The sequence below is a fragment of the Pseudomonas oligotrophica genome, from assembly GCF_021726475.1.
Taxonomy (GTDB): domain Bacteria; phylum Pseudomonadota; class Gammaproteobacteria; order Pseudomonadales; family Pseudomonadaceae; genus Stutzerimonas; species Stutzerimonas oligotrophica.
In genome coordinates, this window is record NZ_JAKJRU010000001.1 from 1 (window position 1) to 113,148 (window position 113,148).

A 113,148-nucleotide genomic window follows, 5' to 3' on the forward strand; every position below is an offset into this window, starting at 1 on the left:
GCTCCTGGAAGGCATGGTTGGTCGCACTTCCAGAATTCCGGGTATGCCCCGGATGAACAACCTACTGAGAGATCACAGCTAGCGCCTGGCCGAGCGGCGGATCAGCAGGATCACCGGCAGCAGGCCGACCAGCACCAGCGACAGCGCCGGCAGCGCGGCGCGCGCCCACTCGCCCTCGCTGGTCATCTCGAAGATGCGCACCGCCAGGGTGTCCCAGCCGAAGGGCCGCATGATCAGCGTGGCAGGCATTTCCTTGAGCACGTCGACGAACACCAGCAGCGCCGCGCTCAGCGTGCCGGGCAGCAGCAGCGGCAGGTAGACGCGCAGGAACAGCGCCGCCCCGCCGACGCCGAGGCTGCGCGCGGCCTGCGGCAGCGACGGCCGGATCCGCGCCAGGCTGCTTTCCAGCGGGCCGAAGGCCACCGCCATGAAGCGGATCAGGTAGGCCACCAGCAGCGCGGCGAGGCTGCCCAGCAGGAGCGGCTTGCCGGCCCCGCCGAATGCCTGCGACACCGGCACCACCAGGTGCCGGTCCAGGTAGCTGAAGGCCAGCATGATCGCCACCGCCAGCACCGAGCCGGGCAGCGCATAGCCGAGGTTCGCCAGACTCACCGCCGCACCGACCGAGCGCACCGGTGCCTGGCGCCTGGCGAAGGCCAGCAGCAGGGCGACGCCGACGGTGATCGCCGCGGCCAGCGCGCCGAGGTAGAGCGTATGCATGATCAGCGCCGCGTAGCGCTCGTCGAGGTCGAAGCGCCCGCGCTGCCAGAACCAAACCAAAAGCTGCAGCACCGGCACGACGAAGGCACAGAGGAATACCAGGCCGCACCAGGCGCTGGCGGCAAAGGCCTTCCAGCCCGCCAGCGGGTACAGCGGCGCGCTGCGTGCCCGCTCGCTGGCCGGCCGTGCGGCGCCGCGGGCGCGCCGCTCGCCGTAGAGCACCAGCATCACCGCCAGCAGCAGCAGGCTGGCCAGCTGGGTGGCGCTGGTCAGGCTGAAGAAGCCGTACCAGGTCTTGTAGATCGCGGTGGTGAAGGTATCGAAGTTGAATACCGAGACCGCGCCGAAGTCGGCCAGGGTCTCCATCAGCGCCAGCGCCAGCCCGGCGCCGATCGCCGGCCGCGCCATCGGCAGGGCGACGCGCCAGAACGCCTGCAGCGGTGTCTGGCCGAGCACCCGCGCCGCCTCCATCAGCCCCTTGCCCTGGGCCATGAACGCCGAGCGCGCCAGCAGGTAGACATAGGGGTAGAACACCAGCACCAGCACCACGATCACGCCGCCGGTCGAGCGCACCCGCGGGAAGCGGAAGCCGCTGCCGAACCATTCGCGGGCCAGGCTCTGCACCGGCCCGGCGAAGTCCAGCAGGCCGATGAAGACGAACGCCAGCACATAGGCCGGAATGGCGAACGGCAGCATCAGCGCCCAGTCCAGCCAGCGCCGGCCGGGAAACTCGCACAACGCCGTCAGCCAGGCGAGGCTGACGCCCAGCAGGGTCACGCCGACCGAGACGCCGAGCACCAGCGTCAGGGTATTGCCCAGCAGCCGGGGCATCTGCGTTTTCCACAGGTGCGACCAGATCTCGCCGTCGATCTCGTGCCAGCTCAGCAGCAGCACGCTCAGCGGCAGCAGCACCAGGGCCGCGACGGAGAAGGCGATGGGATACCAGCGGTGCTCGACGGGATGGGACACTCGGGCCTCGACAGCGCAACAAATGACGACGCCCCCACGAGGGGGGCGTCGAGTATAACGGCTTGCGGCGCGATTCCTGCGAACGCGGCCGCTCAAGCCCTGCGGCGGCTGCCGATCAGTTCCAGCCGGCGCGATCCATCAGCTTGATCGCCTCGGCCTGGCGCTTGCCAGCCACTTCCACCGGGATGGTGTCGGCCTTGAACTCGCCCCAGCCGGCGACCTCGGCGGACGGCTTCACCGTCGGGTTGGCCGGGTATTCCATGTTGATGTCGGCGAAGATGCTCTGCGCCTGCGGGCCGGTCATCCACTCGACCAGCTTGCGCGCGGCCTCGGGGTTGGGCGCATGCTTGGTCAGGCCGATGCCGGAGAGGTTGACGTGGACGCCGCGGTCCTTCTGGTTCGGCCAGAACAGCTTGGCCTTGAGCTGCGGGTTGCTCTGGTGCAGACGGCCGTAGTAGTAGGTGTTGACGATGCCGACGTCGCACTGCCCGGCGTCGACCGCCTGGACCAGCGCGGTGTCGTCGGCGAACACGTCGGTCGCCAGGTTGTCGACCCAGCCACGAATGATCGCTTCGGTCTTCTCGGCACCGTGGGTCTCGATCATGGTCGCGGTCAGCGACTGGTTGTAGACCTTCTTGCTGGTGCGCAGGCACAGGCGGCCTTCCCAGTTCTTGTCGGCCAGCGCCTCGTAGGTGCTCAGCTCGCCGTCCTTGACCCGCTCGGGCGAGTAGACGATGGTCCGCGCGCGCAGCGACAGGCCGGTCCAGGCATCGCTGGAGGAGCGGTACTGGGCCGGAATGTTCTGCTTGACGACCTCGGAGTTCATCGGCTGCAGGATGCCCATCTGCTCGGCCTGCCAGAGGTTGCCACCGTCGACGGTGAGCAGCAGGTCGGCCGGCGTGTTCTCGCCTTCGGCCTTGATCCGCGCCATCAGCGGCGCTTCCTTGTCGGTGATGAACTTGACCGCGACGCCGGTCTCCTTGGTGTAGGCGTCGAACACCGGCTTGATCAGCTCGTCGATGCGCGACGAGTACACGACCACTTCGTTGGCAGCCTGGACGGCACCGGACAGAGCGGTGAGCGCCAGTGCGGCGAGAAAACCTTTGCTTGCCTGCATGAAAAGTGCCTCTTGCGGAACGTCATGTGAGAGCCAAATAGTAGTGAATGCTATTTAGCTTCTCAATGCGACCAAGGGCAGCAGCCTGTCGCAGCGTGTTTCAGGCCCTGGCCAGTTCCGGCAGGTCGCCGCTCAGGCCGAGCGCCTGGCGAACGAACAGCGCCTTGAGCTCCGGCAGCGCCTCGACGCCCTTGAGCCCGCTGTTGCGCAGCCAGCGCAGCGCCGGCGGGTCGGCCTGGAACAGGCGCTCGAAGCCCTCCATCGCCGCCATCATCGCCAGGTTGTGCGGCATGCGCCGGCGCTCGAAGCGCGACAGCAGCCGCAGATCGCCGACCCGCTCGCCGCGCGCCAGCCCCGCGAGCAGCACCTCGGCCAGGGTCGCGGCATCGAGCAGGCCGAGGTTGACGCCCTGCCCGGCCAGCGGATGGATGGTGTGCGCAGCATCGCCCACCAGCGCCAGGCCCGGCTGCACGTAGCGCTTGGCATGGCGCTGGCGCAACGGGATGCAAAGCCGCGGGTCGACCTCGAGGATCTCGCCCAGGCGGTATTCGAAGGCCCGCCCCAGAGCGGCGCGAAAGGTCGCATCGTCGAGTGTCATGAGGCGCTTGGCCTCGGCCTCGGTGCAGGACCAGACGATGGAGCACCAGTGCAGGTCCTCGCCGCGCTGCAGCGGCAGGAAGGCCAGCGGGCCGTCGTCGGTGAAGCGCTGCCAGGCCGTGCGCGCGTGGGGCTCGGCGCAGCGCACGCTGGTGACGATGGCCTGGTGCAGATAATCCCATTCGCGGGTCTGGCAGCCGGCCAGCCGGCGCACTGCCGAATGGGCGCCGTCGGCCGCCACCACCAGCTCGCTGCGGATCGCCCGGCCATCGGCCAGCTCGAGCTGCCAGCCGTCGCCGTCGCGAGTCAGGGCCTGCAGCGGCGCACCGCCGAGCAGCTCGACGGCGTCGCCGGCACGCAGGGCATCGACCAGCGCGTCCTGCACCACGCGGTTCTCGACGATGTGGCCGAGCGCCTCGGCATGGACCGCCGCCGCGGAGAAATGGATCTGCCCGGTGCCCGAGCCATCCCAGACGTGCATGTCGGTGTAGCGGCAGGCGCGCCGACCGAGGATGCCCGGCCAGGCGCCGACTCGCCCGAGGATGCGCTGGCTGGCTGCCGACAGCGCGCTGACCCGCGGCTCGAAGGGCGCATCGGGATTCAATGGGGCAACCGCGAGCGTGCCGGCATCCACCACGCAGATGTCCAGCCCACTGCGCTCCAGCGCGAGCGCCAGGGTGCTGCCCACCATGCCGGCACCGACGATGACCAGATCCGCTTGCATCTGCTTCTCCATGCCGGCGCCCCGGGAGGCCCGGCTCAAGGTTGTGATTTCAGCGCTGCGACGGGCGCGACCGCACGCCCAGCCCCATCGCCTGGCGGGCGAACCAGTGCTTGGCCGGCGGCAGCAGGTCCAGGCCGAGCAGGCCCAGCCCACGCCCGAGCGCCATGAACGATCCGGCATCGCCGAACAGCCGGGTCACCTGGTCGGAAAAGCCCACGGTGAGCGCCTGGTCGCGCTGCTGACCGCTGGCGTAGCGGCGCAGCACCGCCGGATCGCCGAGCGGTGCTGCGCTGCCCAGCAGCGCCGCGGCCAACGCATCGACATCGCGCAGCGACAGGTTGTAGCCCTGCCCGGCGATCGGATGCAGGCTGTGCGCGGCATTGCCGAGCACCACCAGCCCGGCACGCACCTGCTCCTCGGCCTCGACCAGCGCCAGCGGGTATAGATGCCGGGCGCCGACCTGGCGGAAGCCGCCGAGGCGGTGGCCGAAGGCCTGCTGCAACTCGTCGAGGAACTGCGCCTCGTCCATCGCCACCAGCCGCTCGGCATCGGCGTGGTCGCGGGTCCAGACCAGCGCGCAGCGATTCTCGGCCAGCGGCAGCAGCGCCATCGGCCCGTCCGCGGTGAAGCGTTCGAAGGCCTGGCCATCATGCGCGCGCCCGGGGGTGACGTTGGCGATCAGGGCGGTCTGCCCGTAGGGCCGCCGGCGCACGTGGATGCCCAGTTGCTCGCGCAAGGCCGAGCGGCCGCCATCGGCGAGCACGCTGAGCGCACAGTCCAGCGCCGAGCCGTCGGTCAGGCTGAGCCGGTAGCCGGCTTCGCCGCAATGCATCGCCTGCACCTCGGCCGGGCAGCGGCGCACCACCACCCGCTCATCCAGCGCCTGCCACAGGCAGCGGCCGATCCAGGCGTTCTCCACCACGTAGCCGAGCGCCGGCACGCCCTCGTCGCACGCCGCCAGCCGCGTCGCCGCCAGCCGGCCGCGTTCGGAGACATGGATGCGCAGGATCGGCTCGGCACGCTCGGCAATCGCCTCCCAGATGCCAAGCCGTTCGTAGATCAGCCGGGTGCCGTAGGACAACGCCGTGGAGCGGGCATCGTAGCTGGGCTGGTATTCGTCGCCCGGGGCGAAGGGCTCGATCAGCTGGATCGTCCAGCCGCGCTCGCGGGCACCGTCCTGCAGGGCCAGCGCCAGGCTGGCGCCGACCAGGCCGCCGCCGATGATCGCCAGTTCGCCCAACTCAGGCGCTCCCCTGCCGCGCTTCGGCCATCAGCGCCTCGATCTCCTCGACGCGCTTGGGCACGCCACCGGTCAGGATCTGGCAGCCGCTGCGGGTCACCACCACGTCGTCCTCGATGCGCACGCCGATGCCGCGCCATTTCTTCGCCACCTGCTGGTTGTCGGCAGCGATATAGATGCCCGGCTCGACGGTCATGCACATGCCCGGCTCGAGCACGCGCCACTGGCCGCCGACCTTGTAGTCGCCGACGTCATGCACATCCAGCCCCAGCCAGTGGCCGGCGCGGTGCATGTAGAACGGCTTGTAGGCCTCGCTGGCGATCAGCTCGTCGAGCTCGCCTTCGAGCAGGCCGAGCTCGACCAGCCCGGCAGTGATCACCCGCACCGTGGCCTCGTGCGCCTCGTTCCAGTGCCGGCCCGGCGCGATGTGCCTGAAGGCTTCCTCGTTGGCCGCCAGGACCAGCTCGTAGATGGCCTTCTGCTCGGCCGAGAAGCGGCCGCTGACCGGGAAGGTGCGGGTGATGTCGCTGGCGTAGCAGTCGATCTCGCAACCGGCGTCGATCAGCACCAGGTCGCCGTCCTTGAGCGGCTGGTCGTTCTCGCGATAGTGCAGGATGCAGGCGTTGCGACCGCTGGCGACGATCGAGCCGTAGGCCGGCATCTTCGCCCCGCCCTTGCGGAACTCGTAGTCCAGCTCGGCTTCGAGGTGGTATTCGAACAGGCCCGGCCGGGCGGCCTGCATCGCCCGCACGTGCGCCCGCGCGGAAATCTCGGCGGCGGCCTGCATCACCTTCACCTCGGCCGCCGACTTGTACAGCCGCAGGTCATGCAGCAGGTGGTCGAGGGCGACGAACTCGCTGGGCGGCTGTGCACCCTGGCGCGCCTTGGAGCGGATGCTCTTGATCCACTCCATCAGCCGGTGGTCGAAGGCTTCGTTGCTGCCGATGGCGTAGTAGACGCGCTCGCGCCCCTCGATCAGGCCGGGCAGGATGTCGTCGATGTCACCGATGGGAAAGGCATCGTCCGCACCGTAGTCGCGCACGGCCCCTTCCTGGCCGGCGCGCAGGCCGTCCCACAGCTCGCGCTCGGGATCGCGCTCGCGGCAGAACAGCACGTACTCGCCATGCTCGCGGCCGGGAATCAGCGCGATCACCGCCTCCGGTTCGGGAAAGCCCGAGAGATACTGGAAGTCGCTGTCCTGGCGGTAGACGTGCTCGACGTCCCGGTTGCGGATGTACATCGGCGCGGCCGGCAGGATGGCGATGCTGTCGGGGCCCATCTGCTCCATCAGCGCCTTGCGCCGGCGGGCGAATTCCGACTTCGGGATGCGGGTCATCGGCAGCTCTCAGTGCAGGGAAGGTTTGGCCGCAGGCGGCAGCGGCTTGGCGCATTCGGTGAACAGCAGCAGCGGCGCGACGCGCAGGTACTCCATCACCTCCATGTAGTCGCTCTCGCCATCCTCGGATTCTTCCAGCGAATCCTGGATCTGCGCGATCGCGGCAAGATCCTGCAGCACCTCGCGCGCCTCCTCGCTCAGGGCCCGGTCGCCGGCGGTCAGGCCGAAGCCGGTGAGAAAGCCCTGGCACCACTGGCCGAGGGCGACGGCGCGCTCGCTGAGGCTGGCTTCGTCGTTGGGCAGCAGCAGGACGAGGGTGATGTCCTCGCCGGCGAGTTCGCCCTTGACCATCTCCTGCAGGCCGATCAGCGCCTGGCGCACCGCGCCCTCGGGCATCTCGCCGAGCAGGTCGGCGGCATCGGTGAGCCAGGCATCGGCATCGAAGCTGGCGCCGGCGCAGCTGCGGCCGAGCAGCAGGCCATGCAGCTCGGCGGGGGAAACGGACTGCGGAGCGCTCTGCAGCAGGGTGGCGAAGGCGGCGTATGGGGAAGCTTGAGTGGACATGGCAGCTAGGCGCACCAGGGCGCAAATGACTAGAATGAAGGCTTCGTATCCTAGCATCGGCGATTGCGGCAAGACCATCGAAGCCCGGCAGCCCTGCCCTCCGCCCCCAGTAGGAATCCCATGGAAGACGCCGATCTGCGACTGCTGACCGCCAAGCTGGAACAGCTGATCCAGCGCATCGAGCAACTCAAGGCCCAGAATCGCCTGCTGCTGGCGAACGAGCGGGCCTGGCGCGAGGAGCGCGCTCATCTGATCGAAAAGAACGAAATGGCCCGGTTGAAGGTCGAATCGATGATTTCGCGCCTGAAAGCCCTGGAGCAGGACTCATGACCCAGCCGAACACCGTTACCGTGCACATCATGGACAAGGAATACTGCATCGCCTGTCCGCCCGAGGAGCGCAGCAATCTGGAAGGCGCGGCGCGCTATCTGGACCGCAAGATGCGCGACATCCGCAGCAGCGGCAAGGTGATCGGCGCCGACCGGGTGGCAGTGATGGCCGCGCTGAACATCACCCACGAACTGCTGCACCGCAACGATCAGCTCGACGCCGAGGCCAGCAGTGCGCGCGAGCATGTGCGCATGCTGCTCGAGCGCGTCGACAGCGCACTGGCCACCGAGCCCAACCCGTCCGGCAACTGATCGACGCGCGATGCCCGCCGCCCTTTCCTGCATGGCCGTGACGGCGGCCCGGCGCCCGCCTGCCCGGCCTGGCGAGCATCGGCCCGGCAACGCGACTCCCGATGAAACGGGAACAGTCGCCGATGCATTGAGGTATAATCCGCGCAACTCCCTGGCATGTGCGCCAGTCGGCGATGACCCTCTCCCGATAAGCAAAACCATGGAGGCTACAAGTGGAACCGGTGTGCATGTCCGCCTGACGGAAAGCCTGAAGGTTCTCTGTAGTCGCCACCTTGAACTCTCGGGTTCAAGGGCCTACGCCGGCAGCGGCATGCTGGGGAGCCACTCCTGATGATTCGTGCCGAAGGCCTGTCCCGTGCGGCCCTGCGTCGCGAACTGCGCCAGGCCAGGCGCAACCTCTCTGCCACCGAGCAACGCCTTGCCGCACGACGGCTCTACCGCCAGCTCGCCCAGCACCCGCTGTTCCGCCGCGCCCGGCATATCGCGCTGTACCTGCCCAACGACGGCGAGATCGACCCCCGCCACCTGCTGCAGGCCGCCCAGCGACGCGGCAAGGCCACCTACCTGCCGGTGCTCGATGCCTGGCCGAGCACGCGCATGGTGTTCCAGCGCGTGTACCCGGGCGAGACGCTCAGGCCGAACCGCTTCGGCATTCCCGAGCCGGCCCGCAGCCGTACACGGTTGCGCCGGCCCTGGGCGCTGGACCTGCTGCTGATGCCACTGGTGGGATTCGACGAGACGGGCGGTCGCCTGGGGATGGGCGGCGGCTTCTATGACCGCAGCCTGGCGTATCGGAGCAGGCGCAAAAATTGTCGCAAACCGACCCTTCTGGGCCTGGCACATGAATGCCAGAAGGTCGATCGCTTACCGTTGGAAAGCTGGGATGTGGCCCTGGACGGGACGGTGACGGATCGCGGCTGGTACCGCCAGCGTGGTGCGGGACACCGGCCGCTGGCGGGGCCGGCTTAGCGCGAGGCGCCCGGTGCCTGCAGGATCGGCGCGGCGGTCGGCTCGCCCTGGCGCTCCCAGAGGCTTTGCGTATAGCCCGTGGTAACCACCCCGAGGCCGAAAATAAGTACGAGAACCCAGAGAATGTCCGGCTTGCGCTTCATGATGGATCGCCTCCCCCTGCCAGGCGAATCGAAAAGGTCGAAACGGTTTTTCTGATTTTTGGTTTCGACGTGGCCTACCCAACGGCGCGGCATTTTCCGCCAAGCTTCGGCGCTGCGCAAATGGCAGTTGAAGCCGATTGTCGGAGCCGCGACCGAGCTAACAAAAACTGCACGGAGCAAAGTCCATGCCTTTCTGGCTGATGAAATCCGAACCCGACGAATTCTCCATCGCCGACCTGCAGCAACGCGGCAGCGGGCGCTGGGATGGCGTGCGCAACTACCAGGCGCGCAACTACCTGCGCCAGATGGCCGAGGGCGACCTGTTCCTCTTCTATCACTCGAGCTGCGCCACCCCGGGTGTCGCCGGCATCGGCCGCATCAGCCGCAGCGCCTACCCCGACCCCAGCGCCCTGCAGCCGGACAGCGCCTATTTCGATGGCAAAGCCAGCGCAACAGGCAATCCCTGGAGCGCGGTGGACGTGGAATTCGTCGAACGCTTCGAGCACGTGCTGGCACTGCCGGCGCTCAAAGCCGACCCGCGCCTGGCCGACCTCGCGCTGGTGAAGAAGGGCAGCCGCCTTTCGGTGATGCCGGTCGAGCCGGAGCAGTGGCAGGCGATCCTCAGCCTGCGCTGAGCCGGCCCCTCACTGGATGATCAGGTTGTTGAACAGCAGGTCATCGACCAGCGGCTTGCCTTCTTCCTGCATCAGCACGTCCTGCACCTGCTTGAGTGCCTCCTGGCGCAGCTTCTCCTTGGCCTCGACGCTGCCCAGGCTGGCATCGGTCTGCTGGGAGAACAGCATCACCAACTGGTTGCGGATCAGCGGCTCGTGGTGCTTGACCCGCTCCTCGGCCTCCTTGCCGGTGATGCGCAGGGCCACATCGGCCTTGTAGTACTTCAGGCGTTCGCCGCTGCCGTAGTTGCCGACCATCGCCGGCACCAGCGCGTAGTAGACAACCTGGGATGCAGCCTCCCCGGCTGCCGGCTCCTCGGCGACGGCCGGCAATGCCAGCCCGAGGGCGATGACGAGGGCGATGATGGACTTCACGACGCAGCTCCCGAACAAGAGGCCGCCAGCATAACCACTCGAGCGCCGCGGCCCAAGCCTGCCCACGGCTTATGCCGCGCCATTACGGGCAGCCATGCTCGTTGCCGCTGCCGGCCCGCCCTCTAGACTCAAGCGTCACGCCATCGGCACGAACCCAAGGAACACAGCATGAAAGCCGTCCTCTGCAAGGCCTTCGGCCCGCCGGAAAACCTGGTGATCGAGGAGATCGCGAGCCCGACCATCAAGCCCAACGAGATCCTCCTCGAGGTCCATGCGGCGAGCGTCAACTTCCCCGATACCCTGATCATAGAGGGCAAGTACCAGTTCAAGCCGCCCCTGCCCTTCGCCCCGGGCGGCGAGGCCGCCGGGGTGGTCGCCTCGGTTGGCGAGAAGGTGACGCACCTCAAGCCAGGCGACCGGGTCATGGGCCTGACCGGCTGGGGCAGCTTCGCCGAGCAGGTGGCAGTGCCGGCCTACAATGCCCTGCCGATCCCCGACAGCATGGACTTCGACAGCGCCGCCGCCTTCAGCATGACCTACGGCACCTCGATGCACGCGCTCAGGCAGCGCGCCAACCTGCAGCCGGGCGAGACGCTGCTGGTGCTCGGGGCCTCCGGGGGCGTGGGCCTGGCGACCGTGGAGATCGGCAAGGCGATGGGTGCCCGGGTGATCGCCGCGGCGTCCACCGCGGAAAAGCTCGAGGTCGCCCGCCAGGCCGGCGCCGACGAGCTGATCAACTACAGCGAGGGCAGCCTGCGCGAGCGCATCAAGGAACTGACCGGCGGCCAGGGCGTCGACGTGATCTACGACCCGGTTGGCGGCGCGCTGTTCGAGGAGGCCTTTCGCAGCATCGCCTGGAACGGCCGGATGCTGGTGATCGGTTTCGCCGCCGGCGAGATCCCCTCGCTGCCGGCCAACCTGCCGCTGCTCAAGGGCGCCGCGCTGGTCGGCGTGTTCTGGGGTGCCTTCGCCCAGCGCCAACCGCACGACAACGCGGCGAACTTCCGCCAGCTGTTCGAATGGTTCGCCGAAGGCCGGCTCAAGCCGGTGATCTCGCAGCGCTATCCGCTCGAGCAGACGGCTCAGGCCATCGCCGCGCTGGGCCAGCGCAAGGCGATCGGCAAGCTGGTGGTGAAGGTACGCTAAGGAAACGACAAGGCCCTGCAAGGTAGATGTCACCTTGCAGGGCCTGTCGGGCCGAGGCAGCGCAGGCCGAGCCGCCTGCCTCTGGCGCGTTGCGGCTGCGCGCTTAGTGCTGGGCCTGGCCGGCCTGCTGCATGCGTGCCATTTCCTGGGCGTAGAGCGCGTCGAAGTTCACCGGCGCCAGCATCAGCGCGGGAAAGGAACCGCGGGTCACCAGGTTGTCCAGCGCCTCGCGGGCGTAGGGGAACAGGATGTTCGGGCAGAAGGCGCCGAGCGTGTGGCTCATGGCGTCGGCGTCCAGGCCCTTGATCAGGAAGATGCCGGCCTGCTGCACCTCGGCGATGAAGGCGACTTCCTCGCCGGTCTTCACGGTGACCGACAGGGTCAGCACCACCTCGTAGAAATCGCTTTCCAGCGGCTTCTGCTTGGTGTTGAGATCCAGCGAGACAGCGGGATTCCATTCCTGGCGGAAGATTTCCGGGCTCTTCGGCGCTTCGAAGGACAGGTCGCGCACGTAGATGCGCTGCAGGGAGAACTGCGCACCCTGCTGCTCGTTCGCGGCGGCGCCGCTGTTGGCTTGTTCGGTCATTTCATGAGCCTTCTGTTGTGCGTGTCGTTATGGAGGGGGTCAGGCCTGCAGCAGGGGATCCAGTCGCCCGGCGCGTTCCAGCGCGTAGAGGTCGTCGCAGCCGCCGACATGGCGCTCGCCGATCCAGATCTGCGGCACGGAGGTGCGCCCGGCTTTTTGGGTCATCTCGGCGCGCAATGCGGGCTCGCCGTCGACGGCGATCTCTTCGTAGGCGACGCCCTTGCTGTCCAGCAGCGCCTTGGCGCGCACGCAGTAGGGACACCAGGCGGTGGTATAGATGACGACCTTGGGCATGTTCACTTGACCACTGGCAGATTGTCGCCGCGCCAGGCCGAGATCCCTCCGGACAGTTTGGCGGCGCTGAAGCCTGCCTTCTGCAGATCCCGGCAGGCGGCTCCGGCGTGCTGGCCCATGGCGTCGACCACGATCAGGGTCTTGTCCCGGTGCTTTTCCAGCTCGCCCACTCGGCTGACCAGCTTGTCGTGGGGAATGTTCAATGCGTCGACGATGTGGCCGCCGGCGAACTCCTTCTTCGGACGCACGTCCAACACCACGCCCTGACCACCGTTGACCAGCGCCGTCAGCTCGCGGGTCGTCAGGCTCTTGCCGCCCTTGCGGGCCTCGGTGACGACCAGCAGCGCCAGCAGCACGACGAACAGGCTGCTCAGCACATAGTGGTTAGAGACGAATTCAATCAGGTTAGCGAGCATCAACAGGTACCCAGGCGATAAAATGCGCGCCAGTATACACAGCGCCTCCGGACGGCTGAACCCTGATCAATCGTGACCTGCAATGGCCCAGACAGTAGACTGGCCGCCCTTTTTCGCCCCCGTGCAAGGAGCCCCGACGCAAATGCCTTCCGCACCCAAACCCCTGGTATTGGTCATTCTCGATGGCTTCGGACACAGCGACAGCCCCGAATACAATGCCATCCATGCCGCCAGCACCCCGGTCTACGATCGCCTGCTGGCCACCCGGCCGCACGGCCTGATCTCCGGCAGCGGCATGGATGTGGGCCTGCCGGACGGGCAGATGGGCAACTCCGAGGTGGGCCACATGAACCTCGGCGCCGGCCGGGTGGTGTACCAGGACTTCACCCGCGTCACCAAGGCGATCCGCGACGGCGAGTTCTTCGACAACCCGGCGATCTGCGAGGCCGTGGACCAGGCCGTGGGCGCCGGCAAGGCGGTGCACATCCTCGGCCTGCTGTCCGACGGCGGCGTACACAGCCACCAGGACCACCTGGTGGCGATGGCCGAGCTGGCCGCCAGGCGTGGCGCCGAGAAGATCTACCTGCACGCCTTCCTCGACGGCCGCGACACCCCGCCCAAGAGCGCGCAGAGCTCCATCGAACTGCTCCAGGCCACCTTCACCCGCCTGGGCAAGGGCCGCATCGCCAGCCTGATCGGCCGCTACTACGCGATGGACCGCGACAACCGCTGGGAGCGCGTCGAGCAGGCCTACAACCTGATCGTCGACGCCCAGGCCGATTACCATGCCGACTACGCGGTGGACGGCCTGATCGCCGCCTACGAGCGTGGCGAGAGCGACGAGTTCGTCAAGGCCACCACTGTCGGCGAGCCGGTGCAGGTCGAGGATGGCGACGCCGTGGTGTTCATGAACTTCCGCGCCGACCGCGCCCGAGAGCTGACCCGCAGCTTCGTCGAACCGGGCTTCAGCGAGTTTCAGCGCGCCCGCGCGCCGCAACTGGCAGGCTTCGTCATGCTCACCCAGTACGCGGCGAGCATCCCGGCGCCCGCCGCCTTCGCCCCGCAAGCGCTGACCAACGTGCTCGGCGAGTACCTGGCCAAGCACGGCAAGACCCAGCTGCGCATCGCCGAGACCGAGAAGTACGCGCACGTGACCTTCTTCTTCTCCGGCGGCCGCGAGGAGCCGTTCGCAGGCGAGGAGCGCATCCTGATCCCGTCGCCCAAGGTCGCCACCTACGACCTGCAGCCGGAAATGAGCGCACCGGAGGTAACCGACCGCATCGTCGAGGCCATTCTCGAGCAGCGCTACGACGTCATCGTCGTCAACTACGCCAACGGCGACATGGTCGGCCACACCGGCGTGTTCGAAGCCGCGGTGAAGGCCGTCGAGACCCTCGACGGCTGCATGGGCCGCCTGGTCGAGGCGCTGGACAAGGTTGGCGGCGAGGCCCTGATCACCGCCGACCATGGCAATGTCGAGCAGATGGAAGACGCCATGACCGGCCAGGCGCATACCGCGCACACCTGCGAACCGGTGCCCTTCATCTACGTCGGCAAGCGCCCGGCGAGCATCCGCGAAGGCGGCGTGCTGGCCGACGTGGCACCGACCATGCTGACCCTGCTGGGCATGCCGGTACCGCCAGAAATGACCGGCCGCAGCATCGTCGAACTCAAGGCCTGACAGCGCGGCTCCGGGGCGCCGCCGGCGAGCCTGCTGCCGGCCGGCGGCCTGGAGCTTCCGCCGGTGTTTTTAGGCATACTAGGCCGTCCAGCCCTCCCGGTACGCCCGCATGCTTCGCGCCCTTTTCGCACTGGTACTGATCTGCCTGGCCGGCCCGCTCGCGGCCGACGAGCGCACGGCCACCCAACAGCAGATCGAAGCCGCCCGCAAGGACATCGCCGAACTGCAGAAACTGCTCAAGGCCATCGAGCAGGAGAAATCCGGCCTGCAGAAACAGCTCAAGAGCACCGAGAGCGAGATGGGCGAGCTGGAGCGGCAGGTCGATACGCTGCAGCAGGAGATCGACCGCGGCGAGGCCGAGCTGCAGAAGCTCGACGACGAGAAGACCACCCTCGAAGGCGCGCGCATCGAACAGCAGCGCCTGATCGGCATCCAGGCCCGCGCGGCCTACCAGAACGGTCGCCAGGAATACCTCAAGCTGCTGCTCAACCAGCAGAACCCGGAGAAATTCAGCCGCACCCTCACCTACTACGACTACCTGAGCAAGGCACGCCTGGAGCAGGTCGCCCAGTTCAACGAGACCCTGCGCCAGCTGGCCAATGTCGAGGCCGACATCGCCGCCGAACAGGCCGCCCTCGGCGAGCGCCGCGACGGCCTGGCGCAGCGCCGCGAACAGCTGGCCGAGGTGCGCAAGGAGCGCCAGCAGGCGCTGGCCAGGCTCGACAAGGACATCGCCAGCCGCGAGCAGAAGCTGCAATCGCGACGCGAGGACCAGGCCCAGCTCGAGCGCGTGCTCAAGACCATCGAGCAGACCCTGGCGCGCCAGGCCCGCGAGGCCGAGCAGGCCCGTCAGCGCGCACTGGCGGCAGCCCGCGAGCAGCAACGACGCGGCAACGGCGCCGCCCCCGCCGGCCAACTGGTCTCCGGTGGCGGCGCCAGCTTCGGCGGACCGTTCGCCCAGGCCAAGGGCAAGCTGCCCTGGCCGGTGGATGGCCGTCTCGTCGCCCGCTACGGCACTCCGCGCGGCGGCGACGCTCGAACCAAGTGGGACGGCGTACTGATCGGCGCCCCGGCCGGCAGCCAGGTACGCGCCGTGCACGGCGGCCGCGTGGTGTTCGCCGACTGGCTGCGCGGTGCCGGCCTGCTGGTGATCCTCGACCACGGCAACGGCTACCTGAGCCTGTATGGCCACAACCAGAGCCTGCTGCGGGATGCCGGCGACATCGTCAAGGCCGGCGACCCGATCGCCACGGTCGGCACCAGCGGCGGTCAGGAGACGGCCGCACTTTATTTCGCCATTCGCCAGCAAGGTCGCCCCAGCGACCCGGCGCAATGGTGCCGCGCGCAAGGTTAGCGCCCCTGAAGACTGGAGTTTGACATGCTGCACCTGCGCCGTTTCGCACGTCCTTCCATGCTTGCCCTGGCCGTGATGCTGGGCACGACCGGTCTCGCCTGGGCGCAGCAGCCGCCGGTCGAAACCGCGGCCGAGCAGGCCCCGACCGAGAAGGCGCCGCTGCCGCTCGACGAGCTGCGCACCTTCGCCGAGGTGCTCGATCGCATCAAGGCCTCCTACGTCGAGCCGGTGGACGACAAGACCCTGCTGGAAAACGCCATCAAGGGCATGCTCAGCAACCTCGACCCGCACTCGGCGTACCTCGAGCCAGAGGCCTTCGCCGAACTGCAGGAAAGCACCAGCGGCGAATTCGGCGGCCTGGGCATCGAGGTCGGCGTCGAGGACGGCTTCGTCAAGGTGGTCTCGCCGATCGACGATACCCCGGCCTCGCGCGCCGGCATCGAGGCCGGCGACCTGATCGTGAAGATCGACGGCAAGCCCACCAAGGGCATGTCGATCATGGACGCCGTGGCGCAGATGCGCGGCAAGCCGGGCAGCGACATCACCCTGACCCTGGTCCGCGAGGGCGGCAAGCCGCACGACGTGAAGCTCACCCGCGCGGTGATCAAGGTCAAGAGCGTCAAGAGCCAGCTGCTCGAAGCCGGCTATGGCTACCTGCGCGTGACCCAGTTCCAGGTCAACAGCGGCGAGGAAGTCGGCAAGGCGCTGGCGCGGCTGAAGAAGGAGAACGGCGGCAAGAAGCTCAGCGGCCTGGTGCTCGACCTGCGCAACAACCCCGGCGGCGTGCTGCAGGCGGCGGTGGAGGTCTCCGACCACTTCCTCACCAAGGGCCTGATCGTCTATACCAAGGGCCGCATCGCCAACTCCGAGCTGCGCTTCAACGCTGATCCGGCCGATGCCAGCGAAGGCGTGCCGCTGGTGGTATTGATCAACGGCGGCAGCGCCTCGGCCTCGGAAATCGTCGCCGGCGCCCTGCAGGACCACAAGCGCGCCGTGCTGATGGGCACCGACAGCTTCGGCAAGGGCTCGGTACAGACCGTGCTGCCGCTGAACAACGACCGCGCGCTGAAACTCACCACCGCGCTGTACTACACGCCCAGCGGGCGCTCGATCCAGGCCCAGGGCATCGTCCCGGACATCGAGGTGACGCGCGCCAAGCTGACCCGCGAGCAGGCCGGCGAAAGCCTGCGCGAGGCCGACCTGGCCGGCCACCTGGGCAACGGCAACGGCGGCGCGGATCGCCCCAGCAGCAGCTTCGCCGGCAACGGTACGCCGCGCCCGCAGGACGAGGACTACCAGCTCGGCCAGGCGCTCAACCTGCTCAAGGGGCTGAACCTCACCCGCGGGCAATAGGGTGCGCCGTGGCCGCGCCGCGCTCGGCCTGGCGCTGCTGTTCGCCGCAGCGCAGTGCCTGGCGCAGGGGGCGGCAGAACGGCCGAAACTGGCGCTGGTGATCGACGACCTCGGGCAGAGTCCGGCGCGCGACCGCCGTGTCCTTGCCCTGCCCGGCCCGGTGGCGCTGGCGATCCTGCCCGACGGCCGCCACGCTGCCCGCCTGGCCGAGCAGGCCCATCGCGCCGGCAAGACCGTGCTGCTGCACCTGCCCATGGCCCCGGCCGCCGGTCGCTTCGCCTGGCAGCCGGGGCTGTCCGACAGCGAGCTGCAGCAGCGACTGGATGCCGCGCTGGAAGCGGTGCCGCATGCCAGCGGCGTGAACAACCACATGGGCAGCCGCATGACCGAGCAGCCGCAGGCCATGACCCGGCTGATGCGCGAGCTGCAGGGGCGCCGGCTGTTCTTTCTCGACAGCCGCACCAGCCCGCGCACCGTCGCCGCAGCCAGCGCCCAGCACGAGCAGCTGGCGAGCCTGTCACGCGACATCTTTCTCGATGACGACCCGGCCCCCGCAGCCGTGGCCGAGCGCTTCCGGGCAGCGCTCGAGCTTGCCCGCCGGCAGGGCTCGGCGGTCGTCATCGGCCATCCCTACGACAGCACCCTCGCCCTGCTCGAGCGCGAGCTACCGCGACTGGCCGCGCGCGGTATCGAGTGGATCGACCTCGGGCCGATGATCGCCAGCCGCGGCAACCGCGCGATGGCCGCCCATGGCGCGCATGGCGTCTATCGCTAGGGCTGCGCAAATCCGCGGATTCCAGCGTGCCATCATCCCGCACGCCGTATAACCTAGCCCTGGCATCGGCCGAGACGGCCAAACGCAATTGCGGAGCAGGGAAAGGCATGGATATTCAGTGGTGGTACTGGGTCATCGCGGGCGCCGCGCTGATCCTCATGGAACTGGTGGTGCCCTCGTTCTTCATCTTCTGGTTCGGCATCGGCGCACTGCTGGTCGCGCTCGCGCTGTGGCTGCTGCCCGGGCTGTCGCTGGCCGCACAGGTCATCCTCTGGAGCGGCGCCTCGCTGGTGATGGTCGCGCTCTGGTTCAAGGTGTTCGCCGGATCTCGGCTGAAGACCCAGGCGGGTACCGCGCAGGGCGAGGTCATCGGCGAGGTCGGCCTGCTGGTCAGCGCGGTCGCGCCCTTCCAGCCCGGCAGGGTGCGCTTCCAGAAGCCGATCCTGGGCAGCGACCAGTGGAGCTGCATGGCCGACGAAGCGATTGCCGCCGGCGAACGGGTGCGCATCCTCGCCTTCGAAGGCAACAGCGTCAAAGTCGCCCGCGCCTGAGCCTGACGCGGCATACGGAACACTCAACCCAACAAGGAAGCTGTCTCATGACTCCCGGTCTGGTCATCGCGGTCGTTATCGCGGCCATCATCCTCATCACCATCGCCCAGGGCGTGCGCCTGGTCCCGCAGGGCGACGAATGGATCGTCGAACGCCTCGGCCGCTACCAGCGCACGCTGATCCCCGGCCTCAACATCCTGATCCCCTACATGGACAACGTCGCCTACAAGCTGGTGACCAAGGACCAGATCCTCGACATCGAGCAGCAGGAGGTGATCACCAAGGACAACGCGGTGATCCTGACCAACGCGCTGTGCTTCGTGAAGGTCACCGACCCGGTGAAGGCGGTCTATGGGGTGACCGACTACAAGTCGGCGATCGCCAACCTGACCAAGACCACCCTGCGCCAGATCATCGGCGAGATGGAGCTGGACGAGGCGCTGTCCTCGCGCGACATCATCAAGGCCAAGCTGCGCGACAGCATGGCCGAGCAGGCCGGCGACTGGGGGCTGACGGTCAAGGGCATCGAGATCCAGGACATCTCGCCGTCCGAATCCATGCAGCGCGCGATGGAGATGCAGGCGGCCGCCGAGCGCGAGCGCAAGGCCACCGTGACCCGGGCCGAAGGTGCCAAGCAGGCGGCGATCCTCGAGGCCGAGGCGCGCCTGGAGTCGGCCAAGCGCGATGCCGCGGCGCAGGTCGAGCTGGCCACCGCCTCGGCCACCGCGATCAGGCTGGTCGCCGAGAGCATCGGCAGCGACAACGGGCCGATGATGTACCTGCTCGGCGAGAAGTACGTCGCTTCGCTGGAGAACCTCGCCGGCAGCGGCAATGCCAAGATGGTGGTGCTGCCGGCCGATCTGCAGGCGACGCTGGGCGGGCTGCTCGGCAAGGCCAAGCTGTAGCACCGGGGCGCCTGCACGGCGCCCCTCGGTCGTTATTGCAGGTAACGCGCGTTGATCGCCTCGACCACGCCTTCGGCGCGCATTGCATCCAGCGCGGCCTGCAGCTGCTGCACGGTTTCGTCGGCGACGCTGGGGTTGAGCGCCAGGTAGAGCTCGGCACTGTCGAAGCGCAGCACGCGCTTGAGTCCGGTCACCCCGGCCTGACGGGCGAGGAAGCGCCCGGCCGGGTCGCCGGTGGCCCAGAGGTCGATCTGCCCTTCCATCAGCTTCTTCACGTTCTCCTGGTCACGCAGCGCCAGCTGCGGTTGCAGGCCGCGGCCCTGCAGGTGCTCGGCGATGGCATCGCCCTTGTAGGCGCCGATGCGGTACTGGCGCGCCTGCTCGAGGCTGCCGACGCTGATCGGGCTGTCGCCGCGCGCCAGCAACACCCAGTCGTCCGGCCCGATCGGCCCGACCCACTTGAACAGCGCCTCGCGCTCGGGCAGCCGCGCGGTGACGAAGATACCGTAGCCGGGGTTGTCCAGCGTCATCTTGTAGATGCGCTCCCAGGGAAAGCGCAGGGTCAGGGTGTAGTCGACGCCGGCGCGCTGGAACATCTCGCGCACGATATCGGCGGCGATGCCCTTGATGTGTTCGTCGCGTGCGAAGTTCTTGCCGTCGTCGGCCATGTTGTACGGCGGGAAGTTCTCGGTGAGCAGGTCGATGCGCTCGGCCGGCTCGGCATGCGCCAGGCTGCAGCCGAGCAGGGTCGCGGCAAGTACAGCGGTCAGGGTCTTGAACATCGTGGGTCGTCCTTCTGGTGGCGTCCGCGCTCCAGCGGACGGTTCCTCTCGGTCACTCCTGCTTCCGGCGCGGGCCCGATGCCCGCGCCGGCTCAGCGCATCACGATGCCGCGCGCGGCCAGGTAGGCCTTGGCTTCCGGGATGGTGTACTCGCCGAAGTGGAAGATGCTCGCCGCCAGCACCGCGTCGGCCTTGCCCTCGAGGATGCCGTCGGCCAGGTGCTGCAGGTTGCCGACGCCACCGGAGGCGATCACCGGGATGCACAGCGCCTCGCTGATGGCGCGGGTGACGCCCAGGTCGTAGCCGCTCTTCACACCGTCCTGGTCCATGCTGGTGAGCAGGATCTCGCCGGCGCCGAGGGCTTCCATCTTCTTCGCCCATTCAACCGCGTCCAGCCCGGTGGGCTTGCGCCCGCCGTGGGTGAAGATTTCCCAGCGACCCGGTTCGCCCGGTGCGGAGACCTTCTTGGCGTCGATGGCGACCACGATGCACTGTGAACCAAAACGGTCCGCGGCCTCGCCGACGAAGTCCGGGTTGAACACCGCGGCGGTGTTGATCGAGACCTTGTCGGCTCCCGCATTGAGCAGGTTGCGGATGTCCTGCACGGTCCTCACCCCACCGCCCACGGTCAGCGGGATGAACACCTGGCTGGCCATGCGCTCGACGGTATGCAGGGTGGTATCGCGGTTGTCGACGCTGGCGGTGATGTCGAGGAAGGTGATCTCGTCGGCGCCCTGTTCGTCGTAGCGCCGGGCGATCTCCACCGGGTCACCGGCGTCGCGGATGTTCTCGAACTGGACGCCCTTGACCACGCGGCCGTTGTCCACGTCGAGGCAGGGAATGATGCGTTTGGCCAGGGCCATGGTCGATCTCTCTCGTAGGGTGGACAACCGCGCAGCGTTGTCCACCGGGTCACCGAATGCACGGTGGACAAGCGAAGCGTTGTCCACCCTACGGCTTACTCGTCCTTCTGTGTGCAGGCTGGATCGCGCTTCACCGATCCACCGCAGTTCAGCAAATCACTCGTCCTTGTACTTCAGGTCGCAGAGCGCCTGCGCCTCGGCGACGTCGAGCGTGCCTTCGTAGATCGCCCGGCCGGTGATGGCACCGATGATGCCCGGGGTGTTGGTGTCGAGCAGCTTCTGGATGTCGCCGATGTTGTGGATGCCGCCGGAAGCGATTACCGGGATGCGGCTGGCATTGGCCAGCGCCACGGTCGCCTCGACGTTGCAGCCCTGCATCATGCCGTCCTTGGCGATGTCGGTGTAGACGATCGCCGAGACGCCATCGGCCTCGAAGCGGCGGGCCAGATCGACGGCCTGCACGCTGGAGACTTCGGCCCAGCCATCGGTGGCGACGAAGCCGTCCTTCGCATCCAGGCCGACGATGACCTTGCCCGGGAAGGCGCGGCAGGCCTCGGTGACGAACTCCGGCTCTTTGACCGCCTTGGTGCCGATGATTACGTAGCTGACGCCGGCGCGCACGTAGTGCTCGATGGTTTCCAGGGTGCGGATGCCGCCGCCGATCTGGATCGGCAGATCCGGGTAACGCCTGGCAATGGCGGTGACCACCTCGCCGTTGACCGGCTGGCCTTCGAAGGCGCCGTTGAGGTCGACCAGGTGCAGGCGGCGGCAGCCGGCCTGGACCCACTTGGCAGCCATGGCCACCGGGTCGTCGGAGAACACCGTGGCGTCGTCCATCAGGCCCTGGCGCAGACGCACGCAGGCGCCGTCCTTGAGATCGATTGCGGGGATGATCAGCATGTGTAAGGTCCTCTGACCCAGCTCACTGCAAGGCAGTGCACCCAGGCGAATTCAGCGTAGGGTGGAAAACCGCGCAGCGTTTTCCACCGTGGGAGTTGTTACCAGCGCCCATCCCAGGCGGCGAAGTTCTGCAGCAGCTGCAGGCCGTGGGTATGGCTCTTTTCCGGGTGAAACTGCACGGCGAAGCGCGAGCCTTCGGCCAGCGCGGCGGCGAAGTCCTTGCCGTAGTGGCCGCGACCGACCACCTGGCGCGGGTTGCCGGCCTCGATGTAGTAGCTGTGCACGAAGTAGAAGCGGCCGTTGTCCGGGATCGCGTGCCAGAGCGGGTGGTCGACTGCCTGCTTGACCTCGTTCCAGCCCATGTGCGGCACCTTCAGGTGCTCGCCGTCCTCGTGCAGATCCTTGCCAAAGAAGCGCACCTGGCCGGGGAACAGGCCGATGCAGTCGACGCCGTCGTTCTCCTCGCTGCGCTCCATCAGTGCCTGCATGCCGACGCAGATGCCGAGGAACGGGCGATCCTGGCTGACCTCGCGCACCAGTTCGTCGAAGCCCAGCCGGCGGATCTCGGCCATGCAGTCGCGAATCGCGCCGACGCCGGGAAACACCACGCGGTCGGCCTCACGGATGACCTGCGCATCGCTGGTGATCAGCACGCGGCCGGCGCCGACGTGTTCCAGCGCCTTGGCCACCGAATGCAGGTTGCCCATGCCGTAGTCGATGACGGCGACGGTCTGCATTACAGGCACCCCTTGGTCGACGGCATCTGCCCGGCCATGCGCGGATCGAGCTCGATGGCCATGCGCAGCGCGCGGCCGAAGGCCTTGAACACCGTCTCGATCTGGTGGTGGGTGTTGGTGCCGCGCAGGTTGTCGATGTGCAGGGTCACCAGGGCGTGGTTGACGAAGCCCTGGAAGAATTCCTGGAACAGGTCGACGTCGAACCTGCCGACCACCGCGCGGGTGTAGGGCACGTTCATGGTCAGCCCCGGGCGCCCGGAGAAATCGACCACCACGCGCGACAGCGCCTCGTCCAGCGGCACGTAGGAATGCCCGTAGCGGGTCATGCCCTTCTTGTCGCCGACCGCCTTGGCGAAGGCCTGCCCGAGGGTGATGCCGACGTCCTCGACGGTGTGGTGGTCGTCGATGTGCAGGTCGCCGTTGCATTCGATGTCGAGGTCGATCAGCCCGTGACGGGCGATCTGGTCGAGCATGTGCTCGAGGAAGGGCACACCGATGGCGAAGCGCGCCTTGCCGGTGCCATCCAGATTGATGGTGACCTTGACCTGGGTTTCCAGGGTGTTGCGCTCTACGCAAGCCGTACGTTCGGACATCAACAGCTCCGCTGATCGTGGGGCGAAAAGGGCAGCATTATAGGCGCAAACCCCGCGCGGAGGGTATCGGCGCGCCCCCCTTCGGCCGCCTCCCGCCCGTGCGCGCGGCCCCCGGCGAGCGTTATGCTCTCGGTCTTTTCCGCCAGAGCCAAGGCCATGCCCGTCTACGTCGAATCCATCCGCACGCCAAGCCCGCAGGACAGCCAGGATCTGGCGAAGATCTATGCCGATGCGCCGCAGTGGCTGCTCGAGCCCTATGGCGACGCGCAGCAGCTGATCGCCGCCGGCCTGGCCCAGGGCACGCTGATCGCCGGCCGCTTCAACGACCGCCTGCTGGGCGCCGCGCTGCTGACCCGCGGCGACAGCGCCTGGCACCTCTCGCACCTGTGCGTGCGGCGCATCACCCGCCGCCGCGGCGTCGGCCGGCGCCTGCTCGACGAAGCGCGGCGCCTGGCGGGCGAAGCCGGTGCCGAGCTGCGCCTGCGCGCCCCGCAGGGCCACCTGGAAGCCAACGCGCTGGCGGCGCGCATGCACCTGCCGCTGGATCCGCCGGCGCCGCGCTGAACCCGCCCGGAACCCGGCGCCCCCGCACAACTCCAACCCCAGCCACCGCGGCCGGCCATGGCTCGGAGCTATACTCCGGCCTCGTTTCCATCCAGCTTCCGACACAAGGATTCGTCCATGAAATCGCTCGGCAAGATCCTCGGGCTGCTGGCCCTCGGCCTGCTGCTGATCATCGTTGCGCTGGGCTTCGCCCTGACCCACCTGTTCGACCCCAATGACTACAAGGACGAGATCCGCGACCTGGCGCGCAACAAGGCCGGCCTCGAACTCGACATCAGGGGCGACATCGGCTGGAGCCTGTTCCCCTGGCTGGGGCTGGAGCTGCACGACACCACCCTGGCCAGCGCCCGCAACCCCGGGCAACCCTTCGCCGACCTGCGCATGCTCGGCCTGTCGGTGCGGGTCATGCCGCTGCTGCGCCGCGAGGTGCAGATGAGTGACATCACCGTCAACGGCCTGAACCTGATGCTCGCCCGCGACGAAAAGGGCCGTGGCAACTGGGAAGGCGTCGGCGAGCCGCCGGCCGGCCAGCAGGGCGACACCACACCGGCCGCCGGCAGCGAACCGGCCGAGCCGCAAGAGCCTGCCGACCAGCGACGCGCCAAGCCGATCCAGCTGGACATCGACAGCCTCACCGTCAGCGACGCGCGGGTCAGCTACCAGGACGCCCGCAGCGGCCAGCAGTACAGCGCCGAGGGTATCGAGTTGAGCACCGGCGCGATCCGCGAACGCAGCGCCATTGCGCTCAAGCTCAACGCCTTCTTCGGCAGCAACCAGCCGGTGATGCGCGCGCGCACCGAACTACAGGGCGAGCTGCGCTTCGACAACGAACTGCGCCGCTACCATCTGGACAACCTGCGCCTGAACGGCGAGGCCTCCGGCGAGCCGCTGCAGGGCAAGACCCTGGCCTTCAGCGCCCAGGGCCAGCTGCTGGTCGACCGCGCCGCGCAGATCGCCGAGTGGACCGGGCTCAAGCTCACCGCCAACCAGTTGCGCGGCCTTGGCGAGCTGAAGGTGCGCGACCTGGAAAGCGAGCCCAAGCTCTCCGGCGCGCTGTCGATCGCCGAATTCGACCTCGGCGCCTTCCTCGAAGGGCTCGGCCAGCAGCTGCCGGCGATGGCCGACGCCGACGCGCTGAGCAAGGTCGAACTGGTCACCCGCCTGAACGGCAGCGCCAGCAGCCTGATGCTCGAGGACCTCAAGCTCAAGCTCGACGGCAGCCAGCTGACCGGCCAGCTCGGCCTCAGCGATTTCAAGCGCCAGGCCCTGCGCGCCAACCTCAAGGGCGACCGCCTGGACCTGGACCGCTACCTGCCGCCGGTGGCCGCCGAGCCGGCCGCTGCCCAGGCGCGCAAGAGCGAGGTCGCCAAGACCGAGGCGACCGCCGTGGCCAGCGGCACCACACCGCTGCCGGACAAGCCGACCCAGCAGGCCTGGAGCGACGAGCCGATGCTGCCGGTCGAGCGCCTGCGCGGCCTGGACGCCGCACTCAGCCTGAACCTGGACAGCCTCAAGGTCGAGCGCATGCCGTTCGAGAACTTCAGCCTCAAGGCGCGCAGCCAGGGCGGCGTGCTGACCCTCGAGGAGCTGCGCAGCGGGCTGTTCGGCGGGCGCCTGGAGTCCAACGCGAGCATCGACCTGCGCCCGGCGCAGCCGACCTGGCGCGTGCACAAGAGCCTGAGCCGCATCCCGGCCGAACGGCTGCTGGAGGCCCGCGGCCAGAAGGTCACGGTCAAGGGCCTGCTCAACCTCGACGGCGACTTCACCACCCTCGGCAACAGCCAGAAGGCCTGGATCGACAACCTCGGCGGCAAGATGGGCTTCATTCTCGACAACGGCGTGCTGGTCGAGGCCAACCTCGAGCAGCAGCTGTGCCGGGCCATCGCCACCCTCAACCGCAAGGAGCTGGGCAGCGAACCGCGCGCCAGCGATACGCCGTTCCGCGAACTCAAGGGCAACCTCACGCTGCGCGACGGCGTGGCCCACAACCCGGACCTCAAGGCAAGCATCCCGGGGCTGACGGTCAACGGCAACGGCGACCTCGACCTGCGCGTGCTGGGCATGGACTACCGCCTCGGCATCCTCGTCGAAGGCGACAAGGGCGCCATGCCCGACCCGGCCTGCCAGGTCAACGAACGCTATGCCGGCATCGAGTGGCCACTGCGCTGCCGCGGCCCGCTGGAACTGGGCGCCAAGGCCTGCCGCTTCGACCGCGACGGCCTCGGCAAGATCGCCGCACGGGTCGCTGGCGAGAAGCTTAGCGAGAAGCTCGAGGAGAAGCTCGGCGACAAGGTCAGCCCCGAACTCAAGGATGCGCTGAAGGGGTTGTTCAAGCGATGAGCCCCGAGCAGTTCGGCGACGCGGTCCTGGCCTGGTACGACCGCCACGGCCGCAAGGACCTGCCCTGGCAGCAAGGCATCACGCCCTATCGCGTGTGGGTCTCGGAGATCATGCTGCAGCAGACCCAGGTCAGCACCGTGCTCGGCTACTTCGACCGCTTCATGGCCGCGCTGCCGGACGTGCAGGCGCTGGCGGCGGCCGCCGAGGACGAAGTGCTGCACCTGTGGACTGGCCTGGGCTACTACAGCCGCGCGCGCAACCTGCACAAGACGGCCAAGCTGGTCGTCGAACGCCACGCCGGCGAGTTCCCGCGCGACGTCGAGGCACTCGCCGAATTGCCCGGCATCGGCCGCTCCACCGCCGGCGCCATCGCCAGCCTGTCCATGGGCCTGCGCGCGCCGATCCTCGATGGCAACGTCAAGCGCGTGCTGGCGCGCTACGTTGCCCAGGCCGGCTACCCGGGCGAACCAAAGGTGGCCAGGCAGCTGTGGGCCGTCGCCGAGCGCTTCACCCCGGCGCAGCGCGTCAACCACTATACCCAGGCGATGATGGACCTCGGCGCCACGCTGTGCACCCGCAGCAAGCCGAGCTGCCTGCTCTGCCCGCTGAAGGATGGCTGCCGCGCCCACCTGCTCGGCCGCGAAAGCGAGTTCCCCGAGCCCAAGCCGCGCAAGCAGCTGCCGCACAAGCGCACGCTGATGCCGCTGCTGGCCAACCACGACAACGCCATCCTGCTCTACCGCCGGCCCTCCAGCGGCCTCTGGGGCGGGCTCTGGAGCCTGCCGGAAGTCGACGACCTCGCCGCGCTCGACCCGCTCGCCGCGCGCCACGGCCTGGAGCTGGCCGAGCCGCGCGAGCTGCCCGGCCTGACCCATACCTTCAGTCATTTCCAACTGGCCATCGAGCCCTGGCTGATCAGGGTCAAGTCCGGCGGCCACGCCGTGGCCGAGGCGGACTGGCTCTGGTATAACCTCGCCTCCCCACCCCGCCTCGGGCTCGCCGCCCCGGTGAAAACGCTGCTCAAGCGCGCCGCCGCCGAACTGAACGCAGGAGAGACGCCATGACCCGCACCGTGCATTGCCGCAAGTACAAGGAAGACCTGCCCGGCCTCGACCGCCAGCCCTACCCGGGCCCCAAGGGCGAGGACATCTACAACAACGTCTCGAAGAAGGCCTGGGACGACTGGCAGAAGCACCAGACCATGCTGATCAACGAACGCCGGCTGAACATGATGAACGCCGAGGACCGCAAGTTCCTCCAGGCGGAGATGGACAAGTTCCTTTCCGGCGAGGATTACGCCAAGGCCGAAGGCTACGTGCCGCCGAGCGAATGATCCCGGCGTCGCGCCCGCTTTCCCGGTGCGCGACGCTAAGCACCCGTCCCTGCTGAAAAAATCTTTCCCCCGCGCTTGACAGCCCAAGGCCAAATCCGTCTAATAGCGCCCCGTTGCCCAGGTAGCTCAGTTGGTAGAGCAGGGGATTGAAAATCCCCGTGTCGGCGGTTCGATTCCGTCCCTGGGCACCATCTTTCGTTTTCAGGTGGTGTCAATGCCACCCGAAAGCCCCAAGAAACCGGCCTCCGAGCCGGTTTTTTGTTGCCTGCGTTTTAGCATCGGCATGGCCTGCTTGCTCCCATCGCTCACCATCTCCCTCCAGCCACTCGTGCGGCGACGCACTGCCCGTGGCTCGATCAATCAGATATTTTTACAAATGCGAAATATGCGCATTGCCTGATGACAGTGCTTTACGTTTCGCTTACATTCCGCGCCGACCTAACCACAACAGCCACTCGGGGGAGCGCTCGTGTTTCGTAAATCCTGCCTGTACCTGTCCATCTCGCTTGCGAGCCTGTCCATGGCCTCGGCGGCACTGGCCGCCGAACCGGCCGAGCTGGAGACGCTGACCGTCAGCGCGACCCGCGCCGGCAGCGAGGTCGGCAAGACACCGCAGAAGATCACCGTGATCAGCCGCGAGCAGATCGAGCAGCAACTGGCGATCACCTCCGACCATGGCGCGGTACTGAGCAACCTGATTCCGTCCTACTCGCCGAGCCGGCAGAAGATGACCAGCGCCGGCGAGACCTTCCGCGGCCGCTCGGCGCTGATCCTGATCGACGGCATCCCGCAGTCCACGCCGCTGCGCGACAGCCAGCGCGACGGCTACGTCATCGACCTGTCGATGGTCGAGCGCATCGAGGTGATCCACGGCGCCAGCGCCGAGCACGGCCTGGGCGCCACCGGCGGAATCATCAACTACGTCACCCGTCGCCCGGCCAGCGGCACGCTGCGCCAGCATGCGGGCGTCAGCTTCAGCGCACCCACCGATTACGAATCCGAAGGCCTGGGCTACAAGCTCGACTACCGGGCCGAAGGCACCCAGGGCAACCTCGACTACCTGGCCGCGGCCAGCTGGCAGACCCAGGGAATGTTCTACGACGCCAAGGGCGATTTGATCGGCGTCGACGACACCCAGGGCGACACCATGGACTCCACCAGCCAGGACTTGCTGCTCAAGCTCGGCTACTGGCTGGACGACAACCAGAACCTCGGCCTGATGATCAACCGCTTCGAGGTCGAGGGCGACCACGAGTACGTCAACGTGCCGGGCAACGCCGACGCCGGCATCCGCGCCACCTCGCGCAAGGGCGACCCGCTGGGCAAGGCGCCGCAAAACGAGGTGCTGGCCACCAGCCTGTCGTACAAGCACGCCGACCTCTACGGCAACGAGCTGGGCCTGCAACTGTACTCGCAGCGCTTTCGTGCGCGCTTCGGCGGCGGCCTGAACGGCAGCTTCCAGGACCCGAGCATCGCGCCGGCCGGCACGCTGTTCGACCAGTCGCAGAACGAATCGGACAAGTACGGTGGCAAGCTCACGCTCAGCCGCGACGGCCTGCTGGACAACCACCTCAAGCTGACCGGCGGCCTCGACGTGCTGCAGGACACCACCAGCCAGATGCTCATCGAGACCGACCGCGAGTGGGTGCCCGAGACGGTGTTCCGCAACTACGCGCCCTTCCTCCAGGCCGAGATTCGCGCGCTGGAACAGCTGACCTTCTTCGTTGGCGTGCGCCATGAGTTCGCCGAACTCGAGGTCGACAGCTTCCGCACCATCGCCTCGACCACCAAGCCGGCCGGTGGCGTGAGTGTCGAAGGCGGTCAGCCGAACTTCGAGGAGACCCTCTACAACGCCGGCCTGGTCTGGCAGATGAACGACTGGGCGCAGCTGTTCGCCAACTACTCCGAGGGCTTCGGCATGCCCGACGTCGGCCGCGTGCTGCGCGGCATCGGCACGCCGGGCACGCGGGTCGACGACTTCCTCGACCTGCAGCCGGTGGTCACCGAGAACCGCGAGATCGGCCTGCGCCTGAAGCACGGCCCGTTCGACGCCGAGGTCAGCTACTACGAGTCCGATGCCGACCTCGGCTCGCGCCTGAACAGCGTCGGTGGCGTCTACCAGGTGCGCCGCGAGCGCACCGAGATCGACGGCATCGAGTTCACCGGCGGCTGGCAGGTCAACGCGGCGCATCGCCTGCAACTCAGCTATGCGCAGGTCAACGGCCGCTCCGATACCGACGGCGACGGCAGGGTCGACACCGACCTCGACGGTGCCAACATCTCGCCGGATCGCTACGCCATCAGCTGGCAGGCCAACTGGAGCGATCGCCTGCACAGCCGGCTGCAAGCCAACCACTATGTCAGCCGCGACTTCGACACGCCGGGCCTGGAGTTCGACGGCTACACCCTGGTCGACGCCTCGCTCGGCTACCGCCTGCCGGTCGGCGAGCTCAACCTGGGCGTCGAGAACCTGCTCGACCGCGACTACCTGACCTACTACACCCAGGCCGCCAACACCGGCACCGACGTGACCCGCAACGGTCGCGTGTTCGCCGGCCGCGGGCGCACCCTGACGCTGGGCTACCAGGTCAGTTTCTAAGCACTGCCCAACCTCCTGTCGCCGCGGGCAATCCGCGGCAGCCTGCGGCGTGCCTGCCCGGCCGCCGTGGTCGTCTGCACAACGGTCATGCGCGCCAGCTACGCTCATCACGAGCAGTCCGTTGCATTCGACAGGAGTACAGGGTGCGGCTACTTCCCTCGACATTGCTGATCCTGTTGCTCGCCGGCGCCTGGCCGGCGACGGCGGGCACCTGGCAGTTCGTCACCGAAGACTTTCCACCGTTCAGCTACCCGGCCGCCGACAGCGGGCCCGGCGCAGCGGTGGGCGCCGGGCCGCTGGCCGAGGTGGTGCGCAGCGTCTGCGCGCGCCTGGGCCAGCGCTGCCCGATCACCGTGCGGCCGTGGCGCCGCGCACTGGCCCTGGCCGAGGCCGGGCAGGTCGACGGCATCTTCACGGTGATCCGCTCGCCGCGCCGCGAGCGGGCCTTCCACCTCACGCGCATGCTGGTCAGCTCGCGCTACGGCCTGTACGGCCTCGAGACGAACACCTTCGTCTATCACCAGCCCCGCGACCTGGCTGGCCACCGGCTCGGCGTCTACGGCCCGTCCGGCACCTCCATCGTGCTGGACGAACGCCTGGCCGGCGTGCCGGACGTGCGGGTCGAGCAGGTCGCCGACAATCGCCGCCTGCTGCGGATGCTCGCCGCCGGCCGCTTCGGCCGCGACGGGCTGGCGGTGATCAACCAGGACGTCGCCTGGCAGCTGATCGACGCGCTGCAACTGGACAACCTGCGCGAGGTCGGCGTGCTCGAGCCGGTCGCCTACGGCATCGGCCTGTCGCGGCGCAGCGTCGACAAGGCCGCCTTCGAGCGCTTCGCCGAGGCGCTGGATGCGGCCATCGCCGACGGCACGGTGCCGGCCATCCTGCGTCGCCACCAGCTGGAACCGGCCTACTAGCGCCCCGGCGCGAGGCGTTGCCCAACCACGGCGCACGCCCGTCGCCACGGAACCGCCGCGGTGCATTTCCGGACCGTTCGGCCAGTTCTGCTTGCGACCCGCAGGCCGCGCGTTAGGCGCTTTTCGCCGCGCAACGGCGGTCGGATGCCCGCGCTTCGCGCTTGGCGCGTGCCCGAGCCCATGCTAGCTTTGCGCCTCGCCAGGATGGCGAGCCGTCACGCCGGAGCGCGATCATTTCGAAACACAGGCCACAGGGGCTACAGCCGGCCTGCATAGAGGAACCCGCATGGCCGAGGCCATCCCCGCACTGGAAATCCGCAACCTGCACAAGCGCTACGGCGATCTGGAAGTTCTCAAAGGCATCTCGCTGACCGCTCGCGATGGCGATGTGATTTCCATCCTCGGATCATCAGGCTCCGGCAAGTCCACCTTCCTGCGCTGCATCAACCTCCTGGAAAACCCCAACGAGGGCGAGATCCACGTCGCCGGCGAGCAGCTCAAGCTCAAGCGCGACAAGACCGGCGACCTGGTCGCGGCCGACGGCAAGCAGCTCAACCGCATCCGTAGCGAGCTGGGCTTCGTCTTCCAGAACTTCAACCTCTGGCCGCACATGACCATCCTCGACAACATCATCGAGGCCCCGCGGCGCGTGCTGGGCAAGAGCAAGGCCGAGGCGGTGGAGATCGCCGAGGCGCTGCTGGCCAAGGTCGGCATCGCCGACAAGCGCCACGCCTACCCCAACCAGCTGTCCGGCGGCCAGCAGCAGCGCGCGGCGATCGCCCGCACCCTGGCGATGCAGCCCAAGGTGATCCTGTTCGACGAACCCACCTCGGCGCTGGACCCGGAAATGGTCCAGGAAGTGCTTAGCGTCATCCGCTCGCTGGCCGAGGAAGGCCGCACCATGCTGCTGGTCACCCACGAGATGAACTTCGCCAAGCAGGTCTCCAGCGAAGTGGTATTCCTTCATCAGGGCCTGGTCGAGGAGCACGGGACGCCCGCGCAGGTATTTGACAACCCGCAATCGGCACGCTGTAAACAATTCATGTCCAGCCATCGTTAACGGAGCAACAACTGCATGAAGAGCTATAAGAAGATCCTGCTGACCGCCGCCGTTTCCCTGGTCTTCGGCGCCCAGGCGTTCGCCGCGGACAAACTGCGCATTGGCACCGAAGGCGCCTACCCGCCCTTCAACCTGATCGACGCCAGCGGCCAGGTGGTCGGCTTCGACCTCGACATCGCCCATGCGCTGTGCGCCAAGATGAAGGTCGAGTGCGAAGTGGTCACCTCCGACTGGGACGGCATCATCCCGGCCCTGAACGCTGGCAAGTTCGACTTCCTCGCCGCCTCCATGTCGGTCACCGAGGAGCGCAAGCAGGCGGTGGACTTCACCGACCACTACTACACCAACAAGCTGCAGTTCGTGGCGCCCAAGTCGGTGGAATTCAAGACTGACAAGGACTACCTGGACGGCAAGGTGATCGGTGCCCAGCGCGCCACCATCGCCGGCACCTGGCTGGAAGACAACCTCGACGGCGTGGTCGACATCAAGCTCTACGACACCCAGGAGAACGCCTACCTGGACCTGGCCTCCGGGCGCGTCGACGGCATCCTCGCCGACACCTTCGTGCAGTGGGAATGGCTCAAGAGCGACGCCGGCAAGGACTTCGAGTTCAAGGGCGAGCCGGTCTTCGATGACGACAAGATCGCCATCGCCGTGCGCAAGGGCAACGACGAGCTGCGCGAGAACCTGAACAAGGCCCTGGCCGAAATCATCGCTGACGGCACCTACAAGCAGATCAACGACAAGTACTTCCCGTTCAGCATCTACTGATCCAGCCGAACCGAAGCCCGGTCGCCGCCTAGCTGGCCGACCGGGCTTCGGTGTTTGAGTTCCTATGATTCCTGACCTCCACGGATTCGGTCCGGCCCTCGTCGCCGGCACCTGGATGACCGTTCAACTGGCCCTCGCCTCGCTGGCGCTGGGGCTGGTGCTCGGCCTGCTCGGCGCCCTCGCCAAGACCTCGCCGCTCGGCGCGCTGCGCTGGCTCGGCGGCACCTACTCGACCATCGTGCGCGGCGTGCCCGAGCTGCTCTGGGTGCTGCTGATCTACTTCGGCACCATCGGCCTGGTGCGCGGCATCGGCGAGCTGTTCGGCGTCGACAACCTGGCGCTGAGCCCGTTCGCCGCCGGTACCATCGCCCTCGGCCTGTGCTTCGGCGCCTATGCGACCGAGGTCTTCCGCGGCGCACTGCTGGCCATTCCCAAAGGCCATCGCGAGGCCGGGCTGGCGCTGGGCCTGGGCAAGCGGCGCATCTTCCTGCGGCTGATCCTGCCGCAGATGTGGCGCCTGGCCCTGCCGGGCCTGGGCAACCTGTTCATGATCCTGATGAAGGACACCGCGCTGGTTTCGGTGATCGGGCTGGAGGAAATCATGCGCCGCTCGCAAATCGCGGTGACCGCCAGCAAGGAGCCTTTCACCTTCTTCCTCGTGGCCGCCTTCATCTACCTGTGCCTGACCATCGTCGCCATGATCGGTATGCACTTCCTCGAAAAACGTGCCGGCCGCGGCTTCGTGCGGAGCGCAGCATGACCTGGGAAATCTTCATCAAGTGGCTGCCGAGCTTCATCGAGGGCGCCTGGCTGACCCTGCAGCTGGTCGGCATCTCGGTCATCGCCGGGCTGATCCTCGCCGTGCCGCTGGGCATCGCCCGCTCGTCCCGACTCCTGGCGGTGCGCGGGCTGCCCTACGCCTACATCTTCTTCTTCCGCGGCACGCCGCTGCTGGTCCAGCTGTTCCTCGTCTACTACGGCATGGCGCAGTTCGAAGTGGTGCGCCAGAGCGCGCTCTGGCCGTACCTGCGCGACCCGTACTGGTGCGCGATCATCACCATGACCCTGCACACCGCGGCCTATATCGCCGAGATCATCCGCGGGGCGATCCAGAACGTGCCCCACGGCGAGATCGAGGCCGCGCGGGCGCTGGGCATGTCGCGCGGCCAGGCGCTGCTGCACATCATCCTGCCGCGCGCCACGCGCATCGGCCTGCCGGCCTACAGCAACGAGGTGATTCTGATGCTCAAGGCCAGCGCCCTGGCCAGCACCATCACCCTGCTGGAGCTCACCGGCATGGCCCGCAAGATCGCCGCACGCACCTACATGCACGAGGAAATGTTCCTCACCGCCGGCCTGATCTACCTGCTGATCGCCTTCGTCCTGATGCAGGGCTTCAAGCTGCTCGAGCGCTGGCTGCGCGTCGACGCCTGCCAGGGCCGCTGAGCGCAGGCCGGCTGCGACATGCAGCCGGTCCAGCGGCGCCCGGCGAATCACCGGGCGCTCGTGCGGTCTGACTGACCAGTCCCGAAACTGCCTAGGAGCCACCGCATGCTTGTCGACATCCAGCGAATCGAAATGGGCCAGCTCGCCTGCTGGCGGCTGCGCCGCGGCGAGCAGGAACTGCTGGTGGCCGAACAGGGCGCACAGTTGCTCGCCTATCACCAGGGCGAGGCGCAGCCGGTGATCTGGCTCAGCGAGCAGGCGACCTTCGAGCGCGGCCAGCCGGTGCGCGGCGGCATTCCGGTGTGCTGGCCCTGGTTCGGCGACCTGATGCGCAATCCGCAGGCGATCCGCGAACAGCACGCCGATGCCGGCGAGGCGCCCTTCCACGGCCTGGTGCGCGCGATCGACTGGCAGCTGGCCGCCAGCCACTGCGAGGCGGACGCCGCGGTGATCGAGTTTCGCTGCGCGCAGGCCGCCAGCGGCGAGCTGCCCGGCTGGCCGCACAAGGTCGAGGCCAGCCTGCGCATCCGCCTCGACGAAGCCCTGCAGGTGAGCCTGACCAGCCACAACCTCGACGACCACCCGGTCACCATCAGCCAGGCGCTGCACAGCTACCTGGCCATCGACGACATCCACCAGGCGCGCGTCGCCGGCCTCGAGGAGCGTCCCTACGTCGACACGCTGGACGACTGGCAGAACCACGAACAGCGCGGCGAGCTGCGCTTCACCGGCGAAACCGACCGGATCTACCTGCAGCTCCCCGACACCCTCAGGCTCATCGATGGCGCCGCGCAGCGCAGCATCGAACTCGGCAGCGAAGGCTCCGCCTCGGCGATCCTCTGGAATCCCTGGATCGACAAGGCGCGCCGCCTCTCGCAGTTCGCCGAGGACGCCTGGCAGCGCATGCTGTGCATCGAGACGGCCAACGTGCTGGACGACGCGCGCACCCTCGCTCCCGGCGAGCGCCATACCCTGAGCGTCCGTTTCCTGGCCCGCACCTCGGCCTAGCAGGCCACCCGGGGGCGCGTCGTGAACCAGCGCGCCCTTGCCTGTAAGTCATTGCCGATAGTCGCGTGACACATTTCAACAAGTTGCCAGGCGGTTCTATTTAATTGACCGCCGTCACGCCTCGCAAAAGTTCCGACAATTTAAGCGCAATAGTTAGCGCTGGAACCTGGCTCACACTTTCCCGCTTGAGCGATACAAGCCTGGACGTCTAGGATGCACGCCCCATAAGGCTTGGCAATTTATTGCGCAGACAACTGTCCAACTTCTTGCGCAACTTGCCTTGGACAGGGCCACTTGAGCGGATATCAAGTTGCGGCCACAAAGTTCACGGATGAACTTAGAGTCACGGATGACTTTCTCTTCTGCGCTGAGCAAGCACTATCTCGAGCTGGCCGCCCGCCCGATCGACGAGGCGAACTTCGCCGGCGACGACATTCGTTACGGCAGCGACTTCGAGCGGCTCGAACACGAGCTGGCCAAGGCGACCGCCCTTCACGCGACCGCCGCCATCGACTGGCAGCAGCTGCGCGCTGGCTGCGAGGCCCTGCTCGCAAGCCAGTCGAAGGACCTGCGCATCGCTGCCTGGCTGGCCTGGAGCCTGTACCAGCGCGAATCCTTCGCCGGCCTGCACGCCGGCCTCGAAACCATCCGCCTGCTGTGTGTCGAGCACTGGCAGGCCGTGCATCCGCGCAAGCCGCGCACCCGCGCCGCGGCCATCGGCTGGCTGGTGCCGCGCCTCGAGCAGGTGCTGACCGACGAAGTCCCGGTCGGCGAGCAGCTCGCGCTGTTCCGCGCCCTCGCCGACAGCCTGCACGGACTCGAAGCCTGCCTGTCCGATGCGCTGGGCGAAGACGCCCCGCTGCTGCTGCCGCTGTGCCGCCAGCTCGACGGCATGATCCGCCGCGCCGCGCAGGACAAACCCCAGCCGGGCGCGGTCGGCGCCGCCATCGCCCAGGTCAGGCAGGTCGCCACGCAGGTGCTGAGTGGCAATCCGCCAATCGACAGCGACAAGGACGCGCACAAGACCCTGCGCACGCTGCAGGAACAGGCCCGCCCGCTGAGCACCTGGTGGCTCCGACAGAAGGCCACCGACCCCAAGCCGCTGCGCCTGTCGCGCACCCTGCTGTGGCTCGGCATCGAGACGTTGCCCGAGCGCAACGCCGAGCAGGTCACCGCCCTGCGCGGCCTGCCCGCCGACAAGCTGGCCGGCTTCAGGGAGCGCTTCATCCAGGGCGCCTATGCCGACCTCGCCGTGGACCTGGAAGCCAGCATCGCCCGCGCGCCGTTCTGGCTCGACGGCCAACGTCTGGTCTGGGACTGCCTGCAGGCGCTCGACGCACCGCTGGCCATGCGCGAGGTGGAAATCCAGCTGGCGCTGTTCCTGCAGCGCGTGCCCGGCCTCGACGAGCTGCGTTTCCATGACGGCGCGCCCTTCGCCGACGCCGAGACCCGTGCCTGGATCGCCAGCCAGGTGCTACCGCACCTGCAGGCCGCCGACAGCCGCCGCGAACCGGCACCCGCCGCGGGCGGCCAGCGAGCCGCCTGGGACCTCGCCCTCGAGGAGGCGTTGCCGCTGCTGCGCAAGGACGGCCTGAAGGCCGCCGTGCAGCAGCTCAAGGCCGGCCTGGCCGGCGCGCAGGGCGGGCGCCAGCGCTTCCACTGGCAGCTGGCCCTGGCGCGCCTGTGCATGCAGGCGAAGAAACACGAACTGGCCAAGACCCAACTCGAATCGCTCGACCAGACGCTGAGTGCCGCCGGCCTCGGCGACTGGGAGCCCGATCTCGCCCTCGAAGTGCTGCGCCTGTTGCACCACTGCTGCGAGGTGCTGCCGCAGAACCACGCGGTACGCGAAAGCAGGGACGAGATCTACCGCAGGCTGTGCCACCTCGACCTCGAGGTGGTACTCGACTAGGCCCCCGGGCCGCCCATTCAAGGAGAACACCCATGGCCAAAGAAGGCTCGGTAGCCCCCAAGGAACGCATCAACGTCACCTTCAAGCCTGCCACCGGCGGCGCCCAGGAAGAGATCGAACTTCCCCTGAAACTCATGGTGCTCGGCGACTTCACCCAGCGCGCCGACGACCGCAAGATCGAAGACCGCAAGCCCATCGCCATCGACAAGAACAGCTTCGACGAGGTCCTGGCCAAGCAGGAACTGAACCTGACCTTCGGCGTGCCGAACCGCCTGCAGGACGAGCAGCGCGACGACGAGCTGGCCGTGCAGCTGCGCATCAACTCGATGAAGGACTTCAACCCGGCCAGCCTGGTCGATCAGGTTCCCGAGCTGCGCCGGCTGATGGAGCTGCGCGACGCCCTGGTCGCCCTCAAGGGCCCGCTGGGCAACGCCCCCGCCTTCCGCAAGGCCATCGAGAGCGTGCTGGCCGATGGCGACTCGCGCGAGCGCGTGCTCGGCGAGCTGGGCCTGGCCGCGAAAGAACACCTGGACGCCTGATCACCTGGACAAGGAACGCCAACACCATGAGCACTAGCGCAGCAGCCGTCGACAGCGGCACCCAACTGGCCGACCTCGGCATCCTCGACCGCATCATCGCCGAGACCAGGCTCAGCCCCGACGACGAGGCCTACGACATCGCCAAGCGCGGCGTCTCGGCCTTCATCGAGGAACTGCTCAAGCCGCAGAACGAAAACGAGCCGGTGAAAAAGGCGCTGGTCGACCGCATGATCGCGGAGATCGACGCCAAGCTCAGCCAGCAGATGGACGAGATCCTCCATCATCCGCAATTCCAGGCCCTGGAATCCTCCTGGCGCGGCCTCAAGTTGCTGGTCGACCGCACCAACTTCCGCGAGAACATCAAGCTCGAAATCCTCAACGCCTCCAAGCAGGACCTGCTGGATGACTTCGAGGACAGCCCGGAAGTGGTCCAGTCGGGCCTGTACAAGCACATCTATACCGCCGAGTACGGCCAGTTCGGTGGCCAGCCGGTCGGCGCGCTGATCGCCAACTACTTCTTCGACCCGAGCGCCCCGGACATCAAGATGATGCAGTACGTGGCATCGGTCGCCAGCATGTCCCACGCGCCCTTCATCGCCGCCGCCGGCCCGAAATTCTTCGATCTGGAAAGCTTCACCGGCCTGCCGGACCTGAAGGACCTGAAGGATCACTTCGAAGGCCCGCAGTTCGCCAAGTGGCAAAGCTTCCGCGAGCAGGAAGACGCCCGCTACGTCGGCCTGACCGTACCGCGCTTCCTCCTGCGCAACCCCTACGACCCGGAAGACAACCCGGTCAAATCCTTCGTCTACAAGGAAAACGTCGCCGGCAGCCATGAGCACTACCTGTGGGGCAACACCGCCTACACCTTCGCCAGCCGCCTGACCGACAGCTTCGCCAAGTTCCGCTGGTGCCCGAACATCATCGGCCCGCAGAGCGGCGGCGCGGTGGAAGACCTGCCGCTGCACCACTTCGAAAGCATGGGCGAGATCGAGACCAAGATCCCGACCGAAGTGCTGGTTTCCGACCGCCGCGAGTACGAGCTGGCCGAGGAAGGCTTCATTGCCCTGACCATGCGCAAGGGCAGCGACAACGCCGCGTTCTTCTCGGCCAACTCGGCGCAGAAGCCGAAGTTCTTCGGCAACAGCGAGGAAGGCAAGAACGCCGAGCTGAACTACAAGCTCGGCACCCAGCTGCCCTACCTGTTCATCGTCAACCGCCTGGCGCACTACCTGAAGGTGCTGCAACGCGAGCAGATCGGCGCCTGGAAAGAGCGCACCGACCTCGAACTGGAACTGAACAAGTGGATCCGCCAGTTCGTCGCCGACCAGGAAAACCCCAGCGCCGAAGTCCGCAGCCGCCGGCCGCTGCGCGCAGCCCAGGTCGTCGTCAGTGATGTGGAAGGCGAGCCAGGCTGGTACCGCGTCAGCCTGAACGTGCGCCCGCACTTCAAGTACATGGGCGCCGACTTCACCCTGTCGCTGGTCGGCAAGCTGGACAAGGAATAAGCACTTGAACGGATACGGCAGCCTCTTCGAGCGCCTCGGTGGCGACGCCGATCGGCGTGCCGGCTGGAGCCGCGAGATCGCGGCGATGGCCTCGGTGGCTGCCCATCTGACCAAGATGCTCAGCACCCGGGCGGGCAGCGTGCAGACGCTGCCCGACTACGGGTTGCCCGATTTGAACGACATGCGCCTCTCGCTGCACGACTCGCTGCAGCAGGCGCGTGCCGCCATCGAACGTTTCATCGAAGCGTACGAACCCCGCCTGCGCCAGGTCCGCGTCGTGCCGCTGCCACGCGATCACGATCCGCTCACGCTCGCCTTCGCCATCGAAGGCCTGCTGGAGATCGAAGGCTGCAAGCGGCAGGTCAGTTTCTCCGCGCGCCTGGACGGCAGCGGCCAAGTCAGCGTGGAGTAAGGAAGCGCCATGTCCGGTAAACCCGCCGCCCGCCTGGGCGACCCCACCGCCTGTCCCATCCCGGGTCATGGCAACAACCCGATCGCCGCCGGCTCGCCCGACGTGCTGTTCGACGGCCTACCGGCCGCACGCATGGGCGACGCCTCCGCCTGCGGCGGTGCGATGGCCAGCGCGGTGATCCCCACCGTACTGATCAATGGCAAGCCAGCTGCGGTGATGGGCAGTGTGGGTAACCACGGCAATGTCGTCAGCGCCGGTTCGGGTACGGTGGTCATCGGCAGCAGCCACAACGCGGCGCCCTTCCTCGCGCCTGCCGCCCTTGGAATTGCCAAGGCAGTTACTGCGGCGGCCGCTGCTGCAGAGGCCTTTCGCTCATCTGAGCCGATAGCCCGCGCCTGGCAGGAAGAGCCGGGTGACCTCGCGCCGTTGGGCGTTGAAGAGGAAGACGAAGAAGAGGAGCTGGTCGAGCAGCCGCAGCAACAGGCGCGCCAGGCCATCACCCTGCGAATCGGCGTGTTCTTCGACGGTACCGGCAACAACCTGGCCAATGCGACCGTGACCGAAAAGTGTCGCCAGGACGACCTGACCCTGCTGGACGAGCGCACCCTCGGCGAAGTCGTCGAATATTGCCGGGCTCATGGCTTCAGCGACAGCGAAGGCAAAGGCAAAGGCTTCTTTACCCAGACGCCGGACAATAGCTACGGCAACGCGCCGAGCAACGTGGCGCGGTTGTTCGACCTGTACCAGGACGATGCGACTCGGAGCCTGGCGAAGGAGGAGCGTAGCGCCTGCGTCAAGGTTTATCTGGAGGGTATCGGAACCCGTAGCGGCGAAGCCGACTCGCTTTACGGCCAGATCACCGGCCAAGGCGATACCGGGATACTGGCGCGGGTACAGCAAAGCCCGACGGAGATTTCCGAACAGCTCCGTCAACTGCTACGCAATAACCCTGAACTACAAATCGAGGGTATTGAATTCGATATTTTCGGTTTCAGCCGCGGCGCAGCGGCGGCCCGGCATTTCGCCAATGAGCTGCTCAAACCGCAAGGCGGTGTGTTGGCCCAAGCATTCAATAGTAGCTCGCCTGGCTTGTTCGGCAGTTTCGAGTGGGCCACCCATACGTGCATCAACTTTATCGGCTTGTTCGATACCGTGGCTGCCGTGCTCGATCCACTGAACGGCGACTATAGTCCAGCCGATCATCTCAACCCTGGCATCAATCTCTATCTGCCGCCCGGCTGCGCGCGTAAGGTGCTGCAACTGACTGCCCGCGACGAGAAGCGCTGGAACTTCGCCCTCAACAGGGTCGCCCCGGATCACCAGGAAATCAGCCTGCCCGGAGCGCACTCGGATATTGGCGGCGGCTACCGCCCCCTGATGCTCGAGCGGCTGGTGCTGAGTCGCCCGCTCAGCTCCACAGTGCCGGCCAGCATGCCGCCCGAACAAACCCATGCCTCGCGCGAGACCTGGCGGCAATATTACCAATGGAAGGCCCTCGGCCTGCCTGACGAAGCGCTGAAGGAGCCCAAGGTCTGGCCCAGCCGTAAACCTGTATTTAACGAGCGCGGCTTCAAGCGGCCGCCGGAGGACGTGGTCTACGGCCTACTGTCCATCGAACGCCAGGTTCGTGGCGAGTTGTCGCTTATCTATCTGCGAATAATGCGAGAGCTGGCTGTGCAATACGGCGTTCCGTTCGATTTTATCGACGAACAGGAAAGCACAACCGCAATACCCGCTGAGCTTCAAAAGATTGCCAGTCACCTTTTGGCATACGCCCAAGGGAGCCGGTACGGCCTGGATGAAGAGGACGAGCGCCTGCTTTGGTCACGCTATATCCACCTCTCAGCTCACTGGACGCCCAGCAGTGGTCTGCTGATCAGCAAGCCAGCCCCCAATGTTCGCCTGACCTATAACAACAAGCCGCAACAGGATTATCCCGAATGAGAACCCTCCTGCTTACATGCGCAATATTTCTACTCGGTGGCTGCGCCACTAGTCACGGCCAGCCCGAACTGCCCTATCGCGCTTGGTTCGCCGGGATATTCGCTCCCGACTATATGGAGGTATGGGTCGAAAGCGTGGATGTGATCGATCGCCGCGGGCTGGCCTACGAACGGGTCAGCGGCGGTGTGCCCTCCTATGCCAGCAGCGTGGCCGGCTGGCCGCCCAACCCGTCCGGCGGTGCGGGCAAGAATCTGCCCGGCATCGACTTGCCGGAAATCATCTTCGTGCGCTGGCAGTCGATGGTCGAGCCGCAGACTTACAACGTACGCATCAACATTCCGGAGTGGGTGCGCGAGGAAATGCTCAAACCACATTCAGCCTATTGCCGATGGGACGGCAAGGTGATCGACGGTTTATATCGCAAAGTCATCACCATCGGTCTGGCCCCCGGCGGCATCGCTAAGGCCTGGGTCGGCGGCCCCTGCCTGGACTCCATCGAAATCGGTCGCTTCGAAGCGGCTATCAGCAAGGTCGGACCATACGGCGGCACATCCAACGGAGAACACCGTCCCCTCTCCGAAAAAGCCAAGGCCTACATCGAGCAACACGGGGTGCCCTATGGCTCGTGGTAAACCCTCCTCACGCTGCGCCCGCCTGGCGCTCGCCACCCTCGCGCTGACATTGGCCGCCTGCACCAACACTTCCCCGCCGCCGCGCGAACTGGCCGGGCGCTACGAACTGGTCGGCGTGGTGGAAATGGGCTCGCGGCTGCTGCTCCATGAGCAAGGCACGTTCGAGGCGGTGCTCTACTACGGCAGCCTCGACATCCAGGGTCGAGGGCGCTGGGTAATGGTGGACGGGCAAGTTGAATTGCGCGAACGAGGGCCGAGGGCCTTCTTCGACAAGATGAGGCTGAAGCCACTCGGCAACTGCCTGCTCGTGGACATGGACACCTCCACGGGATGCTACCGCCGCCGCTAGGAGCCCCGCCGCGCAAGCGCGCCGGACACGACAAGGATGAATCGTTAGACATGTCTTTCAACCACCACTACCAAAGCGAACTCACCGCCCTGCGCCAGCTGGGCAAGCGCTTTTCCGAGCGCAGCCCGGCGCTGGCGCCGTTCCTCGGGCAGGCTGGACGCGATCCGGATGTCGAGCGCCTGCTCGAAGGCTTCGCCTTTCTCACCGGACGGTTGCGGCAGAAACTCGACGACGAGCTGCCGGAGCTGACCCACTCGCTGATGCACCTCTTGTGGCCGAATTACATGCGGCCGCTGCCGGCGTTCAGCATGCTGCAGTTCGATCCAGTCAAGCGCAGTGGCAAGGCGCTCAGCGTGCCGCGTCACACGCCAGTCGAGGCCAAGCCGGTACGCGGAGTGACCTGCCGTTTCCGCACGGCCTATGCCACCGAGGTGCTGCCGCTGGAACTGACCGAGCTGAACTACTCGGTCAAGGGCGACGGCGCCTTGCTGAGCCTGCGCCTGGGCATGACTGCCGATGGCCATCTGGGCGAGGTCGACGTGCGCCGGCTGCGGCTGCACCTGGCCGGCGAGCGTTACGTCAGCCAGATGCTTTACCTCAGCCTGCTGCGCCATCTTGACGGTATTCAGCTGATCGCACTGGATGCCCAGGGCAAGCCATTCACCGACGCCCAGGGCCTGCCGTTGCCGCCCCTGGCGCTGGAGGCCGGCAAGGTGGAGCCGGTCGGTTTCCCCGAGGACGAGGCGCTGATCCCCTATCCGCTCAACACCTTTCGCGGCTACCGGCATCTGCAGGAATATTTCGCCTTCCAGGAAAAGTTTCTCTTCGTCGACCTCGGCGGCCTCGACGCGCTGCAACGCCTGCCAAAGGAGCGCCTGGAGCAGGCGCGCGGCTTCGAGCTACGCTTCGACATCCGCAAGGCCGGCGCGCAGCGCATCCGGCCGACGCGCGACAACGTGCGGCTGTACTGCACGCCGGTGGTGAACCTGTTCGAGCACGATGCCATCCCGGTGCGCCTGGACGGCAAGCAGGACCAGTACCTGGTGCGCCCCGCCGAGCTGGACAGCAGCGGCTGCGGCATCTTCTCGGTCAACCGGGTCACCGGCTGGAAGCCGGGCGGCAAGGGCTACGAGGAGTACGTGCCGTTCGAGTCCTTCGAGCACGACCCCAGCTTCGACGTCCCCGTGGCGCGCCCGCACTACAGCGTCCGCCAGCAACCGTCACTGCTCGGCGATGGCCTGGAAACCTACCTGGCGTTCGGCCTGCGTGACCTGGACGGCCACGAAACGCTGTCGATCGAGCTGACCTGCACCAACCAGAACCTGCCGCGCGAGCTGCGCCTGGGCGACATCTGCCTGCCCAGCGAGGACACGCCCGAATTCCTCACCTTTCGCAACATCAGCCCGGTCACGCCGAGCTATGCGCCGCCGCTGCACCGCGACTTCCTGTGGAAGCTGATCAGCAACATGTCGCTCAACTACCTGTCGCTGGCCAACGTCGAGGCGCTCAAGGTGATCCTCGAGACCTACGACCTGCCGCGCTACTACGACCAGCACGCCGAGAAGGTCAGCAAGCGCCTGCTCGGCGGGCTGAAAGCCATCGCCCACCAGCATGTCGACCGACTGCACCGCGGCCTGCCGGTGCGCGGCGTGCGGACCGAACTGACCATGGACCCGGACGGTTACTTGGGCGAAGGCGACCTGTTCCTGTTCGCCTCGGTGCTCAACGAATTCTTCGCACTCTACGCCAGCCTCAACTCGTACCACGAGCTGCGCGTGAGCAGTACACAGGGAGAGGTGTACCAATGGACGCCGCGCATGGGGCAGCAGCCCCTACTTTGAGTGCAACAACCCCTACTTTGAGCGCAACATCCCCTGCCCTGAGCAGAGGGCCGCACGGCGCCGGGCTCGGCCGGCTGAGCCAGGGCATTCGCGAGTACAGCCTGTTCCAGGGCGTGTTGCTGGCGCTGGATCGCCTGCGCGCGGTGTATCCGGAGCTCGACGAGCAGGCCCTGTATGAGCGCCTGGACTTCCAGGCCAACCCGAGCCTTGGTTTTCCCGGTAGCGATATCGACGCCGTCGAGTTCTACGAGGACGACCGCGGCTGGCGCGCCCGGCTGCGGCTGAACCTGGTCAGCCTGTTCGGCGCCGGCTCGCCGCTGCCAGCCTTCTATGCCGACCAGGCGCTGGGCGACAGCATCGACGGCAACCCGACGCGCGAATTTCTCGACCTGTTCAACGACCGCCTGCAGCGCCTGCTGCTGCCGATCTGGCAGAAGTACCGCTACTACGCGCGCTTCACCACGGGCGCGCGCGACCCGCTGTCCGAACAGCTGTTCGCCCTCATCGGGCTCGGCGGCGAGCAGATCCGGGCGGCGAGCGAGCTGAACTGGAAGCGCCTGCTGCCCTACCTCGGCCTGCTCAGCCTACGCGCGCATTCGGCGGCGCTGATCGAGTCGGTGCTGCGCTACTACTTCAAGCACGCCGACCTGCGCATCGAGCAATGCCTGGAGCGCCAGGTCGACATCCTCGGCGAACAACAGAACCGCCTCGGCCGCGCCAACAGCCAGCTCGGCGAAAACCTCGTGCTGGGCGAACGGGTACGCGACCGCGGCGGCAAGTTCCGCATCCACATCCGCCAGCTCAGCTGGGACCGCTTTCACGAATTCCTGCCGGTCGGCACGGGCTACCAGCCGCTCTGCGCGCTGGTGCGCTTCACCCTGCGCGACCCGCTGGACTACGACATCCGCCTGGCCCTGCGCCAGGACGACATCCGCGAGCTGCGCATCGGGGAAGGAAACCCCTGCCGCCTCGGCTGGACCAGCTGGCTCGGCACCGAACGGGCCGACGGCATGGTCACCCTCGGCAGCAAGCTTCATTAAGGAACCGACATGATCAATGTAGACCTGCAACAACTCGTCCAGGCGCTCGACGCGCCGACCAAGCGCGACCTGGAAGGCGCCGCCGAACGCTGCGTGGTACGCGGCGGCAGCAAGATCCTGGTCGAAGACCTGCTGCTCGGTTTGCTCGAGCGCGCCGACGGCCTGCTGTTACGCGCCCTGCAGGATGCCGAAGTGGACGCGGGCGAGCTGGCCAAGGCTCTGCAGGCGCGCGGCGAGCACAGCGAATCGCGCAACCCGGTGTTTTCCACCGAGCTGGTGCAGTGGCTGCAGGACGCCCTGCTGGTCGGCAACCTCGAACTCGGCCAGAGCCAGATCGACCAGGCCGCGCTGTTGCTCGCGCTGCTGCGCAACCCGATGCGCTATGCCGGCAGCCGCTACCAGCCACTGCTGGCGCGGCTGAATATCGAGCGCGTGCATGATTTCGCGCTGGCGCAGCAACCCCAGACGGCGCCGGGCAAACCGGCCGCGAGCGGCGAATCGAACCTGTCGCGCTTCACCCACAACTTCACGCAGCAGGCGCGCGACGGCAAGCTCGACCCGGTGTTGTGCCGCGACGGCGCGATCCGCCAGCTGATCGACATCCTGGCCCGCCGTCGCAAGAGCAACCCGATCGTGGTCGGCGAAGCGGGCGTCGGCAAGACCGCCATCGTCGAGGGCCTGGCCCTGCGCATCGCCGCTGGCGAAGTGCCGGAGACGCTGAAGAACGTCGAGCTGCTCTGCCTGGACCTCGGCCTGCTGCAGGCCGGCGCCAGCGTGAAGGGCGAATTCGAACGGCGATTGCAGGGCGTGATCGACGAGGTCAAGGGCGCGGCCAAGCCGACCATCCTGTTCATCGACGAGGCGCACAGCCTGATCGGCGCCGGCGGCCAGGCCGGCAGCGGCGATGCGGCCAACCTGCTCAAACCGGCGCTGGCACGCGGCGAGCTGCGCACCATCGCGGCGACCACCTGGAGCGAATACAAGAAGTACTTCGAGAAGGACCCGGCGCTGGCGCGGCGCTTCCAGCCCGTGCAGCTGCACGAGCCCACAGTCGACGAGGCGGTCACCATCCTCCGTGGCCTGGCGCCGGTGTACCAGAAGAGCCATGGCATCTACCTGCGCGACGACGCCGTGGTGGCCGCCGCCGAGCTGTCGGCACGCTACCTGGCTGGCCGGCAGCTACCGGACAAGGCCGTGGACGTGCTCGACACCGCCTGCGCCCGCGTGCGCATCAGCCTGGCTGCTGCCCCCGAAGCGCTGGTACGCCTGCGTGGCGAGATCGCCGAAGGTGAACGGCAGGGCGAAGCCATGCGCCGCGACCTCGACGCCGGCCTGATCGTCGACCACGACGCCCTGGATGCTCTGGAGAACCGCCTGGTCGCCGCTCGCGCCGAACTGGAGCAGGTGGAAACCCGCTGGGCAGTGCAGCGTGATCTCGCCGAACGCCTGCTGGAACAGCGCAAGCAATGCGCCGCCGCGCGCCTGGGCAATGACGAGGGCGCCAGCGACGAACCACGCCCGAACCTGGAGGCGCTAGAAGCCGAGCTACGTGCCCTGCAGGCCGAGTTGGCGGCAGCCCAGGCCAGCGAGCGGCTGGTCAGCTTCGAGGTCTGCCCGCGCCTGGTGGCCGAAGTGATCAGCCACTGGACCGGCGTGCCGCTGTCGCAGCTGGCGCGCGAACACAACAGCAAGGTGCTGAGCTTCGCCGACGACCTGCGCCAGCGTGTACGCGGTCAGGAACAGGCGGTCGCCGCGCTGGACCGGGCCATGCGCGCCACCGCGGCCGGCCTGAACCGCCCCGACGCGCCCGTCGGCGTGTTCCTGCTGGTCGGCCCCAGCGGCGTCGGCAAGACCGAAACCGCGCTGGCCCTGGCCGATCTACTGTACGGCGGTGAGCGCTTCCTCACCACCATCAACATGTCCGAGTTCCAGGAAAAGCACACGGTCTCACGGCTGATCGGTGCGCCGCCCGGCTACGTCGGCTACGGCGAAGGCGGCATGCTCACCGAGGCGGTGCGGCAGAAGCCCTATTCCGTCGTGCTGCTCGACGAGGTCGAGAAGGCCGATCCGGACGTGATGAACGTCTTCTATCAGATCTTCGACAAGGGCGTGGCCAACGACGGCGAAGGCCGCGAGATCAACTTCCGCAACACCCTGATCCTGATGACCAGCAACCTCGCCAGCGACGAGATCGCACGCCTGTGTGCCGCCGGCCAGCGCCCCGCGGCCGAGGCCCTGGAGACGGCCATCCGCCCCGCCTTGAGCCGTCACTTCAAGCCGGCGCTGCTCGGGCGCATGAAGGTGGTGCCCTACTACCCGGTCGCCGGCGAGGTACTGGCCGAACTGGTGGGCGTCAAGCTCGCGCGCTTCGGCGAACGGCTGGCCCGCCGCAATCTGCGCTTCAGCCATTGCGAGGCGCTGGTCGATCACCTCGCCGAGCGCTGCACGCACAACGAGAGCGGCGCGCGGCTGATCGACCACCTGATCGACCAGACCCTGCAGCCGCAGGTGGTCGACCGCCTGCTCGCTGCCATGGCCAACGGCGAAGCCCTGCAGCAGGTAAACGCCACCCTCGACGGTGATGGAGCGGTTGTCTGTGAGTTCGCTTAAAGTCTCGACGGTGATCCCCGAAGCGACCGTGCCCGGCGCGGCGAGCCGCCTGCTGGCGCAACTCGCCGAACTCGCCTGGAGTACCGACACCAGCGCCTGGCTGGGCGGGCTGATGGAAGTCGCTGCGCAACTGGCCGGATGCCCGCTGGCGCAGCTCTACCTGCTCGATGCCACCCATACACGGCTGACGCTGTCGGCAGAATGGTTCGACGGCGAACGGCGCCACGACGCCGCCAGCCTGCCGAGCGACTATGACGGCGAGCAACTGCTGCAGTACTGCCTGAGCCAGAACCGGCTGCTGAGCATCGCCTCGCTCGACGCAAGCCTGCACGCGACGGGTTTTCTGCCCGAAGCGGCACGCCCCTGGCGCAGCCTGCTGTGCCTGCCGTTGCCGGATGCCGAGGGCCACGCGGTCGGGCTGCTGGTGGTCGCAAGCCGAGCCAGGCAGGACCTCGCCGAAGCCGCCGAGCCGCTGGCCAGCCTCGGTCGCTTCGCGCTTGGGCAGGTGCAGTTGCTCAACCGCCTGCGCGGCGCGGCACAACCGGCGCCGCCCGAGGAAACCAATACTCCGCGCTGCGCCAGCGGCTATGGCCTGATCGGCGACAGCCCGCGCATGCGCGCCGTGTACGGCCTGATCGGCAAGGTGCTGCACAACCCGGTCAGCGTGCTGCTGACCGGAGAAACCGGCACCGGCAAGGAGCTGGTCGCCCGCGCCATCCACGACTGCGGTTCGCGCCGCAGCCAGGCGTTCGTCGTGCAGAACTGCGCGGCGCTGCCCGAGCACCTGCTGGAAAGCGAGCTGTTCGGCTATCGCAAGGGGGCCTTCACCGGTGCCGAGCGCGACCACGAAGGCCTGTTCGATGCGGCCAATGGCGGCACGCTGTTCCTCGACGAGATCGGCGACATGCCGCTGACCCTGCAGGCCAAGCTGCTGCGCGTGCTGCAGGAAGGCGAAGTGCGACCGCTGGGCAGTACCCGCACCCACCGAGTCGACGTACGCATCGTCACCGCCACCCACCAGGACCTGCAGCAGCGCGTCGAGCAGGGACGCTTTCGCGAAGACCTCTACTACCGGCTGTCCATCTTCCCCATCGAGCTGCCTCCGCTGCGCGAGCGCGGCCAGGACATCCTGCGCCTGGCCCGGCACTTCGCCGACAAGGCTTGCGGCTTCCTGCAACGCGACGCCGTGCGCTGGTCGGACGCCGCGCTGGAACAGCTGGCCGGCTACGCCTTTCCCGGCAACGTGCGCGAACTCAAGGGCCTGGTCGAACGCGCCGTGCTGCTCTGCGACGGCGGTGAGCTGCTGCCCGATCACTTCAGCCTACGTACGGTGGACGATGCGCTGGACAGTACCCTGAACCTGCGCGCACGCCTCGAACGCGTCGAGCGCAACCTGCTGGTCGACTGCCTGCGCAAGAACGGCGGCAACCAGAGCCAGGCCGCTCGCGAGCTCGGCCTGCCACGCCGCACCCTGCTCTATCGCATGGATCGGCTGGGCCTCAGCGCGAGCGACCTATGAGTCCACGGAACCAGCCGCAGCCACCCGTACCACGGCCGGGGGTGCCGACGCCAACCGGACGTCACTCTCGTTTTTGCCCTGTCCGGGCGGCTTTACGTGAACCCCGTCACCCGCCCAGGCGATCAACTGAACTCCAATGACGCGATCCGGTCGCGCCCCCTGGGCGCCCCGCTCGCACACACGACTTCAAGGAGGAAATCGCGTGCCAGCCCGCTATTGCGCCCTCGTTGCGCTCATCGCCACGCTCCTGCTCGCCGGCTGCTCCGGCAACTACCGTTTCAGCGACGCCGACTACCGTCCGCTGGGCGAACCGCACGCCGCCCGGCGCGCGAACTGAAGCCGGGAGCAGCCCATGGAACTGGTTTTCGAGATGCTCGGCGCCCAGCAGTTCGCGCCCGGCCTGCAGGTTCGCAAATCCTTCAAGCAGGCCGGTGGGATGATCGGCCGGGCACAGGACTGCGACTGGGTGATCCCCGACCGCAAGCGCGTGGTGTCCAGCCGCCATGCCGAGGTCAGCTATCGCGGCGGCGCGTTCTTCCTCACCGACACCAGCAGCAACGGCATCCGCCTGAAAGACAGCGGGGCGACCTTGCCCAAGGGTGAGCCACAGCGCATCGAGCACGGCGACGTCTACTGCCTGGGCGACTTCGAGATCAAGGCTCGCCTGATCCGCGACCCGGCGCTGTTCGAAGGCGAGCTGGGCCGCCCACAGCCGGCCGGCAGCATCATCCCCGACGACGCCTTCCTCGACCTCGACCCGATGTGCGCGCTCGAGCAGCAGGAACGCCTCTATGCCGAGACCGACGAGCTGACCGCGGTGCTCGCGCCAGTGAGCACCGCGGCGCTGCAGCCGGACTATGCACAGATCGACGAGGAGAACCTGCAGGTCCCGCGACTGGTCACCGAGCCGGTCGCCGACGCACCGCCCCCGACAGCCGAGCCGGAGCCGCTGGGGGACGATTTCTGGACGGGCTTCGGCCAGGCGCTCGGCCTTTGCCTCGATGGGCTCGACGAACAGGCGCGGCAAGCCCTGGCGCTGCGCACTGCGCGCCTGTTCAGGCAGAGCGTCGGCGGCCTGCAGCAGGCCCTGCGCACGCGCAGCGAGCTGAAGAACGAGCTGCGCCTGCCGCTCACCAGCGTGCAAAGCGCCGGCAACAACCCGCTCAAGCACAGCCCTGACATCGATGCGGCCATGCAGGCGCTGCTGCTGGCACCCAAGCCCGGGCAGCTGCCGGCCGAGCAGGCGGTCAGCCGCGGCTACCGCGACCTGCAGGCCCATCAGGTCGCCCTGCTGGCCGCCAGCCGGGCCGCGGTCAAGGGCCTGTTCGAGCAGCTGTCGCCGCACCAGCTGAGCCTGCGCTTCGAGCAGGAACGCAAGCCGCTGCTGGCCACCGCCGGCGGCCGCTGGCGCGCCTATCGCCGGTTGCACGAACGGCTTCAGCGTGACGACGACTGGAGCGAACGCCTATTCGCCAGGGATTTCGCCCGTACCTACGAGGAACAGGTGCGCCTGATCGCTACCCTCGACACCGACCTTCAAGGATGAACCCTCATGACCCGATTCTCCGTCCTGGCGCTCGCCGGCGGGCTGGCGCTGCTTGCCGGCTGCGCGGCCCTGTCGCCCTACTCGGCGCTGACCAAGCTCGATCTCGCGCTGACCGGTAGCGACGAGCTGAACCCCGACCTCAATGGCCGGCCATCGCCCATCGTGGTGCGTCTGATCGAACTCAGGCACCCGGTGGCGTTCCAGAACGCCGACTTCTTCTCGCTGTACCAGCGCCCCCGGGAAGTGCTGTCGCCGGACATGGTCGCCCAGGAAGAGCTGGAACTGCGCCCGGGCGAGCGGCGCGAACTGAAGCTGCACGTCGGCACGGACAGCCGCTACGTCGGCGTGCTCGCCGCCTACCGCGACCTGCCGGAAACGAACTGGCGGCAGGTCATCGCGTTGAGCCCCAGGGCGCGCAACCACAGCCGCTTGCAGCTGGACGAGCACGGCATCCGCGAACTCGACGAGACCGGCCAGGAGTGACGCCATGACCCTGAACAAGGTGGTCTGGCAGGAAGGCATGCTGCTGCGTCCGCAGCACTTCCAGCAGAACGACCGATACCACGACTTCCAGTTGAAGGCGCGCACGCGACAGCTCGGCCTCTACAGCTGGGGTTTCTTCGAGCTGGAGATCGATCGCCAGTTTCTCAACATGGGCAAGCTGGTGCTCAGCCAGGCGCGCGGCATCCTGCCCGACGGCAGCCTGTTCGAAATCGGCGCCGAGCGTGAGCCGCTGGCGCTCGACGTACCGGCCAACACCAGCAACACGCCGGTCTACCTGGCGCTGCCGCTGGTCACCGGCAATCACATCGAAAGCCGGCGGCCGGAGCAGAAGGACGTACTGGCCCGCTACGTCGCGCTCGACGAAGAGGTCGCCGACTCCAATGCCGGCGACGCCACGCTCAGCCAGGTCAGCACGGCGCGCCCCGACTTCCGGCTGCTGCTCGGCGAGCAGGACAGCGACCAGGCCTACGTGCGGCTGAAGCTCTGCGACGTGCTGGACACCACGCCCGACGGAGTGATCAGCCTGGACGCCGACTACATCCCGAGCTACATCGACTTCCAGGCATCCGGCTACCTGCTCTCGTGCCTGAAGGAAGTGCTCAGCATGCTGGCGCATCGCGGCGACATCCTTGCCGAGCGCATCCGCGCCACCGGCAAGGTCGGCGGCGCCGAGGTCGGCGATTTCATGATGCTGCAGCTGATCAACCGCTACGAGCCGGTGCTGCGGCACTACCTGGGCCTGGAGCGCGTGCATCCCGAACAGATCTACCGCGAGCTGCTCGGCCTGCTCGGCGAGCTGGCGACCTTTTCCAGCGAGACCAAGCGGCCCAGGCTCGATGGCCGTTATCTGCACGGCGACCAGGGCCAGAGCTTTCGCAGGCTGATGGATGCGATTCGCCAGGTGCTGTCGATGGTGCTCGAGCAGCACGCCATCGAGATGCTGCTGCAGCAGCGCCAGTACGGCATCCAGGTCTCGCCGCTGCACGACCACAAGCTGCTCGGCAGCGCGTCCTTCGTGCTCGCCGCCAGCGCGCAGTGCGACTCCGAAGAGCTGCGCCAACGTCTGCCGGCGCACCTGAAGGTCGGCCCGGTCGAGCGCATCCGCCAGTTGGTCAATCTGCACCTGCCGGGCATTCGTGTCCGCCCGCTGCCGGTGGCCCCGCGGCAGATTCCCTTCCATTCGGGCAAGACCTACTTCGCGCTGGAGCTGAGCTCCGAGGAGCTGGCGCAGCTCGAGCGCTCGGGCGGCTTCGCCTTCCACGTGTCCGGAGAATTCTCCGGGCTCGAGCTGAAATTCTGGGCTATCAGGAACTAGCTATGACCACCAGGGACATGGACTACGGTCAGGACGACCGCACCGTCATCCTCGACCGCAACGGGGCAGCACCGGCGCAGAGCCCGCTGACCGACTTCAGCGAACCGCCGCGTTACGAGCAGCTGGAAGAGCGGATGATCTATGCCGCGCGCCTGCGCCCGGCGGAGTCCTTCAATGCCAGCCTCAACCCGCTGGTCGCCGCCGCTTCGGCGTTGCTCTCCGAAGTCGTGCGCCTTAAGCACAGTTTCGAGGCCGAGGACCTGCAGGCGCTGCACCGGCGCCTCTCGGCGGACCTCAAGCTGTTCGAACACCGGGCGCTGCATGAGGGTGCCGAGAGCAGCCAGGTCATGGCCGCGCGCTACGTGCTCTGCACCGTGCTCGACGAGGCGGTGGTGACCACGCCCTGGGGTAACGAAAGCCAGTGGTCGCAGATGAGCCTGCTGTCGTCGTTCCACAACGAGACCTTTGGCGGCGAGAAGTTCTTCCAGCTCCTCGAGCGGCTCTCGCGCAACCCGGTCAAGCACCTGCCGATGCTCGAGCTGATGTACCTGTGCCTGTCGCTCGGCTTCGAGGGCAAGTACCGCGTGCTGCCGCGCGGCATGCTCGAACTGGAGGCCGTGCGCGACAGCCTGTACCGGCAGATCCGCCAGTTGCGCGGTGACGTACCGCGCGAGGTTTCGCCGCACTGGCAGGGGCTGCAGGACACCCGCCGCCGGCTGGTGCGCATCGTGCCCTGGTGGCTGGTCGCACTGTTCACGCTGGTCTGCCTCGGCATCATGTATGGCGGCTTTGCCTGGGTGCTCGAACAGCAGCGCACCGCCGTGCTGCAGCCTTACCAGTCGATCGAGCCGGCGCTGCCGCTCGAGTGAACGCCGTATACAAGGACGTAACGCCATGAAGGACTTCTTCGGCAAGCTTGCCGTGTTTTTCCGCAAGACCTGGGTCTGGAGCCTCTGCCTGCTGCTGGCGCTGGCCCTGCTGGTGTGGTTCGGCGGCCCGCTGCTGGCGGTGGCCGAGCAGCGCATCTGGGCCTCGGCGACCAGCCGTCTGCTGACCATCGCCACGCTGTGCCTGGGCTGGGGGCTTTTCCTCGTGTTCAGCAGCTGGCGCGCCAGCCGGCGGGCCGCAGCCGACGCCAGCGACGAGCAGTTGCAGGAGCGCCTGCGCCGCCAAGGCCTGATCGGCGAGGAGCAGGCCGAGCTGCGCCAGCGCTTCAAGGCAGCGCTGCGCACCCTCAGTACGTCGTCGCTGTATCGCGGACGCAGCGAGAAGTGGCGCCACGAACTGCCCTGGTATCTGCTGATCGGCCCGCAGGGCAGCGGCAAGACCAGCCTGCTGGACTTCTCCGGCCTGGAGTTCCCGCTCAACCGCGGCGAGGCCAGCCGCCTGACCCGCGACGTGTCCGGCACTCGCTTTGCCGACTGGTACTTCGCCGAGCATGCCGTACTGATCGACACCGCCGGACGCTACCTGACCCAGCCGGACCCGGCCGTCGATGCCAGCGGCTGGAACGCGCTGCTCGGCCTCTTGCGCCGGCGCCGGGCCCGGCCGCTCAACGGCGTGCTGGTCAACCTGCCGGTCGATCAGCTGCAGCAGCTGAGCGAACTGGAACTGGAAGCGCTGGCGCGGCAGACCCGGCAGCGCCTGCATGAAGCGCGCGAACGCCTGGGCGCCGAGCTGCCGGTCTATCTGGTGCTGAGCAAGGCGGACAAGGTGATCGGCTTCGACGAGTTCTTCGACCAGCTGTCGCGCGAGGAAAGCGACCAGGTGCTCGGTGCGACCTTCCACCGGGAGCAGAACGGCACCGACGCGCAGGTGGTGCGCGAAGCGTTCGAGGCGTTGCTGCATCGCCTGAACAGCCAGGTCATCCTGCGCATGCATCAGGAGCGCGATACGCAGCGCCGCGGTCGCATCCTCGACTTCCCGCATCAGCTGGGGCAGCTCGGCGAGCGCCTGGGCCTGTTCATCGAACTGGCCTTCGCCGGCAATCGCTACCAGCGTGCCAGCCAGCTGCGCGGGTTCTACCTGACCAGCGCACCGCAGCTGCAAGACGCACTCGATCCGCTCACTTCTGGCATCGGCCGCCAGCTGGGCCTGGCCAGTGGCGCCTTGCCGGCGTTCCGCCAGGGCCGCGCCCGCTTCATCCAGCACCTGCTCAGCCGGGTGATCTTCGCCGAGGCGGACCTGGCCACGCTCGACCAGAAGGAAATCCGCCGTATCGACTGGGGCCAGCGCGCCGTCCATGCCGCCGCGCTGGCCTGCCTGGCGCTGTTCGGCATCCTCTGGGCGCAGGGCTTTTCGGCCAACCATGAGCGCCTGGAGCGTCTGCGCGAGATCGCCGAGCATGCCGGGCGACAAAGCCGGGCGCTCGGTCCGAGCGACGATGCACGCCGTACCCTGGCGGCACTCGACGCCAGCTACGCCGCCACCGAGGTGTTCCCCGCACCGAGCGATGCCGCCTGGTCCGAGCGCAGCGGTCTATATCAGGGCGAGGCGGTCGAACCGGCGGTCGTCCAGGCCTATCGCGCGCAGCTGGAGAGACTGTTGCTGCCGCGAGTGACGCGCCAGCTCGAAGGGCAGATCCGCGCCAACCTCGACGATCGTGAGGAGTTGCTCAACAGCCTACGCGCCTACCTGATGCTACGCATCGAGGCACGCCGCGATCCGGCATTCCTCAAGCAGTGGCTGGCGGCCGACTGGTCGCTGCGCTACGCCGGCGATGTGCTGGCGCAAAACGGCCTGAACAACCACTTCGCCCGCCTGCTGGAACAACCGTTCGCCGCGCCGACGCTGGATGACGAGCTGATCGCCAAGGCGCGCCAGACGCTGCGCAGCGAGTCGCTCGCCCAGGTGGTCTACCGCATGCTGCGCGAGCAGGCGCGCGCCTTGCCCGACTATCGCCTCGAGCAGCACCTCGGTCCGCAGGGCGCCCTGCTGAGCGGCGCCGACTACCGCATTCCCGGCTTCTATACGCAGCGGGGCTACCGGCAGTACTACCTCACCCAGGGCGGCGAACTGGTCCGCGAGATCCTGCGTGACAACTGGGTACTCGGCGAGGGCGAGCGCCTGAGCAGCCAGGATCTGGCCCGGCTCATGGTCGAGATGGAACAGCTGTACTTCCGGGATTACGGCAATCTGTGGGGCGAAGCGCTGGCCCGGCTGGCGATGCTGCCGCTGCCTCCGGGCAGCCAGGGCGCCGCGCAGCTGGCGGGCCTGGCCGGCGCCAGCTCGCCGCTGCTGCAACTGCTGGTGCAGCTTCGCGACAACACCCGCTTCGCCGGCATAGCCAACGCCACCGAGCAGGTCGAGGGCGTCGCCGCTGCCGCACCGTCCGACGGCGAGCTCGGCAAGGCCGCGCACCTCGCCACGGCTGCTGCCGAGCGGGCCCAGGCAGTGCTGGCCAAAGAGCTGCCGGATACCGCACGCAAGGCGCTGGAGCGCCGCTTCGCCACCCTGCACCAGTTGCTCGACGATGTCGGCGGCCCTGGCGCCGAGCTGGCTCCGGCCCTGCAGGCGCTCGATGCCCTGCAGCTGCAACTGGCCGGCCTGGCGCATGCCGGCGCGTCCGATCAAGCGGCGTTCGAATGGGCGCGGGCGCGCATGGGTGGACAGCGCGACGCCATAAACGAACTGCGCAGCGCGGCCGCCCGCCTGCCACAGCCGCTCGGCAACTGGTTGACCCTGCTCGCCGAGGACAGTTGGATGCTGGTCCTCGATGAGGCGCACCACTACCTCAACAGCCGCTATCGCAGCGAGCTCTACGCCTTCTACAAGAACTCGCTGCACAAGCGCTACCCGTTCGATGCGCATAGCCAGAGCGACGTGGCGATCGCCGATTTCCGCGAATTCTTCAAGGCCCGGGGCGTCGCCGACAGCTTCTTCGAGCGCTACCTCAAACCTTTCGTCAACGGCGCGGACGGCCACTATCGGCCTCGCCGCCTGGATGGCCGCGGCCTGCCGCTGTCGAGCGCGTTTCTGGGCCAGATGAGCCGCGCGCGCACCATTCAACACAGCTTCTTCGCCGAGAACCCCGGCGAGCCGCTGATCCGCTTCAAGCTCGAACCCTACTCGCTGGATCCGAGCCTGGGCCGTGCCGACTTCCGCTTCGGCGACCAGCGGCTCGAGTACCGCCACGGGCCGATCGTGCAGACCGCCTTCACCTGGCCGGCGCCGGCCGATGACGGCCGCACCAGCCTGGTGGTCGAGGAGCTCGGTGGCCGGCGCGTCGGCATCGAGCGTAACACCGGCCCCTGGTCGCTGTTCCGCCTGGTCGACCTGCTGGAGGTCGACTACCACAGCGGGCGCGATGTGCTGATGCTCAAGGCCAACCTGGCCGGGCTACAGGCTAACTACCTGCTGCACAGCCAGCGCTCGCCGAATCCGTTCGACATCGCCCTGCTGCGCGACTTCAAGCTCCCGGCGATGCTGTGATGACCGCGCTCACCACCGCCTGGCGCAGCGCCGGGCGCTCCGAAACCGGCAAGGTCCGCCCGCGCAACGAGGATGCCTTTCTCGATTGCCCGCAGCAGGGACTCTGGGCGGTCGCCGATGGCATGGGCGGACACCGCAACGGCGCCCTCGCCAGCCGCCTGGCGGTCGAGCGGCTCGCCGAACTGCCCGACGCCGGCGACCTGGCCGCACGCCTGCTCGCGGTGCGCCAATGCCTGCACCGGCTCAACCGCCAGCTCAGCCAGGCACTCACGATCACTGCGAACTGCCCCGAGCCGATCATGGGCACCACGGTGGTCGCCCTGCTGATGGAGGACGACCGGGCCGCCTGCGTCTGGGCCGGCGACAGCCGCTGCTATCTCTGGCGCCGCGGCCGGCTCTACCAGCTGTCGCGCGACCATTCGCTGCTGCAGCAACTGCTCGACGCGGGACAACTGAGCCCGGCCCAGGCGGCGGCCCATCCCGGCGCCCATGCCCTGACCCGCGCCATTGGCGCCAGCGAAGGGTTGCAGCTCGACGTGCTGGAATTCAGCGTGCAGCCGGGCGACGCCCTGCTGCTCGCAAGCGACGGCCTCTACCAGAGCCTTTCGCCGGACGCCCTGGGCGCCGCGCTCAGCCTGCCCTCGGCCGGCCTGGTCCTGAGCCGCCTGTTCGATGCGGCGCTGGACGGTCCTGCGCGCGACAACCTCAGCGCCGTGGTGATACGTCCATGAACAACCCGGCCGTGGCCATGCCGGCCAGCGACCAGACCTACTTCGCCTTTGCCGCCGCGACGGCGCAGCCCGATGCCACCGCGCCCGCGGTCGGCCCGCTGCCCGAGGTGCTGCTCGGGCGCTATCGCATCGAGCGCCTGCTCGGCGTCGGCGGCATGGGCGCGGTGTACCTGGCGCGCGACCTGTTGCGCGAGCAGTTCGGCGACCCGCAACCGTGGATCGCGCTGAAGACGCTGTCCGACGAGTTCTGCGAGTACCCCGACGCCCATGCGCTGCTCTATAGCGAGTTCGCCCTCACCGCACGCCTGCGGCACCGGCATATCGTCCGGCTCTTCGGTTTCGAGGTCGACCCCGGTAGCCGACGCGCCTTCATCACGCTCGAACTGCTCAAGGGCCCGACGCTGGATCAGCTGCTCATCGAGCATCCCGACGGCCTGCCGTGGCCGCTGCTGCGCGAGGTCGCCGTGCCCCTGCTCGAGGCACTGCAGTATGCGCACGCCGCCGGCGCCCTGCATGGCGATATCAAGCCCAGCAACGTCATCCTCGCCGAGGACGGCCTGCGGCTGTTCGACTACGGCCTCGGCCAGCCACTGCACGACCTGTTGCCCGGCCTGCCGCGCCTGGCACGCCACCGCTTCGCCGCCTGGACGCCGCGCTATGCGGCACCGGAGCTGCTCGACGGCCAGGGGCTCAGCGCCGCAGCGGACATCTTCGCCGTCGCCTGTGTGCTGCATGAGCTTGCCGCCGGCCAGCACCCGTTCCGCCGGCTCAGTGCCAAGCAGGCCAGGGCGCTGGCGCTGGATGCCAGGCTCAAATGCCCGCCAGGGCTGCCGGCCGCCTGCTGGCCTGCGCTGCGCCGTGCCCTCGCCTTCGATCCCGGCACGCGCGCCGGCAGCCTCGCCGCACTGCTCGCGGCCTTTCGTCAGCCTCAGTCCGGCCGCTGGATGCGCTGGCTGGGCCGTCACCATGGATGATCACAGGACAAGGAAGCCTATGTTCAACCCGGCCAACCACGCCCATTTCAGCCTGCGGCTGCCGGTCGCGCACGACCTGCAGGTGCTCGAATTCCACGGCCGCGAGGCGCTCTCCACGCCCTTTGCCTTCGAGGTCGAACTGGTCAGCGAACGCCCCGACCTGGCGCTGGAGTCGCTGCTGCACCAGCCGGCCTTTCTCGCCTTCGCCCCGGATGGCGCCGGCATTCACGGGCAGGTGCAGCGCATCGCCCAGGGCGAATCCGGCCGGCGTCTGACCCGCTATCGCCTGACGCTGGTGCCGCAGCTCGCCTACCTCGCCCACCGCAGCAACCAGCGCATCTTCCAGCACCTCAGCGTGCCGCAGATCGTCGCCCGGGTGCTGGAGGAGCACGGCATCCTCGCCGGCGTCGGCCATCGCTTCGAGCTCGGCCCGGTGGTCTATCCCGCACGCGAGTACTGCGTGCAGTACGACGAGAGCGACCTGCACTTCATCCAGCGCCTTTGCGAAGAGGAAGGCATCCACTATCACTTCCAGCACAGCGCCGACGGCCATGTGCTGGTGTTTGGTGACGACCAGACGGTGTTTCCCACGCTGGCGCCGGTGGCCTATCAGCAGGATTCCGGGCTGGTCGCCGATCAGCCGGTGATCAAGCGCTTCGGCCTGCGGCTGGAGACCCGCAGCAGCCGCGTGACGCGCCGCGACTATGATTTCGAGAAGCCGCGACTGACCCTGGAAGCGGCCTTCCAGACCGAGTTCCAGCCGGATCTCGAGGACTACGACTACCCCGGCCGCTTCGTCGACCGCAGCCGCGGCAAGCACCTGGCCCAGCGCGCCCTGGAGCGCCACCGCCACGACTACCAGCGGGCCGAGGGCCAGAGCGACCAGCCGCGACTGGCGAGCGGCCATTTCCTCGAGCTGAGCGAACATCCGCGCGCCGAATGGAACCGGCTCTGGCTGCTCGACGAGGTGATCCACGAGGGCAAGCAGCCGCAGGTCTTGGAGGAATCCATCACCAGCCAGCCCCCGGACGGCTTCGGCCAGGGCTACCGCAACCGCTTCAGCGCCACGCCCTGGGACGCTCCGTTCCGCCCCACGCTCAAGCACCCCAAGCCCAGGGTGCTCGGCAGCCAGACCGCGGTGGTCACCGGCCCGGCGGGCGAAGAGATCCACTGCGACGAATACGGCCAGGTGAAGGTCCAGTTCCACTGGGATCGCGAAGGCCAGGCAGATGACAAGACCAGCTGCTGGCTGCGCGTCAGCTCCAGCTGGGCCGGCGACCGCTATGGCGGCATCGCCATTCCGCGGGTCGGCATGGAAGTACTGGTGACCTTTCTCGAAGGCGACCCCGACCAGCCGCTGGTGACCGGCTGCCTGTACCACGCCGAGCATGTGGTGCCCTACGACCTGCCGGCGCACAAGACCCGCACGCTGTTCAAGACCCTGAGCAGCCCGGGCGGTGGCGGCTACAACGAACTGCGTATCGAGGACCGCCAGGGCGCCGAGCAGATCTACCTCCACGCCCAGCGCGACTGGGACGAGAACATCGAGCACGACCAGAAGATCCGCGTCGGCCATGAACGCCACGATACCGTGGAAGCCAACAGCTACAGCGAATTCAAGGCCGAAGAACACCTGATCGTTACCGGCGACCGCAAGGTGGAAGTCAAACCCGACGACCACCTCACCGTCGGCCAGACCCAGCACATCAAGCTCGGCACCGCCCAGCTGACCAAGGCCGGTCGCGAGATCCACCTCAAGGCCGGGCAGAAGATGGTCATCGAAGCCGGCGTCGAACTGACCCTCAAGGCCGGCGGCAGCTTCATCAAGCTCGACCCGGGCGGCATCACCGTTTCCGGCCCGCTGGCGCGGATCAACGCCGGCGGCGCGCCGGGCAAGGGTTCGGGGATCAAGATCAAAGCACCGGTGCTACCGAGCATGGCCGATAGCGACAAGGCCGGGAGCTTGTTGGAGCAGGCACTGCCGGGTGAGCCAGCCAGCCTGCACAGCAAACGCAAGCGCTCGCTCAATTTCTCGGGCTAAGAACAGCGCCGGCTGGGCAGCCGGCTGGAACGCAAGGAAGCATCGAACATGGCCGAACACAAGCCGATCAATTGGGCTTACCCGTTTCCCAGCAAGGACACCAGCCACAATCCGCTGCAACTGCTTACACATATGGCCCAGGCCAAAGGCGGATTCTACCCCACCGGCGAAAACGGCTTATGGCATGGCGGCGTGCATTTCGACGAAGGCACGGCGGCAGCATTCGACCAGTCGAGCGTGCGCTGTATCGCCGACGGAGAGGTGATTGCCTACCGTATCGATGAACGCTACCCGGTCAGCGAATTCACCGACGACATTCCGTTGGTCAAACGAGCGCCCTTTTCCACGGGGTTCGTTCTGGTCAAGCACAGCCTGCAGCTGCCGCCACTTAAGAACGCTGACGACAGCATCGTCGAAGGGCAAACCCCTCCAAGCCTCACTCTCTACAGCCTGTACATGCACCTGCTGGATTGGGCGGGCTACCAGGCACAAGCGGACCTTCCGCGCCCCGCCTTCTGGGAAACCAAACGCTATACCGTGAATACGCAGCACGATGGCCTGAGCGTTCGCGCAGGCCCGAGCAAGCACACCACCAAGCTGTCGGAGCTGTCCAAGGGTGCCGAGATCACCATCGGCGAGACGGAAGGCGAGTTCAGCAAGCTGGTCAGCCTCATCAGCGGGACGGCACAACCCGTCCTATCAGCTGACGACGAGGGGCAACTGCCCGGCTATGTATCCACCAGCTTGCTCAAGCCGCACAGCGAGCCAGCGGAATACGGCAAGGTCGTCGTTCTCGACAGCGGATTGCCGATCAAGGCGGGTGACCTTATTGGCCATCCCGGCCTGTACCAGAACCACGACAGCGCCGCTCAGCGCATGGTCCATGTCGAACTGTTCAGCTGCGACGATGTGCCCGCCTTTATCGCCCAGAGCCGCGCCTGGGCCAGCCGCTTGCCGGACGACAAGAAAACCCTGCTCAAGGTCTACAAAGGTGCGAGCAAACTGATCACCCATCGGGACGATATCAATGCCGAGAACCCGCCCAAGTTGGACGACGATGGCACGCAGATCGGCGTCGACCTGATCATTCCGCAGTCCTTGCTGGATGGGCTCCCCACTTCGAGAAAAATCCAGGCTAAGGATGGCGCGGACAACACCATGCACTGGTGGCGGCTGGACGGCCTGTTCGCCGACGCTAACGGCAACCCCATCGACGGCTGGCTCGCCGAGCAGGAGCTGATCACTACTCGTCACAGTCCGTGGCAGTGGGAAGGCTTCCAGTGCATCGAGGAAACCGGAACGCCCATCGAAAAGCTCGCCTACGCCTTCAATGCCAGAGGCCTGCTGAGCGCAGACGAACAGCACAACTACCGGGCGCAGATCAGCAAGGCCGATGGCGGTCCCCTGACGGCGCTGGCTCGGCTGTACGCCATCGCCGATCCCGACAAGGATGGCGTATTGACCAGCACTGAAATCCAAGCAGCGCTGGCCAGGCCTTGGCACGCTCAAGTGCTTGGCCAACTGGTCGCCAAATATGAAAGCGAGTGGTTCTGGAACAAGGGCAAGTGGGAGGAGCTCGATCCATTGTTGGAAGAAGAGCCCGGCGAGCCGAATCTGCTCTGGGAAGCGGAAAAGCAGCGAATCAAGGCGTTAAGTTGGCGGGCTGATCTGGCGGGAAGACATGGGATTGAAGGCGGTGGCAGGGCATGGCACTTCAACCCCATATGGCTTACCAGCACTTTCATTGCGGCGGGCGCGTTCAAATTTACCTTGGATATTATGAGGCAACTCTATCCCGATTTGGACGCCAACAGGGAAGACGATCTGACCGACATAGCCAATGAGCTCAACAGTCACATCGCATTGTACAACCTAGACACACCACTCAGGAGAGCTCATTTTTTCGCACAAATACTGCAGGAAACCGGACCACAGCTGGCCATAGAAGAGAACTTCATCTATAGAGCCGACTCATTGATAAACATGTTCAGGTATTTCAGAATTAATCCGGACAAAGCCACACGGCATGGTTATGACAGGCATCCCGCAACGAAGGCTGATGGCAGCAGAATGTCCCAGGAGGACTTCGAGGCAATTGCCAACGGGGCCTATGGCAGCCGGGCCGACCTAGGAAATGGTGACTACGCTACGGGAGATGGATGGAAATTCCGCGGCCGAGGGCTAAAGCAACTGACCGGAAGATACAATTACGAGGCACTAACAGCTTGGCACAGCCGGCATGCCAGCCACTGGCCCTACGATGCGCATGTCGATTTTTCGGAACAGCCTGACCTTCTATTGACCATGAAATATGCGACCCGATCCGCCGCAAGCTTCTGGATCACAAACAAGCTGTACAACCTCGCAGATAAAGGATCCAGTTCAGCAGTTGTGGATTCCCTGACAAGGGTAGTCAATAAAAATACGAACAGCTACACAGCAAGGCGAGCAAACTTTGAAAAAATCTGGAGTACGAAAATCTTGCAATAAGCGCAGCCATTCTGCTCGCACACCCCAGCCAAAGCGGAAAAAAATGAAAACCTTCAACCTATTTATCTTTCTTGCTCTTTCTCTGCCCTCCCTTCTGACGGCACAAACCATCGATAGCGGCGTTCCATTTTTCCGCTGCGCAACCCAATCCAACAAAGTTGTAGAACTGTTAAAAGAAGGCGACACGATAATCTACCGCTTTGGGCAAGCCAATAGTGCACCAGAGCTCGAGCTAGCAAGGCCATCGAGAGAAGTTTCGATATCGATAGGCACAGTCTCTGGGAATGAGCTGAGCAACTCCATAACATTCGCTAACGGAGAATATCGGTACAGAATAATTTCCAGCGTTAATAGAATTGCTGATACTCAGACCCCCAGACACGGTGTCATGGTAATGAGGAATTCGAGCCGTCTAGCCTATATAGCTTGTATTCCGAGCTCCGTTGGGGGGAGCTTGCTTGATGTTGAGCAATAATCTTCGGCCTGCAGGTCATGTCCATCTAGCTCAAAAACAGCTTGGCCGATCGGCCGAGACACTTGCTTCAACTCAGCAAGAGTCAGCATGCCCGAGCCCAAGCTGAACGCTTAAAACAGCCCGGCAGGCTAGCGTGCCACTCGCCCTTTCTCCCCCACCGCTCTGCTAGCATCAACCGAGTGTCCATTGGCGTGAACAAGGCGGCGCCTTGCCGAACATGACCGACTCTCGTTTTTCGCCCGGCACCCTGGCTTTCGACCTCGATGGCCCGTTGCTGCGCATCGATGGCGACTGGACGCTGCAGCACTACGCGGCTTTGCGGCGTCAGGTGCTGGGGGTTCTGGCGAGGATCGATGCGCGCAGCCAGGTCGCGCTGGACGGTCTGGGCGCGCTGGATACTGCCGGCGCCGGCCTGCTGGTGGAGCTGCTCGGCCAGGAGCGCATCGCCGCCATCGAGGCCTGGGCGCCCGGCTTGCCGGCCGAGCGCCTGGCCTTGCTGCAGAGCGTGGCGCGCGCGCTGGCGCAACCCGAGGCCGAGCAGCCTCGGCAGGGTTACGAGTTCGGCGACGTGCTGGCCCATATCGGGCGGACCGTGCAAGGCGTCTGCCGGCAGCAGCGGATGCTGCTCGGCTTCATTGGCCTGACCTTGCAGACGCTGCTGCTGAACCTGCCGCGCCCGCGGCGCTGGCGGCTGACGCCGCTGGTCGCGCATGTCGAGCAGACCGGGCTGGACGCGATTCCCATCGTCGCCTTGCTGACCTTCCTGGTCGGCGCGGTGGTGGCCTTTCTCGGCGCCACGGTGCTCGCCGACTTCGGTGCGACCATTTACACCGTGAGCCTGGTGGGCTTCTCCTTCCTGCGTGAATTCGGCGTGCTGCTGGCGGCGATCCTGCTGGCCGGGCGCAGCGCCAGCGCCTTCGCCGCGCAGATCGGCTCGATGAAGTCCAACGAGGAGATCGACGCGATCCGCACCCTCGGCCTGAGCCCCATCGAGCTGCTGGTGCTGCCGCGGGTGCTGGCGATGCTGATCGCGCTGCCGATCCTGACCTTCGTCGGCATGCTCAGCGGCATCGTTGGCGGCGCGGTGGTCTGCGTGCTGGCGCTGGACATCTCGCCCACGCTGTTCATGACGATCATGCAGCGCGACATCGACCTGGTGCATTTCCTCGTCGGCATGGGCAAGGCGCCGGTGTTCGCCTTCGTCATCGCGGTGATCGGCTGTCTGGAAGGCTTCAAGGTCGGCGGTAGCGCACAGTCGGTGGGCGAGCACACCACCTCCAGCGTGGTGCAGTCGATCTTCATGGTGATCCTGCTGGATGCCATCGCCGCGCTGTTCTTCATGGAGATGGGCTGGTGAGCGGCGAGGCGCTGGTCCAGGTGCGCGGGCTGGTCAACCGCTTCGGCAGCCAGACGGTGCACGACGGCCTGGACCTGGACATCCGTCGCGGCGAGATTCTCGGCGTGGTCGGTGGTTCGGGCACCGGCAAGTCGGTGCTGCTGCGCAGCATCGTCGGCCTGCGCCGGCCCAATGCCGGCAGCGTTCAGGTGTTCGGCGAGAACCTGCTGGCGCTGTCGGCCGCGCGGCGCTCGCAGGTGGAGCGGCGCTTCGGCGTGCTGTTCCAGCGCGGCGCGCTGTTCACCTCGCTGAACCTGCAGGAGAACGTCGCCCTGCCGCTGATCGAGCATGCCGGCCTGGCGCGCCCCGACGCCGAGCACCTGGCGCGGCTGAAGCTGGCGCTGGCCGGGCTGCCGGCCGATGCCGCCTGCAAGTATCCCGACGAGCTGTCCGGCGGCATGGTCAAGCGCGCGGCGCTGGCCCGCGCGCTGGCGCTCGATCCGGAGGTGCTGTTTCTCGACGAGCCCACCGCCGGCCTCGACCCGATCGGCGCGGCGGCCTTCGACCAGCTGATCCTGACCCTGCGTGATGCGCTGGGCCTGAGCGTGTTCCTGGTGACCCATGACCTGGACACCCTCTACACCATCTGCGACCGCGTCGCGGTGCTGTCGCGCAGGCGGGTGCTGGTGGCCGACCGCCTGGCGGAGGTCGAACGCACCGACGACGACTGGATCCGCGACTATTTCCACGGCCCCCGTGGCCGCGCGGCGCAGCAGGCCGCGGTAGTGCAGGAGGAGCGCTGAATGGAAACCCGTGCCCATCATGTCCTGATCGGCCTGTTCACCGTGCTGGCGGTCGGCGGCGCCCTGCTGTTCTCGCTGTGGCTGGGCAAGTCGAGCATCGACCGCGAATACAACTACTACGAGATCAGCTTCAACCGCGCGGTGAGCGGCCTGTCCACCGGCAGCTCGGTGGAGTACAGCGGCATCAAGGTCGGCGATGTCGAACGGCTGTGGCTGGAGCCGGACGACCCGCGCAAGGTGCGCACGCGCATTCGCGTCTATGCCGGCACGCCGATCAAGGTCGATACCCGCGCCCGCCTGGCGCTGGCCAACATCACCGGCGCCATGGTCATCCAGCTGCATGGCGGCAGCCCGGAAAGCGCGCGCCTGGAAGGCAAGCGCGACAACCCGCCGCTGATCATCGCCGACCCGTCGCCGCTGAGCGCGCTGCTGGAGAATGGCGAGGACCTGCTGACCAACGTCAACAACCTGCTGCGCAACGCCAACAGCCTGTTCTCCGAGGAAAACGCCGGGCGCATCGGCCGCACGCTCGACAACCTCGAGCAGGCCACCAGCGTGCTGTCCGAGCAGCGCTCGGACCTCTCCGCGGCACTGGCCCAGCTCAGCCGCATCACCGAGCAGACCAACACGGCGCTCGGCGAGATCACCGAACTGACCCGCAGCGCCAATCGCCTGCTCGACGGCGAAGGCCGCGCCGTGCTGGCCAGCGCCGAGCAATCGATGCAGGCGCTGGAGCGTTCGACCCGCCGCCTGGATGAGCTGCTGTCGAACAACCAGGGCGCGCTGCACAACGGCCTGCAGGGCTTCAACGAGATCGGCCCGGCGCTCAACGAGCTGCGTGGCACGCTCGGCGCGCTGCGCCGTGTCACCCAGCGCCTGGAGGACAACCCGAGCGGCTTTTTGCTCGGCCGCGACCAGCTCGAGGAGTTCGAACCATGACCCGCGCCTCGCTTCGCCACAGCCTGCTGCTCGCCCTGCTCGGCGCGCTCTCGGCCTGCTCGATCCTGCCGGCGGCCGAGCCGCTGCGCGCCTACCTGCTGCCGACCTCGGCCAGCCCGGCGCGTGCCGCGACGCAGCCGCAGGCGATGACCCTGCGCATCCAGACCCCGCACGCCAGCCGCCTGCTGGCCACGCCCCGCATCGCCGTGATTCCGGTCGGCAGCCAGATCAGCAGCTACCGTGGCGCGCGCTGGAGCGACGCGGCGCCGACGCTGCTGCGTGACCGGCTGATCGAGACGTTCCAGGGCAGCGGGCGGGTCGCCTCGGTGGTCAGCGAGGACAGCGGCCTGCAGGCCGAGCGCGAGCTCGCCAGCCAGTTGCTGGCGTTCCAGGCCGAATACGTCGACGGTGCGCCGCTGGTGGTGGTCCGTCTCGACGCGCAGCTGGCCGACGGCCAGACCCAGCGCGTGCTCGCCAGCCGCCGCTTCGAGGTACGCCAGCCCAGCCGCGATGCCTCGCTGGACGAGGTGGTCAGTGCCTTCGGCCAGGCCAGCGACGCGCTCGCCGGGCAGCTGCTGGACTGGATCCTGCAGCAATGACGCAGCGCTTGTGCTCGTCCTGACCCTGGCCACACCGGAAAAAACCGCGCATTAATTGACCTGAGTGAGCGCGCCGGTCACAAGGATCGCCCTAGCATTGCCGCAGGCAACACAGCGAAGAGCCGCCCATGAAACCTGAACTGAAGAAGAAGCTGATGCGCGGCGGCGTGGCCGTTGCCATCCTGGTGGCCGCCGGCCTGATGCTCTGGTCGGAGCTGCGCCCCAACGGGCTCGGCGACGGCTTCGCCAGCGGCAACGGGCGTATCGAAGCCACCGAGATCGACGTGGCCAGCAAGCTTGGCGGGCGCATCCGCGAGATCAGCGTCGACGAGGGTGACTTCGTCCAGCCCGGCCAGGTCATCGCACGGATGGACACCGAGGTGCTGGACGCCCAGCTGAACCAGGCCCGCGCCCAGGTTCGCCAGGCGGAGAATGCCATCCTCACCGCCCAGGCGCTGGTGGCCATGCGCGAGAGCGAGAAGGCCACGGCCGAGGCCGTGGTGCACCAGCGCCAGGCCGAGCTGACCGCCGCGCAGAAGCGCCACAAGCGCACCGAGACGCTGGTCGCACGCAACGCCATGGCGCGCCAGCAGCTGGACGACGACCTCGCCGCCATGCAGAGCGCCCAGGCTGCGCTGGCCGCCTCGCGGGCGCAGGTATTGTCCGCCGAAGCCGGTATCGCGGCGGCACGTTCACAGGTGATCGAGGCGCAATCGGCGCTGGAGGCGGCCCAGGCCAGCGTGCTTCGGCTGCAGGCGGATATCCGCGACAGCGAGCTGAAGACCGACCGCGTGGCCCGTGTGCAGTACCGCGTGGCGCAACCGGGCGAGGTGCTCGGCGCCGGCGGCAAACTGCTCAATCTGGTCGACCTGGCCGACGTCTACATGACCTTCTTCCTGCCCGAGCGCCAGGCCGGCCGTGTCGCCATGGGTTCGGAGGCACGGCTGGTGATCGATGCCGCACCGCAGTACGTGATTCCGGCCAAGATCACCTACGTCGCCAGCGTCGCGCAGTTCACGCCGAAGACCGTGGAAACCGAAAGCGAGCGCGAGAAGCTGATGTTCCGGGTCAAGGCGCGGATCGACCCCGAGCTGCTGAAGAAGCACATGGAACAGGTCAAGACCGGCCTGCCGGGCGTCGCTTACCTGAAGCTGGACGCCGACGCCGAATGGCCGGCGCACCTGCAGATCAATGTCGGCCAATGAACCAGTCCCCTGCCCCGGTCGCCGAGATCAGCGGCGTCAGCCTGCAGTACGGCAAGACCCGCGCGCTGGATGACCTCAGCCTGAGCCTGCCGGCACGCTGCATGGTTGGCCTGATCGGCCCGGACGGGGTCGGCAAGTCCAGCCTGCTGGCGCTGATCGCCGGTGCGCGCAAGCTGCAGCAGGGCCATGTGCAGGTGCTCGACGGCGACATGGGCGATGCCGGCCACCGCCGCGCGGTCTGCCCGCGCATCGCCTACATGCCCCAAGGGCTGGGCAAGAACCTCTACCCGACGCTGACGGTGTTCGAGAACCTCGAGTTCTTCGGCCGACTGTTCGGCCAGGACGCCGCCGAGCGCCGCTGGCGCATCGCCGAGCTGACCCGCAGCACGGGCCTGGCGCCCTTCGTCGAGCGCCCGGCGGGCAAGCTCTCCGGTGGCATGAAGCAGAAGCTCGGCCTGTGCTGCGCGCTGATCCACGACCCCGACCTGCTGATCCTCGACGAGCCCACCACCGGCGTCGACCCGCTGTCGCGTGCGCAGTTCTGGGAGCTGATCGAGCGCATCCGTGGCGAACGCCCGCAGATGAGCGTGCTGGTGGCCACCGCCTACATGGACGAGGCGCAGCGCTTCGACCATCTGGTGGCGATGGACGCCGGCCAGGTGCTGGCCACCGGCACGCCGACCGAACTCCTGGCGCGCACCGGCAGCGACTCACTGGAGCAGGCCTTCATCCGCCTGCTGCCGGAAGCCAAGCGCAGCCAGCACCGCGAGCTGATCATCCCGCCGCAGCCGGCGAGCGACAGCATCGCCATCGAGGCCCACGGGCTGACCATGCGCTTCGGCGATTTCGTCGCGGTGGATCGGGTCAATTTCCGCATCGCCCGCGGCGAGATCTTCGGTTTCCTCGGCTCCAACGGCTGCGGCAAGACCACCACCATGAAGATGCTCACCGGCCTGCTGCCCGCCAGCGAGGGCGAGGCGCTGCTGTTCGGCAAGCCGGTGGACCCGCACGACATGCAGACCCGTCAGCGCGTCGGCTACATGTCCCAGGCCTTCTCGCTGTACAGCGAGCTGAGCGTGCGGCAGAACCTCGACCTGCATGCGCGGCTGTTCCATCTGCCGGCAGAGCGGCGCGACGCGCGCATCCAGGAAATGCTCGAACGCTTCGACCTCACCGGCGATGCCGAGAGCCTGCCCAGCAGCCTGCCGCTGGGCGTGCGCCAGCGTCTGTCGCTCGCGGTGGCGGTGATCCACAACCCGGAGATCCTGATCCTCGATGAGCCCACCTCCGGGGTCGACCCGGTGGCCCGTGATGGCTTCTGGGAACTCCTGGTGCAGCTGTCGCGCGAGGACGGCGTGACCATCTTCATCTCCACCCACTTCATGAACGAAGCGCTGCGCTGCGACCGCATCTCGCTGATGCACGCCGGGCGGGTACTCGACAGCGACACGCCGCAGGCGCTGATGGCCAAGCGCGGGCTGCCGACGCTGGAACAGACCTTTATCGCCTACCTAGAGGAAGCCGCCGCCGCACATACCGGGGAGCAGCCGGCAACGCCGCCCGCCGCACCGAGCAAGCCCTCCCAGGCCACAGGCAACAACGGACGCCAGGCCCGCTTCAGCTTGCGCCGTCTGCTCAGCTACACCCGCCGCGAAGCCATGGAGCTGCGCCGCGACCCGATCCGCGCGACGCTGGCAATGCTCGGCAGCGTGCTGCTGATGTTCATCATGGGTTACGGGGTCAGCTTCGACGTCGAGAACCTGACCTACGCCGTGCTCGACCGCGACCAGACCACCACCAGCCAGCACTACCTGCTGAACATGGCCGGCTCGCGCTACTTCATCGAGAAGGCTCCGCTGGCCAACCATGCCGAGCTGGACCAGCGCATGCGCAGCAACGACATCAGTCTGGCCGTGGAGATTCCGCCGAACTTCGGCCGCGATCTCAAGCGCGGCGCGGTGCCCCAGGTCGCGTTCTGGATCGATGGCGCCATGCCGATGCGCGCCGACACCATCAAGGGCTATGTGCAGGGCATCCACCTCAACTACCTGCAGCAGCTGGCCCGCGAGGCCGGTGTCGAAGGTCAGCTGGCACCGGCCGATGTCGCCATCCGCTACCGCTACAACCCTGACGTGCAGAGCCTGCCGGCCATGGCGCCGGCGATGATCCCGCTGCTGCTGATGATGATCCCGGCGATGCTCACCGCCCTCGGCGTGGTGCGCGAAAAGGAACTGGGCTCGATCACCAACTTCTACGTCACGCCGACCACCCGCCTGGAATTCCTGCTCGGCAAGCAGCTGCCCTACATCGCGCTGGGGATGTTCAACTTCGCCACCCTGGCGCTGCTGGCGGTGTTCGTCTTCGGCATTCCGATCAAGGGCAGCATCCTCACCCTCTGCCTCGGCGCGCTGCTCTACGTCACCTGCGCCACCGGCCTGGGGCTGCTGATGTCATCGATCCTCAACAGCCAGATCGCGGCGATCTTCGGTACCACCATCGTCACCCTGCTGCCGGCGATCCAGTTCTCCGGACTGATCCACCCGGTCTCGGCGATGGAGGGCGCCGGCGCCTTCATCGGCAAGCTCTACCCGACCAGCCACTTCCTGATCATCAGCCGCGGGGTATTCTCCAAGGCGCTCGGGCTGGCCGAGCTGTACCCCTATTTCATTCCCATGCTGCTGGCCATTCCGCTGCTGACCCTGCTCAGCGTCGCCGGCCTGCGCAAGCAGGAGAAATGACATGGGCGGCCTGCGACGCAAGCTAGGCAACATCTTCCAGCTCGGCCTCAAGGAGCTGCGCAGCCTCTACCGCGACCCGGCGATGCTGGTGCTGATCATCTATTCGTTCACCGTGGCGATCTACGAAGGTGCCACGGCGATTCCCGAGGCGCCGCACCGGGCCAGCATCGCGGTGGTCGACGAGGACCGCTCGCAGGCCTCGCTGCGTATCATCAATGCCTTCCAGCTGCCCTATTTCATCGAGCCGAAGGCTATCAGCCTGCAGGAGATGGACAGCGGCATGGACGACGGCCTCTACACCTTCACCCTGAACATCCCGCCGCGCTTCCAGCAGGACCTGCTCGCCGGCCGCCAGCCGACCATCCAGCTCAACGTCGATGCCACCCAGGTCAGCCAGGCGTTCACCGGCGCCGGGCACATCCAGCAGATCATCGCCAGCGAGACCGCCGAGTTCGTTCGTCGCTACCGCAGCGAAGACGCGCTGCCGGTCGAAGCGGTGGTGCGCACCGCGTTCAACCCCAACCTCAGCCGCGCCTGGTTCGGCGCGGTGAACGAGGTGATCAACCAGATCACCATGCTGGCGATCATCCTCACCGGTGCGGCGCTGATCCGTGAGCGCGAGCACGGCACCATCGAGCACCTGCTGGTGATGCCGGTGACGCCGTTCGAGATCATGGTCGGCAAGGTCTGGGCCATGGGCCTGGTGGTGCTGGCGGCAGCGGCGTTCGCCCTGCGCTTCGTCGTCGAGGGCTGGCTGGACATCCCGATCCAGGGCTCGCTGTGGCTGTTCGCCGGCGGTGCGGCGCTGCACCTGTTCGCCGCCACCTCGATGGGCATCTTCTTCGGCACCGTGGCGCGTTCCATGCCGCAGCTGGGCCTCTTGGTGATCCTCACGCTGATCCCGCTGCAGATCCTCTCCGGCGGGGTGACGCCACGCGAAAGCATGCCCGAGCTGGTGCAGAACATCATGCTGGTGGCGCCGACCACGCATTTCGTCGAACTGGCCCAGGCGATCCTGTTCCGCAATGCCGATGCCGCCATCGTCTGGCCGCAGTTGCTGGCGCTGGCGGTGATCGGCGCGGTGTTCTTCGTCGGCGCGCTGTCGCGGCTGCGCGTGTCGTTGCGCTGACAGCGCGAGGGCGTCGGCAAGCGGCTGGCCAGAGCCCGCCGAGGCGCCGGCTCGCCGGCACCGGGCCATCACCTTACAATCACCGCGGTAACCAAACGGTCACCGGCAAGCCTGCACCGAGCGGGAATTTTTGCAGACCCACCCGGTCTATGCAGCCGACATGCCCAGAGCCTGCTGCTCGGCAAAGCGCCAAGGAAGCCCAATCATCATGCGCATTCTCGTAACCGGCGGAGCCGGATTCATCGGTTCCGCACTGATCCGCCATATCATCCAGGACACCGCGCACAGCGTGCTCAACCTGGACAAGCTGACCTACGCCGGCAACCTCGAGTCGCTGGCCGGCGTCGCGGATGATCCGCGCTACCAGTTCGTCCAGGCGGACATCGCCGATCGCGAGCGGGTCAGCGAAGCGCTGCTCGACTTCCAGCCGGACGTGATCATGCACCTGGCCGCCGAATCCCACGTCGACCGCTCGATCGACGGCCCGGCCGAATTCATCCAGACCAACATCGTCGGCACCTACCAGCTGCTGGAAGCCGCCCGCGCCTACTGGCAGAGCCTGCCGGCCGGCCGCCGCGAGGCGTTCCGCTTCCACCACATCTCCACCGACGAGGTGTACGGCGACCTGCACGGCACCGACGACCTGTTCACCGAGACCACGCCCTACGCGCCGAGCTCGCCCTACTCGGCGAGCAAGGCCTCGTCGGACCATCTGGTGCGCGCCTGGCAGCGTACCTACGGCCTGCCGGTGCTGGTGACCAACTGCTCGAACAACTACGGGCCGTTCCACTTCCCCGAGAAGCTGATCCCGCTGGTGATCCTCAACGCCCTGGACGGCAAGCCGCTGCCGGTCTACGGCGACGGCTCGCAGATCCGCGACTGGCTGTTCGTCGAGGACCACGCCCGTGCGCTGCTCAAGGTGGTCAGCGAGGGCGAGGTCGGCCAGACCTACAACATCGGCGGCCACAACGAGCAGAAGAACATCGACGTGGTGCGCGGCATCTGCGCGCTGCTCGAGGAACTGGCGCCGCACAAGCCGGCCGGCCTGGCGCGCTTCGAGGACCTGATCACCTTCGTCACCGACCGCCCCGGCCATGACGTGCGCTACGCCATCGACGCCGGCAAGATCGAGCGCGAGCTCGGCTGGACCCCGCAGGAAACCTTCCAAAGCGGCCTGCGCAAGACCGTGCAGTGGTACCTGAACAACCTCGAATGGTGCCGTCGCGTCCAGGACGGCAGCTATCAACGCGAGCGCCTCGGCGCCCTGGAGAAGATCGCATGAAGGGAATCATCCTCGCCGGCGGGTCCGGCACGCGCCTGCACCCCATCACCCTCGGCGTGTCCAAGCAGCTCTTGCCGATCTACGACAAGCCGATGATCTACTACCCGCTGTCGGTGCTGATGCTCGCCGGCATCCGCGACGTGCTGATCATCTCCACCCCGCAGGACCTGCCGCAGTACCAGAACCTGCTCGGCGACGGCAGCCAGTTCGGCATCCGCCTGCAGTATGCCGAGCAGCCGTCGCCGGACGGCCTGGCCCAGGCCTTCCTGATCGGCGAGGAATTCATCGGCCAGGACCCGGTGTGCCTGATCCTCGGCGACAACATCTTCCACGGCCAGCACTTCACCGAGAAGCTGCAGCGTGCCGCGCGCCAGGAAAAGGGCGCCACGGTGTTCGGCTACTGGGTCAAGGACCCGGAGCGCTTCGGCGTGATCGACTTCGACGAGACCGGCAAGGCGCTGTCCATCGAGGAAAAGCCGAAGAAGCCCAAGTCCAGCTACGCAGTGACCGGCCTGTACTTCTACGACAACGACGTGATCGAGATCGCCAAGTCGATCAAGCCCTCGCCGCGCGGCGAGCTGGAGATCACCGACGTCAACATGGCCTATCTCAAGCGCGGCGACCTCAACGTCGAGCGCTTCGGTCGCGGCTTCGCCTGGCTCGACACCGGCACCCACGACAGCCTGCTGGAGGCCTCGCAGTACGTGCAGACCATCGAGCACCGCCAGGGCCTGAAGGTCGCCTGCCTCGAGGAAATCGCCTACCAGCACAAGTGGATCGACCGCGAGCAGCTGCTGCGCCGCGCCGATGCGCTGGGCAAGACCGGCTACGGCCAGTACCTGTTCAAGCTGGCGGGTGAAGACGCATGAAGGTCGTCGAAACCAGCCTGCCCGAGGTGCTGATCCTCGAGCCCAAGGTGTTCGGCGACGAACGCGGCTTCTTCTACGAGAGCTTCAACGCGGCCGCCTTCGAGGCGGCCACCGGGCTCCAGCGCCAGTTCGTCCAGGACAACCACTCCAAGTCGCGGCGCGGCGTGCTGCGCGGCCTGCACTACCAGATCCAGCAGCCGCAGGGAAAGCTGGTGCGCGTGGTGCAGGGCGAGGTGTTCGACGTGGCAGTGGACCTGCGCCGGAGCTCGCCGAGCTTCGGCCGCTGGACCGGCGTGCTGCTGAATGCCGAGAACAAGCGCCAGCTGTGGATTCCCGAAGGCTTCGCCCACGGCTTCGTGGTGCTCAGCGAGACCGCCGAGTTCCTCTACAAGACCACCGACTACTACGCGCCGGAGCATGAACGCAGCCTGCTGTGGAACGACCCGGAACTGGGCATCGAGTGGCCGCTCGACGAGGCGCCGCAGCTGTCGGCCAAGGACATCGCCGGCAAGCTGCTGCGCGACGCGGAGCTGTTTGCATGAAGATCCTGATCACCGGCAGCAAGGGCCAGCTCGCACGCGAACTGCAGACCGAGCTGGCCGGTGAGGGCAAGGTGCTGGCCCTGGGGCAGAACGCCCTCGACCTGGCCGACGCCGAGCAGATTCGCCAGCAGGTGCGCCTGCTGCGGCCGAACCTGATCCTCAACGCCGCCGCCTACACGGCGGTGGACCGCGCCGAAAGCGAACGCGACAAGGCCTTCGCGGTGAATGCCGTGGCGCCGGGCGTGCTGGCCGAGGAAGCCGCGCGCCTGGGCGTGCCGCTGGTGCACTACTCCACCGACTACGTCTTCGACGGACGCAAGCCGTCGCCCTACCGCGAGGACGACACGCCCAACCCGCTCGGCGTCTACGGCGCCAGCAAGCTGGCCGGCGAGCGCGCGGTGCAGGCGGTCGGCGGCCAGCACCTGATCCTGCGCACCAGCTGGGTCTATGGCCTGTACGGGCGCAACTTCCTGCTCACCATGCTGCGCCTGCTGCAGGAGCGCGACGAGCTGTCGGTGGTCAGCGACGAGATCGGCGCGCCGACCTGGGCCCGCGGCATCGCCATGGCGACCGGCGCGATGGTGCGCCGCTGGCGTGCCGGCGAGGCCGGGATGGACGGGCTCTACCACCTCGCCGCCGGCGGCGAGACCTCCTGGTATGGCTTTGCCTGCGAGATCGCCGAACACCTGCGCCGCCAGGGCCGGCTCAGGGCCCGGGTCCTGCCGATCCTGTCCAGGGACTACCCGACCGCCGCCCAGCGGCCGCTCAACTCGCGGCTCGACTGCAGCCGCCTGCACAGCCACTGGGGCGTGGCCCTGCCGCACTGGCAGGTCGCCCTGGCGCAGTGCCTGGCGCAGCCACAGGGTCATCCGGCCGAACAGCTCGCTGCGCAGCCGCATCCAGCCTGAGCGGCGCCGCGGCGAAACTGAACGCGGCGCCCGCGACGGTGCATAATGCAGCCGATCCCCAGGCTGCCCCTGCATGACTTCGACCTCCACACTCCGTCGCCCGCGCTGGCGCAGCCTCGTGCTGCTGGCACTGCTGCTCACCCCGCTGCTTTGGCCGCTGCAGCAGTTGGCCGAGCGCTATTACCGCAACGAGCTGACCGAGCAGAACCGCCAGACCCTCGACCTCTACGTCGCCAACCTGCTGGGCACGCTGAACCGCTACGAGGTGCTGCCGCGCATCCTCGGCGACCTGCCCGGGCTGCGCGCGGCGCTCGAGCAGAGCGAGGTCCCGCAGCTCCGCGACCGGGCCAATCGCCTGCTGCGGCAGTTGCAGCAGCGCACCGGCGCCGACGTGATCTACCTGATGGACACCCGCGGCACCACGCTGGCGGCCTCCAACTGGGATGCCGAGGACAGCTTCGTCGGCCGCAACTTCGCCTTCCGCCCGTACTTCCGCCAGGCCATGGAAGGCCGGTTGGGGCGTTTCTACGGCCTGGGCAACACTTCCGGCAAGCGCGGCTACTACTTCGGCGCGGCGGTGCGCGACGGCGAGCGGATCCTCGGCGTGCTGGTGGTCAAGGTCGACCTGGACCACACCGAGACGCTCTGGGGCAAGACGCCCGAGCGCCTGCTGGTGACCGACAACTTCGGCGTGGTGATCCTCACCTCGGAGCCGGCCTGGCGCTTTCGCGCCAGCCGCGCGCTGACCCTCGACGAGCGCGAACAGATCGCCTTCGACCGGCCCTACCCCACGCTCGCGCCCGCCGACCTGACGCTGGACATCGACGCCTGGCTGATCCAGAGCCGCGAGCTGAAGGAGACCGGCTGGACGGTGCGCATCCTCGCGCCGATCAGCCTGGTCGAGCGGCCGATGCGCACAGCGGTGGCGATCGGCGCCGCGACCCTGGCCGCCCTGCTGCTGCTGGTCGGTCTGCTGATGCAGCGGCGCCGGCACTTCGTCGACCGCCTGGCGCTCGACGCCCAGGCGCGCCACGAACTGGAACTGCGCGTGCAGGAGCGCACCCGCGACCTGGAAGCGCTGAACAACCGCCTGAAGGTCGAGGTGCTCGAGCGCGAGCAGGCCCAGCAGGAGCTGGTCCGCGCCCAGGACGAGCTGCTGCAGGCCGGCAAGCTGTCGGCCCTCGGCACCATGAGCGCCAGCATCAGCCACGAGCTGAACCAGCCGCTGGCGGCGATCCGCAGCTATGCCGACAACGCCGGCGTGCTGCTCGACCATCAGCGCGTCGGCGAGGCGCGCGACAACCTCAAGCTGATCAGCGAGCTGACCGCGCGCATGGCCTCGATCATCGCCCACCTGCGCGCCTTCGCCCGCCGCGACCAGCATGCGCCCGAGCGCGTCGCCCTGCAGCCGGCGCTGGACGACGCCCTGGCGCTGGTCGCCAAGCGCCGCCAGGCGATGGGCGTGGAGCTGGTGCGCGACCTGCCCGAGGCCACGCTGTGGGTGCAGGCCGGCGAGACGCGGCTGCGGCAGATCCTCGCCAACCTGTTGGCCAACGCCCTCGACGCCCTCGCCGAGCGGCCGCCGACGCGGCGCATCTGGCTGCGCGCCGAGCAGCGCGCCGACGGCGTGTTGCTGAGCCTGCGCGACAACGGCCCGGGCTTCTCCGACGAAGCCCTGCGCCGCGCGCGCGAGCCGTTCTTCACCACCAAGACCAGCACCCAGGGCCTGGGCCTGGGCCTGGCCATCTGCGATACGCTGGTGCGCGCCCTCGGCGGCGAGCTGCGCATGGGCAACAGCGACGAAGGCGGCGCGCTGATCGAACTGCACCTGCGCTCGGCCGAGCCCGGCAGCGCCTTCCCCAGCGAGGACTACCTGCAATGAGCGACAACCGCATCGACGACGGGACCCAGGTGGTGCTGATCGACGACGACCCGCACCTGCGCAAGGCGCTGAGCCAGACCCTCGACCTCGCCGGGCTCAAGGTCGTCTGCCTGGAGGACGCACGCACCCTGGAGGCGCGCCTGCCGGCCGACTGGCACGGCGTGGTGGTCAGCGACATCCGCATGCCGGGCATCGACGGCCTGCAGCTGCTGGCCAACCTGCAGGGCCGCGACGCCGACCTGCCGGTGCTGCTGATCACCGGCCACGGCGACGTGCAGCTCGCCGTGCAGGCGATGCGCGCCGGCGCCTATGACTTCCTCGAGAAGCCCTTCCCCAGCGAGGCGCTGCTCGACTCGGTGCGCCGCGCCCTGGCCCTGCGCCGCCTGGTGCTGGACAACCGCAGCCTGCGCCTGGCCCTGGCCGACCGCCAGCAGCTGGCCGGCCGCCTGCTCGGCCAGTCGCCGGCCACGGCCCGCCTGCGCGAGCAGATCGGCGCGCTGGCCGGCACCTCGGCCGACGTGCTGATCCTCGGCGAGACCGGCGCCGGCAAGGAAGTGGTGGCGCGTGCGCTGCACGACCTCTCGGCGCGGCGCGACGGCCCCTTCGTCGCGATCAACGCCGGCGCGCTGGCCGAATCGGTGGTCGAGAGCGAACTGTTCGGCCACGAGCCGGGCGCCTTCACCGGCGCGCAGAAGCGCCGCATCGGCAAGTTCGAGTTCGCCAATGGCGGCACCCTGTTCCTCGACGAGATCGAGAGCATGAGCCTCGATGTGCAGGTCAAGCTGCTGCGCCTGCTGCAGGAACGGGTGGTCGAGCGCCTGGGCGGCAACCAGCTGATCCGCCTGGACATCCGGGTGATCGCCGCGACCAAGGAAGACCTGCGCCAGGCCGCCGACCAGGGCCGCTTCCGCGCCGACCTCTACTACCGGCTGAACGTCGCGCCGCTGCGCATCCCGGCGCTGCGCGAGCGCAGCGAGGACATCCTGCTGCTATTCCAGCAGTTCGCCGAAACCGCCGGCGAGCGCCACGGCCTGGCGCCGCGCGCGCTCTCGGCCGAGCAACGCGCCCAGCTGCTGCGCCACGCCTGGCCGGGCAACGTGCGCGAGCTGCAGAACACCGCCGAGCGCTTCGCCCTCGGCCTGGGCCTGGGCCTGGACAGCCCGCCGGCCGAGCCACAGGGCGGCGCCAGCCTGCCCGAGCAGGTCGAAGCCTTCGAGCGCGCGCTGATCGCCGCCGAGCTGGCACGTCCGCACAGCTCGCTGCGCAGCGCCGCCGAGGCGCTGGGCATTCCGCGCAAGACCCTGCACGACAAGCTGCGCAAGCACGGCCTGGTTTTCGCAGACGGTGGCGGAACCCCGCCCGAGGAAAACGACTGAAATGGCGGATTTCCGCCACGCCACTGTCACCCCCGGCTGCTAGCCTGAACCGGGCCGATGCCTGTCGCACTGGCAAGCAGCATGGCTGAAAGGTGCGATCCAGACGGCTTTCCTGGCCTTTTGCCATTCAATTTTGCGGTCTCGACTGGTACAACGGGCGGGCTCTTGCCGACCGCGGCCGATCTGGCACAGGCATTGCTCCATCAAACCGCCGAACCCGCGCAGCCCGTCTGCCCGGTTCATCGCCGAGCCGTAAGAAGCGGCTCTTCACAACAAGAGGAAAGAACCCATGCTCAAACTGACTGCCAAGGCGCTGGCCTGCGCCCTGTCGCTCGGCATCGCCGGCCTGGCCCACGCGGCCGACCCGATCGTCATCAAGTTCTCCCATGTGGTCGCCGAGAACACGCCGAAAGGCCAGGGCGCCCTGATGTTCAAGAAAATGGTGGAAGAGCGCCTGCCGGGCAAGGTCGAGGTTCAGGTCTACCCGAACTCCTCGCTGTTCGGTGATGGCAAGGAAATGGAAGCCCTGCTGCTGGGCGACGTGCAGCTGATCGCCCCGTCGCTGGCCAAGTTCGAGCATTACTCCAAGGGTGTCCAGGTCTTCGACCTGCCGTTCCTGTTCGACAACATCGAGGCGGTGGACCGCTTCCAGAAGGGCGAGGCCGGCCAGAAGCTGCTGCGCTCGATGGAAGACAAGAACATCACCGGCCTGGGCTACTGGCACAACGGCATGAAGCAGCTGTCGGCCAACAAGGAACTGCGCGAGCCGAAGGACGCCCGCGGCCTGAAGTTCCGCGTACAGGCTTCGGCGGTACTCGACGAGCAGTTCAAGGCGCTGCGCGCCAACCCGCGCAAGATGAGCTTCGCCGAGGTCTACCAGGGCCTGCAGACCGGCGTGGTCAACGGTGCCGAGAACCCCTACTCGAACATCTACTCGCAGAAGATGCACGAAGTGCAGAAGCACATCACCGAGTCCGACCACGGTCTGCTGGACTACATGGTCATCACCAACACCAAGTTCTGGAACGGCCTGCCGGGTGACGTGCGTGGCGAGCTGGAAAGCATCCTGAACGAAGTGACCGTCGAGGTGAACAAGCAGGCCGACGCGCTGAACCAGAAGGCCAAGCAGGACATCCTCGCCGCCGGCACCACCAAGATCCTCGAGCTGAGCCCGGAAGAGCGCGCCAAGTGGCGTGAGGCGATGCAGCCGGTGTGGAAGAAATTCGAAGGCGAAATCGGCGCCGACCTGATCAAGGCCGCCGAAGCCTCGAACAAGGCCGAGTAAGCCTTGCGAAGGGGCGGGCACAACCTGCCCCTTCTACTCTTGAGCGATACAGACAGATCAGTGAAAAAACAAATCCGCTAGCGAAGACCACGCCACCACCCCAAGGCGTGCGGCAACGAACCCCGGCGATCCCGGGCCACGCCACTTCACTGGCCATAACAAGAGTTTTTTCATTGCTCTGTCATACCAGCCACCTGGCTGGCTTACGGCGCACGTTCCGTGCAGCCCCGTTCATCTAGCAGTCCATTCGGGAGATGCCATCCATGAACGCCCTGCGGCGCGTCTGGGACCATTTCGAGGAAGGCTTCATCGCCTTTCTGCTGGCCGCCATGACACTGGTGACGTTCGTCTACGTCATCCTCAACAACCTGTACACCGTGTTCTACAGCCTGGCCGAGCGCTTCCCGGCCGCCGAGGACTTCTTCTACGCCATCGGCGACTTCGTCATCGGCCTGGCCCAGGCGATGACCTGGAGCACCGCGCTGACCAAGGCGCTGTTCGCCTGGCTGATCTTCTTCGGCCTGGCCTATGGCGTGCGCACCGCCGGCCACATCGGCGTCGATGCGCTGGTCAAGCTCGCCCCAGCCGGTGTGCAGCGTGTCATCGCGATCATCGCCTGCCTGTTCTGCCTGGGCTACGCCGGCCTGCTGACCGTCGCCAGCTTCGAATGGATCCAGACCCTGTTCATCGCCAACATCGGCGCCGAGGACCTCGGCCACGTCGGCGTCAAGCAGTGGCATATCGGCCTGATCGTGCCGCTGGGCTTTGCCATGGTGTTCATCCGCTTCGGCGAGATCTTCGTGCGCCTGCTGCGCGGCCAGCAGATCGGGCTCGGCCTGGCTGACGAGGCCGCCGAGGCGACCAAACTGACCGAGCACGAGGAGCACAAGCCATGACCATCCTGTTTCTCTTCGCGGTGCTCTTCGCGCTGATGCTGATCGGCGTGCCGATCGCCGTGTCGCTCGGCCTGGCCGGCTCGCTGACCATCATGATCTTCAGCCAGGACTCGGTGCGCTCGCTGGCGATCAAGCTGTTCGAGACCAGCGAGCACTACACCCTGCTGGCGATCCCGTTCTTCCTCCTGGCCGGCGCCTTCATGACCACCGGCGGCGTGGCCCGCCGGCTGATCGACTTCGCCAACGCCTGCGTCGGCCACATCCGCGGCGGCCTTGCGATCGGCGCGGTGCTGGCCTGCATGCTGTTCGCCGCGCTGTCCGGCTCCTCGCCGGCCACTGTCGCCGCGGTCGGCTCCATCGCCATCGCCGGCATGGTGCGCTCCGGCTACCCGCAGGCCTTCGGCGCCGGCATCGTCTGCAACGCCGGTACCCTGGGCATCCTGATCCCGCCGTCGGTGGTGATGGTGGTCTACGCCGCCGCCACCGAGACCTCGGTCGGCAAGCTGTTCATGGCCGGCGTGGTACCGGGCATCCTGCTCGGCGGCGCGCTGATGGCGGCGATCTACCTGATCGCGGTGAAGAAGAACCTGCCGGCGCTGCCGCGGGCGAGCTTCCGCGAGTGGCTGTCGGCCGCCCGCAAGGCGGTCTGGGGCCTGCTGCTGATGGTGATCATCCTCGGCGGCATCTACTCGGGCATGTTCACGCCGACCGAGGCCGCCGCCGTGGCGGCGGTGTACTCGGCGTTCGTCGCACTGTTCGTCTACAAGGACCTCAAGCTGCGCGATTGCCCGAAGGTGCTGCTGGAATCGGGCAAGCTGTCGATCATGCTGATGTTCATCATCGCCAACGCCATGCTCTTCGCCCACGTGCTGACCACCGAGCAGATCCCGCAGGCGATCACCGCCTGGGTGATCGAGGCCGGCCTGCAGCCGTGGATGTTCCTCTTGGTGGTGAACATCGTGCTGCTGGTCGCCGGCGCCTTCATGGAGCCCTCGGCGATCATCCTGATCCTCGCGCCGATCCTCTTCCCGATCGCCATCCAGCTGGGCATCGACCCGATCCACCTGGGCATCATCATGGTGGTGAACATGGAGATCGGCCTGATCACCCCGCCGGTGGGGCTGAACCTGTTCGTCGCCTCGGCGGTGACCGGCATGCCGGTGACCCAGGTGATCCGCGCCGTGCTGCCGTGGCTGGCACTGATGCTGAGCTTCCTGATCGTGATCACCTACGTGCCGTCGATCTCCCTGGCACTGCCGGAACTGCTCGGCATGTAGCCCGCGCCGCAACCGCCTTCCCTTTCAGCCCGGCCCAGTGCCGGGCTTCTTTCTATCTGCCAGGCGATTTTCCACGCGCCCCGTGGCTCAGGCCGACAGCGGCAGCACCGCGCGGCGGCGGAACCAGCCGGTGACCGACAGGCGGTCCACCGTGGTGGGCAGCACCTCGTGGGGGAAGTCGCCGGACATGAACACCACCAGGGTGCCGGCCTGCGGGGCGATGTCCTGGCTCCGGCCGTCACCCAGGTACATGCGCAGCGCCCCACCATGGTCCGGCTGCCAGTCGGGGTTGAGGTAGAACACCGCGGTCACGCAGCGGCTGTCGTCGTCGCGGAAGCGATCCAGGTGGGTCTTGTAGAAGGCGCCCGGCGGGTAGACGGCGAAGTGGCACTCGAACTCCTCGAGGCCGAGGTAGAGCTCGCGATTGAGCTGCTGGCGCAGGCCGTCCATCAGCTGCAGGTAGAGGTCGCTGGCCGGCGACTGCCCCGCCTCGAGCCAGAGGATGTGATCGCCACGGATGCCCTCGTGCACCGCCTGGGCATCGCCTCGCCCGACCGCGGCGGGCACCAGCGCGCCGGCCGCCTCGCGGCGACGGCACTCCTGCGCCAGCAGCCGGACGTCATCGCCCGGGAGAAAGGCGGGCTCAAGCGACCAGCCGCGCTCGGCCAGGTCATCGATGATGCTGGAGAAATCCACGTTTCACGGCTCCGGTCAGGCGGCCACGACGGCCTGGTCGGCGCGCGTCTGGAACGATGCGCCCGGCTGACATTCAAGATGGTTGAGGACTGGACGCAAGACCATGCGTCCGACGGCGCATTCTGCGCCGGCCGCCGCGACAAGGGAATGCCCCGATGCCGGACGGCGCTGCGACATGTCGCCCGCCGCCGCCATCGGCCGAGCATGCCTCGACAGCCAGCGCCGCGGCACTGGAAAATAGCCGTTTGCCGACAGGAGTTCCCATGCGCGCCCTACTTGCCTTCGCCCTACTGGCCGTCAGCCTGGCCAGCCGCGCCGACGTCTACCAAGAGCTCTACGAAACCGCCGGCTGGCCCGACCAGCGCGCCAACTTCAGCGACGCGCTGACCGCGGTGCAGCAGCGCTACAAGGACACCCTGCCCACGGCGGTCTTCCAGGCACTGGTCGACAACAGCAACCGCCGCTTCGCCGCCGACGCGGTGGATGCCCGCGCCCAGCAGGCCCTGCGCGCGGGGCTCGCCGAGCCGCGGCCGGCGCTGGCGTTCTTCCAGTCCGAGCTGGGGCGCAAGATCGTCGCCGCCGAGGTGCTGACCGGGCGCCGCGAGCAGCTGGCACGGCATGCCAATGGCCTGCCGCGGATGCAGGCGGGGAGCAACCGCCAGCTGCTGATCCGCCACCTGGCGCAGGCGATCCCGGCGGGCGAAGCCGGTGCCGAGGTCAGCCTGGCGCTGGCCGGCGTGGCGGCCGACAGCCTGAGCCAGATGCTCCCGGGCATCCTCGCCAACGGCCAGGCGCAAAGCCTGCTGAACAGCCAGCGCGAGCGGCTGCGCCAGCAGATCGAGGGCGATCTGGACAATACCCTGCTGTACATCTACCGCGAGCTGTCCGACGCCGAGCTGGAGCAGTACCTGGAGTTCGCCCGCTCGGCGGCCGGCCAGGCCTATTACCAGGCGGCGCTGCAGGCGGTGCGCGAAGGCCTGGCGGTCGGCCGCGAACTCGCCAGGCCGGCCGGTTCGCAAACCGGGATCTAGCGAAGTACTCGCACCTGGCAACAAGCCGTATTCGCGCCGGCCCGAGCGCTTATCGGTGGAAAATCGCTCTGCGAGTTTTCCACCCTACCCAACGTCGGGTGGAAAACGGCGCAGTCTTTTCCACCGCTTGCCCGCGCGTTGCGGCCGGGGCGTGCGGCCCGGGTACAACGCTGCGGGGGCACTCACTGCGCCGGCAGCGACTCCAGGCAGCCGGCCAGGTTGTCGGCCAGGCGCTGCAGCAGCTGCTCGTAGCCCTGCGGGCCGGAGAGTCCGGCGCCCATCACGTCGAGTTCCGCCAGCCGGGCCGGCAAGCCGTCGGTGAGGGTCTCGGCCAGGCGCGGGCGCAGCGGCGGCTCGCTGAACACGCAGCTCGGCCCGGCCCGTTCCAGTCGCTCGCGCATCGCCGCCACGTGCCGCGCGCCGGGCTGGGTCTCGCCGCCGATGGCGAAGACGCCGGCATGGCGCAGGCCATAGGCCGCCTCGAAGTAGTCGTAGGCTTCGTGGAAGACGAAGAACGGCCGGTCGGCGACCTTCGCCATGCGCGCCTGCAGCTGCGCGTCCAGCGCCTGCAGACGCCGCTCGAAGGCCGCCAGGTTGGCGCGGTAGCGCTCGGCGTTGCCGGCATCGCGCGCAACCAGGTCGGCGGCCATCCGCTGGGCGATCACCCGGGCATTGGCCGGCAGCAGCCAGAGGTGGGCATCGAGGCGGCCGGGACGGTGGTCATGATCGTGCTCGTCCAGCGCCACCTCGTCCATATGCTCGTCGTGCTCGTCGTGCTCGTCGTGGTGCTCGTCATGCGCCTCGGTCTCGTGGCCGTGCGCATCGCCGAAGTGGCGCAGGCTCAGCCCCGGCAGCTCCTGCAGCGCCACCACCGGGCCGTCGCGCCCTTCTAGCACGCGCGGCAGGAAGGTTTCCAGGTCCGGGCCGACCCAGTAGAACAGCTCGGCCTTGCGGATGCGTTGCACATCGGAGGGGCGCAGCGCATAGCGGTGCGCCGAGGCTCCGGATGGCAGCAGCACGTCGGGCTCGCCGACGCCGTCCTGCACCGCGGCGGCGATCAGTTGCAGGGGCTGGATGCTGGTGAGCAGCCGGACCTCGGCCTGGGCGGCGGTCGACAGCAGGGCGCCGACCATCAGGGACAGCGAAAAAAGAGCTTTCACGGGCAATACTCGGAGGAATGAATTGGTACATAATAACGTCTCCTTGCCCTCAAGTCGCCGCCATGTCCAAGACCCCACTGGCCTGCACTCCACACGACCATGCCCGCTGTGTCAGCAGCGCCCTGGCCGAGGCCGACCACCTCTGCCAGCGCCAGGGCGTGCGCCTGACCGCCCTGCGCAAGCGCGTGCTGGAGCTGGTCTGGCAGAGCCACCGGCCGCTGGGTGCCTATGACATCCTCGCCGCGCTGAGCGAGCAGGACGGCCGCCGCGCCGCGCCGCCGACGGTGTATCGCGCGCTGGATTTCCTGCTGGAGAACGGCCTGGTCCACCGCATCGCCTCGCTCAACGCCTTCATCGGCTGCAGCCACCCGGAACACCCGCACCAGGGCCAGTTCCTCATCTGCCGCCAGTGCCACACCGCCATCGAGCTGGAGCAGCCCTCCATCGCCCAGGCCATCGAGGCCGCGGCGGCCACCGTGGCGTTCAGCGTCGAAGCGCAGACCGTCGAGGTGGTCGGCCTCTGCGCGCCCTGCCGGAGCGCGGCATGAGCGAGTGCCTGATCCGCCTGCAGGACATCCACCTCGGCTTCGCCGGCAAGCCGGTGCTCGAAGGCGCCGACCTGCAGGTACACCGCGGCGAGATCGTCACCCTGATCGGCCCCAACGGCGCCGGCAAGACCACCCTGGTGCGCATCGTCCTCGGCCTGCTCAAGGCCGGGCGCGGCGAGGTCTGGCGCAAGCCCGGCCTGCGCCTGGGCTACATGCCGCAAAAGCTGCATGTCGATGCCACCCTGCCGCTGTCGGTGCTGCGCTTCCTGCGCCTGGTGCCGGGGGTCGACCGCACCCGTGCGCTGGCCGCCCTCGGCGAGGTCGGCGCGGCCCAGGTGATCGACAGCCCGCTGCAGAAGATTTCCGGCGGCGAGTTACAGCGCGTGCTGCTCGCCCGCGCCCTGCTGCGCGAACCGGAGCTGCTGGTGCTCGACGAGCCGGTGCAGGGCGTCGACGTCGCCGGCCAGGCCGAGCTGTACCGCCTGATCGGTCGCCTGCGCGAGCGCTACGGCTGCGGCGTGCTGATGGTTTCCCACGACCTGCACCTGGTGATGAGCGCCACCGACCAGGTGGTCTGCCTGAACCGCCACGTCTGCTGCTCTGGGCACCCGGAGCAGGTCAGCGCCGACCCGGCCTTCATCGAGCTGTTCGGCCAGGATGCGCGCAGCCTGGCGATCTACCACCACCAGCACGACCACCGCCACGACCTGCACGGCAGCGTGGTCAAGCCCCACGTCCACGGCCCGAACTGCAAGCACTAGTAGGGCCTATTGATGCTTTGTCACGGCCACGCCGGATCCAGTTCTAGCGCGGGGCAAGGCGTGAGGAGAGAAGTTTGGTTATTCCAAATAAACGACGAATAACGCAGCACCGCGCTAAAACTGGCCCGGCCCTTCGGGTTGCGCGTCAAATGGTGTCATGCGGCGTTGCGGGACTTGCCAAGGGAGCGACCATTGCCTGCGTCCCGCGCCTTGCCTGGCACCATTTGACGCGGCAACGCGGCTCGCGCCAAAGCATCATCAATAGGCCCTAGCATGCCCGATTTCCTGCTCAACGCCCTGCTCGCCGGCCTGGCCCTGGCGCTGGTCGCCGGCCCGCTCGGCTCCTTCGTGGTCTGGCGGCGCATGGCCTACTTCGGCGACACCCTGTCCCACGCCGCGCTGTTCGGCGTCGCCCTCGGGCTGATGCTGGACGTCAACCTGACCCTGGCGGTGGCGGTCGGCTGCGTGCTGCTCGCCCTGCTGCTGGTGACCCTGCAGCAGCGCCAGCCGCTGGCCTCCGACACCCTGCTCGGCATCCTCGCGCACAGCACGCTGTCGCTCGGCCTGGTCTCGCTGAGCTTCATGAAGGACGTGCGCGTCGACCTGATGGGCTACCTGTTCGGCGACCTGCTCGCGGTCGGGCCGGTGGACCTGGCCTGGATCATCGGCGGCAGCGCGCTGGTACTGCTGATCCTGGTCCCGCTGTGGCGGCCGCTGCTGGCGATCACCGTGCACGAGGAGCTGGCCCGCGTCGAAGGCCTGCCGGTAGCGGCGATCCGCCTGGCGCTGATGCTGCTGATCGCGGTGGTGATCGCGGTGGCGATGAAGATCGTCGGCGTGCTGCTGATCACCTCGCTGCTGATCATCCCCGCCGCCGCCGCCCAGCGCCATGCGCGCACGCCGGAGCAGATGGCGCTGGGCGCGAGCATCCTGGGTATCGTCGCCGTGTGCCTGGGGCTGACGCTCTCCTGGTACGAGGACACCCCGGCCGGCCCGTCCATCGTGGTCAGCGCCGCCGCGCTGTTCCTGCTCAGCTTCGCCTGGCCGCGCAGGGCCTGAGCCATGACCGATCTCCAATACCTGCGCGGCTACCCCGAGCCGCTGCTGGCGCAGGTGCGCCAGCTGATCGCCGAGCAGCGCCTGGGCGACTACCTCGCGCGGCGTTACCCCGCGCGACATGAGGTGCAGAGCGACAAGGCCCTGTACGGCTACGTGCAGCAGCTCAAGCAGGAGTACCTGAAAAGCGCGCCGCCGATCGACAAGGTGCTCTACGACAATCGACTGGACCTGACCCATCGGGCGCTGGGCCTGCATACCGCGGTGTCGCGGGTGCAGGGCGGCAAGCTCAAGGCAAAGAAGGAGATCCGCGTCGCCGCACTGTTCCGCGAGGCGGCGCCGGAGTTTCTCAAGATGATCGTGGTGCACGAGCTCGCCCACCTGCGCGAGAGCGAGCACAACCGTGCGTTCTACAAGCTCTGCGAACACATGCTGCCCGGCTACGGGCAGATCGAGTTCGACCTGCGGCTGTTCCTGCACTGGCGCGAGCTGCCGGGCAGCTGACGAAGCGCCCGGCGTGGATGGCTTCGGCCATCCACCCTACGGTCCTGTCCGTAGCGGAGCTTGCGTAGGGTGGAAAACTCGCGAAGCGATTTTCCACGCGCCACTGCCTGGTTGCGCATCGCGCCGGGCCAGGCACCTCATCCGCGTGGATGGCTGCGGCCATCCACCCTACGCTCACCCTCTACGCCGGGATCGCCGCCGCCGCGGCCTCACGCGCCCACACCCGATGCTGGCCGAGCGCCTGGGCGAAGTGGCCGAATACCGCATCGACGTCATCACCCTCCAGCAACCCGCTGTCGGCAGTGAGGTTCAGCGATGCCAGCAGCGACCGTGCCGCACCGAGCACCACGATGGGTTTCAGGTGCTTGTAGGCCTCCAGCAGGTAGTGCTTGGCTTCGCCGGACTTGGCCATGGCCGCCGCCGCATCGGCACCGCCGGGGACGAACACGGCGTCGAACATCACCGAGGGCATGCCGTCCATCGCGGCGTCGACCGGTAGCATCTTGCCGTCCGCCGTCTTAACCGGAGCCGGCGACGGGCCGATAAGCTTGGCCAGCGCGCCCTGCTCGGCCAGCCTGGCCTTGAATGCATCGATCGCCGCACCGTCGACGCCGTTGGCCACCAGGATCGCCACCTTGCGCGACTTGATATTGCCCGGTACGTGGTTCATCAAACTCAGGGCCGGCGAACTCTGCGGCGTCGGCACCTTCGCCGCTACGGTCGGCGCAGCGGGTGCCGGCAGGCCGAGGTTCTCGGCCACGCGGCGGGCCAGCTCCAGGTCGATGTTGGCGAGGATCTCGTTGACCTGACGCTCGCGGATGAACACCCGCTCGACCTTGCCCAGCTCGAAGGTATAGGCGCCGATGATGTGCTCCTTCTCCGGCGCGCTCATGCTGTTCCAGAACAGCGTGGCCTGGGAGAAGTGGTCGCCGAAGGATTCGCTGCGGTTGCGGATCTTGTGGCCCTCGACCCGCTCGGGATAGCTCTCGAAGCCGCCGCCCTGGGCTGCCGGCGGGGTTTCCTTGGGCCAGCCGCTGTCGATCGAGTTGGGCTCGTAGTTGGCGCGACCCTTGTGGATCGTCTGGCGATGGAAGGCGTCGCGCTGGTTGTTGTGGAACGGACACAGCGGACGGTTGATCGGGATCTCGTGGAAGTTCGGCCCACCGAGACGCAGCAGCTGGGTATCGGTGTAGGAGAACAGCCGGCCCTGCAGCAGCGGATCATTAGTGAAGTCGATGCCCGGCACGATATGGCCGATGTGGAAGGCGGCCTGCTCGGTCTCGGCGAAGAAGTTGTCCGGGTTGCGATTGAGGGTCATCTTGCCGAGCTTCTGCACCGGCACCAGCTCCTCGGGGATGATCTTGGTCGGGTCGAGCAGGTCGAAGTCGAACTTGTGTTCATCGGCCTCTTCCACCACCTGCACGCCCAGCTCCCATTCGAAGTAGTCGCCCATCTCGATGGACTCCCACATGTCGCGGCGGTTGAAGTCCGGGTCCTTGCCGGCGATCTTCAGCGTCTCGTCCCAGACCAGCGAGAAGGCGCCGGCCACCGGCTTCCAGTGGAATTTGACGAAGCGGCTGACGCCCTCGGCATTGATCAGGCGGAAGGTGTGCACGCCGAAGCCTTCCATCGCCCGGTAGCTGCGCGGCAGGGCGCGGTCGGACATGGTCCAGAGCACCATGTGCGCGGACTCAGGCGTCAGTGAAACGAAATCCCAGAAGCTGTCGTGGGCCGATTGCGCCTGCGGGATCTCGTTGTGCGGCTCGGGTTTGACCGCATGGACGAAGTCCGGAAACTTGATCGCGTCCTGGATGAAGAACACCGGCATGTTGTTGCCGACCAGGTCGAAGTTGCCCTCGTCGGTGTAGAACTTGGTGGCGAAGCCACGCACGTCGCGCACGGTGTCGGCCGAGCCGCGCGAGCCCTGCACGGTGGAGAAGCGCACGAATACCGGAGTCTCCTTGCCCTTCGCCGAGAGGAACGAGGCCTTGGTCAGCTGGCTGTGGTCGGCGTAGCTGACGAACACGCCATGCGCCGCGGCGCCGCGCGCGTGCACGATGCGCTCGGGGATGCGCTCGTGATCGAAGTGGGTGAGCTTCTCGCGCATGATGAAGTCTTCGAGCAGCGAGGGCCCGCGGCCACCGGCCTTGAGGGTGTTCTGGTTGTCGGCGATCTTCACGCCCTGGTTGGTGCGCAACGGCGCACCGGTCGCATCCGAGCGAAAGGCTTCCAGCTGGTCGAGCTTGGCGTTGCGGTTGCCGCGGTCGACGGTATCGGTGCCGGCCAGCTCGCTCTGTTGCGGGGTCTTCTCGGTCATCTTGGGGCCTCGGTCGATGGGGTTTTGCCGAAACCGTGCGAGCCCGCCACGGGGCTCGTTTTCACGGTGCCTGGATAACTGACCCACCGCATGCCCGGAAAGGTCGCGGCTGCGTCAATTTGCTTTGCCGATCGGCCCGATAGGCATTGTCTATGGACGCGCCGCCTCGGCTGAGCCAAACCGCCAGATGCGCTAGAATGCCGGCCTTTCGCCGGCCACCCCGGCCCGGAACGTCCGCACCCACAAGGTTCGCCCGTGATCGAATTCCAGCAAGTCCACAAAACCTATCGGGTAGCCGGCCGCGACGTGCCGGCGCTGCAGCCGACCGACCTGCGCATCGCAGCCGGCGAGGTGTTCGGCCTGATCGGCCATTCCGGCGCCGGCAAGAGCACGCTGCTGCGTCTGATCAATCGCCTCGAGGAACCCTCCGGCGGGCGCATCCTGGTCGACGGCGAGGACGTCACCGCGCTGGATGCCGACGGCCTGCGGCGCTTCCGCCAGCGCGTCGGGATGATCTTCCAGCACTTCAACCTGCTGATGTCCAAGACGGTGGCCGACAACGTCGCCATGCCGCTGCGCCTGGCCGGCCAGCTGTCGCGTGGCGAGATCGACGCCCGTGTTGCCCGCCTGCTCGACCGCGTCGGCCTCAGGGACCACGCGCGCAAGTACCCGGCGCAGCTCTCCGGCGGACAGAAGCAGCGTGTCGGCATCGCCCGCGCACTGGCCACCGAGCCGGGCATCCTGCTCTGCGACGAGGCGACCAGCGCGCTGGACCCGCAGACCACCGCCTCGGTGCTGCAGCTCTTGGCCGAGATCAACCGCGAGCTCAGGCTGACCATCGTGCTGATCACCCACGAGATGGACGTGATCCGCCGCGTCTGCGACCGCGTGGCGGTGATGGACGGCGGCGCCATCGTCGAGCAGGGTCCGGTCACCGAGGTGTTCCTGCACCCCAAGCACCCGACCACCCAGCGCTTCGTGCTGGAGGACGAGGCGCTGGACGAGGGCGAGATGCACGAGGACTTCGCCCATGTGCCGGGGCGCATCCTGCGCCTGACCTTCCAGGGCGAGGGCACCTACCAGCCGCTGCTGGGCACGGTGGCGCGTGAGACCGGGGTGGACTTCTCGATCCTCTCCGGGCGCATCGATCGCATCAAGGACACGCCCTACGGCCAGCTGACCCTGGCCCTGACCGGCGGCGACCTGGAGGCCGCGCTGGCGCGCTTCGACCGCGCCGACGTACACGTGGAGGTACTGCGCTGATGGACGCCCTGTTCGGTTCCCTGTTCGCCAACGTCGACTGGTACGAGATCTGGCTGGCCACCCTCGACACCCTGCTGATGCTCGGCGGCTCGCTGCTGTTCACCATCCTGCTCGGCCTGCCGCTGGGCGTGCTGCTGTTTCTCAGCGGCCCGCGCCAGTTGTTCGAGAACCGCCCGTTGTATGCGGCACTCGCCTTCGTGGTCAACGTGCTGCGCTCGCTGCCGTTCATCATCCTCTTGATCGTGATGATTCCCTTCACCGTGCTGCTGACCGGCACCTCGCTCGGCGTGGCCGGGGCCATCCCCCCGCTGGTGGTGGGCGCCGCGCCGTTCTTCGCGCGGCTGGTGGAGACCGCGCTGCGCGAGGTCGACCGCGGCATCATCGAGGCCACCCAGGCGATGGGCGCCACCACCCGGCAGATCATCTTCAGCGCATTGCTGCCCGAGGCCCGGCCGGGCATCATCGCCGCCATCACCGTCACTGCCATCACCCTGGTGTCCTACACCGCGATGGCCGGCGTGGTGGGGGCCGGCGGCCTCGGCGACCTGGCCATCCGCTTCGGCTACCAGCGCTTCCAGACCGACGTCATGGTGGTCACCGTGGTCCTGCTGCTGGTGCTGGTGCAGCTGCTGCAGAGCGCAGGCGACCGGCTGGTGACCCACTTCTCCCGCAAATGAACCCAGGGCGCGCGAACCCTCGCACGCCGCTCCACCAAGGAACCGAACGATGAAGAAACTGATTGCCGCCCTGGCCACCCTGGCCGCCTTCTCCGCCCAGGCCGCCGACACGCTGAACGTCGCCGCCACCGCCGTGCCACACGCCGAGATCCTCGAGTTCGTCAAGCCGCAGCTGGCCGAGCAGGGCGTCGAACTGAACGTGAAGGTCTTCACCGACTACGTGCAGCCGAACATCCAGGTCGCCGAGAAGCGCCTGGACGCCAACTTCTTCCAGCACCAGCCGTACCTCGACGAGTTCAACAAGGGCAAGGGCACCGAGCTGGTCAGCGTCGCTGGCGTGCACATCGAGCCGTTCGGTGCCTATTCGAGCAAGCTCAAGTCGCTGGAAGAGCTGCCCGACGGCGCCAACGTGGTGATCCCCAACGACGCCACCAATGGCGGCCGCGCCCTGCTGCTGCTGGCCAAGGCCGGCGTGATCACGCTCAAGGATGGCGCCGGCATCACCGCCACGCCGAAGGACATCGCCGAGAACCCCAAGCACATCAAGGTGCGCGAACTGGAAGCCGCGACCCTGCCGCGCGTGCTGACCCAAGTCGATCTGGCGCTGATCAACACCAACTACGCGCTGGAAGCCAAGCTGAACCCGACCCAGGACGCCCTGGTGATCGAGGGTAGCGACTCGCCGTACGTGAACATCCTCGTCGCCCGTCCGGACAACAAGGACAGCGAGGCCATGCAGAAGCTCGCCGCCGCGCTGCACAGCGAAGAGGTGCGCCAGTTCATCGAGGAGAAGTACCAGGGCGCCGTGGTCCCGGCGTTCTGAGCCTGACCGCATTGCGCTGCAGAAACCCCGCTCCGGCGGGGTTTTTCATGCCTGGCGCCCGGCAAGCGCGCGCGGCCTGGTTGTCCAAGGGCGACTAGACTCGAACAGTCCTTGCGCGAACGGAGAACCTGCGATGCCCCTTGCCCCCTTCCACCTGGCCATTCCCGTCCACGACCTGGCCGCCGCGCGGCGCTTCTACGGCGAGGTGTTCGGCTGCGCCGAAGGCCGCAGCAGCGAGCACTGGGTCGACTTCGACTTCTTCGGCCACCAGCTGGTGATCCACGAAGCGCCGAAGATGCCGCACCAGGAAGCGGCCCACAGCAACCCGGTGGACGGCCACGACGTACCGGTGCCGCACTTCGGCGTGGTGCTCGGCTGGAACGACTGGCAGGCCCTGGCCGAGCGCCTGCGCGCGCGGCATACCCGCTTCGTCATCGAGCCCTATGTGCGTTTCGCCGGCCAGGTCGGCGAGCAGGCCACCATGTTCCTCCTCGATCCCTGCGGCAACGCGCTGGAGTTCAAGGCGTTCCGGGACATCGGCCAGCTGTTCGCCAAATAGCCGCCGTTCAGGGCACCAGCACCGCGGCGCCCTGGAAGCGGCCGTGGCGCAGGTCGTCCAGCGCCTGGTTGGCCTGCTCCAGCGGGTAGGCGTGGGTCTCGGTGCGGATGCCGACCTGCGCGGCGACGGCGAAGAAGTCCAGGCCGTCGCGGCGGGTGAGGTTGGCCACCGAGACCAGTTCGCGCTCATGCCAGAGGATGTCGTACGGGAAGCTCGGGATGTCGCTCATGTGGATGCCGGCGCAGACCACCCGGCCGCCCCGGCGCAGCGCGCGCAGCGCGATCGGCACCAGTTCGCCGGCCGGCGCGTAGATGATCGCCGCGTCCAGCAGCACCGGCGGCGGTGTGCCCGAATCGCCGGCCCAGACCGCGCCGAGCGAGCGGGCGAAGGCCTGGGCGGCGAGATCGCCCGGCCGGCTGAAGGCATAGACCTCGCGGCCCTGCCAGCGCGCCACCTGCATGACGATGTGCGCCGCCGCGCCGAAGCCGTAGAGGCCGAGACGCTTGCCGTCGCCGGCCTTGACCAGCGAACGCCAGCCGATCAGCCCGGCGCAGAGCAGCGGCGCAGTGGCCACGTCGTCGCCGTCCTCGCCGAGGGCGAAGGTGAAGCGCGCATCGGCCACCAGGTACTCGGCGTAACCGCCGGGCCGGGTGTAGCCGGTGAACTGCGGCGCCTCGCAGAGGTTCTCCTCGGCATGCTGGCAATGGCTGCAGTGCCCGCAGGTGTGCCCGAGCCAGGGCACGCCGACCCGCTGGCCGAGCGCGAGATCGCTCACCCCCGGCCCCAGCGCATCGACCCGGCCGACCACCTCGTGCCCGGGAATGACCGGCAGCGGCACCGCCGGCAGCTCGCCATCGACCACGTGCAGGTCGGTGCGGCAGACGCCGCAGGCGCTGACCCTGATGCGCACCTCGCCCGGCCCCGGCTCGGGCAGCGGCAGGTCACACAGTTCGAGGGGCTGGCCGATCCGTTGCAGTTGCATCGCACGCATGCTGGCTCTCCGTGGCGGGATGCCTCCAGCTTAGGCCAGGCGCGGCAGGCGCACTCAGCTGTCGCTGCTGCCGGCCGGCAGGTAATCGCCGCGGCTCAGGCCGTGGCGCTGCATCTTCTCGTTGAGCGTGCGGCGCGGCAGCTGCAACAGGCTCATCACTTCGCCGATATTGCCGCGGCACTGCTGCAGGGCGTTGTGCAGGCACTGCGCCTCGAAGGCTTCCATCTGCTCGGCCAGCGACTGGCCGGCCGCCACGGCCGCGCCCGGGCCAGCCGCCGGTACCGGTGCGCCGAGGCCCAGGGCATGGCGCTCGGCGGCGTTGATCAGCTCGCGCACGTTGCCCGGCCAGTCGTGGGCCAGCAGCCGCGCCAGTTCGGCCGGCGCCAGCGCTGGCGCCTGGCGGCCGTTGCGTTCGGCGGCCTGGCGGGCGAAGTGCTCGAACAGCAGCGGGATGTCCTCGCGCCGCTCGCGCAGCGGCGGGATATGCAGCTCGGCGACGTTCAGCCGGTAGAGCAGGTCCTCGCGAAAACGCCCGGCGCGCACTTCCTCGAGCAGGTCGGGCTTGGCCGCGCTGATCACCCGCAGGTCGACCTCGATGCTGCGGTTCGAGCCCAGGCGCTCCAGCGTGCGCTCCTGCAGCACGCGCAACAGCTTGACCTGCTGGGCCAGCGGCATGCTCTCGATCTCGTCGAGGAACAGGGTGCCGCCGTGGGCATGCTCGATCCGCCCGATGCGCCGGCCCTGGGCGCCGGTGAAGGCGCCGCTCTCGTGGCCGAACAGCTCGCTCTCGAAGATGGTTTCCGGGATCGCCGCGCAGTTCAGTGCGACATAGGCACGCTCGGCGCGCCGGCTGAAGTCGTGCAGGCAGCGGGCGACCTGCTCCTTGCCGCTGCCGGTCTCGCCGCGGATCAGCACGTTGACGTCGGTGCCGGCCAGCTCGAGCACCTGGCGGCGCAATGCCTCCATCGCCCGCGACACGCCGAGCAGCTGCGACTCGATGCGCCCCTTGCGCGCATATTGCTCGCGCAGCTGGCGGTTCTCGCAGACCAGCCGGCGCTTGTCCATGGCGCGGCGCACCGAGTCGAGCAGGCGCTCGGGGGTGAAGGGCTTCTCGATGAAGTCGTAGGCGCCCTGGCGCAGCGCCTGCACCGCCATCGGCACGTCGCCGTGGCCGGTGACCATGATCACCGGCAGCTCGGCATCCAGTGCCACGACCTGCTCGAGCAGGCCAAGGCCGTCGAGGTCCGGCATGCGCACGTCGCTGACCAGCACCCCGGCGAAGCCGCGATCGAGCGCCGCCAGCGCCTCGCGCGCCCGGGCGAAGGTGCGCACGCTGAAGCCGGACAGCTCCAGCCACTGCTGCACCGCCTGGCGGATCGCCGCCTCGTCGTCGATGAAATAGACCTGCCCGCTCATTTCTCGCTCTCCTGCGGCTGCGCGGCCGCGGTCGGTTCGACCGCCGGCAGCCTGACCTCGAATACCGCGCCCTGCTCGCCATTGTGCACCTCCAGGCTGCCGCCCAGGTCGCGGACGATGCCGTAGGACACCGCCAGCCCGAGGCCGAGGCCCTGGCCGACCGGCTTGGTGGTGAAGAAGGGCTCGAAGACCTTGTCCAGCTCGGCCTCGGCGATGCCGCCGCCGCTGTCACTGACCGCCAGCCGCCAGCTGTCGCCGTCGCGCCGGCAGTCGATGCCGAGCACGCGGTGCTCGCTGCCGCGCATGGCGTCCAGCGCGTTGTTCAGCAGGTTGATCAGCACCTGCTCCAGGCGGATCGCGTCGCCTCTGATGCAGGCCTCGGCCGGCACCTGGCAATGCACCTCCACCGCCTCGCCGCGCAGGCGCGGGCCGAGCAGCTGCAGCGCCTGCCCGAGCACCTCGCGCAGCACCAGGCGCTGCGCCAGCCCGGCCGGGCTCTTGCGGGCGAAGGTCTTGAGGTGGCCGGTCAGCGCCGCCATGCGCTCGAGCAGGCCCTCGACCTGGCCGAGGCCGTCGCGCACCTCCTGCTCGCGGCCGTTGTCGAGCAGCAGGCGCAGGCTGCCGAGTTGCATGCGCAGGGCGGTCAGCGGCTGGTTGATCTCGTGCGCCAGCGCCGCGGACATCTGCCCCAGCGCCGCCATGCGCGCGGCATGCACCAGTTCGTCCTGGGCAGTGCGCAGTTCACGGGTGCGCGCCTCGACCAGCCGCTCCAGCTCGTTGCGGCTGCGCTGCTCGACGCGCCGGGTCTTGCGCCGCTGCGCCAGGTAGAGCAGCAGGAAGGCCAGGGTCATCCACACTCCGGCGGCGGCCAGGCGATAGCTGCGCACGGTTTCGCTCACCGCCTGCGGTTCGAGCAGCAGGTGCAGGGTCCAGTCCTCCTTCGGCAGGTCGAGGCTCTGCCAGAGGTAGTCGCGGCTGCCGTCCGGACCCTCGACGCGGCGCCGCTCGGCCCCTTCGCCGAGGCGCTTGATGCGCGTGCTGGGCAGGGGCTGCAGGTTCTGCTCGGCATAGCGGCGCGCGGCGACCAGGCGCTGGCGCACGGCGTCCTCGAGCGGGCGCAGGTAGCGGAAGCGCCAGGCCGGGCGGTTGGTGAGGATGACGATGTCCAGCGAATCGGCGATCAGCAGGATGCCCGACTGCCCGGCCCATTCGCGCTGCATGTCCTCGAGTTCGAGCTTGACCACCAGCACGCCGAGCACCTTGCCATCGGCGCCATGCACGGCGTGGGAGAGGAAGTAGCCGGGGATCCCGGTGGTCACGCCGACGGCGAAGTAGCGCCCGCTGTCGTGGGCCACGGCGTCGCTGAAATAGGGGCGGAAGGCATAGTTGTTGCCGACGAAGCTCGACCAGTCGCGCCAGTTGCTCGCCGCCAGGGTCTCGCCGTAGCGGTCCAGCAGGTAGAGCACCGAGGAGCCGGCGGCCTGGTTCTGCTGTTCCAGGCGCTCGTTGAGGGCCAGGCGCAGGCGCTGGTTGGCCGGGTCTTCGAGCAGCCGGCGGATGTCGCTGTCCAGCGCCAGCAGCGCCGGCACCGAGCGGAAGCGCTCGACCTGGGTATGGATCGCCTGGGCATACAGCGCCAGCTGGCCGCGCGCTTCCTGGCTGCGCTCGGCCCAGACGCGCTGCTCGGCGATGCGCCCGGCCCAGAACAGGCTGAGCGCCAGGCCGGCGAGGATCAGCACGACGATGGCGGCGACGCGGTAACGGATCTTGGGCAAGGGCATGGCACGGCTCGCTGGCTGGTCGGTCATTAAGCCACAAGCCCGCCACGCTGCCGAGGCGCCCGGCGTTGGGGAACTCGGCAGCGCCGGCGACCCTCGCACATACAGGCGACCAGCGCCCGTGAAACGCCCGGGCGCGCTGAGTAGGAGAGCGAGAATGACCCAGGTGATGGCTTGCATCGACGGCTCGGCCGTTTCCGCAGCGGTGTGCGATTGCGCGGCGTGGGCCAGCGCGCGCCTTGGCGCGCCGCTGACGCTGCTGCACGTGCTCGACCAGCGCGAATACCCGGCGGCCGCCGCCGATTTCAGCGGCATCCTCGGCTTGGGCAGCCGCGAGCTGCTGCTGCACGAGCTGGCCACCCTGGACGAGCAGCGCAACCGCCTAGCCCTGGAACAGGGCCGGCTGATGCTCGAGGCAGCCAGGGCGCGGGTGCTGGCCGCCGGCTTCGCCCATCCGCAACTGCGCCAGCGCCACGGCGACCTGCCGCAGAGCTTGCACGAGCTGGAAGGCGAGACCCGCCTGCTGGTCATCGGCCGCCAGGGCGAAAGCGCGCCGCAGCAGCAGGTCGGCAGCCAGCTGGAAAGCGTCATCCGCCTGCTGCACCGGCCGATCCTGGTGGTGCCGCCGCATTTCGCCGCGCCACGCTCGGCGCTGTTCGCCTTCGACGGCAGCGCCACCGCACGCAAGGGCCTGGACCTGCTGGCCGCCAGCCCGCTGCTGCGCGGGCTGCCGCTGCACCTGCTGATGGTCGGCGCCGACACCGCCGAGGCCCGCGCGGCGCTGGACAGCGCACACGCCAGCCTGGCGGCCGCCGGCTTCGCGGTGCAGGCCCAGGTTCGCGCCGGCGAGGTGGAACCGACCCTGCATGCCTACCAGGCCGAGCACGGCATCGACCTGCTGGTCATGGGCGCCTATGGCCACTCGCGGATTCGCCAGTTCTTCATCGGCAGCACCACCACCGCGCTGTTGCGCAGCAGCAGCACGCCGCTGCTGTTGCTGCGCTGAGGACGGCGGCCCGTACCGGTTCAGCGATAAAGGTCGGCGCGGCTCCAGGGCAACTCGTGGGAGCCGTCGGCCAGTGGCCGGCTCGCCAGGATCTGGTGCAGATTGATCCAGTTGTGGCGGAAGCCGTAGGCGCAGCCGGCCAGGTACAGCCGCCAGATGCGCAAGGCGCGCTCCGGGACCAGGCGCGACGCCTCCTCGAGGCGGGCCTCCAGACGCTGGCTCCAGAAGTCCAGGGTACGCGCGTAGTGCAGGCGCAGGCTTTCCACGTCGACCACTTCCAGTCCGGCCTCGCTGATCCAGCCGGTCATCCCCGCCAGGTGCGGCAGCTCGCCGTGGGGGAACACGTAGCGGTCGATGAACTCGCCGGCGCCGTGGCCGACCGGCCGGCCATCGGTGTGCCGCGCGGTGATGCCGTGGTTCATCACCAGCCCGCCGGGACGCACCGCGTCATGCAGCTTCTGGCAGTACAGCGCCAGGTTGGCATGGCCGACATGCTCGAACATGCCGACGCTGATCACCTTGTCGAAGCGGCCGTCGCCCGGCAGGTCGCGGTAGTCCATCAGCTCCAGTCGCACCTGCCCGTCCAGGCCCTCGGCCGCGACCCGCTGGCGTGCCAGCTGCAACTGCTCGCGACTCAGGGTGATGCCGAACACCTCGGCGCCGAACTCGCGCGCGGCGAAGCGCGCCAACCCGCCCCAGCCGCAGCCGACATCCAGCAGCCGGTCGCCGGGCGCGAGCCGCAGCTTGCGGCACAGGTGGCGCAGCTTGGCCTGCTGCGCGCTGTCCAGGTCCTCGCTGCCGGTCTCGAAATAGGCACAGGAATAGACCATGTCGCGGTCCAGCCAGAGCTGGTAGAAATCGTTCGACAGGTCGTAGTGGTAGGCGATGGCCTGCGCGTCGGTGTCCTTGTCGTGCGCCTCGCGCATGGGCAGCGGGAAGTTGTCCTCGCCGAGCGCCCGGGTGATCTCGTCACCGATGCGGATGACCTCGCTGATCGGCCCGAGCAGATCGATCTGCCCCTCAACGTAGGCGGTGCCGAGCAGGTCCAGGCTGGGGCTTGCCAGCCGCTTGACCAGGTTTGGGTCCCGCAACTCCAGCGTCACCACCGGTTGCCGGCCGATCTCCATCTCGGTGCCGTCCCACAGGCGCAAGCGCAGCGGCAGGTCGAGCTCGCGCAGGGCAGGAAGCAATGTAGCCAGCATGCTCTCGTCTCCATCCATTGCATCGAAAGAAACCCTAGACCAACTGAGAAAGAATGTAGGCTATTGCGCCGATAGTTGCGTCCTACGGGGACTTGCGCCAGGGACCGGCGGCTAAGAGGGAGAAGACAATGACCGACACCGCACAGCGCGTGCTGATCCTCGTGGCCAGCGGGCCGAGCACGCCGGCGCGCTGCGCCGCGCCCTTCCACATCGCCACGCTGCTCGCCTGCATGGATGCCGAGGTCACCCTGTTCCTCACCGGCGAAGGCACCCAACTGGCCCGCCGCGCGGTCGCCGCCAGCCTGCGCGCGGTGGACGGCGGCGAGCCGCTGCAGCACTTCATCGGCCAGGCGAAGCTCGCCGGCGCACGCCTGCTGATGTGCCGCCAGCCGGGGGTGGTGATCGTCGCCGAGCAACTGATCGACGAACTGGACGAGATCTCCAGTGGCGGCGAGCTGGCGCAGATGATCCTCGAATACGACCGGGTACTGACCCTATGAATCTCCACGGCCTGCCGTTCCCCGACGACCTGCTGTACGCCCCCGAACACGCGCTCTGGCTGCGCGAGGAAGCCGACGGCAGCCTCACCCTCGGCCTCACCGCCTACGGTTGTGCGCTGTACGGCGAAATCTTCGCCTTCACCCCCAAGCGCATCGGCGCGCACATCGAGGAGGGCCGCAGCTTCGGCGTGGTGGAATTCGCCAAGGCCGCCTCCTCCGCCCGCAGCCCGCTGGCCGGCGAGCTGCTCGCGGTGAACGAGGCGCTGGAAAAGCGCCCCAACCTGATCAACCGCGACCCTTACGACAGCGGCTGGATGGTGCGCCTGCAACCGGACCACTGGCCCGAAACCCGGCAGCGCTTCCTCACCGGCGAAGCCGCCCTGGCCGCCATCGCCGAACGCATGTGCCTGGACAACTTCGACCCGGCACGAGGCGAGGTGCAGGCGTTGCAGTGGAAGTAGGGGAAGTGGCGGAAGGCAGTGAGAGTCGAACTCACCCGGGAACGGCTGCCGTCCCCAACCGGGTTTGAAGCCCGGCCGCACCACCGGGTGCGATTGCCTTCCTTCGTTGATTTGCAACGCATTTTCCCAGGCCGGAGGCGGGCTGGGGGCGGGAGCTGTCGACGTGGTGTCGATGTCCCGGACGGGGTCGAAGGCTAGCACGTTGCGCGGCCTGGATGACAGCGCAACGGTGTCTCCGGTGCGGGGCTAGCGTTCGGCGGTCTGCATGGCCAGGGCGCTGTCGCGGCGGACCTTGCGTTCGTTGCCGAAGCGCCGGGTCAGGCCGATGCGGTCGAAGTGCTCGAGCAGCTGGATGCTGCGCTTGCGGCCGAGGCCGATGCGGTCGCGGAAGGCGGCGGCGCGGATCACGCCGTGCTGCGCCTCCAGTTCGAGCACCGTCGCGGCCAGCTGGCGCAGCGTCTGCTCGGGGTAGAACAGGTCCTTGACCACCTGCTGCAGCTGGCCGAGGCGCGCCAGCTTGCGCAGCAGCAGACGCATCTGCGCTTCCTCCACACCGAGCTCGCGGGCCAGGTCGCGCACCCAGGGCGGGTCGAAGCGGCCAGCTTCCAGTTGCGGCCAGAGCCGCGCGCGCAGCGCTTCCTCCGGCTCGCTCAGGCGAACCTGGTGATCGGGCAGGTGCAGCCAGGGGCCGCTGCTGGCGACTTCGCCGGCGGCCAGCGCCTGTTCCAGCAGGGCGATGAAAACCGGCCGCTCGAGCGCAGCGAAGGCATAGCGGCGCAGGCGGTCACGGTCAGGGCCGAGCTCGTCGGGCTGCGCCTCGTGGAAACGCCCGAGCGCGGCCAGCAGCTCCTCGCCGAGCGCCTGCCAGCGGGAGGCGTCGAACAGCCGCGTGCCGACACGGGTGGCGATCGGCAGCGCCGCCAGCGGCAGCTGCCAGCCGGCGCCTGGCCGGTTGAACTGGCGCTCCAGCGCCGCCGGGTCGAGGCCGTTGCGGCTCTGCGCCAGCAGCGCCGGCAGCGCCTGCTCCAGGCGTTCGGCAGCCAGCGCGTCGAGCTGCGCCAGGCGCGCCTCACGGCGGCGATTGCGCGGCGGCGCGTAGGGGTCGAGCACGCGACCGCCGCCAAGGGTGCGCTGGGCCGACTGGTCGCGCAGCACGATGCGGTCGCCGTGCACCGCATGCACCGGCGCGTTGAGCTGCAGCTGCAGGAAGGCCGTGGCGCCCGGTGCCAGCTGCTCGCCGGCCAGCAGGGCGACGCGGCCGGTGACGTCCTGGGCGCCGAGGTGCACATGCACCGGGGTCCAGTGACGCAGTTCGTGCGCTTCACTGGCAAGCAGGCTGAATTCGACTTCGATGCGCTGGGTCGGCGCGTGCAGCAGCGGTTGCAGCAGCCAGTCGCCACGGCGGATCTGCTCGACGTTCAGCCGCTCGCCAGCCAGGTTCAGCGCCACGCGCTGGCCGGCATGGGCCTCGCCGGCCTCGCGGTTCTGCGCGTGCAGGCCGCGTACCCGCACGCTGCGCCCGCCGGGGCTGAGCAGCAGTTCGTCGCCCACTTGCACACGACCGGCGAAGGCAGTCCCGGTGACCACCACGCCGGCCCCGGTGACGCTGAAGGCGCGGTCGATGGCCAGGCGGAAGTGGCCGTCGTCGCGTCGCGCCGCCGCCCTGCCCGCCTCGGCGACCAGCGCCGCACGCAGGGCCTCGACACCTTCGCCGGTCAGGCTGGAGACGGCGAAGACCGGTGCCCCGGCCAAGGGTCCGGCGGCCAGCAGGCCTTCGACCTGTTGCCGGACGTGCGCAATGCGCGACGGCTCGACGCGGTCGATCTTGCTGATCGCCACCAGCGCCCGGCGGATGCCGAGCAGTTCGACGATCGCCAGATGCTCGCGCGTCTGCGGCATCACGCCGTCGTCGGCAGCGACCACCAGCAGCACGCAGTCGATGCCGCTGGCACCGGCCAGCATGTTGTGGATGAAGCGTTCGTGCCCCGGTACGTCGATGAAGCCGGTGAGTGCGCCTTCGCCCAGGTCGGCATAGGCGTAGCCGAGGTCGATGGTGATGCCGCGCTCGCGCTCCTCGCGGCGGCGGTCGCCCTGCTGGCCGGTCAGTGCCTTGAGCAGCGCGGTCTTGCCATGGTCGATATGGCCGGCGGTGCCGACGATCACGCCAGGGCCTCGCGCAGCAGCGGCAGCTGTTCGACGAAGCCCGGCTCGTCGTCGAGCTGGCGCAGGTCGAGCCAGAGGGCGTCGTCGTCGATGCGGCCGAGCACCGGGATCGGCAGGCCGCGCAGGGCTTCCTCGAGCTGGCGCAGCTGGCGCCCGCGCAGGCGCTTGGGCTGCTGCGGGCGGATGCACAGCGCGGCACTGGGCAGGCGTGCCACCGGCTGTGCGCCGCTGCCGATCATGCCCAGGGCATCGGTCACGGTGACTTGCCAACGCTCACCGAGTACGGCAGCCAGCGCCGGGGCGAGGCGTTCGGCCTGGCTGTGGATCTCCGCTTGCGGGCGGCTGAGCAGGCGCAGGCTGGTGAGGCGCTCGGCCAGGCGGTCGGGGTCGCGATAGAGGTTGAGCACCGCCTCCAGCGCGGCGAGGGTCAGCTTGTCGACGCGCAGGGCGCGCTTGAGCGGGTTCTTCTTGATCTTCTGGATCAGCGCCTTGCTGCCGACGATCAGCCCGGCCTGCGGCCCGCCGAGCAGCTTGTCGCCGCTGAAGGTGACGATGTCGGCGCCGTCGCGCAGCGCTTCCTGCACGGTGGGCTCCTTCGGCAGGCCCCAGCGCGAGAGGTCGACCAGGCTGCCGCTGCCCAGGTCTTCCAGCAGCGGCAGACCGTGGGCGCGGGCGATGCCGGCGAGCTCCGCGGTGGCGACGCTGGCGGTGAAGCCCTGCACGCTGTAGTTGCTGGTGTGCACGCGCATCAATAGGCCCGAGCGCGGGCTGATCGCCGCTTCGTAATCCCTGGCGTGGGTGCGGTTGGTAGTGCCGACTTCATGCAGCTTCACCCCGGCGCGGGCCATGATGTCGGGAATGCGAAAGGCGCCGCCGATCTCGATCAACTCGCCGCGGGAGATGATGCCTTCCTTGCGTGCGCCGAGGCTGTTCAAGGCCAGCAGCACGGCGGCGGCGTTGTTGTTGACCACGGTGACCGCCTCGGCGCCGGTCAGCTCGCGGATCAGCCCCTCGATGAGGTCGTCGCGGTCGCCACGCTTGCCGGTGGCCAGGTCGAACTCCAGGTTGAGCGGGTAGCGCGCGGCGAGACTGATCGCCTCGATGGCCTCGTTCGGCAACAGGGCGCGGCCGAGGTTGGTGTGCAGCACCGTGCCGGTGAGGTTGAACACGCGGCGCACGCGGCTCTTGTGCTGGCTGGCCAGGCGTTCGCCGGCGCGCCCGGCGAGTACCGCCTCGGATAGTTCCGGCGGCGCCAGCTGGCCGTTGCGGGCCGGCTCGCGCAGCTCGTCGAGCAGGTCGCGCAGGGTTGCCAGCAGGGCCTGGCGTCCGTAGCGCTGCTGCAGCGGCGCACAGGCCGGCGCGCGCAGCAGCTTGTCCACCGAGGGCAGGCGCCCGCTGTTCACCCCTCGCCTCCCGGGGCCAGCAGCAGGTTGGGCGCCTGGCGCTGGTGGCCTTGTTGGTCGAGCAGCAGGTCGAGGTCGAGCGTCGCCAGGTCCGCCGAGAGCGTCTCGCCGTCCGGTGCCAACTCCAGGTAGAGCAGCTTGAGGTAGCTGTTGCAGCCGGGGCAGACCTCGGCCTTGACCCCCTGTGGCGAGCCTTCGAGGTGCAGGTAGTCGAGCTTCTTGGTGCTCTGGCAGTGGCTGCACTTCAGGCGCACGTAATGCCATTCGCCCGAGCACAGCGAACAGACCAGGTAGCGCAGGCCGTTCATCTGCCCGCGGTGGCGGATCACGCCGGCCATCGCCGGGGCCCCGCAGCAGGGGCAGTGGGTCTGGTCCTCGCGCTCGCGCAGGCTGGCGAAGTCCAGGCCCAGCGCACGATGGGTCCAGGCCACCTGCAGCGCGGCGCCGAGGAAGGGCACCAGTGCCGCCGGCAGGGTGTCGTACTGACCGCTGAGCAGGGCCGTGGCCCAGGCGATGCGCTGGCCGGCATCGGCGTCGCGCAACTGCGCGATGGCGGCCTCGACGGCGGCATTGGCCGGCACCTGATAGGCCTCGAGCCAGGCGTCGAGCACCGCCAGCCAGGCGCCTTCGCGCACCAGGGTGTCGGCGGCCAGCGGCGGCATGCCGTGGGCCAAGCACTCGCGGGTGCGGTGGGCATCGAGCGGCGGCAGCGCCGGCGGATTGTCCAGCACCTGCTGCTGGGCACGGCAGACGCCGGCGAGCAGGCGCAGGTAGTCGCCCATCGGATGGCTCTCGGCCAGGCGCTCGAGACGCTCGGCACGCAGGATGAAGAGTTCACGGGGAGGCAGGTTGAAGAACGGCGGTTTGCTGGCGGCAGCTTCGATCTGCCCCGGCTCGAGAATAGTGCCTGACACGCAGGACTCCTCTGGGTCGGTGTAATGAAACGGCGCCGGGAGACGGCGCCGTCATTGAGCTTCGAGACAATACTGCCGCGAAGATTCCCGCAGGGGCTTCGCGGCAGGCAACGGGCTACTTGCGCTCGACGTCCTTGGCCCAGGCCGGATGGTGCTTGCGCGCCCAGGCACGGCTGACCGTACCGTAGAGCATGGCGCCCATCGAGCCCTTGATCCAGATCGCCGCGTAGATATGCACGATGATCGAGACGATCAGCACGAAGGCAGCCGCCGCATGCAGCACCGCGGCCAGGCGCAGCGTGGTGATGCCGAAGTAGCTGCTGAAGTACTCGCGCCAGATGAGGATGCCGCTGACCAGCAGCACCAGCATGCACAGCACCAGCACCCAGTAGAGCACCTTCTGCCCGGCGTTGTAGCGCCCGACCGGTGGCAGCTTCTCTTCGCGGTTGTGCACCACGTCGTTCATCTGCCGCAGCCACTGGCGGTCATTGGCATCCAGGCGGTTGTGCGCGCGGAAGCGCAGCGCCAGCACCAGGAACAGGATGAACATCGCGGCCCCGATGAAAGGGTGCAGGATGCGCGTCCAGGTGCCGCCGCCGAACAGCCCGGACAGGCCGAACAGCGCCGGATGGAACAGCGCCAGCCCCGACAGTGCGGCGAGCACGAAGAGGATGGCGACCGCCCAGTGATTGGATCGCTGGGACGGGGTGTAGCGTTCGATGTCGTGTTTCATCGTTGCCTCCTTGAGCAGGCGAGATGGCGCAACGGCGGCCCCTCGCGGGGCCACTGTCGTCAGGCTCTCGGCTCCTTCGGATCGACCACGTGCACGGCCGGATCGACCTGGTGCACCCCCGTCGCGCCCGGCGCTTCAGCCTCGTCCTCCTCCACGCGCACCGGACCGACCCGCGTGTAGTGGAAGAAGCCGGCGAGCACCGCGGCGCCCATGCCGAGCAGGGCGAGCGGCTTGGCCACGCCCTTCCACAGACTCACCAGCGGGCTGATGGCCGGCTCGTTCGGCAGCTCGCTATACAGCGACGGCTGGTCGGCGTGGTGCAGCACGTACATTACATGGGTGCCGCCCACGCCGTCAGGGTCGTACAGCCCGGCCTTGTCGAAGCCACGCTCCTTGAGGTCGGCGATGCGCCCGGCGGCGTGCTCCTTCATGTCTTCCTTGCTGCCGAAGACGATGGCGCCGGTCGGGCAGGTCTTCACGCAGGCCGGCTCCAGGCCGACCGAAACGCGATCCGAGCACAGGGTGCACTTGTAGGCCTTCTTGTCCTTCTCCGACAGGCGCGGCACATCGAACGGGCAGCCGGTGATGCAGTAGCCGCAGCCGATGCACTTGTCCTGGTTGAAGTCGACGATGCCGTTGGCGTACTTCACGATCGCCCCCGGGCTCGGGCAGGCCTTCAGGCAGCCCGGCTCGGCGCAGTGCATGCAGCCGTCCTTGCGGATCAGCCACTCGAGGTTGCCGCTCTGCGGGTTCTCGTACTCGGCGAACTTCATCACCGTCCAGGATTCGGCGGTGAGGTCGATCGGGTTGTCGTAGGTGCCGTGGCTGGTGCCGACCTCGTCACGCAGGTCGTTCCATTCCGAGCACGCCACCTGGCAGGCCTTGCAGCCGATGCACTTGGAGGTGTCGATCAGCTTGGCGACCTCGCCGATCTCGCGGATCGACGGCCGCTCCGTGGTCGTGGCGGAGCGGGCAATCACGTCTTGAGTAGCCATCATGCCTTCTCCACGTTGACCAGGAACGACTTGAACTCCGGCGTCTGGGTGTTCGCGTCACCGACGAACGGCGTCAAGGTGTTGGTCAGGTAGCCGTTGCGCGCCACGCCGGAGAAGCCCCAGTGCAGCGGGATACCGACCTGGTGCACGGTCTTGCCGTCGACCGTCAGCGGCTTGATGCGCTTGGTCACCACCGCCACCGCCTTGATGTAGCCGCGGTTGGACGACACCTTGACCCGCTCGCCCGCCGTGATCCCCAGTTCCTTGGCCAGTGCCTCGCCGATCTCGACGAACTGCTCGGGCTGGGTGATCGCGTTCAGGCGGCAATGCTTGGTCCAGAAGTGGAAGTGCTCGGTCAGGCGGTAGGTGGTCGCCGCGTAGGGGAAATCCTCCGCCGTGCCGAACAGCTCCATGTCGTTCTTGAACACGCGCGCCGCCGGGTTGCTGGTCGCCTTGGGGTTGTCCGGGTGCATCGGATTGCGCCCGATCGGCGTCTCGAACGGCTCGTAGTGCTCGGGGAACGGGCCCTCGTTCATCTTGTCGACGGCGAACAGCCGCGCCACCCCTTCGGGGTTCATGATGAACGGGTTCATGCCTTCGTCCGGCGCCGAGTCGACCTTGAAGTCCGGCACGTCGGTGCCGGTCCAGGCCTTGCCATTCCACCACACCAGGCGCTTCTTCTCCGGATCCCACGGCCGGCCGGAGACGTCGGCCGAGGCGCGGTTGTAGAGAATCCGCCGGTTGGCCGGCCACGACCAGGCCCAGCCAAGCGTCTGGCCCATGCCGTAGGGGTCGGCGTTATCGCGCCGCGCCATCTGGTTGCCGGCCTGGGTCCAGGAGCCGGAGAAGATCCAGCAGCCGCTTGCGGTCGAGCCGTCGGCACGCAGCTGGGCGAAGCCGGCCAGCTGTTCGCCGGCTTTGGCCAGCACCGCGCCGGTGGCCGGGTCGGTAACGTCGGCCAGCGCCTTGCCGTTGAACTCGCGGGCGATTTCCTCGGGGCTCGGCTCGTCCTGGCGCAGGTACGGCCAGTCGATGTTCAGCAACGCGTCGGCATTGGCGCCGCCCTGCTCGCGGTACATCCGGCGCAGGCGATGGAACAGCCCGCCCATGATGGCCACGTCGGTGCGCGCCTCGCCCGGCGGCTCGGCCGCCTTCCAGTGCCACTGCAGCCAGCGACCGCTGTTGACCAGCGAGCCGTCTTCCTCGGCGAAGCAGGTGGTCGGCAGGCGGAACACGGTGGTCTGGATGCTGGCGGTGTCGACGTCGTTGTACTCGCCGGCGTTGCGCCAGAATTCGCTGGTCTCGGTGGCCAGCGGGTCCATGACCACGAGGAACTTGAGCTTGGCCAGCGCCGCCGCGACCTTCGCCTTGTTGGGGAAGGAGGCGATCGGGTTGAAGCCTTGGCAGAAGTAACCGTTGACCTGGCCCTGGTACATCATGTCGAAGTACTTGAGCACGTCGTAGCCGGGGATATCCAGCTTCGGCAGCCAGTGGAAGCCCCAGTCGTTCTCGGCCGTGGCGTTCTTGCCGTACCAGGCCTTCATCAGGCTGACGTGGAACTTCTCGTAGTTCTGCCAGTACGACAGCTGCCCCGGCCGGATCGGCTTGGCGGTACGCTTGGCGATATAGGCCGCATAGTCCTGCTCGCCTTCCATCGGCACGGTCAGGTAGCCCGGCAGCAGGTTGGACAGCAGGCCGAGGTCGGTCAGGCCCTGGATGTTGGAGTGACCGCGCAGGGCGTTCATCCCGCCGCCGGGCATGCCGATGTTGCCGAGCAGCAGCTGCACCATGGCGCCGGTGCGGATCATCTGCGAGCCGACCGAGTGCTGGGTCCAGCCGAGGGCGTACATGATGGTCATCGCCTTGCCCGGCGCTGCGGTCTCGGCGATGGTTTCCCAGACCCTGAGCATGGCCGCCTGCGGCGTGCCGCAGATGTTGCTGACCACGTCCGGCGTGTAGCGGCTGTAGTGCTTCTTCAGCAGCTGGAAGACGCAACGCGGGTGCTGCAGCGTCGGGTCGACCTTGGCGTAGCCCTGCTCGTCGAGCTCGTAGCCCCAGGTGCCCTTGTCGGTGTAGGCGCGCTTGTCGGCGTCGTAGCCATTGAACAGGCCGTCCTCGAAGCCGAAGCCTTCCTTCACGATAAAGGAGACGTCGGTGTAGTTGCGCACGTACTCATGCTGGATCTTGTCGTTTTCCAGCAGGTAGTTGATCAGGCCGCCGAGGAAGGCGATGTCGGTACCGGTGCGGATCGGCGCATAGAAGTCGGCCACCGAGGCCGAGCGCGTGAAGCGCGGGTCGACCACCACCAGCCGGGCCTTGTTGTGGGCCTTCGCTTCGGTCACCCACTTGAAGCCGCAGGGGTGGGCTTCGGCGGCGTTGCCGCCCATGATCAGTACCAGGTCCGCATTCTTGATGTCGGACCAGTGGTTGGTCATGGCGCCACGGCCAAACGTCGGGGCAAGACTTGCCACCGTCGGGCCGTGTCAAACGCGGGCCTGGTTGTCGAATGCCAGGATGCCGAGCGAGCGCACTACCTTGTGGGTGATGTAGCCGGCCTCGTTGGACGAGGCGGAGGCGGCCAGGAAACCGGTGCTCAGCCAGCGATTGACGATCTGGCCCTGGTCGTTCTTCTCGATGAAGTTGGCGTCGCGGTCGTCCTTGACCAGCTTGGCGATGCGGTCGAGGGCATCGTCCCAGCTGATGCGCTTCCACTCGTTGCTGCCGGCTTCGCGCACTTCCGGGTACTTCAGGCGGTTGGGGCTGTGGACGAAGTCCAGCAGGCCGGCGCCCTTCGGGCACAGGGTGCCGCGGTTGACCGGGTGATCGGCGTCGCCTTCGATGTGGATGATGTCCTGCGCGACGTTCTTGCCGCCGCTGCCCTGGCTGTACAGGATCAGGCCGCAACCGACGGAGCAGTAGGGGCAGGTGTTACGGGTTTCGCGTGTGTTGGTCAGTTTGAAATGCCGGATAGACTCGGCGTACGCCGCAGGCGGCGCCATGCCCAACGCAGCCATGCTCGACGCTCCAAGGCCCACACCGCAGACCTTGAAGAACTGTCGACGATTCATGTCCATCGTGGTTCTCCTCAACAGGCAGAGCGTCAGTACATTGCTGACGCTTCGCTGGCAGCTTAGCCAACCAAGTGCAATGCTGGGAATTAATCACCTTCGACTTTTGGCTAATTGCGAATTACGCATGCCATCTAGCAAGCGGCATTGGCGCGGCATAAGGCGCCCGAAAAACACCGCAGTGCGGTTTTCCCGACGCTGGAAGATAAAAAAAACCCGGGCCAGGCCCGGGTTTTTTGGTTGCGCTCGACTCAGCCGTTCTGGCGGATGCCGGCCACCAGCCAGGGCTGGTTCTCGCCCTGCTCGCGCTCCATGCGCCAGCTCTCGCTGAACGGCTCGCCCTGGTCGAAACGCGAGGTCTTGGCCACGCCGTTGAAGGTCAGCGTGGCGACGGTCTTGTCGGCGTTGTCGTCGACGCCGTCGAGGCTGATCTGCAGGTCGTCGATGTAGGTCGACTGGTAGGCGTCGCCGATCTCTGCGCGCTCCTGCTTGAGGAAGCCGAGCAGCTGCGGGGTGACGAACTCGGCGATCTTGTCCATCTCGTTGGCGTCCCAGTGCTGCTGCAGCGCCATGAAGTGCTCGCGGGCCGCGGCGACGAAGCTCTGCTCGTTGAACCAGGCCGGGGCGTTGATCACCGGCGCGGCGGCCGGGGCGGCGCTGCCACCGAAGATCGACGACTGCTGCGCCATCTCGCGCTGCATCGGCGCATGCCCGGCCATCGCCGGCTGCTGCTGGCGCCGACGTGCGGCGAGGAAGCGGAACAGCAGGAAGGCGATCAGGCCGAAGATCAGGATGTCGAGGAACTGGATGCCCTCGAAGCCGTCGCCCATGAACATCGAGGCGAGCAGGCCGCCGGCGGCGATGCCGGCCAGCGGGCCCAGCCAGCGCGAGGCGCCGCTGGGTGCGGCGGCCGTCTTGCCGGCCTGGGCCGGGGCGGCCTGGGTCTGCTGCGGCGCCTGGCGGGTCGTCTGGTGGCTGGGCGCCGAGCCGAAGCTCTTGCCGCCGCCGAAGCGCTTGGCAGCCGTGGCGTCGAAGGCGAAGGTCAGGCTGATACACAGCGCCATGAAAATGCTGAGCACGCGTTGCATTGGATGTTCCCGCTTGTGAGGTTCGGTGTCGCCGGCCATGTTGCATCGCGCCCGGGGGCACGACCAGCCGGAGAGTGTTTCCGGCTTTTGCCCCGGGCTTGCAACAACTGACGTCAACGCCAGTTGTAGAGTTCCTTCTCGGAGATCTCGTGCATCGGCTCCACCTGCGCCTGGAAGGCCTTCATCGAGGCCCAGATGCGTCCGTTGAGCTCGCTCTGCGCAGCCAGCTCGCCGAGCACCTGCTCGGACTCGGCCTGCATCGCGGCGAGCACTTCGTCGGGGAAGCGCTTGAGCTCGACGCCCTGCTGCTTGAGCTGGTCGAGCGCCAGCGCGTTGTTGTAGACGTAGTCGTCGATCATGTCGCGGCTGGCGGCGCGGGTGGCCTCGGTGAGAATCGCCTGCAGGTCGGCCGGCAGGCTGTCGAAGGCCTTCTGGTTGACCAGCAGCTCGAGCACCGCCTGCGGCTCCTGCCAGCCCGGGTAGTAATAGTACTTGGCGGCCTTGTGCAGGCCGAAGGCCAGGTCGTTGTACGGGCTGACCCAGTCGCTGGCGTCGATGGCGCCGGTCTGCAGTGCGGTGAATACCTCGCCGCCAGGCAGGTTGACGGTGGTTGCGCCGAGACGGTTGAGCACCTCGCCACCGAGGCCCGGCATGCGGATCTTCAGCCCCTTGAGGTCGCCCAGGCCGTTGATCTCCTTGTTGTACCAGCCGCCCATCTGCATGCCGGTGTTGCCCACCACCATGGGCTTCACGCCGAAGGGCGCGTAGGCCTCGTCCCAGAATTTCTGGCCGTCGCCCTTGCTCAGCCAGGCGTTCATCTCGTTGGTCGACAGGCCGAACGGCACCGAAGTGAAGAACTGCGCGGTGGGCACCTTGCCCTTCCAGTAGTAGGCGGCGCCGTGGCCGAGTTCGGCGGTGCCGCGCGAGACGGCGTCGAACACTTCCAGCGCCGGGACCAGCTCGCCGGCGGCATAGACCTTGATGGTCATGCGCCCGCCGCTCATGGTATTGACCCGCTCGGCCAGGCGCTCGGCCGCGGTGCCCAGGCCCGGATAGTTCTTCGGCCAGGCGGTGACCATCTTCCAGCTGTAGCTCTTGGCCGGTTCGCTGGCGGCC

102 protein-coding genes, 2 tRNA genes and 1 other RNA gene (1 of these 105 only partly in view) are annotated in these 113,148 nt (G+C 67.8%); 73 read left to right on the plus strand and 32 right to left on the minus strand.

Features of this window, described 5'->3' with window-relative positions; genetic code table 11:
- Positions 1 to 78: 78 nt before the first annotated feature.
- The 6 genes from L3N39_RS00005 to L3N39_RS00030 all read right to left on the minus strand — a co-directional run bounded on the left by L3N39_RS00005 (position 79) and on the right by L3N39_RS00030 (position 7,267).
- A complete protein-coding gene (locus L3N39_RS00005) occupies positions 79 to 1,689 on the minus strand; it encodes an ABC transporter permease (RefSeq protein WP_237255173.1) in 1,611 nt (536 codons plus the stop codon).
- Between the two features lie 115 nt (positions 1,690 to 1,804).
- Complete coding sequence (locus L3N39_RS00010; protein ID WP_237255174.1) at positions 1,805 to 2,806, minus strand: extracellular solute-binding protein; 1,002 nt, start codon at positions 2,804 to 2,806, stop codon at positions 1,805 to 1,807.
- A gap of 100 nt (positions 2,807 to 2,906) precedes the next feature.
- Positions 2,907 to 4,127 (minus strand): 2-octaprenyl-3-methyl-6-methoxy-1,4-benzoquinol hydroxylase, encoded by a 1,221-nt coding sequence (locus tag L3N39_RS00015; protein WP_237255175.1) that lies wholly within the window; start codon positions 4,125 to 4,127, stop codon positions 2,907 to 2,909.
- A 49-nt stretch (positions 4,128 to 4,176) separates the two neighbouring features.
- On the minus strand, positions 4,177 to 5,367 hold the full coding sequence (gene ubiH, locus L3N39_RS00020) for a 2-octaprenyl-6-methoxyphenyl hydroxylase (RefSeq protein ID WP_237255176.1): 1,191 nt from the start codon (positions 5,365 to 5,367) through the stop codon (positions 4,177 to 4,179).
- Position 5,368: 1 nt separating this feature from the next.
- On the minus strand, positions 5,369 to 6,703 hold the full coding sequence (gene pepP / locus L3N39_RS00025) for a Xaa-Pro aminopeptidase (protein WP_237255177.1): 1,335 nt from the start codon (positions 6,701 to 6,703) through the stop codon (positions 5,369 to 5,371).
- Positions 6,704 to 6,712: 9 nt separating this feature from the next.
- The gene (locus L3N39_RS00030) at positions 6,713 to 7,267 is read right to left on the minus strand and encodes a YecA/YgfB family protein (RefSeq protein WP_237255178.1); all 555 of its coding nucleotides are present in this window, start codon (positions 7,265 to 7,267) and stop codon (positions 6,713 to 6,715) included.
- 120 nt (positions 7,268 to 7,387) lie between these two features.
- Here L3N39_RS00030 and L3N39_RS00035 point away from each other — a divergent pair, with 120 nt between their 5' ends.
- From L3N39_RS00035 to L3N39_RS00050, 4 genes are all read left to right on the plus strand, one after another.
- A complete protein-coding gene (locus tag L3N39_RS00035; RefSeq protein ID WP_237255179.1) occupies positions 7,388 to 7,597 on the plus strand; it encodes a TIGR02449 family protein in 210 nt (69 codons plus the stop codon).
- Positions 7,594 to 7,908 (plus strand): cell division protein ZapA, encoded by a 315-nt coding sequence (locus tag L3N39_RS00040; RefSeq protein WP_237255180.1) that lies wholly within the window; start codon positions 7,594 to 7,596, stop codon positions 7,906 to 7,908. Before L3N39_RS00035 ends, L3N39_RS00040 begins: the two co-directional genes overlap by 4 nt.
- 145 nt (positions 7,909 to 8,053) lie before the next feature.
- A non-coding RNA gene (gene ssrS / locus L3N39_RS00045) (6S RNA) lies at positions 8,054 to 8,232 on the plus strand.
- 6 nt (positions 8,233 to 8,238) lie between these two features.
- On the plus strand, positions 8,239 to 8,877 hold the full coding sequence (locus L3N39_RS00050; RefSeq protein ID WP_237255181.1) for a 5-formyltetrahydrofolate cyclo-ligase: 639 nt from the start codon (positions 8,239 to 8,241) through the stop codon (positions 8,875 to 8,877).
- Here the strand turns inward: L3N39_RS00050 and L3N39_RS00055 are convergent.
- The gene (locus L3N39_RS00055; RefSeq protein WP_237255182.1) at positions 8,874 to 9,020 is read right to left on the minus strand and encodes a hypothetical protein; all 147 of its coding nucleotides are present in this window, start codon (positions 9,018 to 9,020) and stop codon (positions 8,874 to 8,876) included. The genes L3N39_RS00050 and L3N39_RS00055 overlap by 4 nt on opposite strands.
- Positions 9,021 to 9,205: 185 nt before the next feature.
- Here L3N39_RS00055 and L3N39_RS00060 point away from each other — a divergent pair, with 185 nt between their 5' ends.
- On the plus strand, positions 9,206 to 9,655 hold the full coding sequence (locus L3N39_RS00060) for an EVE domain-containing protein (RefSeq protein WP_237255183.1): 450 nt from the start codon (positions 9,206 to 9,208) through the stop codon (positions 9,653 to 9,655).
- 9 nt (positions 9,656 to 9,664) lie between these two features.
- Here L3N39_RS00060 and L3N39_RS00065 read toward each other — a convergent pair whose 3' ends face one another.
- Positions 9,665 to 10,069 (minus strand): flagellar basal body-associated protein FliL, encoded by a 405-nt coding sequence (locus L3N39_RS00065; RefSeq protein ID WP_237255184.1) that lies wholly within the window; start codon positions 10,067 to 10,069, stop codon positions 9,665 to 9,667.
- Between the two features lie 168 nt (positions 10,070 to 10,237).
- Between L3N39_RS00065 and L3N39_RS00070 the strand changes: the two genes are divergently transcribed.
- Complete coding sequence (locus L3N39_RS00070) at positions 10,238 to 11,215, plus strand: NADPH:quinone oxidoreductase family protein (protein WP_237255185.1); 978 nt, start codon at positions 10,238 to 10,240, stop codon at positions 11,213 to 11,215.
- 103 nt (positions 11,216 to 11,318) lie between these two features.
- Here the strand turns inward: L3N39_RS00070 and secB are convergent, their stop codons facing one another.
- The 3 genes from secB to L3N39_RS00085 are packed head-to-tail and all read right to left on the minus strand — an operon-like array spanning position 11,319 to position 12,511.
- A complete protein-coding gene (gene secB / locus L3N39_RS00075; RefSeq protein ID WP_237255186.1) occupies positions 11,319 to 11,801 on the minus strand; it encodes a protein-export chaperone SecB in 483 nt (160 codons plus the stop codon).
- A gap of 39 nt (positions 11,802 to 11,840) precedes the next feature.
- Positions 11,841 to 12,095 carry a glutaredoxin 3 gene (gene grxC / locus L3N39_RS00080; protein ID WP_237255187.1) on the minus strand — a complete coding sequence of 85 codons (255 nt, stop codon included), beginning with the start codon at positions 12,093 to 12,095 and terminating at the stop codon, positions 11,841 to 11,843.
- A 2-nt stretch (positions 12,096 to 12,097) separates the two neighbouring features.
- Positions 12,098 to 12,511, minus strand: coding sequence for a rhodanese-like domain-containing protein (locus L3N39_RS00085; RefSeq protein WP_237255188.1), 414 nt, complete (start codon positions 12,509 to 12,511; stop codon positions 12,098 to 12,100).
- 142 nt (positions 12,512 to 12,653) lie between these two features.
- Here L3N39_RS00085 and gpmI point away from each other — a divergent pair, with 142 nt between their 5' ends.
- From gpmI to L3N39_RS00115, 6 genes are all read left to right on the plus strand, one after another.
- Positions 12,654 to 14,192, plus strand: a complete 1,539-nt coding sequence (gene gpmI / locus L3N39_RS00090) for a 2,3-bisphosphoglycerate-independent phosphoglycerate mutase (RefSeq protein WP_237255189.1) — start codon at positions 12,654 to 12,656, stop codon at positions 14,190 to 14,192.
- A gap of 109 nt (positions 14,193 to 14,301) precedes the next feature.
- A complete protein-coding gene (locus tag L3N39_RS00095; protein ID WP_237255190.1) occupies positions 14,302 to 15,546 on the plus strand; it encodes a murein hydrolase activator EnvC family protein in 1,245 nt (414 codons plus the stop codon).
- A gap of 24 nt (positions 15,547 to 15,570) precedes the next feature.
- Positions 15,571 to 16,899, plus strand: coding sequence for a S41 family peptidase (locus tag L3N39_RS00100; RefSeq protein ID WP_237255191.1), 1,329 nt, complete (start codon positions 15,571 to 15,573; stop codon positions 16,897 to 16,899).
- A 1-nt stretch (position 16,900) separates the two neighbouring features.
- Positions 16,901 to 17,674 carry a divergent polysaccharide deacetylase family protein gene (locus tag L3N39_RS00105; RefSeq protein WP_431977986.1) on the plus strand — a complete coding sequence of 258 codons (774 nt, stop codon included), beginning with the start codon at positions 16,901 to 16,903 and terminating at the stop codon, positions 17,672 to 17,674.
- 107 nt (positions 17,675 to 17,781) lie between these two features.
- Positions 17,782 to 18,225: an NfeD family protein gene (locus L3N39_RS00110; protein WP_237255192.1), complete on the plus strand. Its 444-nt coding sequence runs from the start codon at positions 17,782 to 17,784 to the stop codon at positions 18,223 to 18,225.
- A 47-nt stretch (positions 18,226 to 18,272) separates the two neighbouring features.
- On the plus strand, positions 18,273 to 19,130 hold the full coding sequence (locus tag L3N39_RS00115) for an SPFH domain-containing protein (protein ID WP_237255193.1): 858 nt from the start codon (positions 18,273 to 18,275) through the stop codon (positions 19,128 to 19,130).
- A gap of 32 nt (positions 19,131 to 19,162) precedes the next feature.
- On the opposite strand, the gene L3N39_RS00120 is transcribed toward L3N39_RS00115, so the two are convergent.
- From L3N39_RS00120 to hisB, 5 genes are all read right to left on the minus strand, one after another.
- A complete protein-coding gene (locus tag L3N39_RS00120) occupies positions 19,163 to 19,912 on the minus strand; it encodes a substrate-binding periplasmic protein (protein ID WP_237255194.1) in 750 nt (249 codons plus the stop codon).
- Between the two features lie 92 nt (positions 19,913 to 20,004).
- Positions 20,005 to 20,775 (minus strand): imidazole glycerol phosphate synthase subunit HisF, encoded by a 771-nt coding sequence (gene hisF / locus L3N39_RS00125; RefSeq protein ID WP_008569309.1) that lies wholly within the window; start codon positions 20,773 to 20,775, stop codon positions 20,005 to 20,007.
- A gap of 156 nt (positions 20,776 to 20,931) precedes the next feature.
- Positions 20,932 to 21,675 (minus strand): 1-(5-phosphoribosyl)-5-[(5-phosphoribosylamino)methylideneamino]imidazole-4-carboxamide isomerase, encoded by a 744-nt coding sequence (hisA, locus tag L3N39_RS00130; protein WP_237255195.1) that lies wholly within the window; start codon positions 21,673 to 21,675, stop codon positions 20,932 to 20,934.
- Positions 21,676 to 21,773: 98 nt separating this feature from the next.
- Complete coding sequence (gene hisH, locus L3N39_RS00135; RefSeq protein WP_237255196.1) at positions 21,774 to 22,412, minus strand: imidazole glycerol phosphate synthase subunit HisH; 639 nt, start codon at positions 22,410 to 22,412, stop codon at positions 21,774 to 21,776.
- Entirely contained in the window at positions 22,412 to 23,005 is a 594-nt protein-coding gene (hisB, locus tag L3N39_RS00140; protein WP_237255197.1) for an imidazoleglycerol-phosphate dehydratase HisB, read from the minus strand. The genes hisH and hisB overlap by 1 nt, the downstream gene beginning before the upstream one ends.
- 156 nt (positions 23,006 to 23,161) lie before the next feature.
- Here hisB and L3N39_RS00145 point away from each other — a divergent pair, with 156 nt between their 5' ends.
- From L3N39_RS00145 to dctM, 49 genes are all read left to right on the plus strand, one after another.
- Positions 23,162 to 23,569 (plus strand): acetyl-CoA sensor PanZ family protein, encoded by a 408-nt coding sequence (locus L3N39_RS00145; protein WP_237255198.1) that lies wholly within the window; start codon positions 23,162 to 23,164, stop codon positions 23,567 to 23,569.
- Positions 23,570 to 23,686: 117 nt separating this feature from the next.
- Complete coding sequence (locus L3N39_RS00150; protein ID WP_237255199.1) at positions 23,687 to 25,909, plus strand: AsmA family protein; 2,223 nt, start codon at positions 23,687 to 23,689, stop codon at positions 25,907 to 25,909.
- Complete coding sequence (mutY, locus tag L3N39_RS00155; protein WP_237255200.1) at positions 25,906 to 26,973, plus strand: A/G-specific adenine glycosylase; 1,068 nt, start codon at positions 25,906 to 25,908, stop codon at positions 26,971 to 26,973. The genes L3N39_RS00150 and mutY overlap by 4 nt, the downstream gene beginning before the upstream one ends.
- Positions 26,970 to 27,242, plus strand: coding sequence for an oxidative damage protection protein (locus tag L3N39_RS00160; RefSeq protein ID WP_237255201.1), 273 nt, complete (start codon positions 26,970 to 26,972; stop codon positions 27,240 to 27,242). Before mutY ends, L3N39_RS00160 begins: the two co-directional genes overlap by 4 nt.
- Positions 27,243 to 27,357: 115 nt before the next feature.
- Positions 27,358 to 27,433: transfer RNA gene (locus L3N39_RS00165), tRNA-Phe, on the plus strand.
- Positions 27,434 to 27,711: 278 nt separating this feature from the next.
- A complete protein-coding gene (locus L3N39_RS00170; protein WP_237255202.1) occupies positions 27,712 to 29,841 on the plus strand; it encodes a TonB-dependent receptor in 2,130 nt (709 codons plus the stop codon).
- Between the two features lie 143 nt (positions 29,842 to 29,984).
- Positions 29,985 to 30,758 carry a substrate-binding periplasmic protein gene (locus tag L3N39_RS00175; RefSeq protein WP_431977987.1) on the plus strand — a complete coding sequence of 258 codons (774 nt, stop codon included), beginning with the start codon at positions 29,985 to 29,987 and terminating at the stop codon, positions 30,756 to 30,758.
- Between the two features lie 286 nt (positions 30,759 to 31,044).
- Complete coding sequence (locus L3N39_RS00180) at positions 31,045 to 31,818, plus strand: ABC transporter ATP-binding protein (protein WP_237255203.1); 774 nt, start codon at positions 31,045 to 31,047, stop codon at positions 31,816 to 31,818.
- A gap of 15 nt (positions 31,819 to 31,833) precedes the next feature.
- A complete protein-coding gene (locus tag L3N39_RS00185; RefSeq protein ID WP_237255204.1) occupies positions 31,834 to 32,589 on the plus strand; it encodes an ABC transporter substrate-binding protein in 756 nt (251 codons plus the stop codon).
- A 64-nt stretch (positions 32,590 to 32,653) separates the two neighbouring features.
- Positions 32,654 to 33,349 carry an ABC transporter permease gene (locus L3N39_RS00190; protein WP_237255205.1) on the plus strand — a complete coding sequence of 232 codons (696 nt, stop codon included), beginning with the start codon at positions 32,654 to 32,656 and terminating at the stop codon, positions 33,347 to 33,349.
- Positions 33,346 to 34,035 (plus strand): ABC transporter permease, encoded by a 690-nt coding sequence (locus L3N39_RS00195; RefSeq protein WP_237255206.1) that lies wholly within the window; start codon positions 33,346 to 33,348, stop codon positions 34,033 to 34,035. The genes L3N39_RS00190 and L3N39_RS00195 overlap by 4 nt, the downstream gene beginning before the upstream one ends.
- Before the next feature lie 105 nt (positions 34,036 to 34,140).
- The gene (locus L3N39_RS00200) at positions 34,141 to 35,043 is read left to right on the plus strand and encodes a D-hexose-6-phosphate mutarotase (protein WP_237255207.1); all 903 of its coding nucleotides are present in this window, start codon (positions 34,141 to 34,143) and stop codon (positions 35,041 to 35,043) included.
- Positions 35,044 to 35,392: 349 nt separating this feature from the next.
- Positions 35,393 to 36,955 (plus strand): type VI secretion system protein TssA, encoded by a 1,563-nt coding sequence (gene tssA, locus L3N39_RS00205; protein WP_237255208.1) that lies wholly within the window; start codon positions 35,393 to 35,395, stop codon positions 36,953 to 36,955.
- A 32-nt stretch (positions 36,956 to 36,987) separates the two neighbouring features.
- On the plus strand, positions 36,988 to 37,494 hold the full coding sequence (gene tssB / locus L3N39_RS00210) for a type VI secretion system contractile sheath small subunit (RefSeq protein ID WP_237255209.1): 507 nt from the start codon (positions 36,988 to 36,990) through the stop codon (positions 37,492 to 37,494).
- A 26-nt stretch (positions 37,495 to 37,520) separates the two neighbouring features.
- Positions 37,521 to 38,999: a type VI secretion system contractile sheath large subunit gene (tssC, locus tag L3N39_RS00215; RefSeq protein ID WP_237255210.1), complete on the plus strand. Its 1,479-nt coding sequence runs from the start codon at positions 37,521 to 37,523 to the stop codon at positions 38,997 to 38,999.
- Between the two features lie 4 nt (positions 39,000 to 39,003).
- Positions 39,004 to 39,411 (plus strand): type VI secretion system baseplate subunit TssE, encoded by a 408-nt coding sequence (gene tssE, locus L3N39_RS00220; protein ID WP_041108826.1) that lies wholly within the window; start codon positions 39,004 to 39,006, stop codon positions 39,409 to 39,411.
- Between the two features lie 9 nt (positions 39,412 to 39,420).
- Positions 39,421 to 41,355: a PAAR domain-containing protein gene (locus L3N39_RS00225; protein WP_237255211.1), complete on the plus strand. Its 1,935-nt coding sequence runs from the start codon at positions 39,421 to 39,423 to the stop codon at positions 41,353 to 41,355.
- The gene (locus L3N39_RS00230; RefSeq protein WP_237255212.1) at positions 41,352 to 41,987 is read left to right on the plus strand and encodes a DUF2931 family protein; all 636 of its coding nucleotides are present in this window, start codon (positions 41,352 to 41,354) and stop codon (positions 41,985 to 41,987) included. The genes L3N39_RS00225 and L3N39_RS00230 overlap by 4 nt, the downstream gene beginning before the upstream one ends.
- Positions 41,974 to 42,336: a hypothetical protein gene (locus L3N39_RS00235; RefSeq protein WP_237255213.1), complete on the plus strand. Its 363-nt coding sequence runs from the start codon at positions 41,974 to 41,976 to the stop codon at positions 42,334 to 42,336. The genes L3N39_RS00230 and L3N39_RS00235 overlap by 14 nt, the downstream gene beginning before the upstream one ends.
- Positions 42,337 to 42,386: 50 nt before the next feature.
- A complete protein-coding gene (gene tssF, locus L3N39_RS00240) occupies positions 42,387 to 44,177 on the plus strand; it encodes a type VI secretion system baseplate subunit TssF (RefSeq protein ID WP_237255214.1) in 1,791 nt (596 codons plus the stop codon).
- On the plus strand, positions 44,141 to 45,217 hold the full coding sequence (tssG, locus tag L3N39_RS00245; RefSeq protein WP_237255215.1) for a type VI secretion system baseplate subunit TssG: 1,077 nt from the start codon (positions 44,141 to 44,143) through the stop codon (positions 45,215 to 45,217). The genes tssF and tssG overlap by 37 nt, the downstream gene beginning before the upstream one ends.
- A gap of 9 nt (positions 45,218 to 45,226) precedes the next feature.
- Positions 45,227 to 47,827 (plus strand): type VI secretion system ATPase TssH, encoded by a 2,601-nt coding sequence (gene tssH / locus L3N39_RS00250; RefSeq protein ID WP_237255216.1) that lies wholly within the window; start codon positions 45,227 to 45,229, stop codon positions 47,825 to 47,827.
- Complete coding sequence (locus L3N39_RS00255) at positions 47,799 to 49,346, plus strand: sigma-54 interaction domain-containing protein (RefSeq protein WP_431977988.1); 1,548 nt, start codon at positions 47,799 to 47,801, stop codon at positions 49,344 to 49,346. The genes tssH and L3N39_RS00255 overlap by 29 nt, the downstream gene beginning before the upstream one ends.
- A gap of 202 nt (positions 49,347 to 49,548) precedes the next feature.
- On the plus strand, positions 49,549 to 49,683 hold the full coding sequence (locus L3N39_RS00260) for a type VI secretion protein (protein WP_237255217.1): 135 nt from the start codon (positions 49,549 to 49,551) through the stop codon (positions 49,681 to 49,683).
- 15 nt (positions 49,684 to 49,698) lie between these two features.
- Positions 49,699 to 50,892: a type VI secretion system-associated FHA domain protein TagH gene (tagH, locus tag L3N39_RS00265; protein WP_237255218.1), complete on the plus strand. Its 1,194-nt coding sequence runs from the start codon at positions 49,699 to 49,701 to the stop codon at positions 50,890 to 50,892.
- Between the two features lie 6 nt (positions 50,893 to 50,898).
- Positions 50,899 to 51,375, plus strand: coding sequence for a type VI secretion system lipoprotein TssJ (gene tssJ, locus L3N39_RS00270; RefSeq protein WP_237255219.1), 477 nt, complete (start codon positions 50,899 to 50,901; stop codon positions 51,373 to 51,375).
- A gap of 4 nt (positions 51,376 to 51,379) precedes the next feature.
- Positions 51,380 to 52,711 (plus strand): type VI secretion system baseplate subunit TssK, encoded by a 1,332-nt coding sequence (tssK, locus tag L3N39_RS00275; RefSeq protein WP_237255220.1) that lies wholly within the window; start codon positions 51,380 to 51,382, stop codon positions 52,709 to 52,711.
- A gap of 17 nt (positions 52,712 to 52,728) precedes the next feature.
- Positions 52,729 to 53,580 carry a type IVB secretion system protein IcmH/DotU gene (icmH, locus tag L3N39_RS00280; RefSeq protein WP_431977992.1) on the plus strand — a complete coding sequence of 284 codons (852 nt, stop codon included), beginning with the start codon at positions 52,729 to 52,731 and terminating at the stop codon, positions 53,578 to 53,580.
- 25 nt (positions 53,581 to 53,605) lie between these two features.
- Entirely contained in the window at positions 53,606 to 57,142 is a 3,537-nt protein-coding gene (gene tssM, locus L3N39_RS00285; protein ID WP_237255222.1) for a type VI secretion system membrane subunit TssM, read from the plus strand.
- The gene (locus L3N39_RS00290; protein WP_237255223.1) at positions 57,142 to 57,873 is read left to right on the plus strand and encodes a PP2C family protein-serine/threonine phosphatase; all 732 of its coding nucleotides are present in this window, start codon (positions 57,142 to 57,144) and stop codon (positions 57,871 to 57,873) included. The genes tssM and L3N39_RS00290 overlap by 1 nt, the downstream gene beginning before the upstream one ends.
- Positions 57,870 to 58,847, plus strand: coding sequence for a serine/threonine-protein kinase (locus L3N39_RS00295; RefSeq protein WP_237255224.1), 978 nt, complete (start codon positions 57,870 to 57,872; stop codon positions 58,845 to 58,847). Before L3N39_RS00290 ends, L3N39_RS00295 begins: the two co-directional genes overlap by 4 nt.
- A 19-nt stretch (positions 58,848 to 58,866) precedes the next feature.
- Positions 58,867 to 60,888: a type VI secretion system Vgr family protein gene (gene tssI, locus L3N39_RS00300; RefSeq protein ID WP_237255225.1), complete on the plus strand. Its 2,022-nt coding sequence runs from the start codon at positions 58,867 to 58,869 to the stop codon at positions 60,886 to 60,888.
- Between the two features lie 48 nt (positions 60,889 to 60,936).
- Positions 60,937 to 63,378 carry a hypothetical protein gene (locus tag L3N39_RS00305; RefSeq protein WP_237255226.1) on the plus strand — a complete coding sequence of 814 codons (2,442 nt, stop codon included), beginning with the start codon at positions 60,937 to 60,939 and terminating at the stop codon, positions 63,376 to 63,378.
- 692 nt (positions 63,379 to 64,070) lie between these two features.
- A complete protein-coding gene (locus L3N39_RS00310) occupies positions 64,071 to 65,210 on the plus strand; it encodes an MlaE family ABC transporter permease (RefSeq protein WP_237255227.1) in 1,140 nt (379 codons plus the stop codon).
- Positions 65,207 to 65,992 (plus strand): ABC transporter ATP-binding protein, encoded by a 786-nt coding sequence (locus L3N39_RS00315; RefSeq protein WP_431977989.1) that lies wholly within the window; start codon positions 65,207 to 65,209, stop codon positions 65,990 to 65,992. Before L3N39_RS00310 ends, L3N39_RS00315 begins: the two co-directional genes overlap by 4 nt.
- Entirely contained in the window at positions 65,993 to 66,931 is a 939-nt protein-coding gene (locus L3N39_RS00320; protein WP_237255228.1) for an MlaD family protein, read from the plus strand. It begins immediately after the preceding gene.
- Complete coding sequence (locus tag L3N39_RS00325) at positions 66,928 to 67,530, plus strand: ABC-type transport auxiliary lipoprotein family protein (RefSeq protein ID WP_237255229.1); 603 nt, start codon at positions 66,928 to 66,930, stop codon at positions 67,528 to 67,530. Before L3N39_RS00320 ends, L3N39_RS00325 begins: the two co-directional genes overlap by 4 nt.
- A gap of 128 nt (positions 67,531 to 67,658) precedes the next feature.
- Complete coding sequence (locus L3N39_RS00330; RefSeq protein WP_431977990.1) at positions 67,659 to 68,735, plus strand: HlyD family secretion protein; 1,077 nt, start codon at positions 67,659 to 67,661, stop codon at positions 68,733 to 68,735.
- Positions 68,732 to 71,473 (plus strand): ribosome-associated ATPase/putative transporter RbbA, encoded by a 2,742-nt coding sequence (rbbA, locus tag L3N39_RS00335; RefSeq protein WP_237255230.1) that lies wholly within the window; start codon positions 68,732 to 68,734, stop codon positions 71,471 to 71,473. Before L3N39_RS00330 ends, rbbA begins: the two co-directional genes overlap by 4 nt.
- Position 71,474: 1 nt before the next feature.
- Positions 71,475 to 72,602: an ABC transporter permease gene (locus L3N39_RS00340; RefSeq protein ID WP_237255231.1), complete on the plus strand. Its 1,128-nt coding sequence runs from the start codon at positions 71,475 to 71,477 to the stop codon at positions 72,600 to 72,602.
- Positions 72,603 to 72,810: 208 nt separating this feature from the next.
- Positions 72,811 to 73,884, plus strand: a complete 1,074-nt coding sequence (rfbB, locus tag L3N39_RS00345; protein WP_237255232.1) for a dTDP-glucose 4,6-dehydratase — start codon at positions 72,811 to 72,813, stop codon at positions 73,882 to 73,884.
- On the plus strand, positions 73,881 to 74,753 hold the full coding sequence (gene rfbA, locus L3N39_RS00350) for a glucose-1-phosphate thymidylyltransferase RfbA (RefSeq protein ID WP_237255233.1): 873 nt from the start codon (positions 73,881 to 73,883) through the stop codon (positions 74,751 to 74,753). The genes rfbB and rfbA overlap by 4 nt, the downstream gene beginning before the upstream one ends.
- Positions 74,750 to 75,295, plus strand: a complete 546-nt coding sequence (gene rfbC, locus L3N39_RS00355) for a dTDP-4-dehydrorhamnose 3,5-epimerase (protein ID WP_237255234.1) — start codon at positions 74,750 to 74,752, stop codon at positions 75,293 to 75,295. The genes rfbA and rfbC overlap by 4 nt, the downstream gene beginning before the upstream one ends.
- On the plus strand, positions 75,292 to 76,203 hold the full coding sequence (rfbD, locus tag L3N39_RS00360) for a dTDP-4-dehydrorhamnose reductase (RefSeq protein WP_237255235.1): 912 nt from the start codon (positions 75,292 to 75,294) through the stop codon (positions 76,201 to 76,203). Before rfbC ends, rfbD begins: the two co-directional genes overlap by 4 nt.
- A gap of 73 nt (positions 76,204 to 76,276) precedes the next feature.
- Complete coding sequence (locus L3N39_RS00365; protein ID WP_237255236.1) at positions 76,277 to 78,085, plus strand: sensor histidine kinase; 1,809 nt, start codon at positions 76,277 to 76,279, stop codon at positions 78,083 to 78,085.
- Positions 78,082 to 79,461 carry a sigma-54-dependent transcriptional regulator gene (locus tag L3N39_RS00370; RefSeq protein ID WP_237255237.1) on the plus strand — a complete coding sequence of 460 codons (1,380 nt, stop codon included), beginning with the start codon at positions 78,082 to 78,084 and terminating at the stop codon, positions 79,459 to 79,461. The genes L3N39_RS00365 and L3N39_RS00370 overlap by 4 nt, the downstream gene beginning before the upstream one ends.
- Positions 79,462 to 79,750: 289 nt before the next feature.
- Positions 79,751 to 80,746 carry a C4-dicarboxylate TRAP substrate-binding protein DctP gene (gene dctP / locus L3N39_RS00375; RefSeq protein WP_237255238.1) on the plus strand — a complete coding sequence of 332 codons (996 nt, stop codon included), beginning with the start codon at positions 79,751 to 79,753 and terminating at the stop codon, positions 80,744 to 80,746.
- 263 nt (positions 80,747 to 81,009) lie between these two features.
- Positions 81,010 to 81,642 (plus strand): TRAP transporter small permease, encoded by a 633-nt coding sequence (locus L3N39_RS00380; protein WP_237255239.1) that lies wholly within the window; start codon positions 81,010 to 81,012, stop codon positions 81,640 to 81,642.
- Entirely contained in the window at positions 81,639 to 82,919 is a 1,281-nt protein-coding gene (gene dctM, locus L3N39_RS00385; RefSeq protein WP_237255240.1) for a C4-dicarboxylate TRAP transporter large permease protein DctM, read from the plus strand. Before L3N39_RS00380 ends, dctM begins: the two co-directional genes overlap by 4 nt.
- Positions 82,920 to 83,006: 87 nt before the next feature.
- Here the strand turns inward: dctM and L3N39_RS00390 are convergent, their stop codons facing one another.
- Positions 83,007 to 83,615, minus strand: a complete 609-nt coding sequence (locus tag L3N39_RS00390) for a 2OG-Fe(II) oxygenase (RefSeq protein WP_237255241.1) — start codon at positions 83,613 to 83,615, stop codon at positions 83,007 to 83,009.
- Between the two features lie 263 nt (positions 83,616 to 83,878).
- Between L3N39_RS00390 and L3N39_RS00395 the strand changes: the two genes are divergently transcribed.
- Positions 83,879 to 84,646 carry a hypothetical protein gene (locus L3N39_RS00395; RefSeq protein ID WP_237255242.1) on the plus strand — a complete coding sequence of 256 codons (768 nt, stop codon included), beginning with the start codon at positions 83,879 to 83,881 and terminating at the stop codon, positions 84,644 to 84,646.
- A 182-nt stretch (positions 84,647 to 84,828) separates the two neighbouring features.
- Here the strand turns inward: L3N39_RS00395 and L3N39_RS00400 are convergent, their stop codons facing one another.
- Positions 84,829 to 85,806: a zinc ABC transporter substrate-binding protein gene (locus L3N39_RS00400; protein ID WP_431977991.1), complete on the minus strand. Its 978-nt coding sequence runs from the start codon at positions 85,804 to 85,806 to the stop codon at positions 84,829 to 84,831.
- A 62-nt stretch (positions 85,807 to 85,868) separates the two neighbouring features.
- On the opposite strand from L3N39_RS00400, the gene zur reads away from it, so the two are divergent.
- The 4 genes from zur to L3N39_RS00420 all read left to right on the plus strand — a co-directional run bounded on the left by zur (position 85,869) and on the right by L3N39_RS00420 (position 88,675).
- Entirely contained in the window at positions 85,869 to 86,354 is a 486-nt protein-coding gene (gene zur, locus L3N39_RS00405) for a zinc uptake transcriptional repressor Zur (RefSeq protein WP_237255243.1), read from the plus strand.
- Positions 86,351 to 87,115 (plus strand): zinc ABC transporter ATP-binding protein ZnuC, encoded by a 765-nt coding sequence (znuC, locus tag L3N39_RS00410; protein ID WP_237255244.1) that lies wholly within the window; start codon positions 86,351 to 86,353, stop codon positions 87,113 to 87,115. The genes zur and znuC overlap by 4 nt, the downstream gene beginning before the upstream one ends.
- Positions 87,116 to 87,388: 273 nt before the next feature.
- Positions 87,389 to 88,174 (plus strand): zinc ABC transporter permease subunit ZnuB, encoded by a 786-nt coding sequence (gene znuB / locus L3N39_RS00415; RefSeq protein WP_237255245.1) that lies wholly within the window; start codon positions 87,389 to 87,391, stop codon positions 88,172 to 88,174.
- Between the two features lie 3 nt (positions 88,175 to 88,177).
- Positions 88,178 to 88,675: a YgjP-like metallopeptidase domain-containing protein gene (locus tag L3N39_RS00420; RefSeq protein ID WP_237255246.1), complete on the plus strand. Its 498-nt coding sequence runs from the start codon at positions 88,178 to 88,180 to the stop codon at positions 88,673 to 88,675.
- Positions 88,676 to 88,856: 181 nt separating this feature from the next.
- Here the strand turns inward: L3N39_RS00420 and katE are convergent, their stop codons facing one another.
- Positions 88,857 to 91,079, minus strand: a complete 2,223-nt coding sequence (katE, locus tag L3N39_RS00425) for a catalase HPII (RefSeq protein WP_348983385.1) — start codon at positions 91,077 to 91,079, stop codon at positions 88,857 to 88,859.
- A gap of 168 nt (positions 91,080 to 91,247) precedes the next feature.
- Here katE and L3N39_RS00430 point away from each other — a divergent pair, with 168 nt between their 5' ends.
- The 4 genes from L3N39_RS00430 to L3N39_RS00445 all read left to right on the plus strand — a co-directional run bounded on the left by L3N39_RS00430 (position 91,248) and on the right by L3N39_RS00445 (position 94,314).
- A complete protein-coding gene (locus L3N39_RS00430; RefSeq protein WP_237255247.1) occupies positions 91,248 to 92,255 on the plus strand; it encodes a methionine ABC transporter ATP-binding protein in 1,008 nt (335 codons plus the stop codon).
- Positions 92,255 to 92,932 (plus strand): methionine ABC transporter permease, encoded by a 678-nt coding sequence (locus L3N39_RS00435; RefSeq protein WP_237255248.1) that lies wholly within the window; start codon positions 92,255 to 92,257, stop codon positions 92,930 to 92,932. The genes L3N39_RS00430 and L3N39_RS00435 overlap by 1 nt, the downstream gene beginning before the upstream one ends.
- Before the next feature lie 49 nt (positions 92,933 to 92,981).
- Positions 92,982 to 93,755, plus strand: coding sequence for a MetQ/NlpA family ABC transporter substrate-binding protein (locus L3N39_RS00440; RefSeq protein WP_237255249.1), 774 nt, complete (start codon positions 92,982 to 92,984; stop codon positions 93,753 to 93,755).
- 133 nt (positions 93,756 to 93,888) lie between these two features.
- Positions 93,889 to 94,314 (plus strand): VOC family protein, encoded by a 426-nt coding sequence (locus L3N39_RS00445; protein WP_237255250.1) that lies wholly within the window; start codon positions 93,889 to 93,891, stop codon positions 94,312 to 94,314.
- A gap of 7 nt (positions 94,315 to 94,321) precedes the next feature.
- Here L3N39_RS00445 and L3N39_RS00450 read toward each other — a convergent pair whose 3' ends face one another.
- The 3 genes from L3N39_RS00450 to L3N39_RS00460 are packed head-to-tail and all read right to left on the minus strand — an operon-like array spanning position 94,322 to position 98,502.
- The gene (locus L3N39_RS00450) at positions 94,322 to 95,305 is read right to left on the minus strand and encodes a zinc-dependent alcohol dehydrogenase family protein (protein WP_237255251.1); all 984 of its coding nucleotides are present in this window, start codon (positions 95,303 to 95,305) and stop codon (positions 94,322 to 94,324) included.
- Positions 95,306 to 95,359: 54 nt separating this feature from the next.
- The gene (locus L3N39_RS00455; RefSeq protein WP_237255252.1) at positions 95,360 to 96,721 is read right to left on the minus strand and encodes a sigma-54-dependent transcriptional regulator; all 1,362 of its coding nucleotides are present in this window, start codon (positions 96,719 to 96,721) and stop codon (positions 95,360 to 95,362) included.
- Complete coding sequence (locus L3N39_RS00460) at positions 96,718 to 98,502, minus strand: sensor histidine kinase (protein WP_237255253.1); 1,785 nt, start codon at positions 98,500 to 98,502, stop codon at positions 96,718 to 96,720. Before L3N39_RS00460 ends, L3N39_RS00455 begins: the two co-directional genes overlap by 4 nt.
- A 154-nt stretch (positions 98,503 to 98,656) precedes the next feature.
- Here L3N39_RS00460 and L3N39_RS00465 point away from each other — a divergent pair, with 154 nt between their 5' ends.
- A complete protein-coding gene (locus tag L3N39_RS00465; protein WP_237255254.1) occupies positions 98,657 to 99,505 on the plus strand; it encodes a universal stress protein in 849 nt (282 codons plus the stop codon).
- 20 nt (positions 99,506 to 99,525) lie between these two features.
- Here L3N39_RS00465 and cfaB read toward each other — a convergent pair whose 3' ends face one another.
- Complete coding sequence (gene cfaB / locus L3N39_RS00470) at positions 99,526 to 100,707, minus strand: C17 cyclopropane fatty acid synthase CfaB (protein WP_237255255.1); 1,182 nt, start codon at positions 100,705 to 100,707, stop codon at positions 99,526 to 99,528.
- A 128-nt stretch (positions 100,708 to 100,835) separates the two neighbouring features.
- Here cfaB and L3N39_RS00475 point away from each other — a divergent pair, with 128 nt between their 5' ends.
- Both L3N39_RS00475 and L3N39_RS00480 read left to right on the plus strand, forming a co-directional pair.
- Positions 100,836 to 101,207: a DsrE family protein gene (locus tag L3N39_RS00475; RefSeq protein WP_237255256.1), complete on the plus strand. Its 372-nt coding sequence runs from the start codon at positions 100,836 to 100,838 to the stop codon at positions 101,205 to 101,207.
- The gene (locus tag L3N39_RS00480; RefSeq protein ID WP_237255257.1) at positions 101,204 to 101,668 is read left to right on the plus strand and encodes a glycine cleavage system protein H; all 465 of its coding nucleotides are present in this window, start codon (positions 101,204 to 101,206) and stop codon (positions 101,666 to 101,668) included. Before L3N39_RS00475 ends, L3N39_RS00480 begins: the two co-directional genes overlap by 4 nt.
- Positions 101,669 to 101,674: 6 nt before the next feature.
- On the opposite strand, the gene L3N39_RS00485 is transcribed toward L3N39_RS00480, so the two are convergent.
- The 9 genes from L3N39_RS00485 to L3N39_RS00525 form a co-directional block, all read right to left on the minus strand.
- Positions 101,675 to 101,770, minus strand: a tRNA-Sec gene (locus L3N39_RS00485).
- 144 nt (positions 101,771 to 101,914) lie between these two features.
- Positions 101,915 to 103,831: a selenocysteine-specific translation elongation factor gene (gene selB / locus L3N39_RS00490; RefSeq protein ID WP_237255258.1), complete on the minus strand. Its 1,917-nt coding sequence runs from the start codon at positions 103,829 to 103,831 to the stop codon at positions 101,915 to 101,917.
- Positions 103,828 to 105,234, minus strand: a complete 1,407-nt coding sequence (selA, locus tag L3N39_RS00495) for an L-seryl-tRNA(Sec) selenium transferase (RefSeq protein ID WP_237255259.1) — start codon at positions 105,232 to 105,234, stop codon at positions 103,828 to 103,830. The genes selB and selA overlap by 4 nt, the downstream gene beginning before the upstream one ends.
- Positions 105,231 to 106,148, minus strand: coding sequence for a formate dehydrogenase accessory protein FdhE (fdhE, locus tag L3N39_RS00500; RefSeq protein ID WP_237255260.1), 918 nt, complete (start codon positions 106,146 to 106,148; stop codon positions 105,231 to 105,233). The genes selA and fdhE overlap by 4 nt, the downstream gene beginning before the upstream one ends.
- Before the next feature lie 115 nt (positions 106,149 to 106,263).
- Entirely contained in the window at positions 106,264 to 106,881 is a 618-nt protein-coding gene (locus L3N39_RS00505; protein ID WP_237255261.1) for a formate dehydrogenase subunit gamma, read from the minus strand.
- Positions 106,882 to 106,940: 59 nt separating this feature from the next.
- Entirely contained in the window at positions 106,941 to 107,876 is a 936-nt protein-coding gene (gene fdxH / locus L3N39_RS00510; protein ID WP_237255919.1) for a formate dehydrogenase subunit beta, read from the minus strand.
- Positions 107,876 to 110,950: a formate dehydrogenase-N subunit alpha gene (fdnG, locus tag L3N39_RS00515; RefSeq protein ID WP_237255262.1), complete on the minus strand. Its 3,075-nt coding sequence runs from the start codon at positions 110,948 to 110,950 to the stop codon at positions 107,876 to 107,878. Before fdnG ends, fdxH begins: the two co-directional genes overlap by 1 nt.
- Positions 110,951 to 111,195: 245 nt before the next feature.
- Positions 111,196 to 112,032, minus strand: coding sequence for a Tim44 domain-containing protein (locus tag L3N39_RS00520; RefSeq protein ID WP_237255263.1), 837 nt, complete (start codon positions 112,030 to 112,032; stop codon positions 111,196 to 111,198).
- Positions 112,033 to 112,145: 113 nt separating this feature from the next.
- On the minus strand, positions 112,146 to 113,148 hold the 3' portion of the coding sequence (locus L3N39_RS00525) for a TRAP transporter substrate-binding protein (RefSeq protein WP_237255264.1). The gene runs 98 nt beyond the window's last position; the window shows 1,003 of its 1,101 coding nt (coding positions 99–1,101); its start codon lies beyond the right edge, outside the window; the stop codon is at positions 112,146 to 112,148.

Excerpts from the sequence above, each read along its gene's own strand:
- L3N39_RS00320 (WP_237255228.1), top strand. The coding sequence starts at position 65,993 with ATGGAAACCCGTGCCCATCATGTCCTGATCGGCCTGTTCACCGTGCTG.
- L3N39_RS00095 (WP_237255190.1), top strand. The coding sequence starts at position 14,302 with ATGCTTCGCGCCCTTTTCGCACTGGTACTGATCTGCCTGGCCGGCCCG.
- L3N39_RS00455 (WP_237255252.1), bottom strand. The coding sequence starts at position 96,721 with ATGAGCGGGCAGGTCTATTTCATCGACGACGAGGCGGCGATCCGCCAG.
- L3N39_RS00110 (WP_237255192.1), top strand. The coding sequence starts at position 17,782 with ATGGATATTCAGTGGTGGTACTGGGTCATCGCGGGCGCCGCGCTGATC.
- L3N39_RS00180 (WP_237255203.1), top strand. The coding sequence starts at position 31,045 with ATGGCCGAGGCCATCCCCGCACTGGAAATCCGCAACCTGCACAAGCGC.
- L3N39_RS00340 (WP_237255231.1), top strand. The coding sequence starts at position 71,475 with ATGGGCGGCCTGCGACGCAAGCTAGGCAACATCTTCCAGCTCGGCCTC.
- L3N39_RS00310 (WP_237255227.1), top strand. The coding sequence starts at position 64,071 with ATGACCGACTCTCGTTTTTCGCCCGGCACCCTGGCTTTCGACCTCGAT.
- L3N39_RS00325 (WP_237255229.1), top strand. The coding sequence starts at position 66,928 with ATGACCCGCGCCTCGCTTCGCCACAGCCTGCTGCTCGCCCTGCTCGGC.
- mutY (WP_237255200.1), top strand. The coding sequence starts at position 25,906 with ATGAGCCCCGAGCAGTTCGGCGACGCGGTCCTGGCCTGGTACGACCGC.
- L3N39_RS00395 (WP_237255242.1), top strand. The coding sequence starts at position 83,879 with ATGCGCGCCCTACTTGCCTTCGCCCTACTGGCCGTCAGCCTGGCCAGC.
- secB (WP_237255186.1), bottom strand. The coding sequence starts at position 11,801 with ATGACCGAACAAGCCAACAGCGGCGCCGCCGCGAACGAGCAGCAGGGT.
- L3N39_RS00230 (WP_237255212.1), top strand. The coding sequence starts at position 41,352 with ATGAGAACCCTCCTGCTTACATGCGCAATATTTCTACTCGGTGGCTGC.
- L3N39_RS00070 (WP_237255185.1), top strand. The coding sequence starts at position 10,238 with ATGAAAGCCGTCCTCTGCAAGGCCTTCGGCCCGCCGGAAAACCTGGTG.
- hisF (WP_008569309.1), bottom strand. The coding sequence starts at position 20,775 with ATGGCCCTGGCCAAACGCATCATTCCCTGCCTCGACGTGGACAACGGC.
- tssB (WP_237255209.1), top strand. The coding sequence starts at position 36,988 with ATGGCCAAAGAAGGCTCGGTAGCCCCCAAGGAACGCATCAACGTCACC.
- rfbD (WP_237255235.1), top strand. The coding sequence starts at position 75,292 with ATGAAGATCCTGATCACCGGCAGCAAGGGCCAGCTCGCACGCGAACTG.
- L3N39_RS00380 (WP_237255239.1), top strand. The coding sequence starts at position 81,010 with ATGAACGCCCTGCGGCGCGTCTGGGACCATTTCGAGGAAGGCTTCATC.
- tssA (WP_237255208.1), top strand. The coding sequence starts at position 35,393 with ATGACTTTCTCTTCTGCGCTGAGCAAGCACTATCTCGAGCTGGCCGCC.
- zur (WP_237255243.1), top strand. The coding sequence starts at position 85,869 with ATGTCCAAGACCCCACTGGCCTGCACTCCACACGACCATGCCCGCTGT.
- tssM (WP_237255222.1), top strand. The coding sequence starts at position 53,606 with ATGAAGGACTTCTTCGGCAAGCTTGCCGTGTTTTTCCGCAAGACCTGG.
- L3N39_RS00035 (WP_237255179.1), top strand. The coding sequence starts at position 7,388 with ATGGAAGACGCCGATCTGCGACTGCTGACCGCCAAGCTGGAACAGCTG.
- L3N39_RS00160 (WP_237255201.1), top strand. The coding sequence starts at position 26,970 with ATGACCCGCACCGTGCATTGCCGCAAGTACAAGGAAGACCTGCCCGGC.
- znuB (WP_237255245.1), top strand. The coding sequence starts at position 87,389 with ATGCCCGATTTCCTGCTCAACGCCCTGCTCGCCGGCCTGGCCCTGGCG.
- L3N39_RS00505 (WP_237255261.1), bottom strand. The coding sequence starts at position 106,881 with ATGAAACACGACATCGAACGCTACACCCCGTCCCAGCGATCCAATCAC.
- pepP (WP_237255177.1), bottom strand. The coding sequence starts at position 6,703 with ATGACCCGCATCCCGAAGTCGGAATTCGCCCGCCGGCGCAAGGCGCTG.
- hisA (WP_237255195.1), bottom strand. The coding sequence starts at position 21,675 with ATGCTGATCATCCCCGCAATCGATCTCAAGGACGGCGCCTGCGTGCGT.
- L3N39_RS00225 (WP_237255211.1), top strand. The coding sequence starts at position 39,421 with ATGTCCGGTAAACCCGCCGCCCGCCTGGGCGACCCCACCGCCTGTCCC.
- L3N39_RS00120 (WP_237255194.1), bottom strand. The coding sequence starts at position 19,912 with ATGTTCAAGACCCTGACCGCTGTACTTGCCGCGACCCTGCTCGGCTGC.
- L3N39_RS00040 (WP_237255180.1), top strand. The coding sequence starts at position 7,594 with ATGACCCAGCCGAACACCGTTACCGTGCACATCATGGACAAGGAATAC.
- grxC (WP_237255187.1), bottom strand. The coding sequence starts at position 12,095 with ATGCCCAAGGTCGTCATCTATACCACCGCCTGGTGTCCCTACTGCGTG.
- rfbA (WP_237255233.1), top strand. The coding sequence starts at position 73,881 with ATGAAGGGAATCATCCTCGCCGGCGGGTCCGGCACGCGCCTGCACCCC.
- L3N39_RS00050 (WP_237255181.1), top strand. The coding sequence starts at position 8,239 with ATGATTCGTGCCGAAGGCCTGTCCCGTGCGGCCCTGCGTCGCGAACTG.
- tssH (WP_237255216.1), top strand. The coding sequence starts at position 45,227 with ATGATCAATGTAGACCTGCAACAACTCGTCCAGGCGCTCGACGCGCCG.
- L3N39_RS00450 (WP_237255251.1), bottom strand. The coding sequence starts at position 95,305 with ATGCGTGCGATGCAACTGCAACGGATCGGCCAGCCCCTCGAACTGTGT.
- L3N39_RS00190 (WP_237255205.1), top strand. The coding sequence starts at position 32,654 with ATGATTCCTGACCTCCACGGATTCGGTCCGGCCCTCGTCGCCGGCACC.
- tagH (WP_237255218.1), top strand. The coding sequence starts at position 49,699 with ATGGAACTGGTTTTCGAGATGCTCGGCGCCCAGCAGTTCGCGCCCGGC.
- hisH (WP_237255196.1), bottom strand. The coding sequence starts at position 22,412 with ATGCAGACCGTCGCCGTCATCGACTACGGCATGGGCAACCTGCATTCG.
- L3N39_RS00195 (WP_237255206.1), top strand. The coding sequence starts at position 33,346 with ATGACCTGGGAAATCTTCATCAAGTGGCTGCCGAGCTTCATCGAGGGC.
- L3N39_RS00480 (WP_237255257.1), top strand. The coding sequence starts at position 101,204 with ATGAATCTCCACGGCCTGCCGTTCCCCGACGACCTGCTGTACGCCCCC.
- L3N39_RS00115 (WP_237255193.1), top strand. The coding sequence starts at position 18,273 with ATGACTCCCGGTCTGGTCATCGCGGTCGTTATCGCGGCCATCATCCTC.
- L3N39_RS00295 (WP_237255224.1), top strand. The coding sequence starts at position 57,870 with ATGAACAACCCGGCCGTGGCCATGCCGGCCAGCGACCAGACCTACTTC.
- tssG (WP_237255215.1), top strand. The coding sequence starts at position 44,141 with ATGGACGCCGCGCATGGGGCAGCAGCCCCTACTTTGAGTGCAACAACC.
- rfbB (WP_237255232.1), top strand. The coding sequence starts at position 72,811 with ATGCGCATTCTCGTAACCGGCGGAGCCGGATTCATCGGTTCCGCACTG.
- L3N39_RS00030 (WP_237255178.1), bottom strand. The coding sequence starts at position 7,267 with ATGTCCACTCAAGCTTCCCCATACGCCGCCTTCGCCACCCTGCTGCAG.
- L3N39_RS00150 (WP_237255199.1), top strand. The coding sequence starts at position 23,687 with ATGAAATCGCTCGGCAAGATCCTCGGGCTGCTGGCCCTCGGCCTGCTG.
- L3N39_RS00185 (WP_237255204.1), top strand. The coding sequence starts at position 31,834 with ATGAAGAGCTATAAGAAGATCCTGCTGACCGCCGCCGTTTCCCTGGTC.
- L3N39_RS00235 (WP_237255213.1), top strand. The coding sequence starts at position 41,974 with ATGGCTCGTGGTAAACCCTCCTCACGCTGCGCCCGCCTGGCGCTCGCC.
- L3N39_RS00010 (WP_237255174.1), bottom strand. The coding sequence starts at position 2,806 with ATGCAGGCAAGCAAAGGTTTTCTCGCCGCACTGGCGCTCACCGCTCTG.
- rfbC (WP_237255234.1), top strand. The coding sequence starts at position 74,750 with ATGAAGGTCGTCGAAACCAGCCTGCCCGAGGTGCTGATCCTCGAGCCC.
- L3N39_RS00290 (WP_237255223.1), top strand. The coding sequence starts at position 57,142 with ATGACCGCGCTCACCACCGCCTGGCGCAGCGCCGGGCGCTCCGAAACC.
- L3N39_RS00055 (WP_237255182.1), bottom strand. The coding sequence starts at position 9,020 with ATGAAGCGCAAGCCGGACATTCTCTGGGTTCTCGTACTTATTTTCGGC.
- L3N39_RS00100 (WP_237255191.1), top strand. The coding sequence starts at position 15,571 with ATGCTGCACCTGCGCCGTTTCGCACGTCCTTCCATGCTTGCCCTGGCC.
- L3N39_RS00015 (WP_237255175.1), bottom strand. The coding sequence starts at position 4,127 with ATGCAAGCGGATCTGGTCATCGTCGGTGCCGGCATGGTGGGCAGCACC.
- L3N39_RS00085 (WP_237255188.1), bottom strand. The coding sequence starts at position 12,511 with ATGCTCGCTAACCTGATTGAATTCGTCTCTAACCACTATGTGCTGAGC.
- tssF (WP_237255214.1), top strand. The coding sequence starts at position 42,387 with ATGTCTTTCAACCACCACTACCAAAGCGAACTCACCGCCCTGCGCCAG.
- L3N39_RS00460 (WP_237255253.1), bottom strand. The coding sequence starts at position 98,502 with ATGCCCTTGCCCAAGATCCGTTACCGCGTCGCCGCCATCGTCGTGCTG.
- L3N39_RS00440 (WP_237255249.1), top strand. The coding sequence starts at position 92,982 with ATGAAGAAACTGATTGCCGCCCTGGCCACCCTGGCCGCCTTCTCCGCC.
- L3N39_RS00520 (WP_237255263.1), bottom strand. The coding sequence starts at position 112,032 with ATGCAACGCGTGCTCAGCATTTTCATGGCGCTGTGTATCAGCCTGACC.
- L3N39_RS00145 (WP_237255198.1), top strand. The coding sequence starts at position 23,162 with ATGCCCGTCTACGTCGAATCCATCCGCACGCCAAGCCCGCAGGACAGC.
- L3N39_RS00305 (WP_237255226.1), top strand. The coding sequence starts at position 60,937 with ATGGCCGAACACAAGCCGATCAATTGGGCTTACCCGTTTCCCAGCAAG.
- L3N39_RS00060 (WP_237255183.1), top strand. The coding sequence starts at position 9,206 with ATGCCTTTCTGGCTGATGAAATCCGAACCCGACGAATTCTCCATCGCC.
- L3N39_RS00200 (WP_237255207.1), top strand. The coding sequence starts at position 34,141 with ATGCTTGTCGACATCCAGCGAATCGAAATGGGCCAGCTCGCCTGCTGG.
- cfaB (WP_237255255.1), bottom strand. The coding sequence starts at position 100,707 with ATGCTGGCTACATTGCTTCCTGCCCTGCGCGAGCTCGACCTGCCGCTG.
- L3N39_RS00420 (WP_237255246.1), top strand. The coding sequence starts at position 88,178 with ATGACCGATCTCCAATACCTGCGCGGCTACCCCGAGCCGCTGCTGGCG.
- fdxH (WP_237255919.1), bottom strand. The coding sequence starts at position 107,876 with ATGGCTACTCAAGACGTGATTGCCCGCTCCGCCACGACCACGGAGCGG.
- tssC (WP_237255210.1), top strand. The coding sequence starts at position 37,521 with ATGAGCACTAGCGCAGCAGCCGTCGACAGCGGCACCCAACTGGCCGAC.
- tssJ (WP_237255219.1), top strand. The coding sequence starts at position 50,899 with ATGACCCGATTCTCCGTCCTGGCGCTCGCCGGCGGGCTGGCGCTGCTT.
- L3N39_RS00435 (WP_237255248.1), top strand. The coding sequence starts at position 92,255 with ATGGACGCCCTGTTCGGTTCCCTGTTCGCCAACGTCGACTGGTACGAG.
- L3N39_RS00330 (WP_431977990.1), top strand. The coding sequence starts at position 67,659 with ATGAAACCTGAACTGAAGAAGAAGCTGATGCGCGGCGGCGTGGCCGTT.
- L3N39_RS00475 (WP_237255256.1), top strand. The coding sequence starts at position 100,836 with ATGACCGACACCGCACAGCGCGTGCTGATCCTCGTGGCCAGCGGGCCG.
- tssK (WP_237255220.1), top strand. The coding sequence starts at position 51,380 with ATGACCCTGAACAAGGTGGTCTGGCAGGAAGGCATGCTGCTGCGTCCG.
- hisB (WP_237255197.1), bottom strand. The coding sequence starts at position 23,005 with ATGTCCGAACGTACGGCTTGCGTAGAGCGCAACACCCTGGAAACCCAG.
- rbbA (WP_237255230.1), top strand. The coding sequence starts at position 68,732 with ATGAACCAGTCCCCTGCCCCGGTCGCCGAGATCAGCGGCGTCAGCCTG.
- znuC (WP_237255244.1), top strand. The coding sequence starts at position 86,351 with ATGAGCGAGTGCCTGATCCGCCTGCAGGACATCCACCTCGGCTTCGCC.
- L3N39_RS00365 (WP_237255236.1), top strand. The coding sequence starts at position 76,277 with ATGACTTCGACCTCCACACTCCGTCGCCCGCGCTGGCGCAGCCTCGTG.
- L3N39_RS00255 (WP_431977988.1), top strand. The coding sequence starts at position 47,799 with ATGGAGCGGTTGTCTGTGAGTTCGCTTAAAGTCTCGACGGTGATCCCC.
- tssI (WP_237255225.1), top strand. The coding sequence starts at position 58,867 with ATGTTCAACCCGGCCAACCACGCCCATTTCAGCCTGCGGCTGCCGGTC.
- L3N39_RS00465 (WP_237255254.1), top strand. The coding sequence starts at position 98,657 with ATGACCCAGGTGATGGCTTGCATCGACGGCTCGGCCGTTTCCGCAGCG.
- L3N39_RS00370 (WP_237255237.1), top strand. The coding sequence starts at position 78,082 with ATGAGCGACAACCGCATCGACGACGGGACCCAGGTGGTGCTGATCGAC.
- icmH (WP_431977992.1), top strand. The coding sequence starts at position 52,729 with ATGGACTACGGTCAGGACGACCGCACCGTCATCCTCGACCGCAACGGG.
- dctM (WP_237255240.1), top strand. The coding sequence starts at position 81,639 with ATGACCATCCTGTTTCTCTTCGCGGTGCTCTTCGCGCTGATGCTGATC.
- L3N39_RS00445 (WP_237255250.1), top strand. The coding sequence starts at position 93,889 with ATGCCCCTTGCCCCCTTCCACCTGGCCATTCCCGTCCACGACCTGGCC.
- gpmI (WP_237255189.1), top strand. The coding sequence starts at position 12,654 with ATGCCTTCCGCACCCAAACCCCTGGTATTGGTCATTCTCGATGGCTTC.
- dctP (WP_237255238.1), top strand. The coding sequence starts at position 79,751 with ATGCTCAAACTGACTGCCAAGGCGCTGGCCTGCGCCCTGTCGCTCGGC.